The 111,229-nt window shown below is 62.9% G+C and carries 113 protein-coding genes and 2 pseudogenes (1 of these 115 cut by a window edge); 72 read left to right on the top strand and 43 right to left on the bottom strand.

Annotated features, from left to right (window positions below):
* From rpoN to lptC, 4 genes are all read right to left on the bottom strand, one after another.
* Positions 1-781, bottom strand: partial view of an RNA polymerase factor sigma-54 gene (gene rpoN / locus J5286_RS02390; RefSeq protein ID WP_209188958.1) — the start only. It extends 785 nt beyond the left edge of the window; 781 of the gene's 1,566 nt are visible here — the first part of the coding sequence; its start codon is at positions 779-781; the stop codon falls past the left edge of the window.
* Between the two features lie 177 nt (positions 782-958).
* Positions 959-1,741 (bottom strand): LPS export ABC transporter ATP-binding protein, encoded by a 783-nt coding sequence (lptB, locus tag J5286_RS02385; protein ID WP_209188956.1) that lies wholly within the window; start codon positions 1,739-1,741, stop codon positions 959-961.
* Between the two features lie 37 nt (positions 1,742-1,778).
* The gene (locus J5286_RS02380) at positions 1,779-2,396 is read right to left on the bottom strand and encodes an LptA/OstA family protein (protein ID WP_209188954.1); all 618 of its coding nucleotides are present in this window, start codon (positions 2,394-2,396) and stop codon (positions 1,779-1,781) included.
* Between the two features lie 11 nt (positions 2,397-2,407).
* Complete coding sequence (gene lptC, locus J5286_RS02375) at positions 2,408-3,073, bottom strand: LPS export ABC transporter periplasmic protein LptC (RefSeq protein ID WP_111561590.1); 666 nt, start codon at positions 3,071-3,073, stop codon at positions 2,408-2,410.
* 210 nt (positions 3,074-3,283) lie between these two features.
* On the opposite strand from lptC, the gene sppA reads away from it, so the two are divergent.
* The 4 genes from sppA (at position 3,284) to J5286_RS02355 (ending at position 6,091) form a co-directional block, all read left to right on the top strand.
* The gene (sppA, locus tag J5286_RS02370; protein ID WP_209188953.1) at positions 3,284-4,234 is read left to right on the top strand and encodes a signal peptide peptidase SppA; all 951 of its coding nucleotides are present in this window, start codon (positions 3,284-3,286) and stop codon (positions 4,232-4,234) included.
* A gap of 29 nt (positions 4,235-4,263) precedes the next feature.
* A complete protein-coding gene (locus tag J5286_RS02365; RefSeq protein WP_018898213.1) occupies positions 4,264-4,563 on the top strand; it encodes an integration host factor subunit beta in 300 nt (99 codons plus the stop codon).
* 121 nt (positions 4,564-4,684) lie between these two features.
* Complete coding sequence (locus tag J5286_RS02360) at positions 4,685-5,017, top strand: LapA family protein (protein WP_111561588.1); 333 nt, start codon at positions 4,685-4,687, stop codon at positions 5,015-5,017.
* A 168-nt stretch (positions 5,018-5,185) separates the two neighbouring features.
* Positions 5,186-6,091: a S1C family serine protease gene (locus J5286_RS02355; protein WP_018898210.1), complete on the top strand. Its 906-nt coding sequence runs from the start codon at positions 5,186-5,188 to the stop codon at positions 6,089-6,091.
* 5 nt (positions 6,092-6,096) lie between these two features.
* On the opposite strand, the gene J5286_RS02350 is transcribed toward J5286_RS02355, so the two are convergent.
* Both J5286_RS02350 and J5286_RS02345 read right to left on the bottom strand, forming a co-directional pair.
* Positions 6,097-6,534, bottom strand: coding sequence for a GNAT family N-acetyltransferase (locus J5286_RS02350; protein ID WP_209188952.1), 438 nt, complete (start codon positions 6,532-6,534; stop codon positions 6,097-6,099).
* Positions 6,535-6,596: 62 nt separating this feature from the next.
* Positions 6,597-7,049: an SRPBCC family protein gene (locus tag J5286_RS02345; RefSeq protein WP_209188950.1), complete on the bottom strand. Its 453-nt coding sequence runs from the start codon at positions 7,047-7,049 to the stop codon at positions 6,597-6,599.
* 117 nt (positions 7,050-7,166) lie between these two features.
* Between J5286_RS02345 and J5286_RS02340 the strand changes: the two genes are divergently transcribed.
* The 5 genes from J5286_RS02340 to olsB all read left to right on the top strand — a co-directional run bounded on the left by J5286_RS02340 (position 7,167) and on the right by olsB (position 12,935).
* Positions 7,167-8,270 (top strand): class I SAM-dependent methyltransferase, encoded by a 1,104-nt coding sequence (locus J5286_RS02340; RefSeq protein WP_209188948.1) that lies wholly within the window; start codon positions 7,167-7,169, stop codon positions 8,268-8,270.
* Entirely contained in the window at positions 8,267-9,127 is an 861-nt protein-coding gene (locus J5286_RS02335) for a TrmH family RNA methyltransferase (RefSeq protein WP_209188946.1), read from the top strand. The genes J5286_RS02340 and J5286_RS02335 overlap by 4 nt, the downstream gene beginning before the upstream one ends.
* Positions 9,124-9,627: a signal peptidase II gene (gene lspA, locus J5286_RS02330; RefSeq protein WP_047507075.1), complete on the top strand. Its 504-nt coding sequence runs from the start codon at positions 9,124-9,126 to the stop codon at positions 9,625-9,627. The genes J5286_RS02335 and lspA overlap by 4 nt, the downstream gene beginning before the upstream one ends.
* Positions 9,628-9,682: 55 nt before the next feature.
* Positions 9,683-11,950, top strand: coding sequence for a hybrid sensor histidine kinase/response regulator (locus J5286_RS02325; RefSeq protein WP_209188944.1), 2,268 nt, complete (start codon positions 9,683-9,685; stop codon positions 11,948-11,950).
* A gap of 109 nt (positions 11,951-12,059) precedes the next feature.
* Positions 12,060-12,935, top strand: a complete 876-nt coding sequence (gene olsB / locus J5286_RS02320; RefSeq protein WP_209188943.1) for a l-ornithine N(alpha)-acyltransferase — start codon at positions 12,060-12,062, stop codon at positions 12,933-12,935.
* A gap of 193 nt (positions 12,936-13,128) precedes the next feature.
* Here the strand turns inward: olsB and J5286_RS02315 are convergent, their stop codons facing one another.
* Positions 13,129-15,411, bottom strand: coding sequence for an NADP-dependent malic enzyme (locus J5286_RS02315; RefSeq protein WP_209188941.1), 2,283 nt, complete (start codon positions 15,409-15,411; stop codon positions 13,129-13,131).
* Between the two features lie 304 nt (positions 15,412-15,715).
* On the opposite strand from J5286_RS02315, the gene mutS reads away from it, so the two are divergent.
* The 4 genes from mutS to murJ all read left to right on the top strand — a co-directional run bounded on the left by mutS (position 15,716) and on the right by murJ (position 23,355).
* On the top strand, positions 15,716-18,436 hold the full coding sequence (mutS, locus tag J5286_RS02310) for a DNA mismatch repair protein MutS (protein WP_245205307.1): 2,721 nt from the start codon (positions 15,716-15,718) through the stop codon (positions 18,434-18,436).
* 4 nt (positions 18,437-18,440) lie between these two features.
* Positions 18,441-18,716, top strand: coding sequence for a hypothetical protein (locus tag J5286_RS02305; protein ID WP_047507061.1), 276 nt, complete (start codon positions 18,441-18,443; stop codon positions 18,714-18,716).
* A gap of 110 nt (positions 18,717-18,826) precedes the next feature.
* A complete protein-coding gene (locus J5286_RS02300; RefSeq protein WP_209188937.1) occupies positions 18,827-21,724 on the top strand; it encodes a [protein-PII] uridylyltransferase in 2,898 nt (965 codons plus the stop codon).
* Between the two features lie 47 nt (positions 21,725-21,771).
* Positions 21,772-23,355: a murein biosynthesis integral membrane protein MurJ gene (murJ, locus tag J5286_RS02295; RefSeq protein WP_209188935.1), complete on the top strand. Its 1,584-nt coding sequence runs from the start codon at positions 21,772-21,774 to the stop codon at positions 23,353-23,355.
* A 22-nt stretch (positions 23,356-23,377) separates the two neighbouring features.
* Here the strand turns inward: murJ and J5286_RS02290 are convergent, their stop codons facing one another.
* A complete protein-coding gene (locus tag J5286_RS02290; protein ID WP_209189597.1) occupies positions 23,378-23,806 on the bottom strand; it encodes a YcbK family protein in 429 nt (142 codons plus the stop codon).
* A gap of 965 nt (positions 23,807-24,771) precedes the next feature.
* Here J5286_RS02290 and trpS point away from each other — a divergent pair.
* From trpS to J5286_RS02205, 17 genes are all read left to right on the top strand, one after another.
* A complete protein-coding gene (gene trpS, locus J5286_RS02285) occupies positions 24,772-25,836 on the top strand; it encodes a tryptophan--tRNA ligase (protein WP_113198697.1) in 1,065 nt (354 codons plus the stop codon).
* Positions 25,837-25,946: 110 nt separating this feature from the next.
* On the top strand, positions 25,947-26,378 hold the full coding sequence (locus J5286_RS02280) for a cupin domain-containing protein (RefSeq protein WP_113198698.1): 432 nt from the start codon (positions 25,947-25,949) through the stop codon (positions 26,376-26,378).
* 88 nt (positions 26,379-26,466) lie between these two features.
* A complete protein-coding gene (locus tag J5286_RS02275) occupies positions 26,467-26,958 on the top strand; it encodes a universal stress protein (protein WP_047507053.1) in 492 nt (163 codons plus the stop codon).
* Positions 26,959-27,068: 110 nt separating this feature from the next.
* On the top strand, positions 27,069-27,635 hold the full coding sequence (locus J5286_RS02270; protein WP_018898193.1) for a NifU family protein: 567 nt from the start codon (positions 27,069-27,071) through the stop codon (positions 27,633-27,635).
* Between the two features lie 97 nt (positions 27,636-27,732).
* Positions 27,733-28,392, top strand: a complete 660-nt coding sequence (tsaB, locus tag J5286_RS02265) for a tRNA (adenosine(37)-N6)-threonylcarbamoyltransferase complex dimerization subunit type 1 TsaB (RefSeq protein WP_209188933.1) — start codon at positions 27,733-27,735, stop codon at positions 28,390-28,392.
* Complete coding sequence (locus J5286_RS02260; RefSeq protein ID WP_209188931.1) at positions 28,389-28,889, top strand: GNAT family N-acetyltransferase; 501 nt, start codon at positions 28,389-28,391, stop codon at positions 28,887-28,889. Before tsaB ends, J5286_RS02260 begins: the two co-directional genes overlap by 4 nt.
* 36 nt (positions 28,890-28,925) lie before the next feature.
* A complete protein-coding gene (locus J5286_RS02255) occupies positions 28,926-29,354 on the top strand; it encodes a Fur family transcriptional regulator (protein WP_018898190.1) in 429 nt (142 codons plus the stop codon).
* 30 nt (positions 29,355-29,384) lie between these two features.
* A complete protein-coding gene (gene olsA / locus J5286_RS02250) occupies positions 29,385-30,182 on the top strand; it encodes a lyso-ornithine lipid O-acyltransferase (RefSeq protein WP_209189596.1) in 798 nt (265 codons plus the stop codon).
* 47 nt (positions 30,183-30,229) lie between these two features.
* Positions 30,230-31,639, top strand: coding sequence for a tRNA (N6-isopentenyl adenosine(37)-C2)-methylthiotransferase MiaB (miaB, locus tag J5286_RS02245; protein WP_209188929.1), 1,410 nt, complete (start codon positions 30,230-30,232; stop codon positions 31,637-31,639).
* A gap of 18 nt (positions 31,640-31,657) precedes the next feature.
* Entirely contained in the window at positions 31,658-32,710 is a 1,053-nt protein-coding gene (locus tag J5286_RS02240) for a PhoH family protein (protein ID WP_111561572.1), read from the top strand.
* Positions 32,710-33,225, top strand: a complete 516-nt coding sequence (ybeY, locus tag J5286_RS02235) for an rRNA maturation RNase YbeY (RefSeq protein WP_018898185.1) — start codon at positions 32,710-32,712, stop codon at positions 33,223-33,225. The genes J5286_RS02240 and ybeY overlap by 1 nt, the downstream gene beginning before the upstream one ends.
* On the top strand, positions 33,222-34,373 hold the full coding sequence (locus tag J5286_RS02230; RefSeq protein WP_209188927.1) for a hemolysin family protein: 1,152 nt from the start codon (positions 33,222-33,224) through the stop codon (positions 34,371-34,373). Before ybeY ends, J5286_RS02230 begins: the two co-directional genes overlap by 4 nt.
* Positions 34,374-34,450: 77 nt before the next feature.
* Positions 34,451-36,055 carry an apolipoprotein N-acyltransferase gene (gene lnt, locus J5286_RS02225; protein ID WP_209188926.1) on the top strand — a complete coding sequence of 535 codons (1,605 nt, stop codon included), beginning with the start codon at positions 34,451-34,453 and terminating at the stop codon, positions 36,053-36,055.
* Between the two features lie 151 nt (positions 36,056-36,206).
* Positions 36,207-36,626 (top strand): helix-turn-helix domain-containing protein, encoded by a 420-nt coding sequence (locus J5286_RS02220; protein WP_018898182.1) that lies wholly within the window; start codon positions 36,207-36,209, stop codon positions 36,624-36,626.
* Between the two features lie 180 nt (positions 36,627-36,806).
* A complete protein-coding gene (gene metK / locus J5286_RS02215) occupies positions 36,807-38,048 on the top strand; it encodes a methionine adenosyltransferase (protein WP_209188924.1) in 1,242 nt (413 codons plus the stop codon).
* Between the two features lie 4 nt (positions 38,049-38,052).
* Complete coding sequence (gene trmB / locus J5286_RS02210) at positions 38,053-38,754, top strand: tRNA (guanine(46)-N(7))-methyltransferase TrmB (RefSeq protein WP_047507043.1); 702 nt, start codon at positions 38,053-38,055, stop codon at positions 38,752-38,754.
* A 17-nt stretch (positions 38,755-38,771) separates the two neighbouring features.
* Positions 38,772-39,215, top strand: a complete 444-nt coding sequence (locus J5286_RS02205) for an NUDIX domain-containing protein (protein WP_209188923.1) — start codon at positions 38,772-38,774, stop codon at positions 39,213-39,215.
* A gap of 35 nt (positions 39,216-39,250) precedes the next feature.
* On the opposite strand, the gene J5286_RS02200 is transcribed toward J5286_RS02205, so the two are convergent.
* The 3 genes from J5286_RS02200 to J5286_RS02190 all read right to left on the bottom strand — a co-directional run bounded on the left by J5286_RS02200 (position 39,251) and on the right by J5286_RS02190 (position 40,795).
* Positions 39,251-39,910 carry a carbon-nitrogen hydrolase family protein gene (locus tag J5286_RS02200; protein WP_348529236.1) on the bottom strand — a complete coding sequence of 220 codons (660 nt, stop codon included), beginning with the start codon at positions 39,908-39,910 and terminating at the stop codon, positions 39,251-39,253.
* Positions 39,911-40,055: 145 nt separating this feature from the next.
* A complete protein-coding gene (locus J5286_RS02195) occupies positions 40,056-40,313 on the bottom strand; it encodes a BQ00720 family protein (RefSeq protein WP_018898177.1) in 258 nt (85 codons plus the stop codon).
* Positions 40,314-40,363: 50 nt separating this feature from the next.
* Complete coding sequence (locus J5286_RS02190; protein ID WP_047507035.1) at positions 40,364-40,795, bottom strand: Hsp20 family protein; 432 nt, start codon at positions 40,793-40,795, stop codon at positions 40,364-40,366.
* A gap of 276 nt (positions 40,796-41,071) precedes the next feature.
* Between J5286_RS02190 and J5286_RS02185 the strand changes: the two genes are divergently transcribed.
* Positions 41,072-42,016 (top strand): nucleoside hydrolase, encoded by a 945-nt coding sequence (locus J5286_RS02185; RefSeq protein WP_209188919.1) that lies wholly within the window; start codon positions 41,072-41,074, stop codon positions 42,014-42,016.
* A 44-nt stretch (positions 42,017-42,060) separates the two neighbouring features.
* On the opposite strand, the gene grpE is transcribed toward J5286_RS02185, so the two are convergent.
* The gene (gene grpE / locus J5286_RS02180) at positions 42,061-42,681 is read right to left on the bottom strand and encodes a nucleotide exchange factor GrpE (RefSeq protein ID WP_018898174.1); all 621 of its coding nucleotides are present in this window, start codon (positions 42,679-42,681) and stop codon (positions 42,061-42,063) included.
* 219 nt (positions 42,682-42,900) lie between these two features.
* Between grpE and J5286_RS02175 the strand changes: the two are divergent.
* Positions 42,901-43,334, top strand: a pseudogene (locus J5286_RS02175) (GFA family protein).
* 2 nt (positions 43,335-43,336) lie between these two features.
* Here the strand turns inward: J5286_RS02175 and hrcA are convergent.
* The gene (gene hrcA, locus J5286_RS02170; protein ID WP_018898172.1) at positions 43,337-44,425 is read right to left on the bottom strand and encodes a heat-inducible transcriptional repressor HrcA; all 1,089 of its coding nucleotides are present in this window, start codon (positions 44,423-44,425) and stop codon (positions 43,337-43,339) included.
* Positions 44,426-44,608: 183 nt separating this feature from the next.
* Here hrcA and rph point away from each other — a divergent pair, with 183 nt between their 5' ends.
* The 4 genes from rph (at position 44,609) to hemW (ending at position 47,795) form a co-directional block, all read left to right on the top strand.
* Positions 44,609-45,325: a ribonuclease PH gene (gene rph / locus J5286_RS02165; RefSeq protein WP_112982013.1), complete on the top strand. Its 717-nt coding sequence runs from the start codon at positions 44,609-44,611 to the stop codon at positions 45,323-45,325.
* Between the two features lie 197 nt (positions 45,326-45,522).
* Positions 45,523-45,927: a VOC family protein gene (locus tag J5286_RS02160; protein ID WP_018898170.1), complete on the top strand. Its 405-nt coding sequence runs from the start codon at positions 45,523-45,525 to the stop codon at positions 45,925-45,927.
* 10 nt (positions 45,928-45,937) lie between these two features.
* The gene (rdgB, locus tag J5286_RS02155) at positions 45,938-46,582 is read left to right on the top strand and encodes an RdgB/HAM1 family non-canonical purine NTP pyrophosphatase (protein WP_209188917.1); all 645 of its coding nucleotides are present in this window, start codon (positions 45,938-45,940) and stop codon (positions 46,580-46,582) included.
* Between the two features lie 10 nt (positions 46,583-46,592).
* Entirely contained in the window at positions 46,593-47,795 is a 1,203-nt protein-coding gene (hemW, locus tag J5286_RS02150) for a radical SAM family heme chaperone HemW (protein WP_209188915.1), read from the top strand.
* Positions 47,796-47,833: 38 nt separating this feature from the next.
* On the opposite strand, the pseudogene J5286_RS31690 reads toward hemW, so the two are convergent.
* Positions 47,834-47,965 (bottom strand): annotated as a pseudogene (locus J5286_RS31690) (endonuclease domain-containing protein); the annotation flags it as partial.
* 38 nt (positions 47,966-48,003) lie between these two features.
* Positions 48,004-48,921, bottom strand: a complete 918-nt coding sequence (locus tag J5286_RS02145) for a DMT family transporter (RefSeq protein WP_209188914.1) — start codon at positions 48,919-48,921, stop codon at positions 48,004-48,006.
* A 213-nt stretch (positions 48,922-49,134) separates the two neighbouring features.
* On the opposite strand from J5286_RS02145, the gene gcvA reads away from it, so the two are divergent.
* Entirely contained in the window at positions 49,135-50,019 is an 885-nt protein-coding gene (gcvA, locus tag J5286_RS02140) for a transcriptional regulator GcvA (protein WP_209188912.1), read from the top strand.
* Positions 50,020-50,155: 136 nt separating this feature from the next.
* Positions 50,156-50,920 carry a siderophore-iron reductase FhuF gene (gene fhuF, locus J5286_RS02135; RefSeq protein ID WP_209188910.1) on the top strand — a complete coding sequence of 255 codons (765 nt, stop codon included), beginning with the start codon at positions 50,156-50,158 and terminating at the stop codon, positions 50,918-50,920.
* Between the two features lie 45 nt (positions 50,921-50,965).
* Here the strand turns inward: fhuF and J5286_RS02130 are convergent, their stop codons facing one another.
* The 6 genes from J5286_RS02130 to mutM all read right to left on the bottom strand — a co-directional run bounded on the left by J5286_RS02130 (position 50,966) and on the right by mutM (position 57,645).
* Positions 50,966-51,721, bottom strand: a complete 756-nt coding sequence (locus tag J5286_RS02130) for a glycoside hydrolase family 16 protein (protein WP_209188908.1) — start codon at positions 51,719-51,721, stop codon at positions 50,966-50,968.
* Positions 51,722-51,827: 106 nt separating this feature from the next.
* Complete coding sequence (locus tag J5286_RS02125; protein WP_209188906.1) at positions 51,828-52,910, bottom strand: saccharopine dehydrogenase family protein; 1,083 nt, start codon at positions 52,908-52,910, stop codon at positions 51,828-51,830.
* Positions 52,911-53,043: 133 nt separating this feature from the next.
* Positions 53,044-54,594, bottom strand: coding sequence for a chromosomal replication initiator protein DnaA (dnaA, locus tag J5286_RS02120; RefSeq protein ID WP_209188904.1), 1,551 nt, complete (start codon positions 54,592-54,594; stop codon positions 53,044-53,046).
* 853 nt (positions 54,595-55,447) lie between these two features.
* A complete protein-coding gene (gene rpsT, locus J5286_RS02115; protein ID WP_018898162.1) occupies positions 55,448-55,726 on the bottom strand; it encodes a 30S ribosomal protein S20 in 279 nt (92 codons plus the stop codon).
* 191 nt (positions 55,727-55,917) lie between these two features.
* Positions 55,918-56,691, bottom strand: coding sequence for an enoyl-CoA hydratase (locus J5286_RS02110; protein WP_209188903.1), 774 nt, complete (start codon positions 56,689-56,691; stop codon positions 55,918-55,920).
* Between the two features lie 48 nt (positions 56,692-56,739).
* Positions 56,740-57,645: a bifunctional DNA-formamidopyrimidine glycosylase/DNA-(apurinic or apyrimidinic site) lyase gene (mutM, locus tag J5286_RS02105; protein WP_209188901.1), complete on the bottom strand. Its 906-nt coding sequence runs from the start codon at positions 57,643-57,645 to the stop codon at positions 56,740-56,742.
* Between the two features lie 149 nt (positions 57,646-57,794).
* On the opposite strand from mutM, the gene ubiE reads away from it, so the two are divergent.
* A complete protein-coding gene (gene ubiE / locus J5286_RS02100) occupies positions 57,795-58,571 on the top strand; it encodes a bifunctional demethylmenaquinone methyltransferase/2-methoxy-6-polyprenyl-1,4-benzoquinol methylase UbiE (protein WP_047507000.1) in 777 nt (258 codons plus the stop codon).
* Between the two features lie 6 nt (positions 58,572-58,577).
* A complete protein-coding gene (gene ubiB, locus J5286_RS02095) occupies positions 58,578-60,152 on the top strand; it encodes a 2-polyprenylphenol 6-hydroxylase (protein ID WP_209188899.1) in 1,575 nt (524 codons plus the stop codon).
* A gap of 63 nt (positions 60,153-60,215) precedes the next feature.
* Here ubiB and J5286_RS02090 read toward each other — a convergent pair whose 3' ends face one another.
* Complete coding sequence (locus J5286_RS02090) at positions 60,216-61,514, bottom strand: MFS transporter (RefSeq protein ID WP_209188897.1); 1,299 nt, start codon at positions 61,512-61,514, stop codon at positions 60,216-60,218.
* Between the two features lie 95 nt (positions 61,515-61,609).
* On the opposite strand from J5286_RS02090, the gene J5286_RS02085 reads away from it, so the two are divergent.
* Complete coding sequence (locus tag J5286_RS02085) at positions 61,610-62,482, top strand: LysR family transcriptional regulator (protein ID WP_209188896.1); 873 nt, start codon at positions 61,610-61,612, stop codon at positions 62,480-62,482.
* Between the two features lie 14 nt (positions 62,483-62,496).
* Here the strand turns inward: J5286_RS02085 and J5286_RS02080 are convergent, their stop codons facing one another.
* Entirely contained in the window at positions 62,497-63,402 is a 906-nt protein-coding gene (locus J5286_RS02080; RefSeq protein WP_209188894.1) for a LysR family transcriptional regulator, read from the bottom strand.
* Positions 63,403-63,526: 124 nt separating this feature from the next.
* Here J5286_RS02080 and J5286_RS02075 point away from each other — a divergent pair, with 124 nt between their 5' ends.
* Together J5286_RS02075 and J5286_RS02070 are read left to right on the top strand one after the other, a co-directional pair.
* The gene (locus J5286_RS02075; protein ID WP_209188892.1) at positions 63,527-64,291 is read left to right on the top strand and encodes an SDR family oxidoreductase; all 765 of its coding nucleotides are present in this window, start codon (positions 63,527-63,529) and stop codon (positions 64,289-64,291) included.
* 129 nt (positions 64,292-64,420) lie between these two features.
* Complete coding sequence (locus J5286_RS02070) at positions 64,421-65,170, top strand: SDR family oxidoreductase (RefSeq protein WP_047506987.1); 750 nt, start codon at positions 64,421-64,423, stop codon at positions 65,168-65,170.
* A 62-nt stretch (positions 65,171-65,232) separates the two neighbouring features.
* Here J5286_RS02070 and J5286_RS02065 read toward each other — a convergent pair whose 3' ends face one another.
* Positions 65,233-66,087 carry an NmrA family NAD(P)-binding protein gene (locus J5286_RS02065; protein ID WP_209188890.1) on the bottom strand — a complete coding sequence of 285 codons (855 nt, stop codon included), beginning with the start codon at positions 66,085-66,087 and terminating at the stop codon, positions 65,233-65,235.
* A 112-nt stretch (positions 66,088-66,199) separates the two neighbouring features.
* On the opposite strand from J5286_RS02065, the gene J5286_RS02060 reads away from it, so the two are divergent.
* Entirely contained in the window at positions 66,200-67,099 is a 900-nt protein-coding gene (locus J5286_RS02060) for a LysR family transcriptional regulator (RefSeq protein ID WP_209188888.1), read from the top strand.
* Between the two features lie 37 nt (positions 67,100-67,136).
* Here J5286_RS02060 and J5286_RS02055 read toward each other — a convergent pair whose 3' ends face one another.
* On the bottom strand, positions 67,137-68,504 hold the full coding sequence (locus J5286_RS02055; RefSeq protein ID WP_209188887.1) for a PepSY-associated TM helix domain-containing protein: 1,368 nt from the start codon (positions 68,502-68,504) through the stop codon (positions 67,137-67,139).
* Between the two features lie 58 nt (positions 68,505-68,562).
* Positions 68,563-68,991, bottom strand: a complete 429-nt coding sequence (locus tag J5286_RS02050; protein ID WP_245205305.1) for a DUF2946 family protein — start codon at positions 68,989-68,991, stop codon at positions 68,563-68,565.
* 307 nt (positions 68,992-69,298) lie between these two features.
* Between J5286_RS02050 and J5286_RS02045 the strand changes: the two genes are divergently transcribed.
* The gene (locus J5286_RS02045; RefSeq protein ID WP_209188883.1) at positions 69,299-70,222 is read left to right on the top strand and encodes a DMT family transporter; all 924 of its coding nucleotides are present in this window, start codon (positions 69,299-69,301) and stop codon (positions 70,220-70,222) included.
* A gap of 101 nt (positions 70,223-70,323) precedes the next feature.
* Positions 70,324-71,535, top strand: a complete 1,212-nt coding sequence (gene coaBC / locus J5286_RS02040) for a bifunctional phosphopantothenoylcysteine decarboxylase/phosphopantothenate--cysteine ligase CoaBC (protein WP_209188881.1) — start codon at positions 70,324-70,326, stop codon at positions 71,533-71,535.
* Here the strand turns inward: coaBC and J5286_RS02035 are convergent.
* Positions 71,522-72,331, bottom strand: a complete 810-nt coding sequence (locus tag J5286_RS02035) for a class II glutamine amidotransferase (RefSeq protein WP_209188879.1) — start codon at positions 72,329-72,331, stop codon at positions 71,522-71,524. The genes coaBC and J5286_RS02035 overlap by 14 nt on opposite strands.
* A gap of 39 nt (positions 72,332-72,370) precedes the next feature.
* On the opposite strand from J5286_RS02035, the gene J5286_RS02030 reads away from it, so the two are divergent.
* The 6 genes from J5286_RS02030 to otsA all read left to right on the top strand — a co-directional run bounded on the left by J5286_RS02030 (position 72,371) and on the right by otsA (position 79,084).
* Positions 72,371-72,646 carry a hypothetical protein gene (locus J5286_RS02030; RefSeq protein ID WP_209188877.1) on the top strand — a complete coding sequence of 92 codons (276 nt, stop codon included), beginning with the start codon at positions 72,371-72,373 and terminating at the stop codon, positions 72,644-72,646.
* Between the two features lie 533 nt (positions 72,647-73,179).
* On the top strand, positions 73,180-73,857 hold the full coding sequence (locus J5286_RS02025) for a FadR/GntR family transcriptional regulator (RefSeq protein WP_209188876.1): 678 nt from the start codon (positions 73,180-73,182) through the stop codon (positions 73,855-73,857).
* On the top strand, positions 73,854-75,149 hold the full coding sequence (locus J5286_RS02020) for a CynX/NimT family MFS transporter (protein ID WP_209188874.1): 1,296 nt from the start codon (positions 73,854-73,856) through the stop codon (positions 75,147-75,149). Before J5286_RS02025 ends, J5286_RS02020 begins: the two co-directional genes overlap by 4 nt.
* A gap of 82 nt (positions 75,150-75,231) precedes the next feature.
* Entirely contained in the window at positions 75,232-76,761 is a 1,530-nt protein-coding gene (locus tag J5286_RS02015) for a S10 family peptidase (protein WP_209188872.1), read from the top strand.
* A 90-nt stretch (positions 76,762-76,851) separates the two neighbouring features.
* Positions 76,852-77,649, top strand: coding sequence for a trehalose-phosphatase (gene otsB, locus J5286_RS02010; RefSeq protein ID WP_209188870.1), 798 nt, complete (start codon positions 76,852-76,854; stop codon positions 77,647-77,649).
* Between the two features lie 58 nt (positions 77,650-77,707).
* Complete coding sequence (gene otsA / locus J5286_RS02005) at positions 77,708-79,084, top strand: alpha,alpha-trehalose-phosphate synthase (UDP-forming) (protein WP_209188868.1); 1,377 nt, start codon at positions 77,708-77,710, stop codon at positions 79,082-79,084.
* 26 nt (positions 79,085-79,110) lie between these two features.
* On the opposite strand, the gene J5286_RS02000 is transcribed toward otsA, so the two are convergent.
* The gene (locus J5286_RS02000) at positions 79,111-80,010 is read right to left on the bottom strand and encodes a choline sulfate utilization transcriptional regulator (RefSeq protein WP_209188865.1); all 900 of its coding nucleotides are present in this window, start codon (positions 80,008-80,010) and stop codon (positions 79,111-79,113) included.
* 99 nt (positions 80,011-80,109) lie between these two features.
* On the opposite strand from J5286_RS02000, the gene J5286_RS01995 reads away from it, so the two are divergent.
* The 3 genes from J5286_RS01995 to J5286_RS01985 are packed head-to-tail and all read left to right on the top strand — an operon-like array spanning position 80,110 to position 82,865.
* Positions 80,110-81,060, top strand: a complete 951-nt coding sequence (locus J5286_RS01995; RefSeq protein ID WP_113198738.1) for a choline ABC transporter substrate-binding protein — start codon at positions 80,110-80,112, stop codon at positions 81,058-81,060.
* A gap of 23 nt (positions 81,061-81,083) precedes the next feature.
* Positions 81,084-82,598, top strand: coding sequence for a choline-sulfatase (gene betC / locus J5286_RS01990; RefSeq protein WP_209188863.1), 1,515 nt, complete (start codon positions 81,084-81,086; stop codon positions 82,596-82,598).
* A 57-nt stretch (positions 82,599-82,655) separates the two neighbouring features.
* Positions 82,656-82,865, top strand: coding sequence for a TOBE domain-containing protein (locus tag J5286_RS01985; RefSeq protein WP_209188862.1), 210 nt, complete (start codon positions 82,656-82,658; stop codon positions 82,863-82,865).
* Between the two features lie 27 nt (positions 82,866-82,892).
* Here the strand turns inward: J5286_RS01985 and J5286_RS01980 are convergent, their stop codons facing one another.
* The 3 genes from J5286_RS01980 to J5286_RS01970 all read right to left on the bottom strand — a co-directional run bounded on the left by J5286_RS01980 (position 82,893) and on the right by J5286_RS01970 (position 85,704).
* Positions 82,893-83,180, bottom strand: a complete 288-nt coding sequence (locus J5286_RS01980; RefSeq protein WP_112983224.1) for a putative quinol monooxygenase — start codon at positions 83,178-83,180, stop codon at positions 82,893-82,895.
* Positions 83,181-83,539: 359 nt separating this feature from the next.
* A complete protein-coding gene (gene tsaA, locus J5286_RS01975) occupies positions 83,540-84,064 on the bottom strand; it encodes a tRNA (N6-threonylcarbamoyladenosine(37)-N6)-methyltransferase TrmO (protein WP_209188860.1) in 525 nt (174 codons plus the stop codon).
* Positions 84,065-84,120: 56 nt separating this feature from the next.
* On the bottom strand, positions 84,121-85,704 hold the full coding sequence (locus J5286_RS01970) for a peptide chain release factor 3 (RefSeq protein WP_047506941.1): 1,584 nt from the start codon (positions 85,702-85,704) through the stop codon (positions 84,121-84,123).
* Positions 85,705-85,794: 90 nt separating this feature from the next.
* Here J5286_RS01970 and dut point away from each other — a divergent pair, with 90 nt between their 5' ends.
* The gene (dut, locus tag J5286_RS01965; protein ID WP_209188858.1) at positions 85,795-86,265 is read left to right on the top strand and encodes a dUTP diphosphatase; all 471 of its coding nucleotides are present in this window, start codon (positions 85,795-85,797) and stop codon (positions 86,263-86,265) included.
* Positions 86,265-87,164: a GNAT family N-acetyltransferase gene (locus J5286_RS01960; protein WP_209188856.1), complete on the top strand. Its 900-nt coding sequence runs from the start codon at positions 86,265-86,267 to the stop codon at positions 87,162-87,164. Before dut ends, J5286_RS01960 begins: the two co-directional genes overlap by 1 nt.
* A gap of 4 nt (positions 87,165-87,168) precedes the next feature.
* On the opposite strand, the gene J5286_RS01955 is transcribed toward J5286_RS01960, so the two are convergent.
* Positions 87,169-87,627: an Lrp/AsnC family transcriptional regulator gene (locus J5286_RS01955; protein ID WP_209188854.1), complete on the bottom strand. Its 459-nt coding sequence runs from the start codon at positions 87,625-87,627 to the stop codon at positions 87,169-87,171.
* Between the two features lie 102 nt (positions 87,628-87,729).
* On the opposite strand from J5286_RS01955, the gene J5286_RS01950 reads away from it, so the two are divergent.
* The gene (locus J5286_RS01950) at positions 87,730-88,635 is read left to right on the top strand and encodes a DMT family transporter (RefSeq protein ID WP_209188852.1); all 906 of its coding nucleotides are present in this window, start codon (positions 87,730-87,732) and stop codon (positions 88,633-88,635) included.
* A gap of 9 nt (positions 88,636-88,644) precedes the next feature.
* Here J5286_RS01950 and J5286_RS01945 read toward each other — a convergent pair whose 3' ends face one another.
* Positions 88,645-89,160, bottom strand: a complete 516-nt coding sequence (locus J5286_RS01945; RefSeq protein WP_047506926.1) for a Dps family protein — start codon at positions 89,158-89,160, stop codon at positions 88,645-88,647.
* Between the two features lie 256 nt (positions 89,161-89,416).
* Here J5286_RS01945 and J5286_RS01940 point away from each other — a divergent pair, with 256 nt between their 5' ends.
* From J5286_RS01940 to J5286_RS01930, 3 genes are all read left to right on the top strand, one after another.
* Positions 89,417-90,034, top strand: a complete 618-nt coding sequence (locus J5286_RS01940; RefSeq protein ID WP_047506924.1) for a LysE family translocator — start codon at positions 89,417-89,419, stop codon at positions 90,032-90,034.
* A 132-nt stretch (positions 90,035-90,166) separates the two neighbouring features.
* Positions 90,167-91,129 (top strand): cysteine synthase A, encoded by a 963-nt coding sequence (gene cysK, locus J5286_RS01935; protein WP_209188850.1) that lies wholly within the window; start codon positions 90,167-90,169, stop codon positions 91,127-91,129.
* A 133-nt stretch (positions 91,130-91,262) separates the two neighbouring features.
* A complete protein-coding gene (locus J5286_RS01930; RefSeq protein WP_209188849.1) occupies positions 91,263-91,562 on the top strand; it encodes a putative quinol monooxygenase in 300 nt (99 codons plus the stop codon).
* A 75-nt stretch (positions 91,563-91,637) separates the two neighbouring features.
* Here J5286_RS01930 and J5286_RS01925 read toward each other — a convergent pair whose 3' ends face one another.
* The 9 genes from J5286_RS01925 to rsmI form a co-directional block, all read right to left on the bottom strand.
* Positions 91,638-93,170, bottom strand: coding sequence for a YifB family Mg chelatase-like AAA ATPase (locus tag J5286_RS01925; protein ID WP_209188847.1), 1,533 nt, complete (start codon positions 93,168-93,170; stop codon positions 91,638-91,640).
* A 639-nt stretch (positions 93,171-93,809) separates the two neighbouring features.
* A complete protein-coding gene (gene gshB / locus J5286_RS01920; RefSeq protein WP_209188845.1) occupies positions 93,810-94,757 on the bottom strand; it encodes a glutathione synthase in 948 nt (315 codons plus the stop codon).
* Positions 94,758-94,890: 133 nt separating this feature from the next.
* Positions 94,891-95,379, bottom strand: a complete 489-nt coding sequence (locus J5286_RS01915; protein WP_111563205.1) for a cupin domain-containing protein — start codon at positions 95,377-95,379, stop codon at positions 94,891-94,893.
* 149 nt (positions 95,380-95,528) lie between these two features.
* A complete protein-coding gene (locus J5286_RS01910; RefSeq protein WP_209188843.1) occupies positions 95,529-96,632 on the bottom strand; it encodes a sn-glycerol-3-phosphate import ATP-binding protein UgpC in 1,104 nt (367 codons plus the stop codon).
* Between the two features lie 2 nt (positions 96,633-96,634).
* Positions 96,635-97,483 (bottom strand): sn-glycerol-3-phosphate ABC transporter permease UgpE, encoded by an 849-nt coding sequence (gene ugpE / locus J5286_RS01905; protein WP_018899335.1) that lies wholly within the window; start codon positions 97,481-97,483, stop codon positions 96,635-96,637.
* Between the two features lie 14 nt (positions 97,484-97,497).
* Positions 97,498-98,382 carry a sn-glycerol-3-phosphate ABC transporter permease UgpA gene (gene ugpA, locus J5286_RS01900; protein ID WP_209188841.1) on the bottom strand — a complete coding sequence of 295 codons (885 nt, stop codon included), beginning with the start codon at positions 98,380-98,382 and terminating at the stop codon, positions 97,498-97,500.
* A gap of 66 nt (positions 98,383-98,448) precedes the next feature.
* Positions 98,449-99,777: a sn-glycerol-3-phosphate ABC transporter substrate-binding protein UgpB gene (ugpB, locus tag J5286_RS01895; protein WP_112981618.1), complete on the bottom strand. Its 1,329-nt coding sequence runs from the start codon at positions 99,775-99,777 to the stop codon at positions 98,449-98,451.
* 122 nt (positions 99,778-99,899) lie between these two features.
* Positions 99,900-100,283 carry a YraN family protein gene (locus J5286_RS01890; RefSeq protein WP_209188839.1) on the bottom strand — a complete coding sequence of 128 codons (384 nt, stop codon included), beginning with the start codon at positions 100,281-100,283 and terminating at the stop codon, positions 99,900-99,902.
* A complete protein-coding gene (rsmI, locus tag J5286_RS01885; protein ID WP_051110797.1) occupies positions 100,273-101,133 on the bottom strand; it encodes a 16S rRNA (cytidine(1402)-2'-O)-methyltransferase in 861 nt (286 codons plus the stop codon). Before rsmI ends, J5286_RS01890 begins: the two co-directional genes overlap by 11 nt.
* A gap of 328 nt (positions 101,134-101,461) precedes the next feature.
* On the opposite strand from rsmI, the gene dnaN reads away from it, so the two are divergent.
* From dnaN to J5286_RS01850, 7 genes are all read left to right on the top strand, one after another.
* On the top strand, positions 101,462-102,580 hold the full coding sequence (gene dnaN, locus J5286_RS01880) for a DNA polymerase III subunit beta (RefSeq protein WP_026283155.1): 1,119 nt from the start codon (positions 101,462-101,464) through the stop codon (positions 102,578-102,580).
* A gap of 109 nt (positions 102,581-102,689) precedes the next feature.
* Positions 102,690-103,286, top strand: coding sequence for a phospholipid N-methyltransferase PmtA (gene pmtA, locus J5286_RS01875; protein WP_209188837.1), 597 nt, complete (start codon positions 102,690-102,692; stop codon positions 103,284-103,286).
* A gap of 1 nt (position 103,287) precedes the next feature.
* Positions 103,288-103,875: a histidine phosphatase family protein gene (locus tag J5286_RS01870; RefSeq protein WP_209188835.1), complete on the top strand. Its 588-nt coding sequence runs from the start codon at positions 103,288-103,290 to the stop codon at positions 103,873-103,875.
* A gap of 1 nt (position 103,876) precedes the next feature.
* Positions 103,877-104,584, top strand: a complete 708-nt coding sequence (pyrF, locus tag J5286_RS01865; protein WP_047506900.1) for an orotidine-5'-phosphate decarboxylase — start codon at positions 103,877-103,879, stop codon at positions 104,582-104,584.
* A gap of 29 nt (positions 104,585-104,613) precedes the next feature.
* Positions 104,614-104,901: a DUF1330 domain-containing protein gene (locus tag J5286_RS01860; RefSeq protein WP_209188833.1), complete on the top strand. Its 288-nt coding sequence runs from the start codon at positions 104,614-104,616 to the stop codon at positions 104,899-104,901.
* A 109-nt stretch (positions 104,902-105,010) separates the two neighbouring features.
* Positions 105,011-105,991, top strand: a complete 981-nt coding sequence (locus J5286_RS01855) for a complex I NDUFA9 subunit family protein (RefSeq protein WP_209188831.1) — start codon at positions 105,011-105,013, stop codon at positions 105,989-105,991.
* Positions 105,992-106,275: 284 nt separating this feature from the next.
* Complete coding sequence (locus tag J5286_RS01850) at positions 106,276-106,425, top strand: hypothetical protein (RefSeq protein ID WP_018899325.1); 150 nt, start codon at positions 106,276-106,278, stop codon at positions 106,423-106,425.
* A gap of 62 nt (positions 106,426-106,487) precedes the next feature.
* Here the strand turns inward: J5286_RS01850 and J5286_RS01845 are convergent, their stop codons facing one another.
* Positions 106,488-107,285, bottom strand: coding sequence for an undecaprenyl-diphosphate phosphatase (locus tag J5286_RS01845; protein ID WP_047506892.1), 798 nt, complete (start codon positions 107,283-107,285; stop codon positions 106,488-106,490).
* Between the two features lie 282 nt (positions 107,286-107,567).
* Here J5286_RS01845 and J5286_RS01840 point away from each other — a divergent pair, with 282 nt between their 5' ends.
* The 4 genes from J5286_RS01840 to J5286_RS01825 all read left to right on the top strand — a co-directional run bounded on the left by J5286_RS01840 (position 107,568) and on the right by J5286_RS01825 (position 111,073).
* Positions 107,568-108,260: a glutathione S-transferase family protein gene (locus tag J5286_RS01840; protein WP_047506891.1), complete on the top strand. Its 693-nt coding sequence runs from the start codon at positions 107,568-107,570 to the stop codon at positions 108,258-108,260.
* Between the two features lie 11 nt (positions 108,261-108,271).
* Positions 108,272-109,432, top strand: a complete 1,161-nt coding sequence (gene queG, locus J5286_RS01835) for a tRNA epoxyqueuosine(34) reductase QueG (RefSeq protein ID WP_209188829.1) — start codon at positions 108,272-108,274, stop codon at positions 109,430-109,432.
* Positions 109,432-110,304: an SDR family oxidoreductase gene (locus tag J5286_RS01830; RefSeq protein WP_209188828.1), complete on the top strand. Its 873-nt coding sequence runs from the start codon at positions 109,432-109,434 to the stop codon at positions 110,302-110,304. The genes queG and J5286_RS01830 overlap by 1 nt, the downstream gene beginning before the upstream one ends.
* Positions 110,305-110,710: 406 nt before the next feature.
* Positions 110,711-111,073, top strand: a complete 363-nt coding sequence (locus tag J5286_RS01825) for a septal ring lytic transglycosylase RlpA family protein (protein ID WP_026283154.1) — start codon at positions 110,711-110,713, stop codon at positions 111,071-111,073.
* Positions 111,074-111,229 lie beyond the last annotated feature (156 nt).

The raw sequence follows: 111,229 nt of genomic DNA, 5'->3' as shown, positions 1-111,229 counted from the left end.
ATTCGAGATTGCCGACGAAAGCCTGCATGGCCGGATCGAGGCGATCCTTCTGGCGCAGCTGGATCGCCAGGCATTCCGACAGGTTTCGGGCGAAGACGCCGGGCGGATCAAGCGTCTGCAGTGCCGCCAGAACCCGCTCCACATCCGCAGCACCAGCACCCAGCCGTTCGGCCGCTTCGGCGAGATCGGCGTGGAGGTAGCCGGCCTCGTCCAGCTGGTCGGCGAGATACTGGCCGATCAGCTGGTCGGCCATATCGGGAAGGACGAAATGCATCTGCTGGGCAAGATGATCGCGCAGCGAGACCTGGCCGGCGACGAAATCGTCGAGGTCATAGCCATCGGCACCGCCCTCACCGCCACCCGGCATCGACTTCCACTGGCTGATCAGTTCGGGAGCGTCGGCGCGCTGCGGCACGCCGTCATCGGGGAAGACGTTGGCATAGTTGGCGTCGAGTTCGTCGCTCATGCGGCCAGCGCCGGCGCCATCGGCACGATCGGACCAGTCGCCGGACATTACTTCCGAGCGGCTGTCGTAATCTTCGTCGAAGCTCTGCTCTTCGGCCTGGCGGGAATGGCCATCATCGTCGTCGCCGGCGCGATCACTGCCTGTTTCGGCGTCATTTGACGGAAACTCAAGCAGCGGGTTCTTTTCGACTTCCTGGGCGATAAACTGATTGAGCTCGAAGTGCGTCATCTGAAGCAGCTGGATGGACTGCATCAGCTGTGGTGTCATCACCAGCGATTGGCTTTGGCGCAGGTATAAATTGGCCGAAAGTGCCATGATGGACGCAAAACTCCCGCTCGTTCCTCCGGGAAACAGTGTCCTATAACGGGGCTAAGGCCACTGATATCCAAGTTGGCCCAAAAATTGCTTTTTTATTTTATTTGGTCAAGCGGAACTATGCGGCAAGGTGAATTTCCGCTGCCTAGACCCCATGATCACAGGGACGATGTGCCCTTAGAGGCTGAAGTTGTCGCCGAGATAAAGCCTGCGGACTTCGGCATTGTTAACAATGTCGTTGGCCCGGCCATGCGTCAACACTTCGCCCGCATGGATGATATAGGCGCGGTCGATCAGACCCAGCGTCTCGCGCACATTGTGGTCGGTGATCAAGACACCGATGCCACGCGCCGTCAGGTGATGGACGAGGTTCTGGATATCCGACACCGAGATCGGATCGACGCCCGCGAAGGGCTCGTCGAGCAGCATGAATGTCGGGTCGGTCGCCAATGCACGGGCGATTTCCAGACGGCGGCGCTCACCGCCGGACAACGCCACGGCCGGGCTCTTGCGAAGCTTGCGGATATGGAATTCGTCGAGCAACTCGTCGAGCTTCTTCTCGCGCGCCGCCTTGTCCTTCACATGCACTTCGAGAACGGCGCGGATATTCTCCTCGACCGTCAGTCCACGAAAGATCGAGGCTTCCTGCGGCAGATAGCCAACGCCGAGGCGCGAGCGGCGATACATCGGCATCGACGTCACGTCGTTGCCATCGATCTCGATCGTGCCTTCGTCGACGGGGACCAGACCCGTGATCATGTAGAAACAGGTCGTCTTGCCGGCGCCGTTCGGGCCGAGCAGGCCGACGGCCTCGCCACGACGCACGACCAGCGACACGCCGTTGACGACGCGGCGGGTGCTGTACGTCTTCGTCAGACCGCGCGCGATCAGGGTGCCCTGATAGCGGCTCTTGTCAACGGCGCCATCTGCGGCGGCCTGTTGCCCGGTCTTGCCGAACATATTCGATAGCGAGAATAATTTCACGTGGCAGCCGGGGTCAGTTCTTTTTCTGGGATTGCGGATCGAGCTGAATCTGGACGCGGCCCCCGCAGCTGTCCAACTGTGCCTGACCCGTTTCCATGTGCACCGTCAGCTGGCAGCCGGTGAAGACATTGCCGCCGTCGGTCAGAACGACCTTGTCGCCCTTCAGGATAAAGAGCTGCTTTGCCATGTCGAACGAACCGTTATCGGCGGTCGCGGTCTGCGTGCCCGAGGTGAGGTACACCTTGTTCGTCACGATGATGTGGTCGATGTCGGTGTTGCCCGACGACATCGAGGATGCCGGCGTCGTGGTTTCAGATGCCTTGGTCGCAGGCGCAGCGCCATCGGCTGCGGCCTTTGCCTTGTAGAAGACGGTCATGTGGCCGGCCTGCAGCGTAGTCGTTCCCTGAACGACCTTCACGTTGCCGCTGAAGTCGGCGGTGTGATCCTGATCATGAATCTCGAGCTTGTCGCTTTCGATCTGGATCGGCTGATCCTTGTTGAGCTTCAGTCCGCTCATCTGGCTGGTCGTCGCCTGCGCCATCGCGGCTCCGGCCAACAGCAGGAGTGCAAGCGCACCGTTCGTGAATACTGCGCCCGCCTTGCGGGTAGAAATGCGACAATCTTTTGCCATGGTGACCCGGGTTAAGTGCCCTGTTTGCGGATAGCGGTGGGGTTCACATTCATTCGAACGTTCCCCTCGAATGTGATCGTCCGTCCCTTATCTGTCATCTTGAGCGAGCGCGCAACAACCGATGCGCCATCTTTTTTGATGTCGACAGGGTCGCTGGTTGTAAGCTTTCCGCCCTTCACATCGACCTGCGCGGTCTGGAATTTGGCTGTCAGGCCGTCGCTCATGTTGATGACGAAGGGAGACGTGATGTTCAGATTATCGGTCGCGCGATCGTAATCGGCTGTCGTCGCCTCGACGCGGGCAACCAGATCGTCCTTGACCGGAACCACCGCCTTGACGGTTTCCAGCGAGATCAGGTTCGGGTTCTTGATGTCCTGCAGCGCCCGTTCAGCGAGCATCGAGTAGTTGATGCCGGCGGCGTTGCGGCCGGCGATCGCCGGCTTCAGCATCACGACCTTGCCGTTTTCGATCTTGGCGCCTTCGATCTTGATGTTCTCGGGCAGATAGGTGCGGATGACCGACACGCCGATAAAGGCGAGCGACACGATCACGGCGGCGACCGGCAGCAGAACCTTCAGCCGGCGAACGCGGGCGGAGTGAAACCGCGCGGCGCCATAGGCACTTTGCGCCGGCTTCGCATAGGCAGCCTGTCCGCCATTATCCAAGGTGTTGAGCATTCATTCGGTCCGTGTCGATGATAGGACGGCGTATATAGGGAGCGCTTTCGCCCGATCACAGTTCATTTCGCATTATTACACTGACTTGCCAATATGGATTTTTTTCTGCAACAAGCAAGAAAACCGCAAAACCAATCGACACAGCGTTAACGCATATCTATGCACTCTACGTAAGAAGAGTTGCGTCAGACTTGCCGACCGGAGGAATAAATGGACAGCTCCATGATCGCAGATCGCCGCAGGCTGCGCCGCAAGGTCGGCTTCTGGCGCGTGGTGGCGGTACTGCTTCTTCTCGCGCTTGCGCTTGCTATTTACGGCTTTCTGTTCGCCGACAATGCAAACAGGCGCCCGCATGTGGCGCATGTGACGATCTCCGGCCTGATCACCGACGACAGCGAATTGCTCGAGCGGCTCGCCAAGATCAAGGACGAAGACGCGGTCAAGGCGCTGGTCGTTTCCATTTCCTCGCCCGGCGGCACGACCTATGGCGGCGAGCGGATCTTCAAGGCGATCCGGGCGATCGCCGCCAAGAAGCCCGTGGTCTCCGATGTCCGCACGCTTGCGGCATCCGCCGGCTACATGATCGCGACAGCAGGCGATACGATCATCGCCGGCGACAGCTCGATCACCGGCTCGATCGGGGTCATCTTCCAGTATCCGCAGGTGAAACCGCTGCTCGACAAGATCGGCGTCTCCATGGAAGAGATCAAATCCTCGCCGCTGAAGGCGGAGCCCTCGTCCTTCCATCCGGCAAGCGACGAGGCCAAGGCGATGATCAACAACATGATCGTCGACAGCTATGCCTGGTTCGTCGATCTGGTGGCCGATCGCCGCAAGCTGCCGCGCGAGGACGTGCTGAAGCTCGCCGACGGCACCATATTCACCGGGCGCCAGGCGCTGAAGATGAAGCTCATCGACCAGCTTGGCGGCGACGACGAAATCCGTGCCTATCTCGCCACCAAGAACGTCAGCAAGGACCTGCCCGAGATCGATTGGAACAAGAAGAGCAGCACGCCGTTCCTTCTCGCAGGCGCGGCCTCGCAGATCCTCACGCTTCTCGGTTACGGCGATCTCGCCAGAAGCCAGGACCTTGCGGGAATTCTGCCGCAGAAGTTGCTTCTTGACGGGCTCGTTTCAGTTTGGCAGGTTGGCCATGATTGATAAGAAATCAATAATTTAAGGGGGCCACCGTGATCAAGTCCGAGCTGGTGCAGATAGTTGCGGCTCGCAACCCGCATCTTTACCATCGCGATGTGGAAAATATCGTGAACGCGGTTCTCGACGAGATCACCGATGCGCTGGCGGCGGGCAACCGCGTCGAGCTGCGCGGTTTCGGCGCCTTTTCGGTCAAGAACCGTCCATCGCGCTCGGGCCGCAACCCGCGCACCGGCGACACCGTGTTCGTCGAGGAGAAGTGGGTCCCCTTCTTCAAGACCGGCAAGGAGCTGCGCGAGCGGCTGAACCCGGGACAGGCCGATCAGGACGACTGATCGCCGCCTATAGGCCCGGCTGCGGCGAAACCGCACTTGAACTTCACGAGGTCTTTTCTATCCTGTGGCTGAAAGAACGCGCCGCTTACCATGAGCGTGCGTGAGCATGTGGAGGCCTGCGATGGCGAAGAAGATTATCAACCTCCTGATCCTGCTGCCGCTCGGCATCATCCTGATCATTTTTTGCGTGGCCAACCGCCAGAGCGTGACGCTGGCGTTCAATCCGTTTCGCCCCGAGGATCAGGTGCTGTCGGTCTCGGCGCCGTTCTTTGTCTTCCTCTTCATCGCGCTCATCATCGGCATGTTCGCCGGTTCGGCGGTGACCTGGATGAACCAGGGCAAACATCGCAAGCGCGCCCGCAGCGAAGCCAAGGAAGCCGTTCGCTGGCAAGGCGAAGCCGACCGCCACAAGGCGCGCTCGGAAGAAATCGCCGGACAGTTGCCGTCGCGGTAAGACTTCAGGCTTTTCAGAGTTTCCTGACATAAGTGCGCGCGGCGATTTCGGCTTGCCAAGCCCTTGCACCGCGCCATTTGTCTTCATAGCTATGTCCAAAGAACCCGCTGCGCCCTTCTCCCAAAGCAGTTTCACTGCCTCAGCGCGTCGCTTCATGAGGATGAAACCATGAACACAGATCAGATCCTGAAATCGGTCGTCGCCGTCCGCGGCATCATTCCCGATGATGCCTATACCGCCGATACGCTCGGCACCCGGCGCGAGGGCAGCGGCGTGGTCATCAAGGACAGCGGTCTGGTGCTGACGATCGGCTATCTGATCACCGAGGCCGAGGAAGTGTGGCTCACCGCCCATGACGGAAGGGTGGTCGCGGCGCATCCGCTCGGCTACGACCAGGAAACGGGCTTTGGCCTTTTACAGGCGCTTGGCCCCCTCAACCTGCCGGCGCTGGAATTCGGCGACGCCACCTTGGCCGAGCTTGGGCAATCGGTGACGCTGATCGACGGGATCGGCGAGTTCGTCGATGCCAAGATCGTCGCCAAGCAGGAATTCGCCGGCTATTGGGAATATCTGCTCGACGAAGCGATCTTCACTACGCCCGCACACCCCTCCTGGGGCGGAGCGGCACTGGTCGATGGCGACGGCAAGCTGATCGGCATCGGTTCGCTGCGACTGCAGATGAGCCAGGGTGGCGAGGTGGCGGATATCAACATGATCGTGCCGATCAACCTCCTGACACCGATCCTCGACGACCTGACCACGCGCGGGCAGGTCAACAAGCCGGCGCGCCCCTGGCTCGGCGCGTTCTCCGCCGAAAGCAATGGCGACGTGATCGTGATGAGCGTCGCGGAGGGTAGCCCGGCGGATCAAGCCGGGCTCAAGCGCGGTGACGTCATCTCGGAAATCCGCGACGGCGAGGTCGATGGGCTGGCCGATTTCTACCGCAAGATCTGGAGCAGCGGCCCCGCCGGCGCCGAGATCCCCATGCGTATCCTCCGAGACGGCCGCGAGGCGTGGCTGCGCGTGCGCTCGGCCGATCGCAACAGCTTCCTGCGCAAGCCGCAGATGCAGTGACGCGATCAGCGCTCGGGGAAGAAGGTCATCTCTTCGTATTCGCCTTCACGCGATGAGCCCTTGCCTGTCACCACGAAGCCCCGGGCGCGATAGAAGGCCTTGGCGTGTTCGTTGCGGTCTAGGCACTTCAGCCGGTAGGTCTTGTCAGGCCAGTAGGGCAGCGCTCTCAGGAGAGCCTGGCCGATGCCGAGGCCGCGATACTGTTTCCTGATGTAGAGCATGTGGATGAAATCATCGGGCGACCACAGCGTCATGAAGCCCGCGATCTCGCCATCCGGCATCTCGGCGAGCCAGAGCAGTTCGCCCTGTGTATGGGCGTGAAAATCCTCGTGGCGGAACACCTGCGGGTCGACCCAGGTGAAGGTATCGCGACGCACCGCGAGATAGATATCCGCGAGTTCTTCCAGGTCGGCCTTTTCTGGCGATCGGATGGTCCAGTGCATGGTTATGGATGTAGCGGAGACGGCATGAGCTGCCAATTACCTCGTTGGGCGCCAGCGGCCTTTTATTCGGCTGCCTTGGCGCTGACCGCCGCGTTGAAATCGGCGAAGAACCGCTGCGCGAGCTTTTGCGACGAGGAATCGATCAGCTTGGCGCCGAGCTGGGCGATCTTGCCGCCGACATCCGCGCCGGCGCGATAATGCAGGATGGTTTCGCCGCCGTCGTCCTCGAGCGTCACATCGGCCGATCCCCTGGCGAAGCCGGCGATGCTGCCTTTGCCTTCGGCAGACAGCGTGTAGCTCAGGGGTGCATCGATGTTGGAGACGCGGATTTCGCCGGTGAAGGTGAGCGGCACCATGCCGATCTTGACCCTGATCGTGGCGACGAGTTCGTTCGGACCGGTAAACTCCAGTGATTGGCAACCGGGTATGCATCCCTTGAGGATATCGGGATCGTTGAGGCCGGCCCACACGGCATCGCGCGGCGCGGTAATCCGCTCTTGTCCGACGAAGTCCATCACAATCCTCCCATTTTCACCTTGTCGAACATATCGCGGCGGGAAAGCGCTTTGCCAAGGTGAAAATGGGATGCTATTTGCACGGGCTCTATCAAATTCAGCACGCGGAACACCACGTTGAGACAAAAAGAACGCCGGCCGGGCCAGAAATCCGGCACCGGCCCCGCCAGCGGACGACGCGGCGACGAGCGCGGCAACAGCCGCCCGCCGAAGCCCGTAAACAGACCCGCAGCGCCGCAACAGGCCGCGCGCGAGCCCGCCTCCGCGCCTGCGGCACTGGAGCGCCCATTGATGGAGCGCACCGGTGAACGGCCGCCCGAGCGCGTTCCGATCATTCTCGAATCCCTCGGCGCCGGCGATTTCCACCTGATCGACAGCGGCAATGGGGAAAAGCTCGAGCAATACGGCCCCTACCGGATCATTCGCCCGGAAGGACAGGCGCTGTGGAAGCCATCGCTTCCGAAACATGTCTGGGACAAGGTCGATGCGGCCTTTACCGGCGATACCGATGAAGAAGGCACCGGCCGCTGGCGTTTTCCCAAGGAAGCGCTGGGCGAGACCTGGCCGCTCAACCTTCTCGGCGTCGACTTTCTCGGCCGCTTCACCTCGTTTCGCCATGTCGGCGTGTTTCCCGAGCAGATCGTTCACTGGACGTGGATGAAGCAACAGGTCGAAGCGGCCGGCCGGCCGCTGAAGGTGCTGAACCTCTTCGGTTACACCGGCGTTGCCTCGCTGGTGGCGGCTGCGGCCGGCGCCGAGGTCACGCATGTCGATGCCTCGAAGAAGGCGATCGGCTGGGCGCGCGAGAACCAGGCGATGAGCGGGCTTGAAAAGGCACCGATCCGCTGGATCTGCGAAGACGCGATGAAGTTCATCCTGCGCGAAGAACGCCGCGGCAACACATACGACATCATTCTGACCGATCCGCCGAAGTTCGGCCGCGGCCCGAATGGCGAAGTCTGGCATCTGTTCGAGCACCTGCCTGTGATGCTCGACATCTGCCGCGAGATCCTGTCGCCCAAGGCTGTCGGCCTCGTGCTGACGGCCTATTCGATCCGCGCCAGCTTCTATTCCATCCACGAGCTGATGCGCGAGACGATGCGCGGGGCCGGCGGCGTGGTCGAATCCGGAGAGCTGGTGATCCGCGAAGCCGGGCTTGATGGCAACACGCCAGGCCGCGCGCTCTCCACATCCCTCTTTTCCCGCTGGGTGCCGAAATGAGCCACGAACACCGCGACAACGGTCCGCGCAGGGTCGGCCAGGTGAAGGAAGTCACCTCGCTTGCCAATCCCATCATCAAGGACATCAAGGCGCTCAGCGACAAGAAGACCCGCGAGCAGAGCGGCACCTTCATGGCCGAGGGGCTGAAACTCGTGATCGACGCGATCGAGCTTGGCTGGACGATCCGCACGCTGGTTTACGCCAAGGCCGCGAAGGGCAAGCCGCTGGTCGAGCAGATGGCGGCAAAGACCGTCGCTTCCGGCGGGCTGGTGCTCGAAGTCAGCGAGAAGGTTCTCTCCTCGATCACCCGCCGCGACAATCCGCAGATGGTGGTCGGCGTGTTCGAAAACCGCTGGAAGCCGCTCCGCGACATTCGCCCGGCCAAGGGCGAGACGTGGATCGCGCTCGACCGGGTCCGCGATCCCGGCAATCTCGGCACGATCATCCGCACCGCCGATGCGGCCGGCGCTTCCGGCGTCATCCTGGTCGGCGAGACCACGGACCCGTTTTCGCTTGAGACCGTACGGGCAACGATGGGCTCGGTCTTCGCCATGCCTGTGTCGCGCGCGACGCCAGAGGAGTTCATCGCCTGGAAGAAGCAGGCGGGCGTGTCGCTGGTCGCCACGCATCTGGCCGGCTCCGTCGACTACCGCACGATCGATTACAAGAGTAAGCCGGTCGTCATCCTGATGGGCAACGAGCAATCCGGCCTGCCGGAGCAGCTTGCGCGCGAAGCCGATGCGCTTGCCCGCATTCCGCAACAGGGCCTGGCGGATTCGCTCAATCTCGCGGTCGCCAGCGCCGTCATGATGTTTGAGGCACGCCGCCACCTTCTCTCACTCACCGAGGCCAAATGACCGATCAGACGCTAGACCGCCCGACGCTGTTTTCGCGCCCGCTGCCGATCCTGATCTTCGTCGTTCTCGCCGTGGTGCTCGACCAGATCATCAAGATCGTGGTCGATCACACGCTGCCGCTTCAAGAAGCGGTGCACGTCATCCCGATGCTGGCGCTCTACCGCACCTATAATCTCGGCGTCGCCTTCTCGATGCTGTCAGGCATGGACGGCTGGTTTATCGTCGGCATGCGGCTGATCATCGTCGCTTTCGTGCTCTGGCTCTGGCACCGCACGGGCAAGCAGCGCACCTTCGCCCATCTCGGCTACGCACTGATCATCTCAGGTGCGCTGGGCAATCTCCTCGACCGTTTCCTTTATGGACACGTCATCGATTACATCCTGTTCTATACCGAGACATGGTCGTTCGCGGTTTTCAACTTGGCCGATAGTTTCATCACCATCGGCGCGGGATGCGTGATTTTGGACGAGCTATTGCAACCCAAGACCGCCGATAAGTAAAATCTTAGCGGTTTACTGAAGGCATTTGGAACAGCCGGCGTGCTAATTTGAACCTATGGTCGGACTGGGTCAGTTACACGAGAAGCTTGCCGCTGCCTTCGGCGCGCCCGCCGCTCATCCTCAAGATGAGCAGGCCGCGATCCCGGCTGACATGTCCCCTGCTACCCCCGAACACAGCCCCGTCGTCGCCCCCTCGGCGCGCAAGCTGATCTCCTACTGGCTCGGCGGCGCCGGCATTCTCTCCGCCATCCTCTTGCTCGCGCTCGGCTATTTGGGCGGCCTGCTCTGGGTCGCGATCGGCATCGGCGCGCTGGTTCTTGCCGCGATCGTCAGCTTCGCCGTTGTCTCGACCCGCCGCCATCACATCAAGGCGCGCGCCGGCGACGACACCGTGCGCGGCGGAAGCGATGCGGCGCTCTTCGCCAGCATCCACGACGCGCTTGGCGACATCACCGTGACCCGGACGATGGATCGACGGATCGTTGCCGCAAACGACATGTTCCGCCGGTTGACCGGGCGGCTAAACCCGATCGGGCAGACCTGCGAGGAAATCGGCATCGCCTTTCGCCCCGGCACGGAACCGCACCGCTACGATGTCGAGATGTCGACGCCCGAGGGCCAGCGCATCTTCTTCTGGCGCGATGTCGTGACCCGCAACCCCTCGGACGGAAAGCTTTTGCTGCACAGCATCGCCCGCGACGTGACGGCTGATCGCATCGCGGCGCAGGAGCGCGAAGAGGCGCGGCAGAAGGCGGAGTTCAACAGCGCCTCGAAATCGCGGCTGCTTGCGACCGTCAGCCATGAATTGCGCACGCCGCTCTCGGGCATTCTCGGCATGACGCATCTCCTGACCGAAACGCGGATGACCCAGGAGCAGGACAACTACCTGACCGGCATCCGCCAGTCCGGCCATGCGCTGACCCAGCTGGTCGAGGATCTGCTCGATTTCTCGACCATCGAGGTCGGGCGCTTCCAGCTGCGCCCGCGGTCTGAATCGGTGCGCAAGCTGCTTGAAAGCGTCGTCGAGATGCTCGCACACCGCGCCCATGAAAAGGGCATCGAGATCGGCTCGACGGTGTCGTCTGATGTTCCCGAACTGATGAACTTCGACGCGGCGCGTCTGCGCCAGGTCTTGTTCAACGTCATCGGCAATGCGGTGAAATTCACCCAGGTCGGCGGCGTGTTCATTCGCGTGTCGCTGCAGGATGGCGAGCTTGCGATCACCGTCACCGATACCGGGCCGGGCATGACGGAAGAAGAGCAGGCGCGTGTCTTCGGCGAATACGAACAGGCGGGCACCATGGTGGAGAAGAGCAACGGCACCGGCCTTGGCCTTGCCATCTCGGCGCGCATCATGCGCGAGTTCGGCGGCGAGCTGACGGTCGCCAGCGAAAAGGGCACCGGCACGGAGTTCTGCATCCGCTTCCGCACCGAGGGAGACGAAGAACCCGCGGCGCGGCGCGACACGCTGCTTTCGGGCAATCTCGTGGTGCTGCTCGCACCTGCCGGTGCCGCGCGCATGGCGATTTCCGAGACCATCCGCACGCTCGGCGGCCAGTGCCACTTCGTCGAGGATGGCGAGACGGCCCGTTGGATTTTGCTCGACATGGCGGCCAACGGAAGGCGCCCGACCGACATCATCGTTGACCACCGCATGTCGGCGGAATTCGCGGCACACCTCGCCGACCGGACCGATATCGCAGCCCTTGGCCTGCGCAAGATCTTCCTGGTCAATCCGGAAGAGCGCAACGCCCATTCGCTCGATCTCTTCGACGCCTGGCTGATCCGGCCGCTGCGCGAACAGTCGCTGATCGACGTGTTGCGCGGTCGCATGCGCGGCATGGAAAAGCGCGATGCGCTCAACGACAACCAGCCCGGCTTCAGCCCCGGCATCCCGGAGGCGGGCATTCAGGGCGGGCTGAAGATCGTGCTCGCCGAAGACGATCCGATCAACGCCATGCTGATCCGCGCCATGCTGGAAAAGGCCGGCCACAGCGTGCAGCATGTCGAGCATTTCGAAGCGCTGCTCGACGCGGCGCTGGCGGAAGGAAGCGTGCGGCCGGATATCGTCATCAGCGATCTTTCCATGCCCGGCGGCGACGGGATCGAAATGATTGGCCGGCTACGTGGTCATGAGCGCCGGCTTGAGGTTCCCTCGGTGCCGATCATCGTTTTGACTGCCGACAAACGCGATGAATCGCGTCGTCAAGTCTTGCTGAACGGGGCAAACCGCGTCATGCTGAAACCCATAGACCCGATACGGCTCCTGACGGAAGTCCAGGCTGTCGCCGCGCTTTCGGCACGCCGCGCAGAAGCACTGTAGCGCCACCGCCACCCATGTGTTTCTTGCGTATCTGGGGGTTTAAAATGTCACTTTGCTGTCGCATATAAGTGTTTTATGGCGTCCTAAAGCCGGCAATGAAAGATTCGTCATGTCCGTAGATATCTGCAACCGTGACACCCTCGTCGAGGCTCTCCCCCCTGCGCGGAAAGCCGAACAGATCGAGAGCGACGTCTTCGGCCGGATCGGCAATCTCGAGACACGCCTTGCCCGTACGCCTGGCGAAATCGATGCCGCGCAGTCCGTGCGCTACCGTGTTTTCGTGGAAGAGATGAAGGCCGAACTGCCTGCGGAAGCGATGCGCCGCAAGCGCGATTTCGACGCCTACGACGACTTTTGCGACCACCTTCTGGTGCTCGATCGCTCGATCGAGGGCGACAGCGAGGACCAGATCGTCGGCACCTACCGCCTGCTGCGGCAGGAGGTGGCAATGGCCAATGGCGGCTTTTACTCGGCTTCCGAATTCGACATCGCCACGCTGATCGCGCGCCATCCGGATAAGCGCTTCATGGAGCTCGGCCGCTCCTGCGTGCTGCCGGACTACCGCACCAAGCGCATCGTCGAGCTTCTCTGGCAGGGCAACTGGGCCTATGCGCTGAAGCACGGCATGAGCGCGATGTTCGGCTGCGCCTCCTTCCCCGGCATTCACCCGGAACAGCATGCACTGGCGCTCTCGTTCCTCCGCCACAACGTCGCGGCCAAGGACGAGTGGGCCGTCGACGCGCTGCCGCATCTCGCCCGCGACATGGACCTGATGCCGGTCGAAGCCGTCAATCCGAAGCGCGCACTGATGGCGCTGCCGCCGCTGATCAAGGGCTACCTGCGCCTCGGCGCCATGGTGGGATCGACCGCCGTGGTCGACAAGGCGTTCAACACGACGGATGTGCTGATCGTTCTGCCGATCGCCAGCATTTCGGATCGGTATGTGAATTATTATGGTGCCGATGCTGGGCGGTTTGCCAGCTGATTGGCATAACTAGTCTTTAGCCTTTCGCCGTGTAGCCCCCTCATCCGACCCTTCGGGCCACCTTCTCCCCTATGGGGCGAAGGGGAGGTTGGCGCGAGCGGCCCGCTACGAGTCCCTTCTCCCCAACGGGGAGAAGATGGCGGCAGCCAGATGAGGGGGCCGCACGGCACACCCTCACCTTTTCAAAACCCGACTACGACCCCGTATAAGCTGCAATCGCAGCCATGTTGACGATGTCGCTGTCCTTCGCCCCCATCGAGGTGATCTGCACCGCCTTGTCGACACCGACGAGGATGGGGCCGATGACGGTGGAGCCGCCGAGTTCCTGCAGCATCTTGGTGGAGATCGAGGCCGAGTGGAAGGCCGGCATGACCAGCACGTTGGCCGGGCCCGACAGGCGGCAAAAGGGGTATTGCTCCATCGCCTTGCGGTTCAGCGCCACATCCGCCGCCATCTCGCCGTCATACTCGAAATCCACATGGCGGCGGTCGAGGATGGCGACGGCTTCGCGGACGCGCTCGGAGCGTTCGCCGGAGGGATGGCCGAAGGTCGAGTAGGCGAGCATGGCGACGCGCGGATTGTAGCCCATGCGGCGCGCGAAGCCGGCGGCCTCGACCGCGATATCGGCAAGCTCCTCGGCCGACGGCATGTCGTGGACCGCGGTGTCCGCCACGAAGACGGTGCGGCCGCGGCAAAGCGCGATCGACACGCCGATCACCCGGTGGCCCGGCTTCTCGTCGATGCAACGGCGGACATCCTCGAGCGCCGTCGAGTAGTTGCGGGTGATGCCGGTCACCATGCCGTCGGCATCACCGAGCGCCACCATGCAGGCCGCGAAGTGGTTGCGGTCGTTGTGGATCAGGCGCTGGGCATCGCGGTGCAGATAGCCTTTGCGCTGCAGGCGGGCGTAGAGATAGTCGATATAGGCTTCCACCCGGGTTGAGATGCGGGCGTTGACGATCTCCAGACCGGGGCGGTTGAGATCGATACCGGCGCGCTCTGCCGTCGCATGGATCAGATCCTCGCGGCCGAGCAGGATGGCGGTGCCGAGCTGCTGGTTGGCGTAGGAGAGCGCGGCGCGCATGACCTGCTCCTCCTCGGCTTCGGCAAAGACCACGCGTTTCGGATGGCGGCGGACGCGCTCATAGAGGCTCGCCAGCGTCGAGGCGATCGGATCGCGCCGCGCCGACAGTTCGCGGGCATAGGCGGCCATGTCGGGGATCGGCTTGCGGGCGACGCCGCTTTCCATGGCGGCCTGGGCGACCGCCACGGGGATTGCCGAAATCAGGCGCGGATCGAAGGGGACCGGGATGATGTATTGCGGGCCGAAGCGCGGACGATTGCCCTGATAGGCGGCGGCGACGTCGTCGGGAACGTCCTCGCGGGCAAGGCTCGCCAGCGCCCGGACGGCCGCGATCTTCATGTCGTCGTTGATCGTCGTGGCGCGGACATCGAGCGCACCACGGAAGATATAGGGGAAGCCCAGCACGTTGTTGACCTGGTTCGGATAATCCGAACGGCCGGTCGCCATGATGGCGTCATCGCGGATGCGCGCAACCTCTTCCGGCGTGATCTCGGGATCGGGATTGGCCATGGCGAAGATGATCGGGCGGTCGGCCATCGACAGGATCATCTCCTCGGAGAAGGCTCCCTTCTGCGACAGGCCGAAGACGACGTCGGCGCCCTTCATCGCTTCTTCCAGCGTGCGCGCCTTGGTCTTGACCGCATGCGCCGACTTCCACTGGTTCATGCCCTCGGTGCGGCCCTGGTAGATGACGCCCTTGGTGTCGCAGAGCACGATATTCTCGGGCGCGAAGCCCATGGCCTTGATGAGCTCGACGCAGGCGATCGCGGCGGCACCCGCGCCGTTGCAGACGAGCTTCGTCGTCTTCAGGTCGCGACCAGTCAGCTCCAGGGCGTTGATGAGGCCGGCGGCGGCGATGATCGCGGTGCCATGCTGGTCGTCGTGGAAGACGGGGATATCCATGAGCTCGCGCAAGCGGCTCTCGATGATGAAACAGTCCGGCGCCTTGATGTCTTCGAGATTGATGCCGCCGAAGGAAGGGCCGAGAAAGCGGACGCAGTTGATGAACTCGTCGATATTTTCCGTATCGACCTCAAGGTCGATGCTGTCGACATCGGCGAAACGCTTGAAGAGGACGGACTTGCCTTCCATGACGGGCTTCGACGCCAGCGCACCGAGATTGCCGAGGCCGAGGATAGCGGTGCCGTTGGAAATGACCGCCACCATGTTGCCGCGCGACGTATAATCATAGGCGGTGGCGGGATCGGCGGCGATGGCCTTGACGGGAACGGCGACGCCCGGCGAATAGGCAAGCGAGAGATCCCGCTGCGTGGCCATCGGCTTGGTCGGATTGACTTCGAGCTTGCCGGGTTTTCCCTGCGAATGGAAGTCGAGCGCTTCCTTGTCGGTAATGCCGTTGGCGGGGCGCTGCTTGCTGTTCATGTCGGGCATATCTCCTCCAAATCTCCTGACAACCGGCCTTCGATTGCGCTAGTCGACCCTCTATAGACACGCTATCTGGGGCTGACACGACGCCTTGCGAAAAAGCCGTACGGCTACAATCGATTAAAATATCCGGTGGAACTGGCAGGCGCCCTTCCAAGGGGTTCCTGACCTTGCGGCTCGTTGAATACCTCCCTCAATCCTCCTGTGGGCTAACGGCTCCCATTTCCCGATAGCTGTTGTCTTCTATAGCCGCGCTTCGATAGGGTGGCACCCTGTTTTTTAGGGAAAAGCCCACTCCGTGAACGATCGAATGACCTTGAGACACGAAGCCTTTTCGGCTGCCGAGCTTGCAACGGAAGAGAGCCGCGCCTCGGCCACGCCGATGATGGAGCAGTTCATCGAGATCAAGGCGAACAATCCGGATTCGCTTTTGTTCTACCGCATGGGCGATTTCTACGAGCTGTTCTTCGAAGACGCGCTCGACGCCTCTCGCGCGCTCGGGATCACGCTGACGAAGCGCGGCCAGCACATGGGACAGGATATCCCGATGTGCGGCGTGCCGGTTCATGCGGCTGACGATTATCTGCAGAAGCTGATCGGCCTCGGTTTCCGGGTCGCGGTCTGCGAGCAGGTCGAGGACCCGGCGGAAGCCAAGAAGCGCGGCAGCAAGTCGGTCGTGAAGCGCGACGTCGTGCGCCTGGTGACGCCGGGAACGATCACCGAGGAAAAGCTGCTTTCGCCTTCGGAATCGAATTATCTGATGGCGCTGACCCGCATTCGCGGCGCCTCCGAGCCCTTGATGGCGCTCGCCTGGATCGATATTTCCACCGGCGTTTTCCGCCTGGCGGAGACCGAGGCATCGCGGCTGCTTGCCGATATCTTGAGGATCGATCCGCGCGAACTGATCGTGCCGGATACGATGTTCCACGATCCGGAGCTGAAGCCGGTGTTCGACGTGCTTGGTCGCACCGCCGTGCCGCAGCCATCGGTGCTGTTCGACAGCGCCACGGCTGAAGGCCGGATCGCGCGCTATTTCGGCGTCTCGACGCTCGACGGCTTCGGCACCTTCTCGCGCTCGGAACTCGCGGCAGCGGCAGCGGCCGTCGCCTATGTCGAGAAGACGCAGATCGCCGAACGGCCACCGCTCGGCAAGCCGGAGCGCGAAAGCGCCGCCTCGACACTCTTCATCGACCCGGCGACGCGGGCCAATCTCGAACTTGCGCGCACGCTTTCCGGCGACCGCAACGGCTCGCTCTTGAAAGCCATCGACCGCACCGTGACCGGCGGCGGCGCGCGGTTGCTGGCCGAACGCCTGATGTCGCCGCTGACCGATCCCGCGCGCATCAACGAGCGGCTGGATTCGATCGGCTTCCTGATCGAGGAGCCCTCGCTCTCGGGCGACCTGCGCGATCTCCTGAAGCATGTGCCCGACATGCCCCGCGCGCTGTCGCGCCTGGCGCTCGAGCGCGGCGGCCCGCGTGATCTCGCGGCGATCCGGCAGGGGCTGAATGCGGCGACCGACGTGGCGCGGCTGCTCGAAACCGCGATGCTGCCCGAGGAACTGGCCGACGCGCTGGCTGGTCTCATCGCCCTGCCCCATCAGGTGGCGGCACTGCTCAGCGAAACACTCGGCGACGAACTGCCACTGCTGAAACGCGATGGCGGCTTCCTGCGGGACGGCGCCAATCCGGAGCTCGACGACGTCCGCGCGCTGCGCGACCAGTCGCGCCGGGTGATCGCCGGGCTGCAGCTGCAATATGCCGACGAGACCGGCATCAAGTCGCTGAAGATCAAGCACAACAACGTGCTCGGCTATTTCATCGAGGTGACGGCGGGCAATGCCGGGCCGATGACCGACACGCCGGAGGCCAAGGCGCGCTTCATCCATCGCCAGACGATGGCGAACGCCATGCGCTTCACCACCACCGAGCTTGCCGATCTCGAAAGCCGCATCGCCAACGCCGCCGATCAGGCACTGTCGATCGAGCTCGCGGCCTTCGACCGCATGAGCGCGGCTGTCGTCGCCGAGGCCGAAACCATCAAGGCCGGCGCGCGGGCGCTTGCCGTCATCGACGTCGCCGCGGGCCTGGCGCTGCTTGCCGACGAGCAGGCCTATTGCCGGCCGCTGGTCGATGGCTCGACCATGTTTGCGATCGAGGGCGGGCGGCATCCCGTCGTCGAGCAGGCGCTGCGCCGCCAATCCACCGGCCCCTTCGTCGCCAATAATTGCGACCTCTCGCCCGAGGGAGACGGCAAGGATGGGGCGATCTGGCTTTTGACCGGTCCGAACATGGGCGGTAAATCGACCTTCCTGCGCCAGAACGCGCTGATCGCCATTCTCGCGCAGATGGGTTGCTTCGTGCCGGCGACCTCGGCGCATATCGGCATCGTCGACCGCCTGTTTTCGCGCGTCGGCGCTTCCGACGATCTGGCGCGCGGGCGCTCGACCTTCATGGTCGAGATGGTGGAGACCGCCGCCATCCTCAACCAGGCGACCAGCCGCTCGCTCGTCATCCTCGACGAGATCGGGCGCGGCACCGCGACCTTCGACGGCCTGTCGATCGCCTGGGCATCGGTCGAGCATCTGCACGAGGCCAACCGCTGCCGCGGGCTGTTCGCCACGCACTTCCACGAGCTGACCGTGCTGTCTGAGAAGCTGGCGCGGCTTTCCAACGCGACGATGCGCGTGAAGGAATGGGACGGCGACGTGATCTTCCTGCACGAAGTCGGCCCAGGTGCGGCCGACCGTTCTTACGGTATCCAGGTGGCGCGGCTTGCCGGCCTGCCGGCCTCCGTCGTGGCGCGTGCCCGCGATGTGCTGACGCGGCTGGAAGACGCCGACCGCAAGAACCCCGCGAGCCAGCTGATCGACGATCTGCCGCTGTTCCAGGTGGCGGTGCGGCGTGAGGATGTGGCGCGCGGGCCTTCGAAGGTCGATGAAGCCTTGAAGAACATGAGCCTTGACGACATGACGCCGCGCGAGGCGCTGGACGCGCTCTACGACCTCAAGAAGAAGCTGAAGCAGGGGTAAGCGCATGTTCATGGACCGCCTGCTTCGCGAAACGCAGCTGCTCGCCAATATCTTCACGGCGATCGAGGCGCTTCGCCTTGCCGACGAACACGGCAATCCGCGCGGCTGGGCATCGCCCTTCGGGCTACTGCAGATCATCGCCTGCTGCTCGCGCATATCGGATTTGACGGCATCCATCGCCAAGGCGGGCTACCGCGAATGCGACAGGGAGATGCTCGAAGAGATCGCCAGCGAAAACCGCAAGGTGCTCTATTCCGTCAACGAGCAGATCGCCGCTTAAAGCTCACTGCCCCGCACGCCGTCTCGCCGCACGATCACCTTTTCGCCAAAATTAAAGGTTCTTGCAGTATGAAAGCCCGTGTCAAACAGCGGGCAAAGAGGCTATAGCGCATGCAGACGAAACGAGAGGCGCAGCAGATGGCCGCGCCGCGCGAACAGGAAGCCGCCCAGCGCATGGCGCCGACGAACGATATCGATTTCTCCGACATTCTCGACACCGACTATCTGCGCAAGCAGTGCGACGCCGTGGTGGAGGCCAACAAGAACCGGCCGGACGCGATGCGCTCCGATCTGCTCGGCATCTTCAAGAAGGCCAGCACGGATGGGCGCAATAAGGCGCGCGAACTGCTGTCGGCCGACGGCAGCGGCTTGAAATGCGCGCGCCGGATCTCCTGGCTGCAGGACCAGATCATCACGGTTCTCTACGAATTTTCCACCGACCACGTCTTTCCCAAGCAGAAGGACAAGTTCTCGGTCACCGCCGTCGGCGGCTATGGCCGCGACACGCTGGCGCCGGGCTCGGATATCGACCTGCTCTTCCTGTTCCAGCCGAAGCCGGCGGAAGAGACGCACAAGGCGGTCGAGTTCATCCTCTACATGCTGTGGGACATGGGCTTCAAGGTCGGCCACGCCACGCGCACCGTCGAAGAGTGCATCGCGCTGTCGAAGTCCGACATGACGATCCGCACGGCGATCCTGGAGATGCGCTACATCTGCGGCCTTCGTTCGCTCGAAACCGAGCTGGAAGCCCGCTTCGACAAGGAAATCGTCACCGGCACTGGCCCGGAATTCATCGCCGCCAAGCTTGCCGAGCGTGACGAGCGCCACCGCAAGGCGGGCGACACGCGCTATCTCGTCGAGCCGAACGTGAAAGAGGGCAAGGGCGGGTTGCGCGACCTGCACACGCTGTTCTGGATCTCCAAATATTACTACCACGTGCGCGACACCGCCGAACTGGTGGCGCTCGGCGTTCTCTCCAAGCACGAATATCGCCTGTTCGAAAAGGCCGACGACTTCCTCTGGGCGGTGCGCTGCCACATGCACTTCCTCACCAACAAGGCCGAGGAACGGCTCTCCTTCGACATCCAGCGCGAGATCGCGGCAGCGCTCGACTATCACTCCCGCCCCGGCCTTTCGGCCGTCGAGCGTTTCATGAAGCACTACTTCCTTGTGGCCAAGGACGTCGGCGACCTGACGCGCATCCTTTGCGCAGCACTTGAGGACCAGCAGGCGAAATCGACGCCGGGGCTTTCGGGCGTGTTCAGCCGCTTCACCCACCGCACCCGCAAGATCGCCGGCAGCACCGACTTCATGGAGGATCGCGGCCGCATCGCGCTCGCAAGCCCGGATGTGTTCAAGCGCGATCCCGTCAACATCATCCGCCTCTTCCATGTGGCCGATATCAACGGGCTCGAATTCCATCCGGATGCGCTGAAGCGCGTGACGCGCTCGCTCAGCCTGATCGACAACAGCGTGCGCGAGAGCGAGGAAGCCAACCGGCTGTTCCTTTCGATCCTGACATCGAAGCGCGATCCGGCGCTGATCCTGCGGCGCATGAACGAGGCCGGCGTGCTCGGCCGCTTCATTCCCGAGTTCGGCAAGATCGTCGCGATGATGCAGTTCAACATGTATCACCACTACACTGTCGATGAGCATCTGCTGCGCAGCGTCGACGTGCTCTCGGAGATCGACAAGGGCAAGGCCGAAGAGCTGCACCCACTCGCCAACAAGATGATGCCCGGGATCGAGGATCGCGAGGCGCTCTATGTCGCGGTGCTGCTGCACGACGTCGCCAAGGGCCGCCAGGAGGATCACTCGATCGCCGGCGCCCGCGTCGCCCGCAAGCTCTGCGCCCGCTTCGGCCTGTCCCACAAGCAGACAGACACCGTGGTCTGGCTGATCGAGGAGCACCTGACGATGTCGATGGTGGCGCAGACGCGCGACCTCACCGACCGCAAGACGATCACCGATTTCGCCGACCGCATGCAGTCGCTCGAGCGGCTGAAGATGCTGATGATCCTGACGGTCTGCGACATCCGCGCCGTCGGCCCTGGCGTGTGGAACGGCTGGAAGGGGCAGTTGCTTCGCACGCTCTATTACGAGACCGAGCTCCTGCTTGCCGGCGGCTTCTCCGAGGTGTCGCGCAAGGAGCGCGCTGCCGTGGCCGCCGAGGCGCTGTTCAACGCGCTTGCCGACTGGAGCCAGAAGGATCGCAAGATCTACAGCAAGCTGCACTACCAGCCCTACCTGCTTTCGGTGCCGCTGGAAGACCAAGTGCGCCATGCCGGCTTCATCCGCCAAGCCGACAAGGCCGGACAGGCGCTGGCAACGATGGTGCGCACCGACAGCTTCCACGCCATCACCGAGATCACCGTGCTCTCGCCCGACCACCCGCGCCTGCTCGCCGTCATCGCCGGCGCCTGTGCCGCGGCAGGCGCCAATATCGTCGATGCGCAGATCTTCACGACCTCCGATGGCCGGGCGCTCGACACCATCCATGTCAGCCGCGAGTTCAAGGACGATGCCGACGAGCTTCGCCGCGCCGGCACGATCGGCAGGATGATCGAGGACGTGCTTTCAGGCCGCAAGCGGCTGCCCGAGGTGATCGCGACCCGCACCAAAAACCGCAAGAAGAGCAAGGCCTTCTTCATTCCGCCGTCGGTCCATATCTCCAACAGCCTGTCGAACAAGTTCACCGTCATCGAGGTCGAGTGCCTCGACCGTCCGGGCCTGTTGTCAGAGGTGACCGCCGTGCTGTCGGATCTGTCGCTCGACATCCAGTCGGCGCGGATCACCACCTTCGGCGAGAAAGTGATCGACACCTTCTACGTCACCGATCTCGTCGGCCAGAAGATATCGGGCGACAGCAAGCGCTCCAACATCACCGCCCGGATGAAGGCCGTGATCGCGGAAGAGCAGGACGAGCTGCGCGAGCGCATGCCGTCGGGCATGATCGCGCCGGCGGCCACACCACGCACCCCCGGCCCCACCCAGGAGACGGCGGATTGAGCCGATCCGGCCGATCCGCCTGAAACAACCGTCATGAGAGCGTCCGCATGAGCCTCGTCAAGAAATTCGCCACCGTCGGCGGCGCCACGCTGGGCAGCCGGTTGTTCGGCTTCGCCCGCGAAACGCTGATGGCGGCGGCGCTCGGCACCGGGCCGATGGCCGACGTATTCTACGCGGCCTTCCGCTTTCCGAACCTGTTTCGCCGGCTGTTTGCCGAAGGCGCGTTCAACGCCGCCTTCGTGCCGCTCTTCGCCAAGGAGATCGAGGCAAACGGCACCGATGGCGCCAAGCGCTTCTCCGAGGAAGTGTTCGGCGTTCTGTTTTCGGTACTGCTTCTCATCACCATCGTGATGGAGCTCTCGATGCCGCTTCTGGTGCGCTTCATCATCGCGCCGGGCTTTACCGACGATCCGGAGAAGTTCTCGATCACCGTGCGCATGGCGGCGGTGATGTTCCCCTACCTGATGTGCATGTCGCTGACGGCGATGATGAGCGGGATGCTGAATTCGCTGCATCACTTCTTCGCCGCCGCCGTGGCGCCCGTCTTCCTCAACGTCGTGATGATCGGCGCGCTGTTCTACGCGCTCTATACCGGCGCCGAACCGCTGCAGACCGCGTGGTATCTCTCCTGGGGCGTCCTGGTCGCGGGCGTTTTGCAGCTCGCGGTCGTCTATTTCGGCGTGCTGCATGCGGGCATGAGCATCGGGATCCGCTTTCCGAGGATCACGCCCAACGTCAAGCGGCTTTTGATCCTTGCCGTCCCCGCCGCCGTGACCGGCGGCATCACGCAGATCAACCAGATGATCGGCCAGGCGATCGCCTCCAGCAAGGAGGGCGCGATCGCGGCCCTGCAATATGCCGATCGCATCTACCAGCTGCCGCTCGGCGTGGTCGGCGTCGCGGTCGGCGTCGTGCTTCTGCCTGAGCTTGCGCGCGCGCTGAAGGGCGGGAACCTCCGCGAAGCCGGCAATCTGCAGAACCGCTCGATCGAGTTCGTGATGTTTCTGACGATCCCCGCCGCCTTCGCGCTGTGGATACTCTCCGACGAGATCATCCGCGTGCTCTACGAGCGCGGCGCCTTCCACCAGGAAAACACCATGATCGTCGGCTCGATCCTGGCGATCTACGGCATCGGCCTGCCGGCCTTCGTGCTGATCAAGGCGCTGCAGCCGGGCTTTTACGCCCGCGAGGACACCAAGACGCCGATGCGCTTTTCGGCGGTCGCCGTCGGCGTCAACTGCGCCACCGCGCTGACGCTGTTTCCTTATCTCGGCGCGCCTGGGATCGCTGTCGCGGAAGCCACGGCCGGATGGATCAGCACCGTTCTTCTCTTCTCCACGCTCTTGAAACGCGGCCACCTGACATGGGAATGGGCGCTGGCGCGGCGCACGGCGCTGCTCGTCGTCTCCGCCGCCGTCATGGGCGCTGTCATCACGTATCTCCAGCATCGCTGGGAGCCATGGCTTGCCTCGAGCGCTTCGCTCGCCACCAAGGTCGGCACGCTCGGCATGCTGATCGGCATCTCGATGGTCGTCTATTTCGCCACCGCGTTTTTGATCGGCGGCGCGAACCTAGGCATGATCCGCCGCAACCTCAACCGCAAGCCAGCGGTTACCAAGACCGACGGCTGAGCCGCCCCCGGCTGGTGCTGCTCTAACAGTGCGTCCAGCGGCGCTTCGGGCCGACATCGACATGGATGATGCCGTTGCAATAGCGGCCGATGCCGCCGATGCCGGGCGCCTGCGCGGCAATGGCGATGATGGTCTTGTCGGACACGCCGGGCACCCGGATATCGGCGGCGGCGCAATTGCGGTGCTGCGAATGCGAGCGGCCGGAATGCGCCCTCAGCCCCGAAGTGACCAGCGGGCGGCGGCCCGTCTTGTCGGCGATGTAGGTGAGGATGCCCCTCAATTTCGGCGGAAAGCAGCCGGCGCGAACGCTGACGGTCTGCAGACTATAAGCGAGCGTTTCATTTTTCTTCAGCGGCCCGATCGAGAGTTTTCGAACATTCTGGGCGGTGGCGCCGTTAAGGCTGGAGAGGCTGAACAAGCCGGCGAGTGCGATTGAGAATGCAGGATGCATCATGTCGTCCCCCAGTTGGGAGCGCCGCAAAATGCGGCGCTCGCGTTTGCGGGCGGAAAAACTCTCCTCAAAAATGGCCAATTTAAGGAAACTCCTACCTAGTATATCAGGTGAATGCCTTATTTTACGTCGAATTACTACATTCAAGATACCTAAAATGAAGTATGAATTGCCCTTTTCGCGAGATCGACGGAGCATGTTCACAAAAAATCTTCCGTCGATTTTCCACGCGTCGAGAACCCCGCCCTACACTATCGGCGTCCCGTCATCGGATACACCGGCAGGCGTGCCGGCGAGGCGGGATCGGCGCGGAGCGTGAGGGTGAGACGCAAAACCTCATGACCCGGGTCCGCGGAAAATGATCTCCCTCCGGTGACGGCGGTTTCCCTCGCAAGAGGATGCCGAGTTGAGCCCGGACGTGCCTGTGAGGCACACATGGTTCCGCCGCGAAGTTAGGCGGAAAGGCAGAGAGATCGGAGTCGCGGATAAAAACCGCCGAACGGGGCGCTGGGAAGCGCCATATCTTACTTACTCAATCGAGGTGATTTCCAGCGCCCCGTCCGAGTGAAGTGCGTGGTGGAAACACGGGCTTTCGGGCGGCGTGGGGATTTGGTGTGTCTTTCAAGTGCGGTTTGATGGTCGAGAGGCTGTGCCGTGTGATACCCCCCTCTGCCCTGCCGGGCATCTCCCCCACAGGTGGGGAGATTGGCTGGGCGCGGTCGCTCGCTCTACCTTCATTGTTTGATTGGGGAGCAAGCCACTTGCCGATCTCCCCCCTTGTGGGGGAGATGCCCGGCAGGGCAGAGGGGGGTATCACACGGCACAACAATTACGATGGCAGGCGTCGGCCGGCCGCCACACCACCACAACCCCTTGATCACAAGCCATCCGACGTGCATAAGCCGCGACGTTAGCAACATGGGCCGTTGGCCCTGGGGCCCTCCACAAGCCTAATCGAGGACATGATGAACGAATTCAAGAAACTGGTCTTTTCGGGCGTTCAGCCGACCGGCAATCTCCATCTCGGCAACTATCTCGGCGCGATCCGCAAGTTCGTGGCGCTGCAGGACGGCAACGACTGCATCTATTGCGTCGTCGACATGCACGCGCTGACCGCGCAGCTGGTGCATGAGGACATGCCGAACCAGATCCGCTCGATCGCCGCCGCCTTCATCGCCTCCGGCATCGACCCGGTGAAGCATATCGTATTCAACCAGTCGGCCGTGCCGCAGCACGCGGAACTCGCCTGGATCTTCAACTGCGTGGCGCGCATCGGCTGGATGAACCGCATGACGCAGTTCAAGGACAAGGCCGGCAAGGACCGCGAGCAGGCCTCGCTCGGTCTCTACGCCTATCCGAGCCTGATGGCCGCCGACATTCTCGTCTATCGCGGAACGCATGTTCCCGTCGGCGACGATCAGAAGCAGCATCTGGAACTTGCCCGCGACATCGCGATGAAATTCAACCTCGATTACGCCGAGCATATCCGCAAGGCTGGATACGGGGTGGATATCACCGTCGGCAAGGAGCCGGTGCATGCCTACTTCCCGATGGTCGAGCCGATGATCGACGGCCCGGCGCCGCGCGTCATGTCGCTGCGCGACGGCACCAAGAAGATGTCGAAGTCGGACCCATCCGATCTGTCACGCATCAACCTGATGGACGACGAGGACGCGATCTCGAAGAAGATCCGCAAGGCGAAGACCGATCCGGATGGTTTGCCGAGCGAACTCGACGGCCTGCAGGGCCGCCCGGAAGCAGACAACCTCGTCGGCATCTACGCGGCACTCGCCGACACGTCGAAGGCCGAGGTGCTCGCGGAATTCGGCGGACAGCAGTTCTCGGTGTTCAAGCCGGCGCTGATCGACCTCTCGGTCAAGGTGCTTTCGCCGATCACCGCCGAGATGCGCCGCCTGATGGCCGACACCAGCCATATCGACGCGATCCTGCGCGATGGCGGCGAGCGGGCACGCGCCCGGGCCGAAGTGACGATGAAGGAAGTCCGCGACATCGTCGGCTTCCTCTACTAGCAAGTTGAGCCGGGCGGCTTCGGCCGCCCGGGCTTCTTGGGCCTCGAAGGCCCGGACTTGTCGAAAACTGGACTGCGGCGTACTCTCCTCAGAGCCATGAGGAGGCCAAGATGCGCAACCGGAACCTCATTCAGATTGGCATGATGGAGGTTCGGCTGCTGGTCGATGAGGACCAGAGCGCGGGCAGCATGGTCATGTTCGAATTCGTGGTCCCCTACCAGTCGCGCGTGCCGGCGGCGCATTATCACGAAGACGTCGACGAAGTGATCTTCGGTCTCTCCGGAACGATGACGACAACAGTCGATGGCGAGCGCTGCGAGGTGCGGGCCGGCGACACGGTGTTCATTCCGCGCGGCGTGGTCCACACGCATGAGAACCTTCACCAGGAAACGGCGCGCGCCCTGATCACCATGACACCGGGGCTGATCGGCAGGCGGTTCTTCGAGGAGATCGCCTCGGCCATCAATGTCATCGGCAAGCCCGACATCGAGCATGTGAAGGAAATCATGCTGCTCTACGGGCTCGTTGCAGCGCCACGATAGCCTCGGCCGAACACCTGTCGGTGAGCGGACAGTTTGCGGCAAAACGGGGACTTGCAAATCTCCCGGATCAAGTGTCAGAGTCGCGCTCATGGTATCAAAACGACTCTCACGGCTCGAAGGTCACCGCCGCAAGTTCATGGCCGTGATCGATGACACGCCCGAATGCCAGCGCGCCGTCCACTATGCCGGCCGGCGCGCCAAGAATTCCAATGGCGGATTGGTGCTCGTCTATGTGATCCCCGACGGCGATTTCCAGCAGTGGCTGGGGGTCGAGGAGATCATGCGGGCGGAAGCTCGCGAGGAAGCCGAAGCGGTGGTCGCCAAGTCCGCCCAGCTGGTGCGCGAGAATATCGGCATCGAGCCGGAGATCGTCATCCGCGAGGGTGGTGCGGCCGAGCAGATCAACGCCGTCATCGAGGACGACCGCGACATCGCCATTCTGGTGCTCGCCGCAAGCTCCGCCAAGGAGGGACCGGGCCCATTGGTGTCGTCGGTTGCCGGCCGGGGAGCGGCCTTTCCCATCCCCGTCACCGTCTTGCCTGATACACTGAGCGATGAGGAACTGGACGCGTTGGCATAAAGCGCTTTCTTGAGTATCAATCTCTTGAATAGCGAGGCCAAACGGCTTATTTTTACTTTTGAAGAATTCTAAATACGTCGCGGGCGCGCGCCTGCCGCACGGAGAGCACCATGTTTATCCAGACCGAAGCCACGCCGAACCCTTCCACGCAGAAGTTCCTGCCGGGCAAGATCGTCATGGAGAGCGGCACCGCCGAGTTCCGCAATCGCGAGGAAGCAGCGGCCTCGCCGCTCGCCGCGCGCCTGTTCGAGATCAATGGCGTCACCGGCGTCTATTTCGGCTATGATTTCATCAGCGTTTCCAAGGAAGACCAGGAGTGGCAGCACCTGAAGCCCGCCATCCTCGGCTCGATCATGGAGCATTTCATGTCCGGCAAGCCGGTCATGGGCGCTTCCTCCGTGCTTGGTGAAGCAGCCGATGCCGATGGCGAATTCTTCGACGAGGGTGACGAGACGATCGTTCTGACCATCAAGGAACTGCTGGAGACGCGCGTGCGTCCGGCCGTTGCCCAGGATGGCGGCGACATCACCTTCCGCGGCTTCAAGGACGGGACCGTCTATTTGAACATGAAGGGCTCGTGCGCGGGTTGCCCGTCCTCGACGGCAACGCTGAAGCACGGCGTCCAGAACCTGCTGCGCCATTTCGTGCCGGAAGTTCAGGAAGTCGAAGCCGTCTGACGAACTGAACCGACATTCGCGATGACGCGGCGTTTGCAAACGCGGCATTTTGCGATGTATGGACAGGTCAGGAACGGTTTATTCGGAAATAGATGCCATGATCATACTGGCGCTCGACACCGCAGGTGTGGATTGCGCTGCTTCTGTCTATGACAGCAGCAGGAATACGGTGCTGGGGGAGGCATCGGACATGATCGGCAAGGGGCATGCAGAGCATCTGATGGGGATTGTCGACCGCGCGCTGGATCAGGCGGGCGTTCAGCTCTCCGATGTCGAGCGCGTTGCCGTCACCATCGGTCCGGGCTCATTCACCGGCATCCGCGTCGGCGTCGCCGCCGCCCGTGGCTTTGCCCTTTCGCTCGGCGTGCCCGCCGTCGGCATCACGACGCTTGCTGTCATGGCGGAAGCCGAGCGTGAGCGCTCGCCGGGCCGACAGGTGCTGGCCGCCATGGATGCCAAGCGCAACGAGATCTATCTGCAGGCCTTCGACGCCGACGGCACGCCGCTCGATGAAGCCAGGGCCGTGACCGTCGAGGACGCGCAGGCCTTCGCGGCGTCCTTCGACGGCGTCGTCACCGGCTCGGCAACGCCGCTCCTGCGGCCTGACGCCACCGGCGAACACGCCAATCATTTCCCCATCTCCATCGTGGCGCGCCTTGCCGCTGCCGCAGACCCCTCTTCCGGAAAGCCGAAGCCACTTTATCTGCGCGGACCCGACGCCAAACCGCAGGCCGGGTTTGCGATTGCGCGAGTATGACCATGCTGGAATCCTATCTGTCGCTGAAGCCGGAATTCGAAATCATCCCTATGGATGCCGATGATTGCCATGCGGTCTCGACACTGCATGGCGAGCGCTTCGCGCGTCCCTGGGGCGATGGCGAGTTCTACAGCCTGCTCAGCCAGAACAACGTCTTCGGCTTCGTGGCGCGGCAGACCAACGCCTTCCTGAAAAAGCCGCTGCCAGGCTTCGTGCTGGCCCGCGAGGTTGCCGGCGAGGCCGAGATCCTGACGATCGCGGTGCAGGCGAAGGTCGGGCGGTCGGGTCTTGGATGGCGGCTGATGCAGGCGGCGATGCGCGAGGCCAAGCAGCGCGGCGGCGAAAGCATCTTCCTCGAGGTCGACAAGGGCAACGCTGCTGCACTCGGCCTTTACCGCAAGCTCGGTTTCGACCAGGTCGGAGAACGCCGTGGATACTACAAGGACGCCAATGGCGACGTGTCCACGGCGCTTGTCATGAAGCGCATTCTTCGCTAGTTCCGTCTTGAGACGTTGACTATCGAAAGGCTCCTGATGACGGATGTGGCAAAGACCCTCGAGGAACTCTGCACCGAGCGCGGCATGCGCATGACGGAGCAGCGTCGGGTCATTGCGCGCATTCTCGAGGAATCCGAAGACCATCCTGACGTCGAGGAGCTCTATCGCCGCTCGGTGAAGGTCGACGCCAAGATCTCGATTTCCACCGTCTACCGCACCGTCAAGCTGTTCGAGGACGCCGGCATCATCGCCCGCCACGACTTCCGCGACGGCCGCTCGCGCTACGAGACGGTGCCGGAAGAGCATCACGATCACTTGATCGACCTGAAGACCGGCGTCGTCATCGAGTTCCGCTCGCCGGAGATCGAGGCGCTGCAGGAGCGGATCGCCCGCGAGCACGGTTTCACGCTGGTGGATCACCGGCTCGAGCTCTACGGCATACCGCTCAAGAAGGACGATCACTGATATCATGCGTGCAGCCGCGGAGTGTTCGACTTGATCGCCTGGCTGCGCGTCGCCCTCGCCGGCATCGTCATTCTCATCGCCAGCATCCTGCTCATGCCCTGGCAGCTTCTTGCCCTGCGCTATGACTGGAAGATGCGCCGCTGGCTGCCGCGCGTCTGGCACCGCATCATCTGCTTCTGTCTCGGCATTCGTGTGCGGGTCCACGGCCAGATGGAAACACACCGGCCGCTGATGCTGTGCGCCAACCATTCCTCGTGGATGGACATCATGGTGCTGTCCTCGATCGCCGACGTCGCCTTCATCGCCAAGAACGAGGTGCGCGACTGGCCGATCTTCGGCACGCTCGCCAAGTTGCAGAAGAGCGTGTTCGTGGTGCGCGAGGAAAAGCGCAACACCGGCAACCAGGTGAGCGAGATCGCCGCGCGCATGGCAGACGGCGAGATCGTGGTGCTGTTTCCCGAGGGCACGACGTCTGATGGCAACCGGCTGCTCGAGGTGAAATCCTCGCTGTTCGGTGCCGCCGCCATGGCCGTACCCGCTTCGCCCACCGGCACTGTCATCGTGCAGCCCGTGGCGGTCGCCTATACCGGCGTGCACGGGCTTCCGATGGGCCGCTACCACCGCCCGCTCGCCTCCTGGCCCGGCGATGTCGAGATGCTGCCGCACCTCAAAGACATGCTCCGCTGCGGCGCCTTCGACGTCGACGTCCACTTCGGCGAAGCCGTCTCCTACAGCGCCGAGACCAACCGCAAACAGGTGAGCGCCACGATCGCCCAACGCATCCGCGCCATGCTGGGTGCGGCGCTTAGAGGCCGGGGCGCAGGGTGAGGCAAGATTCCCTTTTCTCCCGGCGCAAAAACCACTAAATAGCCGGCATGACCCAGGACAGCGCCCTCCTCCCGGCCCCGGAGACCAATCTCCGTGATGGCAGCAACAGCCGCAAGGTTTTCATCAAGACCTATGGCTGTCAGATGAACGTTTATGACTCCACGCGCATGAGCGATGCTCTGGCACGCGACGGCTACGAGCCGACGGAGGACATGGAGCAGGCCGATCTCGTGCTGCTCAACACCTGTCATATCCGCGAGAAGGCGGCCGAGAAGGTTTACTCGGCACTCGGCCGGCTGCGCGACATGAAGAAGGAGCGCAACAAAGAGGGTCGCGAGTTCATGATCGGCGTGGCCGGTTGCGTGGCGCAGGCCGAAGGCGAGGAGATTCTGCGCCGGGCGCCCGCCGTCGATGTCGTCATCGGGCCGCAGACCTATCATCGCCTGCCGGAAGCGCTGCGCCGCGCCAAGGAAGGGCAGCGCATCGTCGATACGGAATATGCGCTAGAAGACAAGTTCGAGCACCTGCCGATCGCCGAAAAGACCAAGATCCGGGCGCGCGGCGTCACCGCGTTCCTGACCGTGCAGGAAGGCTGCGACAAGTTCTGCACCTTCTGCGTGGTGCCCTATACGCGCGGCTCGGAAGTGTCGCGCCCGGTCTCGCAGATCGTCGAGGAAGCGCAGAAGATGGTCGAGGGCGGCGTGCGCGAGATCACGCTGCTCGGCCAGAACGTCAATGCCTGGCACGGCCTGGGTCCCAACGGCCAGGAATGGACGCTGGGCGACCTGCTCTACCGGCTGGCCGAAATCCCCGGCCTTGCCCGCCTTCGTTACACCACCAGCCATCCGCGCGACATGGACGACCGATTGATCGAGGCGCACCGCGACCTCAGAGCGCTGATGCCCTACCTGCATCTTCCGGTGCAGGCGGGCTCCGACCGGATCCTGAAAGCGATGAACCGCCGCCACACCGCTGCCGAGTATCTGACGCTGGTCGAGCGCATCCGCGCCGCGCGTCCCGATATCGCGCTCTCGGGCGACTTCATCGTCGGTTTTCCGGGGGAGACAGATGCCGATTTTGAGGATACACTCAAACTCGTTGAGAAGGTCCGCTATGCGCAGGCCTTTTCGTTCAAATACTCGACGCGGCCGGGTACGCCCGGCGCTGATCTGAAGGACCAAGTGCCGGAAGAGATCAAGGCAGAAAGGCTCGAACGCCTGCAGGCGCTTCTCCTGAAGCAGCAGCAGGAATTTGCCGAATCCTGCGTCGGGAAGACCATCGAACTGTTGCTCGAAAAGCCCGGTCGCATGTCTCAACAACTTATCGGCCGTTCCCCCTGGCTTCAGTCGGTGAATGTTGATGCAAAAGCATCGCAAATCGGTGACATTATTAAAGTGCGAATCACAGGTACCGGACCCAACAGCCTGTTTTCCGAGATGGTAGAGGCTGGTGCCTAACTCAAGGAGCTCGACCGCTTGAACGGACAAGAATTGGTTTCTTCTTCACCGCGCCACCCACGCATCGCGAGCGACGCCAATCACTTTATTCTGACGTTCGAAAACAATCGGTTCGCCAGCGAACTGTTTGGTCAATTCGACCAGAACCTCAAGCTTCTCGAGGAACGCCTGAACATCGACGCCCGAGCGCGAGGCAACTCCGTCGTGATCTCGGGTGACATCGTCACCACCAACCAGGCGCGCCGCACGCTGGACTATCTCTATGACAAGCTCCAGAAGGGCGGCAGCGTGGAACGCTCCGACGTCGAGGGCGCGATCCGCATGGCTGTTGCAGCCGACGATCAGCTGAGCCTGCCGACGATGGAGAAGAAGGCCAAGCTGACAATGGCGCAAGTCTCCACGCGCAAGAAGACCATCATTGCCCGCACGCCGACGCAGGATGCCTATCTGCGTGCGCTTGAGCGCTCCGAACTCGTCTTCGGCTGTGGCCCCGCCGGTACCGGCAAGACCTATCTCGCTGTTGCCCACGCCGCCCAGCTTCTGGAGCGCGGCGTCGTCGAAAAGATCATTCTCTCCCGCCCGGCCGTCGAAGCCGGCGAGCGCCTGGGCTTCCTGCCCGGCGACATGAAGGAGAAGGTCGATCCCTATCTGCGTCCGCTCTATGACGCGCTCTATGACATGATGCCAGCCGACAAAGTCGATCGTGCCATCACCGCCGGCGTCATCGAAATCGCGCCGCTGGCCTTCATGCGCGGACGCACGCTGTCCAACGCCGCCGTCATCCTCGACGAAGCGCAGAACACGACGTCGATGCAGATGAAGATGTTCCTGACGCGTCTCGGCGAAAACTCGCGCATGATCGTGACCGGCGACCCAAGCCAGATCGATCTGCCGCGCGGCGTCAAGTCGGGCCTGGTCGAGGCGCTGCAGCTCCTGAACGGTGTTGAGGGCATCTCGATCATCCGCTTCAAGGACACCGATGTCGTGCGCCATCCGCTGGTCGGCCGCATCGTTCGCGCCTACGACGCCACCTATCTAACGGACACACCAGAGGCCGCGCAGCAGGACTGATGGCCGAACTCGACATACAGATCAGCATCGAGGAGGGCGAATGGCCCTCCGAAGACGCGCTTCACGCGCTGGCCGACCGCGTGCTGGAAACGGCCGCGACCTATCTGCGCGAAACCGAGAAGCAGCCGTTTCCGAAAATGGTCCCCGAGGTGTCGCTGGTCTTCACCGACGACGCCTCCATCCAGGACATCAACGCGGAATGGCGCGGCAAGGACAAGCCGACCAACGTGCTTTCATTCCCCGCCTTCCCGGTTCAGCCGGGCAAGGTTCCGGGGCCGATGCTTGGCGATATCATCATCGCCAGGGAGACCGTTGCCCGTGAGGCGGTCGAGCTCGAGAAGAGCTTCGACGACCATCTCACCCACCTAATGGTGCACGGCTTCTTGCATCTCTTCGGTTACGATCATAATAATGATACCGAAGCCGAGATAATGGAGGGGCTGGAGACTCGCATTTTGGCGAAACTCGGCCTATCTGACCCATACGAGGGTCAAGACCTTAAAATGGAACCATGAGCGACTTTACGACGAGACCGGCCACCGAGGCCAAGGACACCGCCGATCAATCATCCTCAGACGAGGGTGGCAGTAGTAGCAGGCAGTCCGGACGATCCCAATCCTTCTGGTCGCGGGCTGCCCGCATATTGAGGCCGCAGCAGGGTTCGCGCATCCGCGAAGACCTTGCCGACGCGCTGATGACCGACGCGGCCGATGGCGATGCCTTCTCCGCCGACGAGAAGGCGATGCTCAACAACATCCTGCGCTTCCGGGAAGTGCGCGTTGCCGACGTGATGGTGCCGCGTGCCGATATCGAGGCGGTGGACCAGACGATCACCATCGGCGAGCTGATGATCCTGTTCGAGGAATCCGGCCGCTCGCGCATGCCCGTCTATGCCGAAACGCTGGATGATCCGCGCGGGATGGTGCACATCCGCGATCTCCTCTCCTACGTCGCCAAGCAGGCGCGCAACAAGCGCCGCGGATCGACCAAGGCCGCCAAGGGCGCCGAGCCGATCGTCGAGGTCGCGCTGGAGAACCTGCAGAAGGCGCCTCGCTCGGCCAAGCCGAACTTCGACCTCGCCCGCGTGGACCTGCAGAAGACGCTTTCCGAAGCGGGCATCATCCGCAAGATCCTGTTCGTCCCGCCCTCGATGCTGGCCTCCGACCTCTTGCGCCGCATGCAGGTGAACCGCACGCAGATGGCGCTCGTCATCGACGAATATGGCGGCACCGACGGGCTGGCCTCGCATGAAGACATCGTGGAAATGGTCGTCGGCGACATCGACGACGAGCATGACGACGAAGAAGTCATGTTCAAGCGGGTCTCCGAGGACATGTTCGTGGCCGACGCCCGCGTCGAGCTCGAGGATATCGCCGAAGCGATCGGCCCCGATTTCGACATCACCGAGCAGGTCGACGAAGTCGATACGCTGGGCGGGCTGATCTTCTCCGAGCTTGGGCGCATTCCCGTGCGCGGCGAAGTCGTTCAGGCGCTGCCGGGCTTCGAGTTCCACATCCTCGACGCCGACCCGCGCCGCATCAAGCGCGTGCGGATTACCCGCAAGCGCCAGGCGATCCGCCGGCGCGCGAAGAGCGATGGTGACGGCGCAATCGGTCTCGACCACGGCGACGAGCGGCAGAGCGAGACGCCGACGGCAAACTGATCAGTGCCAACCACGACAACGGGCGGCTTTTTTGAAACACTGCGACCTCAGTTGATTCGCGGATTGGTGGGGTGCGCATGGAGCGAATTGCCGACAGGGTCATCCTGGTCTGGGGCTACAAGAGAGTGCTGCTGGCGATCCTCGCCGGGGCATTCGGCGTTCTGGCCCTCCCGCCCATCGGCTTCTTCGCCGCGATGTTCGTCTCCTTCACGCTGCTGGTCTGGCTGATCGATGGTGCGGCCGCCGCACCCGACAGCGGCATCATCGGGCGCCTCTGGCCATCCTTCGTCACCGGCTGGCTGTTCGGCTTCGGTTACTTCGTCGCCGGTCTCTGGTGGCTCGGGCATGCGCTGATGATCGATGCCGAGGAATTCGCCTGGGCGCTGCCGCTGGCGATCTTCGGGCTTCCGGCCGTGCTGGCGATCTTCTACGGCCTGGCCACAGCGCTCGCCCGCATCCTCTGGTCCGACGGGGTCGGGCGGATCGCAGCGCTGGCGGCGAGCTTCGGCCTGCTGGAATGGGCGCGCAGCGTGCTCTTCACCGGCTTCCCGTGGAACGCCATCGGCTATGGCATGACGCCGGTGCCCGTGATGATGCAGTCGGCCCATATCATCGGGATCATGGGCATCACCGCGCTGTCGGTCTTCGTCTTCGCCGCCCCTGCCCTCATCGGCACCAAGCAGGGCGCCAAAACCGGCGTTTCGCTGGCGCTGCTGCTGCTTGCCGCGCATGTCGGATATGGCGCCTATGTGCTTTACGGCGCACCGAAGCCTGTTGCCGCCGCTAGCGACAAGAGCCCCGTCATCCGCCTCGTGCAGCCGATGATCGACCAGAGCGCCAAGATGGACAGCGACGCCGACCGCGCCGCGATCTTCGAGAAGCACCTGAAACTCTCGGCCGAGGCGCCCAAGGATGGTGGACGCAAGCCCGATATCATCGTCTGGCCGGAGACGGCGATCCCCTTCATCCTGACCGACAACCAGGATGCGCTGACGCGGATCGCCGATACGCTCGATGACAACCAGGTGCTGCTGGCCGGCGCCGTGCGCGCCGAGGACATGGGTCCCGGCAATCCGCCGCGCTACTACAATTCGATCTACGTGATCGACGGGCGCGGCCAGATCATCGCCGCCTCGGACAAGGTGCACCTCGTGCCGTTCGGCGAATACATGCCGTTCGAGAGCCTTCTCAGCGAGTTCGGCATCCAGAACATCGTCGAGATGCCCGGCGGCTTTTCGGCGGCCGCCACGCGCCAGCTGCTGACGCTGCCAAGCGGACTGAAGCTCTATCCGCTGGTCTGCTACGAGATCATTTTCCCCGGCGAAATGACCGGCGACATCGGCTCGGCATCGGCCATTTTGAACATCACCAACGATGCCTGGTTCGGCGCCACGCCAGGACCCTATCAGCACTTCCAGCAGGCCCGCGTTCGGGCCGTGGAAACGGGTCTGCCGCTGATTCGCGACGGCAATAGCGGCATTTCCGCCCTTGTCAGCCCCCGTGGCGAAATTATTGCAGGTCTTTCGCTCAATGAGACCGGCTTTATTGACGCAACCCTTGATAGTTTCGCCTCTCCGGCCCATCCGCCGCTGTCACGCGAAACGTACTTCTGGTTGATCGAAACACTTCTGCTTGCAATTGCACTGGCTTCGCGTTTTGGTTTTGTTTTCAAGCGTAATTGACCGAAAACCCCTAAAATTGCATAGTGGTTAGGATCGGCATTCTTAACGTATGGTTCAAGGTGAGTGTATCACACTTTGCAACGTGGCGTTTTGGGGATGGGTTTGGGCGTGCCGGTTTAAACAAGGGCAGAATTATTGTTAGGGCAGCACCATGATTGAGAACAAGAAGAAGCCGAACCCGATCGACATTCACGTCGGCAGCCGTATTCGCCTTCGCCGGACTATGCTTGGAATGAGCCAGGAAAAGCTTGGGGAAAGCCTTGGCATTACATTCCAGCAGATCCAGAAATACGAAAAAGGCACCAACCGCGTCGGCGCGAGCCGGCTGCAGAACATCTCCAGCATTCTGAACGTTCCGGTCTCCTTCTTCTTCGAGGATGCGCCCGGCGAGAACGCTGGCATGGCGGGTGGCATGGCGGAAGCCTCCAGCTCCAACTACGTGGTCGACTTCCTGTCCTCCTCGGAAGGGCTGCAGCTGAACCGCGCCTTCGTGAAGATCACCGATCCCAAGGTGCGCCGGAAGGTCGTCGAACTGGTCAAGGCGCTGGCCGCCGAAGCCGACTCCGAATAAGCATCCCTCATAAGTCACAATAGAGAAAGCGGTCGTAAAGGCCGCTTTTTTGCGTTTTTTGGGCAAAATTTGTCACTTCGTCGCAGATATAAAGATATATTTATGTCCTTCTGCGCTTGTTTTTCGGCCCTGAACTGAGTACCACTACCGAGCTTTTTATTCTTTGAGGGGAATCCCGGAATGCGTGCCAATTACCTCTTCACCAGCGAATCCGTAGCCGAAGGTCACCCGGACAAGGTCTGCGACCGCATCTCCGACGAGATCGTGGATCTGGTGTACCGCGAAGCCGCCAAGACCGGCATCAACCCATGGGGCGTGCGCATCGCATGCGAAACGCTGGCAACCACCAACCGCGTGGTCATCGCCGGTGAAGTTCGCCTGCCGCCGAGCCTGATGAAGAAGGACAAGAACGGCGCCGACGTCATCAACCCGTCGAAGTTCAAGACCGCCGCACGCCGCGCCATCAAGGACATCGGCTACGAGCAGGACGGCTTCCACTGGAAGACCGCCAAGATCGACGTTCTCCTGCACTCTCAGTCGGCCGACATCGCGCAGGGCGTCGATAACGCCGCCGACCAGCAGGGCGACGAAGGTGCCGGCGACCAGGGCATCATGTTCGGCTACGCCTGCAAGGAAACGCCGGATCTCATGCCGGCACCGATCTACTACTCGCACAAGATCCTGCAGCTGCTCGCCGCCGCCCGCAAGGCTGGCAACGGCGACGCCGCCAAGCTCGGCCCGGACGCCAAGAGTCAGGTCACCGTTCGCTACGTCGACGGCCACCCGGCCGAGGTCACCTCGATCGTTCTCTCCACGCAGCACCTCGACGACAGCTGGGATTCGAAGAAGGTTCGCGCCGTCGTCGAGCCATATATCCGCGAAGCTCTCGGCGACCTGCCGATCGCCGACGATTGCAAGTGGTACATCAACCCGACCGGCAAGTTCGTCATCGGCGGCCCTGACGGCGACGCCGGCCTGACCGGCCGCAAGATCATCGTCGACACCTACGGCGGTGCGGCTCCGCACGGCGGCGGCGCATTCTCCGGCAAGGACACGACCAAGGTCGACCGTTCTGCAGCCTACGCGGCTCGCTACCTCGCCAAGAACGTCGTGGCAGCCGGCCTTGCCGAGAAGTGCACGATCCAGATCTCCTACGCCATCGGCGTTGCCCAGCCGCTGTCGATCTATGTCGACCTGCACGGCACCGGCAACAAGGTGACGGAAGACCAGGTCGAAGCGGCGATCCGCAAGACCATGGACCTGTCTCCGACGGGCATTCGTCGTCACCTCGACCTCAACAAGCCGATCTACGCCAAGACCTCGGCATACGGCCATTTCGGCCGCAAGGCTGGCCGTGACGGCTCGTTCTCCTGGGAGAAGACCGACCTGGTGAAGCCGCTCAAGGAAGCGATCAAGGCTTAAGACGATGACTGACATGGAACGTCGCGGACGCGCGACCGAGGCTTTCTTCGGTCGCCGCAAGGGTAAGGCACTTCGCGGACAACAGGCGGAGAAGCTCAGCACCCTCTTGCCGGCGTTCATCATCGACCTCTCGGCGGCTCCCCCGGAGCCGCTGAGCACTCTCTTTCCCGTCGAGACCAACCGGCTGCGTCTGGAGATCGGCTTCGGCGGCGGCGAGCATCTGATCCACCGCGCGATCGAGACCCCTTCGACCGGCTTCATCGGCGTCGAGCCCTTCATCAATTCGATGCAGAAGCTGCTCGCCAGCGTCGACAATGCCGGCGCCCGCAACGTCCGCGTCTACAACGACGATGCGACACAGCTGCTCGACTGGCTGCCGGATGGATCGATCGACCAGATCGACCTGCTCTACCCGGATCCCTGGCCGAAGCGGAAGCACTGGAAGCGCCGCTTCGTCTCCAAGACCAATCTCGACCGCTTTCACCGCGTGCTGAAGCCCGGCGGCCTGTTCTGCTTCGCCTCCGACATCGACACCTATGTGAACTGGACGCTGCTCAAATGCCGCGACCACGGCGGCTTCGACTGGCAGGCCAGCAACGCGGCCGACTGGCTGACGCCCTACGAGGGCTGGCCGAGCACGCGCTACGAGGCAAAGGCCCGACGCGAAGGGCGCTCCTCGGCCTATCTGACGTTCAAGCGCGTCTGATCAAGCGAGGTCGGCGAATGGCATCTTATCTTACCGACCTTCGCCGCCTCATCGGCAATCGCCTTATCCTGCTTCCCGCCGTCGCCGCCGTCATCCACGACGAGGCGGGCCGCCTGCTGCTGCAGGAAAAATCATCCGGAGAAGCATGGAGCCTGCCCGCTGGCGCGATCGAGCCGGGCGAGACGCCGCAGGAAGCCATTACCCGTGAAGTCATGGAAGAGACCGGGCTTGCAGTCACCTCGACCAGCATTCTCGGCGTCTTGGGCGGACACGAGTTCAGATATGTTTATCCGAATGGCGACCAGGTCGAGTATGTCGTGACGCTGTTCAAGTGCCGTGTTGGCGGCGGCAACGGCGTCTGGACGGACAGCGAGACCAAATCCATCCGACACTTCACACGAGACGACATGCCGCCGCTGGCGCTGCCTTATCCGATGTCCATGCTGTTTGGCCAAGACTGAGCATCGGGACTGATCATCGGCTTAGGCCGGTAGCGTCAATCAATATCCAGCAGGATAGCGCCCTCCTCCCATTCAGGCACCTTGCTCGCGATCACGCCATCCGGCCCGACGCTAAGCGTGCAGCCGCAGCTCATCCAGCCATCTCCCCTGTCGCCGACGACATCGGAGGAGATGACCCAGCTGCCCGTGCGGACCGCGCAGGCGCGAAGGCTCTCAATCGCGGGCTCGCGCCATTGATCCACCTTGTGCGCCCGGATCATCATGTTGAGCGGCGCGCAGACGACGGAGGCGCCGTTTGCCACGATGGCATCGGAGAATGCCGGATCGCGGAAGTCGCTGCAGATATTGATGCCGAAGCCTCGACCGGCTCTTCGCCAGACGGGAAATGCATCGCCCGGCGTGCAACCATCTTCCAGCGGGTTGGCCTTGGCGTATACCCCCACCACAGCGCCGCTCTCGATCAGCATGGCGCTGTTGTAAACCAGATCACCGCGACGCTCGACAAAGCCGACGATCGCCGCTGTCCTGATGGAACGGAGCGGCGTAAGCAGCTTGCGCAGCGCCGGATCATCGACGCTGAGCGCGCGCCGCTCGTTGATCGAGCGGTCGTAGCTGTGGCCCTGGAGGTAGCATTCGGGAAAGATGGCGAGATCGGCGCCGTGGCTATCGGCCCATGTCAGGTCGCGCAGGACCACGCCCGCCGCCTTCTCAGCGTCATCGAAAATGGGGAAACGCTGAAAGGACGCTATTCGCATGAGATGGGGCGTAGCATGAGTCGCCCCTCAAAAACAAAACAACGGCGCTCCGGGGAACGCCGTCTGTTTTCATGCTGACCCGCCTTTAGTGCAGGCTGACCGTCTTCAACTCGTCTTCAGCGGCCTTGAAGAAGGTGCTGGAGCGGTTGTCCGTGAGGAGGATCGGGGTTCCGTCTGCGCCGAAGAGCGCCCATAGATCGACGTTCGGATCGATATCGGGAGCTTCCGGAAAACACCGGGGAACATCCTCGGAGCGGATTTTCCTGATATAGGCGACCTCGCCGTTGCCGATGCCGGCAAGCTCGGTCTTGGTCAGGTGCGAATTGGCTTCTTTCATCAACATTCCTGTACCTCCAGAGAGAAGGGACCAACGGTGCGATTTGCGCCGTTGTCCTACTGTGGGACCGAAATGTTAATTTTCTTCACCATACGCGACGGCTCCGGACGAATGAGATCCACCGACAGCAGGCCGTTCTTCAGGCCCGCGCCAAGAACCTGCATGCCATCGGCCAGCACGAAAGTGCGCTGGAATTGCCTGGCTGCGATGCCGCGATAGAGATATTCCCGCTCGCCCTGCTCGACCTGACGGCCACGGATGACCAGCTGGTTTTCCTCGACGGAGATGTCGAGTTCCTCCTCGCTGAAGCCGGCGACAGCCAGCGTGATGCGCAAGCGCTCCGGATCATCGGTGATGCGGTCGGCGGCGAGGCGCTCGATATTGTAGGGGGGATATCCGTCACTCGCCTTGGAAATCCGCTCCAGCGTCTTTTCCATGGCGTCGAAACCCAGCAACAGCGGGCTGGCGAAAGGCGTCATACGGCTCATCAGCGTTCCAAGTCCTTGATGCAAGCGACCCTTCCGGACCTGAAGACAGCATCCGGATGTTGCTAATATGGGAACGAATGCTGTCATTCGCAAGACAGGGCGCAAGACAGGGAAGCAAGACGTGCGCCTCTCCCAGCACGCGACTGCACCGCCTTGACAAAGCTTGCCGCGCCTCGCATCAAATCCTGCCCCGCGCCGGCTGTGCCGATTTGCGCCGGGAAGATAAACAGATGGTGCATGCATCGACATATGCACCGGGAGGATGGGACGAACGGAATGGCAAACCCGAGAAAGATCATTATCGACACCGACCCCGGTCAGGACGATGCGGCCGCGATCATGCTGGCCTTCGGCAGCCCTGAGGAACTGGAACTGCTCGGCATCACCACCGTCGCCGGCAACGTGCCGCTCTCCTATACCAGCCGCAATGCGCGCATCGTCTGCGAGCTCTGCGGCAAGACCGACACCAAGGTTTTCGCCGGCGCCGACAAGCCGATCGCGCGGCCGCTCGTCACCGCCGAGCATGTGCATGGCAAGACCGGCCTCGACGGCCCCGAGCTGGACGAGCCGACCATGCCTTTGCAGGCGGGCCACGCCGTCGACTTCATCATCGAGACGCTGCGCAGCGAGCCGGAAGGCACGGTAACGCTCTGCACACTCGGACCATTGACGAATGTCGGCCTCGCCTTCCAGAAGGCGCCAGATATCATCGGCCGCGTGCGCGAGCTCGTCATGATGGGAGGCGGCTATTCCGAGGGCGGCAACATCACGCCGGCGGCCGAATTCAACATCTATGTCGATCCCGAGGCAGCCGATATCGTGTTCCGCTCCGGCGTACCGATCGTGATGATGCCGCTCGACGTGACGCACAAGCTCTTGACGCTGAAGTCGCGCGTCAAGCGCATGGCCGAGATCGGCACGCGACCGGCGATCGCGATGGTGGAGATGCTGGAATTCTTCGAGCGCTTCGATATCGAGAAATACGGCTCGGACGGCGGCCCGCTGCACGACCCGACGGTCGTTGCCTATCTGCTGAAGCCGGAGCTGTTCAAGGGACGGGTCTGCAATGTCGAGATCGAGGTAAAGTCCGAGCTGACCGTCGGCATGACCGTGGTCGACTGGTGGCACGTGACCGACCGCAAGCGCAACGCGACCGTGATGCGCGATGTCGACGCGGACGGCTTCTTCGATCTCCTGATCGAACGCTTCGCCCGCATCTGACTATCTTGAATGAGATCAGGCCCGCTCAGGCGGGCCCGATTGGATTAGGCGTCCTTCTGGTCGAAGACCGAGTTGGTTTCGGCTTCGACGATCTTCGGGCCGCCCTTGGCGACGCCGACCATGGCGGGGCGCAATACGCGTTCGCCGATGGAATAGCCGGCCTGGACGACCTGGACGACGGTGTTGTTGGGCACGTCGGGGTTCGGCACTTCGAACATCGCCTGGTGGAAGTTCGGGTCGAACTTCTGGCCGACTGGCTCCAGCTTGCGCACGCCGTGGCGCTCCAGCGTCGACAGCATCGAGCGCTCGGTCATCTCGACACCTTCGATCAGCGTCGTCAGGCCGGCATCGGCGCCAGCGCGGGCCTCTTCCGGAATGGCGTCGAGCGCGCGGCGCAGGTTGTCGGAGACAGCCAGCATGTCGCGGGCGAAGCCGGCTGCGGAATAGGACTTGGCGTCCTTGACTTCGCGCTCGGTGCGGCGACGCAGATTGTCCATGTCGGCGGCGAGGCGCAGATAGCGGTCGCGCAGCTCGGCATTCTCAGCCTTCAGGAGCTCGATCGGATCGGGCTCGGCTGCGGTCTCGTTCTCGACGTTTGCGGCGGCGTCGGCTGCGGCTTCTTCCGCGGCTGCGTCAGGTCCGTTCTTCGTCGTCTCGTCAGTCATGACGTTCTCCGGTCATTGGTGGCTTTTGGATGTGCCCGATATCGAACTTTGAACATCAAAAATCAAGTCTGCGTGACGAAGAAGGTCGGAAACACAGGCATGTTCGGCCCGTGACGACCGCATATGAAAGCGACAGCGAGGCGGCAGCCACATGTCATTCTTACTTTCGCAAAGGCTGATATGGTGCGACACTCATCTCCCAACCTGGGAGGTGCTGAGATGGCCGACGAAAACGTCTATGTCGGGAAATGCTTTTGCGGTGCCGTGGAACTGACCGTGACCGGCACGCCTGTCGCGATGGGCTATTGCCATTGTCGCTCCTGCCAGCACTGGTCGGCCGGGCCGATCAACACCTTCACGCTCGGCAGCCGCAGGCGGTTCGGGTCACCAAGGGTGGCGAGCATGTGGAGAGCTTCCAGAAGACCGATTACAGCGTGCGCAAATTCTGCGACACCTGCGGCGGGCATCTCTACAGCGAGCATCCGCTCTGGGGCGTGACCGACGTCTATGCGCCCGTTATCCCCGATCTCGATTACAAGCCGACCATGCATGTGAACTACGAAGACACCATCCTGCACGTGAAGGACGGGCTGCCGAAGTTCAAGGACATGCCTTCGGAGATGGGCGGTTCCGGCGTGCAGCTGCCGGAATAGCGTTATTTGGACGGGCGCGAGAGCCTCGCCATCAGCTGTGCGGTGTAATCGACCATCGGCACGATGCGCGAATAGTTGAGCCGCGTCGGGCCGATGACGCCGACGGCGCCGACGATGCGGTCGTCCTCGTCGCGATAGGGTGCGACGATCAGCGAGGAGCCGGAGAGCGAGAAGAGCTTGTTTTCCGAGCCGATGAAGATGCGCACGCCAGGGCCGCTTTCGGCCAGATTCAGCAGCTCCAGCAGGCTGTCCTTCTTCTCGAGATCATCGAACAGCATGCGCAGGCGATCGAGATCATCCGGATTGCCCAGCCCCTCCAAGAGATTGGCGCGGCCGCGGATGATGAGCTGCGCCGGCTTGCCTTCATCCGCGCTGCCGGACCAGACGGCGATGCCGCGCTCCACCAGATCCTGCGACAGCGCGTCGAGCTCGTGGCGCACATCAGCCTTCAAGCGACCGAGCTGGCTGCGCAGTTCGGGCAGCGTCTGGCCGGTCATGTGGGCGTTGAGGAAGTTCGCGGCTTCGGTGAGCTGCGAGGAGGTGACGCCGGCGGGCAGTTCGATGATGCGGTTCTCGACCTGGTCGTGATCGCCGACGAGAACGGCCAGCGCCTTGGTGGGCTCCAGGCGAATGAACTCGACGTGCTTGAGCACGGGATCGCTCTTCGAGGTGATGACGAGACCGGCGCCGCGCGACATGCCCGACAGCATGCGGCTTGCCTCGTTCATCATCGCTTCCATCGGGCCATCACGGCTTTCCGCCCGCACCTGCCGGTCGATATTGGCGCGATCCTCGGCGGAGAGATCTCCGACCTGCATGAAGGCATCGACGAAGAAGCGCAGGCCCACTTGCGTTGGCAAGCGGCCGGCGCTGACATGCGGGGAATAGACGAGGCCGAGCTCTTCCAGATCGCTCATGACATTGCGCACGGAGGCCGGCGACAGCGACATGGGCAGGATGCGCGAAAGATTGCGCGAGCCCAGCGGCTCGCCCGTCTCCAGATAGCCCTCGACGATGCGACGGAAGATTTCCTTGGAGCGTTCGTCCAGCGCGGCAACGGCGTCCGAAATCGTCGACGACCTGAATTCCATTAAGCCTTGCGCACCCATGCTGATAATGATGCCGCAAAATATAGCCAATCTCCCCGTGCGCGCAAAAGGGAATTTGCAAATGGGCGCCGCCAATCGTAGAAGCGGTCAACAACAGACCCGCACATAGGATGAAGCCTGGGATCGCGCCCGCGTTCCCGGTCCCGTGCACCGAGGAGAATTAGGATGCGGCCATCAGGCAGAAAAACCGACCAGATGCGCAAGGTCACCTTCGAGCGCAACTTTTCCAAGCACGCCGAAGGCTCCTGTCTGGTGAAATTCGGCGACACGCATGTGCTCTGCACCGCGAGCCTTGAAGAAAAGACGCCGCCGTGGCTGCGCAACACCGGCAAGGGCTGGGTCACCGCCGAATACGGCATGCTGCCGCGCGCAACAGGCGACCGCATGAAGCGCGAAGCCGCCGCCGGCAAGCAGGGTGGCCGCACCCAGGAAATCCAGCGCCTGATCGGCCGCTCGCTGCGCGCCGTGGTCGACCTCAAGGAACTCGGCGAACGCCAGATCACGCTCGACTGCGACGTCATCCAGGCCGACGGTGGCACCCGCACTGCATCGATCACCGGCGCGTGGATCGCGCTCTACGATTGCCTGAAGTGGATGGAAAGCCGCAACATGATCAAGGTCGAGCGGGTCCTGAAGGACCACGTCGCCGCGATCTCCTGCGGTGTCTTCGCCAGCCAGCCTGTCATCGATCTCGACTACCTCGAGGACTCATCGGCCGAGACCGACGCGAACTTCGTGATGACGGGCGCCGGCGGGATCGTCGAGATCCAGGGCACGGCCGAGGGCACGCCGTTCAGCGAGGAAGAGTTCGGCGCGCTGATGGCGCTTGCCAAGAACGGCATTGCCGAGCTGGTGGAGATGCAGAAGGCGGCGATTGCCTGAGGGGTTTGCTAAGGACAGCTGAGAGGCTGTAGCAAGCAAGTCCCCTCCCCAACCCTCCCCACAAGGGGGAGGGCTTAACCTAGCGGCACCGCCGAGCCTCGATTGAGGCAGGCGGGCGCGCCCAGCGGTTCTCCCCCCTTGTGGGGGAGATGGCCGGCAGGCCAGAGAGGGTCTTTGGCGCCCCGGAGAATGACAGCATGATCGACGGCATTCTTGAAACCGCGCTTTATGTCGACGACCTCGATGCCGCCGAGCGCTTCTATCGCGATGTTCTCGGCCTCGAGAAAGTTCTGCGCCATGACAACCGGCACGTCTTCTTCCGCTGCGGCCCGGGCATCCTTCTGATCTTCAACCGCCATGAAACGATCAAGCCGCCCTCTTCTGACGCGCTGCCGGTTCCGCCGCATGGCACGACGGGCGCGGGGCATGCCTGTTTCCGGATGAGTGCGGAAGCGATTGACTTGATCGCGGAAAAGCTCAACAAAGCGGGCGTTTCCATCGAAAGCGATTTCTGCTGGCCGAACGGGGCGCGATCGATCTATTTCCGCGATCCTGACGGCAACAGCCTGGAATGCGCCGAACCCAAACTTTGGAATCTTTGAAGGACCGCTCATGCGCAAGCTCGATACCCGCACCATCGTCGTTGCCAGCCACAATGCCGGCAAGATACGCGAGATCGCCGACCTGATCGGTCCTTTCGGCTTTTCGGCGAAATCGGCAGCCGAACTGAAATTCGAGGAGCCGGATGAGACCGGCACGACCTTCGAGGAAAACGCCGCCATCAAGGCGCTGGCTTCGGCCAAGGCGTCGGGCCTGCCGTCGCTCTCCGACGACAGCGGCCTTGTCATCGACGCGCTCGGTGGCGCACCTGGTGTCTACACCGCCAACTGGGCGGAAACGGCCGATGGGACGCGCGATTTTGCCATGGCGATGCAAAAGGTCGAAACCGCTCTCGAGGAGAAAGGCGCGACCACGCCGGAGCAGCGCACCGCGCGCTTCGTCAGCGTGCTCTGCCTGGCATGGCCGGATGGGCACACCGAAATGTTCCGCGGCGAAGTGGAAGGCTTCGTCGCCTGGCCGCCGCGCGGCACGGAAGGCTTCGGCTACGACCCGGTCTTTCAGCCCGAGGGCTACGACACCACATTCGGCGAGATGAGCGCGGAAGAGAAGCACGGCTGGAAGCCGGGCGACGCTGCCGCCCTCTCGCACCGCGCCCGCGCCTTCAAGATCTTCGTCGAAACCTGCCTGGACGCTTAAGACCCGAATCGTGGATACTTTGGAACAGCCTAACCTGACGCGCTATGCATCTCTTTTGCCCGATACCGGCGAGCCCGGCTTCGGCGTCTACGTGCATTGGCCGTTCTGTGCCGCCAAGTGCCCCTATTGCGACTTCAACAGCCATGTGCGCCACCAGCCTGTCGACCAGGAGCGCTTCACCGCCGCCTTCCTGAAGGAGATGGCGGCGATGCGGCAGCTGAGCGGCCCGAAAACGGTGACCAGCGTCTTCCTCGGCGGCGGCACGCCATCGCTGATGAACCCATCCACGGTTTCGGCCATTCTCGACGGCATCGCCAAGGAATGGCACATGCCCGAGGGTATCGAGATCACCATGGAGGCCAACCCCTCCAGCGTAGAGGCCGAGCGTTTTCGCGGCTACCGCGCCGCCGGTGTCAACCGCGTGTCGCTCGGCGTGCAGGCGCTGAACGATCGTGACCTGAAATTTCTCGGGCGTCTGCACGATGTCGAGGATGCGCTGAAGGCAATCAAGCTGGCGCGCGACATCTTCCCGCGCATGTCCTTCGACCTGATCTACGCCCGTCCGAAGCAGACGGTGGAGGAATGGGAGCGGGAGCTCAAGCAAGCGATCTCCTATGCCGTCGATCACCTGTCGCTCTACCAGCTGACGATCGAGGAGGGCACGCCCTTCTTCGGGCTGCACAAGATGGGCAAGCTCGTCGTGCCTGACGACGACCAGTCGGCGCTGCTCTACGAGGCGACGCAGGAAATCACCGCCGCCGAGGGCATGCCCGCCTACGAGGTCTCCAACCACGCCCGCCCGGGCGCGGAGAGCCGCCACAACCTCACCTATTGGCGCTACGGCGACTATGCCGGCATCGGACCCGGCGCGCATGGACGGCTGACACGCGGCCCCATCAAGCTCGCCACCGCCACCGAGCGCAAGCCGGAAGCCTGGCTGGAGCTCGTGGAGCGCGATGGCCACGGCGTGCTCGACCAAGAACAGCTCGGCTATGACGAACAGGCCGACGAACTGTTGCTGATGGGCCTGCGCCTCACCGAAGGCGTCGATCTCGCCCGCTGGCAGCAGCTCTCGGGCCGTGATCCCGACCCGAAGCGCGAAGAGTTTTTACTGGAACACGGGTTTATCGAGCGGATCGGCAATTCGCGCATCCGCTGCACGCCGTCGGGGATGCTGATTCTGGATTCGGTGGTGGCTGATCTGGCTTGTTGATTTGGGGAGCGGTTCAGGCGGTTAGCTTCCTACCGTGAAGCCCCCTCATCCGCCTGCCGGCACCTTCTCCCCGTTGGGGAGAAGAGACTTGGAGTGAGCCACTCGCTCCAACCTCCCTTCTCCCCAACGGGGAGAAGGTGGCCCGAAGGGTCGGATGAGGGGGCTCCGGGCTCTGCGCTATCCTGTTGTTTCTAAATAACTCCCGCGCTCACACCACCCTCCTCCGCACCCGCGCAAACAACCGCCCATCGATTGCAGCCAACCCGATCGCGATCATCGCCATGCCGATCAGATGCTTGGCCTGCAACTGCTCGCCGAGGATAGCGGCGCCGAGCAGGATGGCGCTGACGGGGATGAGGAACGTGACGAGCATGAGGTTGGTGGCTCCCGCCGTGGCGAGGATGCGGAAGAAGAGGACGTAGGCGACCGCCGTCGACAGCAGCGCCAGACCAAAGAGCGCCATCCAGGTCTCCATAGAGGGGGCGGCGAGCGTCCAGGGGTGGTCGACGATGAGGGCGATGGGGAGCATCAGCACGCTGGAGGCGGTGACCTGGCCGGCGGCAGGGAGAAGCGGTGCCATGCCCATCTGGCGGAAGCGGCGGCCGTAGATGCCGGCGAAGGAATAGGAGAGCGCGGCGCCGAGAACGGCGAGCTGCGCCAGCACATTGGTTCCCAGATCGCGCAGCGCATCGAAGCCGATCATGTAGGCGACGCCGGCAAAGCCGACGATGACGCCGAGCAGGCGGTTGCCGGTCATCTTCTCATCCGCTGTCAACAGATGCGCGACGACGACGCCGAAGAGCGGCGTGGTGGCGTTGAGGATCGAGGCGAGGCCGCTCGCAATATGCGTCTGCCCCCAGACGATGAGGCAGAAGGGGATCATGTTGTTGATCAGGCCCATGACGAAGAAGGCCGCCCAGGACTTGCCGTCACGCGGCATGGCGTGACCGGTGGCGCGCACGATCAGGTTCAGCGCGACGGCGGCGATCAGCACGCGGCCGGTGACGATGGTAAACGGCGGCAGGGTTTTCACCAGGATGCCGTTGAACAGGAAGGAGCCGCCCCAGAGCAGCGACAGCACCAGCAACATTCCCCATTCGGCAAGGCCCATCTGTCTCTGCTGCATCGCTTCTCTCCCTTTTGCGGCATGGCTGGCTTAGCGCTCGGCGCTAGCCTGCACCACCCGATTCCTGCGCGGCCTGTTATCGTCCGTCGAGTTATTCTTATCCGTGACGGTCAAGCTTACATCTAGAATGATCGCCTTGACGCATATACTATGGCGGTCAGGGCCATGCGACAAACGAGTCTTTTTCGTTTCATGATTGAGCTGAGCTAAAGCATGAGTGATTTTCTTCCATCGCTTTCGGCGCTCCGCGCCTTCGAGGCCGCCGCCCGGCATCTGAGCATGACGCTTGCGGCGCGGGGACTCAATGTGACGCCGGGCGCCGTCAGCCTGCAGATCCGCGATCTCGAGACATCGCTCGGCGTGCGCCTGTTCGAGCGCAAGACGCGGGCACTGGCGCTGACGACTGAGGGTGCAGACTATTTCACGACGCTGCGGGCGGCCTTTCGGCTGGTGCGCGAGGCGACGGCGGCGATCACGGCGCGAAACCGCGGCACGGTGCTGAACGTCACATGCACAGCGGGCTTTGCGACCTACTGGCTGGTGCCGCGGCTTTCGCGCTTCGAAGCGCTGAACCCGGAGATCGACGTGCGTATCAGCGCCTCGCACAGGGTGATGGATTTCCAGCGCGATGGCATAGACCTCGCCATACGCCATGGGCTCGGGGGCTATGACGGGCTCGTCAGCGAGCGGCTGGTGGATGACGAGCTGGTGCCGGTCTGCACGCCGAAACTCGCCGGTGAGCTCGGCCCGGATCCGTCGCCCGATGCACTAGCGCCGTTCCAGCTGATCCACGACGTCTACCGCCACGACTGGCAGCTATGGCTGGAAGCGGCGGGCGCGAGCAATGTCGATGCCGCCCGTGGGCCGGTCTTCATGCACGGTAACGGCGCTTACGAGGCGATGAAGGCGGGGCTCGGCTTCGCGCTGATGCGGCGCTCCTTCGTGACGACTGAACTGGAAGACGGCCAAGTCGTCGCTCCCTTCCCCGTCGGGGTCGCCAGCCGGCTCGCCTTCCATCTTGTCTATCCCGGCCAGGCGCTGGAACGGCCGGCAGCGGCCGCCTTCCGCCGCTGGCTGCTCTCCGAAGCGCAGCGCTGATCGCGGCGCCTGCGCGCTTAATTCAGCAATCGCCGAAAAAGTGGACACCCGCACTCATAAAACACTTTCCCGGCGCGTATTTGCTGATTATCATAGTCAGGATTAAGACGCATACGGGCAAGGCCGAACCTCAGTCATGGCAGTTCAACAGATCGCGCGGACGGCGCCCGGGCTCCCGCAGCCGATCGGCTTGTCGCACGCTTTTTCCGGCGATCACGCCTGGTGCCGCGAGAAGATGATGCTGGCGGATGAGCTGGCCGGTGGCGTCACCCTCGCTACATTCTTCGAGGATGGCGGTTTCGAGCGGGCGATCGACCGGTACACCGAGGTCACCAAAGGCACGGATCGCCGTGCCGTCGTCTCCATGTGGTCGCTCTATTACTTCGCCGGGATCAGCATTCCCTATCTGCTCGCCCGCCGCCTGGCTGGCCAGGTGCTGCCGGTTGCCTTCGAGGAGATGACGATCGCGCTGACCGAGGACGGGCTGCCGCGCGCCTTCGGCGTTTCCCATCGCGGCATGATTGGCGAAGAGACGAGCGGCGACGAATTTTCCGTGGTCGGGCCGTTGATGTCCGGCCATCTCAACATGGCCGTCGAGCGCTTGAAGCGCTGCGGGCTCTCGGCCAAGCTCCTGTGGAACAACGCCGCCGTCTACATCGACTATACGCTGCGGCTGACCGATAGCGAGAGTGGTGGGCGCTCCGCGCCCGACCTGCCGCTCTTCGTGCGCGGATGCCTGCCGGATGGCGGGCCGAATCCGCTGTGCGGCAACGTTAGACAAGTCGAGGAAGGCGGGCAGATGATCCAGCGGCGCAAGCTCTGCTGCCTGCGCTACATGCTGCCAGGAGTCGCGAGCTGCGGCAATCGCTGCGCACTGCCCAGCCAGCGCAATCCGCAATAGACGCATTGCGCCGTTTCAATTCAGAACCGACGCCGACGCGGCGCGTCAGATGTCCCACGCCTTGATGTAGTCGATGTCGAATGTGGCCGTGAGCGCCTGCGAGCGATCCTCGTCGCCGGGCAGATCATAGAGGTTCAGCATCAGCTGCATCGGATAATCGGGGCTTTGGCGGGTCTGCGTCACGATTGCCCCATCGACGAGAAAATCGATCCCCTCGGGCGTCCAGTCCATCGCGTAGACATGCCAGTCGCCAACAGCGATCGATACGCTCGTCTCATCGAGTTCCGTTGTCAGTTTCGGATCGTGGATCTTCTTGATACCGCGCCCGATCTTCACCGCATCGCGCTCGACATTGCGGCCGAAGACTTCGAACACGGTTATCTCCCCGGAGCGATGCGGCTCGTCCTCGAAGCCGATCAGCCATAACGCCGCCAAGTTCCATGGGTTGAGGCTTGCGCGGGCGCGCATCTCCAGACGGCAGTAATGCGGCAGGAAAAGGCGGCGGGGCGGGATCGCCTCGCGCACGGTGAGATCCCGATTGAACCGGTGCTGGCCGGCGCGACTGCCGACCGGGCCGGACCAATGGCCCGTCTGCAGGTTGGAGACCCTGACGCCGCCATCGAATTCGGGGCACCAAGGCTGCTGGTCGTCTTCGACCACCAGCCGGAGGTAGCCATCGCGGATCTTGTAGCGCGACTGCGATGCTTCCCACGAACTCCAATGCGGGAGATAGCAGGGCAGCCAGTTTTCGCCGTTCAGCTCGGGCGCATCGAAGTCATCGGAAAAAAGCAATGCCGGCATGATCAGCCTCGCGCCTCAATCGTCTGACGCCGACTATGCAGAGGCGCGCGCCAAAAGCAAACGGCCGGGATTGCTCCCGGCCGTCCGGCAATGATGCGAGCAGCGATCAGGCTCTGCGGGACGCACCCGTCTTGAAGAGGCTGCCGGTCGGGGTTTTCAGGAACATGTCGAGCGGAATGTGCTCCTGGTGCAGGAAGCCGGTTGCGGGCAGCAGGCCGTCGCGAACCATCTCGATGACGGCGACGACCGATGCCGAGGTTGTCCAGGCGATTGCCGTGCGGCGGGCGCCTGATATCTCGATCGGGTAATAGGCGCGCACGAACTCCTTGCGGCGCAGGCTGCCGCGCTCGGTGCCTTCGGCGGCGACATGCACATAGACGACATCGTCATCGACGGGCGGCTTGGCTTCCGTCAGGATCTCGCCGGCGAGCTTGCGCTTGTCGCGCATCAGAAGCTCGTGAAAGAAGAAGTTCATCAGATCCATATGGCCGGGATAGCGCATGGTCTTGTAGTCGAGGTTCTCGACCTTGCCGAGCAGCGTGTCGCACATGGTGCCGAGACCGCCCGAGGTCGTGAAAGCCTCGAGCTTCACGCCCTCGACGTAGATGGTCTCCAGCCACTCCATCGGCGACACCAGCTTGCGCACGCCGCCTTCGATCACTTCGCAATCGTTCAGATACTCGTTGACCACGCCCTCCGGCGACCAGTTGAAGGCATAGCCCAACAGGCCCGTCGGATTTTGCGGCAAGGCGCCGACGCGCATGCGGATCGAGCGGCAGCGATCGAAGCCATCGGCAAGGCTCGAGCCGACGATGCCGACGAAACCAGGGGCAAGACCGCATTGCGGCGCCATCAGGCCACGCGCGGTCTTTGAAAGCTCGATGATGAAGTTGGTGGTGGGCACATCTTCCGTCAGATCGAAATAATGGATGCCGGCGGCATGGGCGGCGCGCGCCAGCCCGATGTTCAGGTGATAGGGCAGGCACGACAGCACCGCGTCGACACCCGACAGCAATTCACTGATGACGGCGGGATCTGAGATGTCGCCGCTATGGCACTTGAACGGCACCTCGCCCACTGGCAGCTGCGCGTCCACACCCGTGACCTCGAAGCCGCCCTCATGCAAAAGCGTAGCGGCCAGCCGCCCGACCTTGCCCAGACCGAGTACGGCGATCTTCGTAAAGCTCATTTATATCCTCCCAAGGCGCGGCGTTTTCCTCCCGCCGCGCGTATGCTTGAAAGGGCTGTATAAAATAAACAGCGCATAAAAGGAAACGGCCGGAATCGCTCCCGGCCGCTTAATTTCGATGCTATGATCGCGACTATTCGTTGATCAGGCGCTTCAGCAGCTCGATCTCGTGCGACAGCTTGCTATCACCTGAAATCAGCTCCTCGATCTTGCGCACAGCGTGCAGAACCGTCGTGTGGTCACGTCCGCCGAAGCGACGGCCGATCTCCGGGAAGGAGCGCGGCGTCAAGGTCTTGGCCAGATACATGGCGATCTGGCGCGGCTTGACGATGACGCGCGTACGGCGGTTCGAGACCAGCTCCTGGCGCGACACGTTGTAGTGACGGGCGACGATGCGCTGGATATCCTCGATACGCACGCGGCGCGGCTCGCCGGAGCCGACCAGGTGGGCGAGAAGCTCGTCCACGCGCTCGACCGTCAGGTTCGGCTCGAAGGAGCGACGGAAGAGCAGCTGGTTGAAGGCGCCTTCCAGTTCGCGGCCGCTGGCGGTGATGCTGCGGGCAACGTGGTTGAGCAGCTCGGTCGACATCTCCAGCGACGGATCCTCGGTGCGGGCGACATCAAGACGGCGCTGGAGGATTTCGAGACGCATCTCGTAATCCGGGCCGTCAAGCTCGATCGCCACACCGCCCTGCAGACGCGAACGAACGCGCGGGTCGAGCGATTCCAGCTCCCAGGGCGCACGGTCGGCTGCGACGACGACCTGCTTGGCGCTGTCGAGCAGCATGTTCAAAAGATGGCAGAACTCGTGCTGGATCATCTTGCCCTGCAGGAACTGCATGTCGTCGATGATCAGAAGATCGATGTTGCGCAACGAGTCCTTCAGCGTCAGCGCATCATTGTCGCGGATCGCGGTTGCGAAACGCCACATGAAGTATTCGGCCGTCAGGTAGACGACGCGCAGCTGGCGCGGGTTCTGTACGGCTGCATTGGCGATCGCCTGCAGCAGATGGGTCTTGCCGAGACCGACCGTGGAATGAACGAAGAGCGGGTTGAAGCGCACTGCGCCCTGACCGGCTTCGGCAATGGTCTTTGCGGCCGCGAGAGCGACGCGATTGGAGCTGCCTTCGACGAAGGTGTCGAAGGTGAAGCGGTTATCGAGCGGCGAGCCGAAGAGCGGCTGGCCAGAGGTCGCCGGACGCGCTGCGGACGCTGCCGAAACAGCCTGCTGGACGATCTGGCCGGCCTGCTGAGCGACCGGGCGACGGATCGGTGCGACGGATGAAACCGGCTCCTGGGTCGCCGTTTCTTCCGGCTTGCTGGTTGCGCGCGCTGCCGTGCGAACCAGGATTTCGACCTTCAGGATTTCAGCGTCTTCCGCCTGGAAGATGCCGGTGATCAGGTCGAGGTAGCGATTGTTGATCCAGGACTTCAGAAAAGTTGTTGGGACCGTCAGCCGTACGACACTCTTGGAGACGGAATGGAGCTTCAGTCGTGCAAACCAGCTTGCGTAGACATCCGGACCGACCTGCGCCTTCAGGCGTGCACTTGCTCTGTCAAAAAGTATGCCATCATTCTTCATGTCTCCCTTTTCCCCCGCCGCGTCTGGGCAAATAGAGCCTAACGTCTGAGATACCTTGTCCGAGTTGTCCAAAGCACTCGCCGCCATCGAATTCATGTGCATCTTGCCGCCTTATAGTTCCATCGGCCGACCTAATCCTGGTCGCCCGATCATTTCCCCGCTTATGACCTGACAGCATCACCCTCATGCTCTGCCGTCGGCCGGTTCACTCAAACGCGTGCCTCTTAACGAGAGGCGACTGTTGGAGGCGAAGCCAACCGCTTCATGCGATCTTGTTGCTTCCCGTCTCCTAGGTGTCCGCTCCTCGTCCAACGAACACCAGCCTGCCTGCGTATGCTTTTTCTCTTTATTAGGATCGCACGCGCTGCGTGCAGCCCTCAAAAAAGGCGCACAGATGATCCCGTTCCGCGGCAGCCAAAGCCGCAGTCCAATCTGCATCGGTGCGTGAAAATCCGGAGGTCGAAACTTCCGTAACAAAAGACACTAAAGCATCGTCCTGCCGACGTGGCAGTTTCAGACCAAGCCTTAAAACAGGTGATGTCCGAGCCCCTTGTTGAGAGGCATTTAGGCAGGATCGGGGGTGGAGATCAACGGGGAATTTTGCTCAAAATCGACCGTGGCCGGTTGACTCTCAGGGCAGTTTTAGGGCGCTGCACTGGAGCAAAAAAAGAATCGCTTTTGAATCAACGAGATTCCGGAAACCGGCAATTTTGACACGCATAAAAAGAAAAAAAGAAAAAAGCTTCTTGACTCGTTTTAGACCCCGCAGCGGAAGGTCTGAGTCTCCCAGTTCAACAGCAACCTGACACAAGCCATTGTTATAATTCATTTTTTTGTGTCATTTGCCGGACACGAAATCGTCGCCAAATTAACCACAGTTCGAGCAATAGCCGGAATCGAAAAAGCCCGACAAAGTTGCCGGGCTAATCATATAGCTGTCTTTATTAATGGAAGCTTAAGCGGTCGCGCCGACCGACAGAGCCTTCACACGAGCTGCGAGGCGCGAGACCTTGCGGGATGCCGTGTTGGCGTGCAGGACGCCCTTGCTTGCTGCGCGGGCCAGTTCCGGCTGCGCGGCCTGGAAAGCTTCCTTGGCCTTGGCAGCATCGCCAGCTGCGAGTGCTTCTTCGACCTGACGAACGAACGTGCGAACGCGCGAGCGACGAGCCTTGTTGACGTCGGTACGGCTGGCGATCTTGCGGGTCGCTTTTTTCGCCGAAGTTGTATTGGCCATGGATGCCTCTCTCAAGAATTCGAACAAATTCCGCTACCGCCGCGGGCCTTGCAGCCACTTCCTACACAGCAATGCGGGAGTATTATCGGAAAACCGGACTGGCTTCCCGAACCTTGGGCGGGCATATAACCCTAAAGCCGACCGGCGTCAACGCGCATTTTCAAGGAACCGTCGCCTTTTCTCTTCAGGGCTCAGCGGTTCTTGAAGGCGGGTTTACGCTTTTCGATGAAGGCTGTCATCCCTTCCTTCTGATCTTCCGTCGCAAAGAGACTGTGGAACAGGCGGCGCTCGAAGCGCAGACCTTCCTCCAGCGTGGTCTCCAGAGCGCGGTTGACGGCCTCCTTGGCCATCAGCACCGAGGGGCGCGACAGCGACGCGATCTTGGCCGCCGCCTCGAGCGCTTCATCGAGCAGACGATCGGGCGCGACTACACGCGATACGAGTCCTGCCCGCTCGGCTTCCGCCGCATCCATCATGCGACCTGTGAGCACCATGTCCATCGCCTTGGCCTTGCCGACGGCGCGCGTCAGGCGCTGGGAGCCGCCCATGCCGGGGATGACGCCAAGCGTGATTTCCGGCTGGCCGAACTTGGCGGTCTCCGATGCGATGATGAAGTCGCAGATCATGGCGAGCTCGCAGCCGCCGCCGAGCGCGAAGCCGCTGACGGCGGCGATGACGGGTTTGCGCACCTTGGCGACATCCTCCCAGCCGCCGAGGAAATTGCGGCGGTAGACATCGGCGAAATCGAGCGACTGCATTTCCTTGATATCGGCGCCGGCGGCAAAGGCGCGCTCGGAGCCGGTGAGGACGATGGCGCCGATGGCGTCGTCATTCTCGAATGCGGCGTAGGCCTGCAGCAGTTCCTTCAGCACCGTCGAGTTCAAGGCATTCAGCGCCTGCGGGCGGTTCAGCGTGATCAGGCCCACGGCGCCACGGGTTTCGACGATCAGCGTTTCATAAGACATGCGTTCCTCCCGGTCGGGCCAATGCCCAGGCTTACTTCTGGCAGACAGTTATTTCTGGCAAGTAGGGCAATAGAAGGTCGAGCGCCCGGCCTGAACGATGCGGGCGATGGTACCGCCGCAGTCGGGCGTACGGCAAGGTTGCCCTTCGCGATCATAGACGGAGAAGGAGTGCTGGAAATAGCCGAGCGAGCCATCCGTCTGGATATGATCGCGCAGCGACGAGCCGCCCGCCTTGATCGCATCTGCAATGACGTCGCGGATCGAGGAGACCAGCAGGTCGAGCTGCTTTGTAGGCTTGCCGGTCGGCGTCACTAGGGTCGATGCGGGCCGCGTCGGCTTCAGGTGCGCGCGCCATAGCGCCTCGCACACATATATATTGCCGAGGCCGGCAATGTTCTTCTGGTCGAGCAGCGCGCTCTTCAGCGGCTGCGCCTTGCCCTTGAAGCGCTCGGCCAGATAGGCGGCGCTGAGCGCATTGCCTGTCGGCTCCGGGCCGAGCCCATAGAGAAAGGGATTGATGTCGAGCGCGGTGCGATCGGCCATGTCCATGAAGCCGAAGCGGCGCGGGTCATTATAGATGACGCGGCTTTGGCCCGACGGCCCTTCCAGATGGAAGATCACGTGATCGTGCTTTTCATCCTTGGAGCGCGGGTGATGGAATTCGCCCGGTGTTTCGGAGATGGGGGTTTCGGCGATCGGGCCGGCCTCGATGCGGAAGGAGCCGGACATGCCGAGATGGGCGATGATGGTGGCGCCGCTGTCGAGATCGATCAGCAGATACTTGGCGCGGCGGCCCAGCGAGACGATGGTGCGGCCGGATGCCTTTTCGCCGAAGGCGTCCGGAAACGGGAAGCGCAGGTCCCCTCGCCTAAGCTCCAATTTGACGATGCGCGCGCCCTCCATCGTAGGCGCGAGGCCGCGTTTGACGGTTTCGACTTCTGGCAATTCCGGCATCTTAACCCATCTATATCGAACATGTTTCAACCGCCCGCGATGTGCGCTATAGCGCCATGGTGTCGCGGACCGGACCGTTGCCCACAGATAGCGTCGCCTGCCTGATTTCGCTATGGTCGCCGCGTTGATTTAAGAGATTGGAGTATTCGATGTCAGACAGCCGCACCTCCGCCGACGGCGGCATGGAAACATCATACGGCTTCCGCGAAGTTTCAGGCGGCGAAAAGCAGGGCCTCGTCAACGAAGTCTTCCATAAGGTCGCCAAGCGCTACGACATCATGAACGACGTCATGTCGGTCGGCATGCACCGCGTCTGGAAGGATGCGATGATCGCGGCGCTGAACCCGCGCAAGGAGCCCGGCTACAAGACGCTCGACGTGGCCGGCGGCACCGGCGATATCGCATTCCGCATCATCGAAGCCTCGAACCGGATGGCGCACTCCACCGTGCTCGACATCAACGGATCGATGCTGGCTGTCGGCGCAGAACGCGCCGCCAAGAAGAAGCTCTCCGACAATCTGACCTTCGTCGAGGCCAACGCCGAGGAACTGCCCTTCGAGGCCAACAGCTTCGACGCCTATACGATCGCCTTCGGCATCCGCAACGTGCCGCGCATCGACGTGGCGCTCAGCGAAGCCTACCGCGTGCTGAAGCGCGGCGGCCGGCTGCTGGTGCTCGAGTTCTCCGAAGTCGACATGCCTTTGCTCGACCGCGTCTATGAAAGCTGGTCGTTCAACGCCATTCCGAAGTTCGGCAAGGCGATCACCGGCGATGCCGAGCCCTATCAGTATCTGGTCGAATCCATCCGCAAGTTCCCCAACCAGGAAAACTTCGCCGCGATGATCCGCAATGCCGGCTTCTCGCGCGTCAGCTACACCAATTATACCGGCGGGATCGCCGCCCTTCACTCCGGCTGGAAGCTTTAAGCCGGAATGAGCACTGTTTCGGCATATTTCCAGCTCTGGCGGGTTGGTTGGATTCTCGTGCGCGAGGGCGTCGTCTCGGCGCTGCCTTCCGACGAACTTCCGCCATCGGTCGCGGCTGCCAAGTCCTTCGTCGGCATGTTTGCGCGCAAGCGCGCCAAGACCCAGAAGCGCAGCGACCGGCTCTCCAAGGCCGTCGAGCGGCTGGGGCCGTCCTATGTGAAGATTGGTCAGTTCCTGGCGACGCGTCCCGACGTCGTCGGCGTCGAGTTCGCGGACGACCTGTCGCAGCTGCAGGATCGGATGGCCTTCTTTCCTGATGCCGCCGCCAAGGCCAATATCGAGGGATCGCTCGGCCGGCCGGTGGATGAGCTCTACGTCAGCTTCGGCGAGCCGATCGCCGCAGCCTCGATCGCGCAGGTGCATCCGGCCGAGGTGATGACGCCGCTGGGACGCAAGAAGGTTGCCGTCAAGGTGGTGCGCCCCGGCGTGCGCCAGCGCTTTACCCATGATCTCGAGGCGATGTATCTCGTCGCCCATCTGCAGGAGCGCTTCATGCCCTCCAGCCGGCGCCTGAAGCCGGTGGAAGTGACGAAGACGCTGGAGCAGACGACCAAGGTCGAGATGGACCTCCGGCTCGAGGCGGCAGCGCTTTCGGAGATCGCCGAGAACACCCAGAACGATCCGGGCTTCCGCGTTCCGACCGTCGACTGGGAACGAACAGGACGCGACGTCATCACCATGGAGTGGATCGACGGCGTCAAGATGTCCGATGTCGAGGGCCTGAAGGCCGCCGGCCACGATCTCAATGCGCTGGCCGACACGCTGATCCAGTCCTTCCTGCGCCATACGCTGCGCGACGGCTTCTTCCATGCCGACATGCATCCGGGCAATCTCTTCGTCGACCCCAAGGGCATGATTGTCGCCGTCGACATGGGCATTGTCGGGCGTCTCGGGAAAAAGGAACGCCGCTTCCTCGCCGAGATCCTCTACGGCTTCATCACCCGCGACTATATCCGCGTCGCCGAGGTGCATTTCGAGGCGGGCTACGTGCCCGGCCACCACAATGTCGAGAGCTTCGCGCAGGCGATCCGCGCGATCGGCGAGCCGATCCACGGCCAGCCGGCCGAGACGATCTCAATGGGCAAGCTGCTGACGCTGCTGTTCGAGGTGACCGAGCTGTTCGACATGGCCGCACGGCCCGAGCTGGTGATGCTGCAGAAGACCATGGTGGTGGTCGAGGGCGTCGCCCGCATCCTCAATCCGCGCTTCAACATGTGGAAGGCATCCGAACCCGTCGTCGGCGAATGGATTCGCAACAATCTCGGACCGAAGCGGATCGCGACCGATATCAAGGACGGGCTGAAGGCTGCCGTGAAGCTCGCCGAGGCGGCACCGGAGATCGCCGCCAAGACCGAGAAGTTCCACCACGAGCTGCTACGGATGAGCGAGAACGGCCTGCGCTTCGACGCCGAGACGGCCGACGCGATCGGCAAGTCGGAAGCCCGCCACAGCCGCTCCGGCCGCTGGGCGCTCTGGCTGATCGCGCTGACGCTTGTTTATATCGCCTGGGTGGTTAGCTGACAGCTCCCATGCGCCCGCATCTAGTTAGAAAGCCCGCCATGTCGCGGGCTTTTTCTATTTTTGCTACCGGCGCGACAATCTTGCTGCGGCGAGTGCGGCGACCATGCCGATCGCGAGCAGCGTCAGAGTGAACATCACGACGGCACTCCAACCATCGGCGCCCCAGAAGTATCCGCCGACGGAGCCGGCGACGCTGGAGCCGATGTAATAGGACAGGAGATAGAGCGACGAGGCGTGGCCCTTGGTGCCCTTGGCGAGCCGCCCGACCAGCGCGCTTGCGACCGAGTGGGCGACGAAGAAGCCGGAGGTCAGGAGTACGATGCCCAGGATGATCAGCGGCAGGGAGGCCGAGAGCGTTAGCGCCACGCCGATCGCGGATAGTGCGATGCCAGAAGGCAGCACGACGAAGTGGCCGAAGCGGTCTCCAAGCAGGCCGGCGATCCAGGAGGCGGCGATGCCGAAGATATAGACCGTGAAGATCAGGCCGAGCTCGGTCTGGTTCAGATTGTAGGGCGCTTCGACGAGGCGGAAGCCGATATAATTATAGACCGTGACGAAGGTGCCCATGGCGAGGAAGCCGATGGCAAACAGGAACGGCAGCGCCGGGCTCCTGATGTGGCCGGCCCAGGCACCAAGATGGAAGCGGGCGTTGAAGCCCTTGCGCGGCGTGAAGTTGCGCGAGGCGGGCAGAAGCAGGAAGAAGCCGATGGCCGCCGCAAGGCCGATGGCGCCGAGCGTGCCGAGCGCGATGCGCCAGGAGAAGAACTCGGCCAGCGTGCCGGTGACGACGCGGCCGGCCATGCCGCCGAAGGCGTTGCCGGCGATGTAGAGGCCCATGGCGGCGCCGAGGCCGCGGGGATCGATCTCTTCCGAGAGATAGGCCATGGCGACGGCGGGCACACCGCCGAGGAGCAGGCCTTCAAGCGCGCGGATGACCAGCAGCGCATGCCAGCTCGGGACCAGCGCGCAGGCGATCGTGCAGAGGGCAGCGCCCAACAGCGAGGCGAACATCAGGCTGCGGCGGCGGAAGCTTTCGGAGACGGCGGCGGCGCAGAAGATGGCGAAGGCAAGCAGACCCGTCGATAGCGACAGGGAGAGCGAGCTCGCGGCCGGGCTGATGCCGAAGTCGCTGGCGAAGATCGGCATCAGCGGCTGGACGCAATAGAGCAGTGAGAAGGTCGCAAAGCCCGAGAGAAACAGCGCGATGCTGGCGCGCCTGTAGGCCGGGGTGCCGCGCAGCAGGAACTGCTTTTCCTGCGCTTCGCTTCCCTGGTGCTGGGGAGCGGCATTCTCGATGACGGTGAGATGAGGACGGGAGGGGATTTCCGAGGGGACGGACTGCTTGTCTGCGGCGCGTGGCATTGAGGACCAACCTTTCACGCCCTTTGATCTAGCCAACGGACCATCATTTGTCCAATATATGAAACTGGCTTTCTTGATAGGTTTTGGAGATACCGATGGAGCTGCGCCATATCCGCTATTTCCTTGCCGTGGCCGAGGAGCGGAATTTCACCCGCGGCGCCGCCAAGCTCGGCATCGGCCAGCCGCCGCTCAGCCAGCAGATCCGCGATCTCGAAAACGAGATCGGGGCGGCGCTGTTTCACCGTGTGCCGCATGGCGCGGAGCTGACGGAGGCGGGATCGGCATTTCTGCCGGAGGCGCGCGCCGCGATTGCCTCGGCCGAAAAGGCGAAGCTGGCCGCCCAGCGGGCGACGCGCGGCGAGACAGGACGGCTGGCGCTCGGCTTCACGGCGTCGTCGGCCTTCAACACCGCCGTCAGCGGCACGATCCGCCGGTTTCGCGGGCAATGGCCGGATGTGAGCCTGTCGCTGACCGAGATGAACAGCAACTGGCTGATGGAAAAGCTGATGCGGCAGGAGATCGACGCCGCCTTCATCCGCCCCGGCCTCGAAGACCCGAGGGATGTGCACCTGAAACGGCTGGCGGACGAGCCGATGCTGATCGCGCTGCCGGCGCACCATCCGCTGGCGAAGCTGAAGACTGTGCCGCTCTCCGCACTTGCGGGCGAGCCCTTCATTCTCTTTCCCCGCACCGTCGGCCTCAGCCTCTACGACGACATCGTGCGCGGCTGCCGGGATGCGGGCTTCGAGCTTGTCGTGACGCAGGAGGCGCCGCAGATCCCTTCGGTCATCAATCTGGTCGCCGCCGATCTCGGTGTCTCGATCGTGCCGGGCTCGCTCGCGCATCTCAAACTCGACGGCGTCGCCTACCGGCCGATCGAGGGGCCGCCTTTGGTGGCGCGGCTGGGGCTGGCGATGCTGAAGGCGCGGCGGTCGCGCGTCGTCGGCAATCTGATGAGCCTGATCTGATCAACCTTGCCTGATCAGCCTGATGGATCCCAATAGGGCGGATCACCGAAGGTCTTGCGCAGGTGATCGGCGACGGCGCGCAGCTTGGCGGAGGGATTGCGACCTTCGGGATGAGCCATGTAGATGAACTCGGCCTCGGGCTTGTAGCCGACGTCGATCTCGCTCAGCAGCCCCTCGCTCACAGCCGGGCCTGCGATGAAGGCGGGGAGCAAGGCGATGCCGAGGCCGGCGACAGCCGCATCGCGGATCATGTCGCCATTGTTCATGCCGAGCACCTGACTGGCGCGCACGACGATGGCGCCATCGGGCGTCTGGAAGCGCCAGTCGGAGACGCCGCGATTGGTGTAGAAAATCCCCTTGTGGCCATCGAGATCATTGAGCGTCTTCGGCGTGCCGTGGCGCTCCAGATAATCGGGTGACGCGACCAGCAGACGACGGCTGCGGCTGAGCTTCCAGACGACGAGGCGGGAATCGACGATCGGCCCGTTGCGCACGATGGCGTCATAGCCTTCCGAGGAGACATCGACGCGGCGATCATCGATATCGAGCACAAGCTGAATCTCCGGGTGCTTCGCCAGAAACGGATAGAGCGCCGGGCCGAGATGCATGCGGCCGAAGGTGACGGGGGCGGCGATCCTTAAGGGACCGGAGAGCGTGCCGCGCCGCTCGGCCATCTCCGCCGTGGCGTCCTCGATCTCGCGGACGATGCGGGCAGCGCGCTCGAGAAAGGCGGTGCCGTCCTCGGTGAGCGTCAGCTTGCGGGTGGTGCGGTGGAGCAGCATGCCGCCCAGCGAGCGCTCCAGTTCGGCCAGCCTTTCGCTGACCACCGATTTCGACAGGCGAAGGCGCCGCGCCGCCTCGCTGACCGAGCCGGATTCCACCACCGACACGAATGCCGTTATTCCCTCAATCCTGATCATCGTTCGGCATTTCCGAATTCGAGTTCCGCTATTTGGAGACTAATCCGAACAAAAGGAAAATGCCATCTTCCACTCATCGAACGGGGCGGCAAACGCCACCCCAACCCAAAAAGGAGATGGAAGAATGAACCGCTTGAATGGAAAAGTCGCCATCATCACTGGTGCCAGCGCCGGCATTGGCCGCGCAACGGCCAAGCTCTTTGCCGCCGAAGGTGCCAAGGTCGTGGTCGGCGCCCGCCGCCAGGCCGAGCTCGACAGCCTGGTCGAAGAGATCAAGGCCGCCGGCGGAGACGCAGTCGCCGTTGCCGGCGACGTGCGCTCGGAAGATTATCACAAGGCGCTGGTCGCCACCGCCGTCGAACGTTACGGGAAGCTCGACATCGCCTTCAACAATGCCGGCATCCTCGGCGAGGCAGGCCCGAGCACTGGCGTTTCGGAAGCCGGGTTCACCGAAGCTGTGACGATCAACCTGACGGCCTCCTTTCTTGCCGCCAAGCACCAGATCAGCCAGATGGAGAAGAACGGCGGCGGCTCGGTGATCTTCACCTCGACCTTCGTCGGCTACAGCTTCGCCTTCCCCGGAGTAGCCGCCTACGCCGCCAGCAAGGCCGGCCTGATCGGCCTGACGCAGGCGCTGGCCGCCGAATACGGCCCGAAGAACGTGCGCGTGAACTCGGTGCTCCCAGGTGCCGTCGATACCGACATGTATCGCGAGATGAACGACACGCCGGACAAGCAAGGCTTCGTCACCAACCTGCATGCGCTGAAGCGCGTGGCAACGCCTGACGAACTGGCCCGCTCGGTGCTCTACCTCGCCTCCGACGATTCCAGCTTCGTGACCGGCACGGCCTCGCTGGTCGATGGCGGCGCCTCGATCACCCGCACCTGACACGCATAGCTCATCGATCACCTTCGCCTTTCGGAGGGGGTGATCGCAACCGAACCGCAAGGCATTCTGCTGACCGCCCCCCAACAACACATCATGGGCAAGCAGCCCACCCCACAAGGATATCAATCCATGTCACGCCTTCAGAACAAGACTGCCCTCATCACCGGCGGCACCAGCGGCATCGGCCTTGAAACCGCCCGCCAGTTCATCGCCGAAGGCGCCCGCGTCGCCATCACCGGCAGCAGCGCCAACAGCGTCGCAGCCGCCCGCGCCGAACTCGGCGACAAGGCCATCGTCATCCAGGCCGATGCCGGCAATGTCGCCGGGCAGCAGGTGGTCGCCGAAGCCATCAAGAACGCCTTCGGCCATCTCGACATCCTCTTCGTCAATGCCGGCGTGGCCGAGTTCGGCCCTGTCGAGCAATGGAGCGAGGCCGCCTTCGACAAGTCGATCGCAATCAACGTCAAGGGTCCGTTCTTCCTGATCCAGGCGCTGCTGCCGATCTTCTCCAAACAGGCCGCGATCGTGCTCAACACCTCGATCAACGCGCATATCGGCATGCCGAACTCCAGCGTCTATTCGCTGACGAAGGGGGCGCTCCTGACACTCGCCAAGACGCTGTCGGGCGAACTGATCGGCCGCGGCATCCGCGTCAACGCCGTCAGCCCCGGCCCGATCGCCACGCCGCTCTACAGTAAGCTCGGCGCATCGGAGGCGGATTCGAAGGCGATGGCCGATCATATCCAGTCGCAGATCCCGGTCGGCCGGTTCGGTGACGCGGCTGAAGTCGCCAAGACCGTGATCTTCCTCGCCTCCGACGAGGCCGCCTATATCGTCGGTAGCGAACTCGTCATCGATGGCGGAATGAGCAATCTCTGACACCGAGTGTCCAATTGATATGGAAAGGCCGCGGATGTTTCGTCCGCGGCCTTTCTTCTGTGTCAGGCGGCTTCGACCAGCCGGCGAATGGCTGTTTCCAACGTCGTCGATCCCTTCTCTGGCTGGCCTTCGAAGCAGATCCAGCCTTCGTTGAAACCATCGATCATGCGGATGCGCGGCGTGGGGTTGCGCATGCCCTGCCCTTGGAACAGCGCCTCCCAGCTGTCGCGCGCGACGATTTCCGCGCTGACCGGCTTGCCGAGCACCTTGGAGAAGGCGGCTGCGATATCGGCGGGTGTTACCTTCTCCGGCCCCTGCAGCTCGACGATGCGCTTGCCGGTCCAGCTCTCCTGCAACAGTGACGCGGCCCTTTCGCCGACATCGGCGACCGAGACCATCGGGTAGGCCTGGTCGAGAGGCTGGAGAAAACTTGCGATGACGCCAGCCTCGCGCGCGGTCGCCACATCCCATGCGGCATTCTCCATGAACCAGGCGGCGCGGAGGAATGCGATCGGCAGCGGCAATCTCGAAAGCTCCTGCTCGACGAGGCCAAGCTGGCTGAGCAGGTTCGGCTCCTCGGCCTGCGCGCCGATGGTGGAGAGGCAGACGACCCTTTCCGGTCGCGCCCGCAACAGCGCCGTCTTCAAGGCGGCGATGACGGCACGCACTTCCGGGAAGCCGGGTGTCGGGTCGAAGGTCGGCGGGATCAGCAGGAAGACGCCCTCCGCACCGGTGAAGGCGGCGGTCAGCGCATCGGCGTCGGTCATTTCGGCAAGCGCCAGTTCGGCGCCCTTCTCGCGCCAGGCCTTGCCTTTTTCGGCGTTGCGAAGGATGGCGCGGACCGGCAAGCCGGTCTGTAGCAGCTGCGTGGCGACGGTGCCGCCGACCTGTCCGGTTACTCCTGTAATGGCGAACATTGGAAACTCCTTTGGTTCAGTTTTCCGTTCGCCCGCAAAATGATCCTTTCCGATCTTTGATTGAAGTGCGCATATGTCATGGTATTGGTGACTGAAAATCACGGATGGATCGATGTTCGACGGGCGATTGCTGAACGGAGTGAGTGTGCTGGCCGCCGTGATCGAAAGCGGCAGCTTCGCACGGGCGGCGGATGCGATGGGTCTGTCACCATCAGGCGTCAGCCGCGCCATCGCCCGGCTGGAAGGCCGCATCGGTCTGCGCCTGCTCGACCGCACCACCCGCACCATGCGCCTGACCGACGACGGCGCCCGCTTCTACGAGCAGGTGGCGCCACTGCTGAGCGGCATAGAGGAGGCAGCGATGGCGGCCTCGGGCGTGGCGCAATCGGTGCGCGGGCGGCTCAGGGTCAATGTCGATCCGTATTTTTCGCGGCTGGTTCTGGGACCCAGGCTCGGCGCGTTTCTCGATCTCTATCCCGAGCTGCAGATCGAGATCATCACCCGCAACGAGATCGGCGATCTGGTGGCCGACGGCATGGACGTGGCGGTGCGCTTCGGCGATCCCTCGCAGACCACGCTGATCTCGCGGCTCTTGATGCGTACGCGGGTGATCACCATCGCGGCGCCCACCTATCTCGCCAAGCACGGACGGCCGACGGCGCCCGGCGATCTTGCCGACCACACCTGTATCCAGTTCCGGGATTCGTTGACGGGCCGGCCCTTCGAGTGGGAATTGCGGCGTGGCGCCGAGGTCGTGCCGATCGAGACGCGCGGACGCATTCTCGTCAACGACGCCGGCACGACGCTCGCCACCTGCCTTGCCGGGATCGGCATCGCGCAGGTGTTTTCGCTTGGGATGCAGGACTATCTGGAAAGCGGCCAGCTGATCGACCTGTTTCCGGATTGGCCCGACGAGACATTCCCGCTCTACGCCTTCTATCCTTCGCGCCAGCATGTGCCGGCGAAGGTCAGGGCGTTCATCGATTTCTGTGTCGGGATCGTTCAGGAGTAAAGTGTGAGGAGGCATCGACGATGCCTCCTCACGGCTTTCAGATCGATCGGCGGCGGCGGGTTTTCACGTATATCCAGTCGAGCGCCAGCATGACGACGAGCGACAGGCCGACCAACGGGAAGATGATGCCGCCGATGGCGAGGATGGCGATCAGGCCGCGAAACACCCGCTTGTCCGAGGGCATGGGCGGAACGCCGAGCGAGCCTGCCGGGCGGCGCTTCCACCACATGACGCCGGCTGATACCGCCAGCACCGCGATGCCGATGCAGGCGGCGAGAAGGACGAGCTGGTTCGCCAGTCCAAACTCCTGTCCCATATGGACGTTGATGCTCCACTCCAGTGCCTTGCCAAGTGGGCCGTAATCGGCATAGCTCATGTCGATCAGCGGTTTTCCCGTGAACTGATCGAGATGCACGACGCGCTGCTCGGCGAGATCGTCAGGATAGACAGAGCCGGTATAGACGCCCATCGCATCCACGGGGATGTTGACGGCATAGCCGCGATGCAGGCCGAGGCGGTCGAAAGTGGAGACGGCTTCATCGAGGTTGATGGGCATCGCGCCATGCTGATGAGCCGGGGATTGCGGGACCTGCGCCTGCTCGAGCGACCATGTGGTCTTGGCGATATGGTCGACATGTTCGTCGGACATGGGGACAGCCACGCGAACGCCGGCCGGATAGCCAAAATTGTTGCCATTCGCCCACTCGTTGACCTTGGCGCCCCACACGCCCGACCACGGCATGCCCGTGACGGCGAGGAAGACGATGAAACCACCGACGAAAAGGCCGAGGACCGCATGGGTATCGCGCCAGAAGACGCGCTTGCGCGGTGTGCCGCGAATGCTGAGGACGCCGCCGGTCTGCTTGCGCGGCCACCAGAGATAGATGCCGGTGCCGACAAGCAGGATCGCCCAGCCGGCCGCGATCTCGATCAACGAGCGGGTGACGGAGCCGAAATATTTGAGGCTATGGAGGTAGCGGACCGTCCACATGATCGTGCCGCGATCGGGCAGCGCGCCGAGCACCTTGCCGCTATAGGGATCGACGTAGACGGCGATATTGCCCTCGGCCCCGGTGTTGATGGTGATCTCCGCAGATGCGCCGGGGTTGACGGGATCGGTGAACTTGATTGCGGTGCCGGGATGGGCGGCAAGGGCGGCATCCACCATCGCGGATGGCGGTCGCGTTGCCTGCTCGCTGATTGCGACGCGCTTCAGATCGGCATGGACGACATTGTCGATCTCGTCCTTGAAGAGATAGAGCGCGCCGGTGACGGCAAGCGAGAGCATGAAGGGCAGGACGAGAAGACCTGCGTAGAAATGCCAGCGCCAGACGGCGCGGTAGAGATCGGATGGGGAACGCACGGCAGCGCTCGCACCTTCCCGACCGATGGTGAAATCGGACATGATATGTCTCCTGATGATGAAGATTGGGGCCGGCACTGAGAGTGCCGGCAATCGGACGTCAGGAGATTTGTGGCGGTGCGCGCGGTTGGCCGATCAGGCCTCGCAGGCTGGGCGTGATGGCGTTGCCTGCGGTGAAGACGATCTCGGCCGTGCCGACGGCATCGACGTGGAGGATCGCAGTGTCCGCACCGAGGATGGCCGGCATTGCGTGGGCGGCGAGACGACAGAGCGTGCAGCAGGGGCAATCGGCGGCCTTGCCGTGCGATCGATCATGCGATGTGCCGCCGCTGGTGTTTTCGGCATGATCGACGTGGTCGATGACGCTTTCGCCTGTCATCGAGCAGATCGACTGCAGGGGATCCATGGCGGAGCTCGCCATCGATCCCTGAGCCTGGCCTGAGAGCAGGCCCTGGATCAGCAGCAGGAGGGCGACGAGCAGCGTGATGGCGCTTGCCGATACCCTGTCCCCCAAAACTGTCCTGATCATCCCCATATCCGCTGCATGCCACAGCGCGCGGACAATGTCACGCGGCCGGCCGGCGACGCCAAGGCTGCATTCTTTCTATCTATTCATCAGCTTAGGCGATCGGTGCCGGGGGATGCGACCTTTGGCCACCTCACTATCGGAGCCGCTCTCGAACGATTTGCAATCCCGGGCTGTCCCCTTCCCGCCTGCGCCATGTCGTTGGTGGACGCTTGCACCCGTGCGATATCGGGCATAGTGGCATTTCCAGCTCTTCGATTACCCCGATTCCTTCCCATTTCCTGCGGCTCTATCCGTTCCGGAGACCTCCATGCTGTTCGGCATTCTCTGCGGCATCGCCACCTGCGCACTGTGGGGGCTGACCTTTGTCGTGCCGCGCGCCATCGCGCCGTTCACGACGCTCGATCTCACCGTGGCGCGATATGGCCTGTTCGCGCTGACCAGCGTGGTGCTGATGGTTCATCCGCGCTTCCGGCCGCGCGGCATCAAGCTCCGGCCGATGATCACCGCGCTGCTGCTCGGCGGTATCGGCTATGTCGGCTATTTCATCAGCGTCGCCTATGCGGTGCGGTTTGCGGGTGCTGCCATCCCGCCGCTGGTGATCGGAACCATGCCCGTGATCCTGGCGATGATCGCCAACTTCCGCGACCGTTCCGTGTCCTGGCGCCTGCTTGCACTGCCGCTGATGCTGATCGCGGCCGGGATCGCCTGGGTGAACATCGCCGTCTTCGCATCGACGCCAACGGTCGACAGGATGATGATCGCCTACGGCATCGCGTCCGCGGCGATCGGGCTCGTTCTCTGGGTCGTCTACGGACTGGCCAGCACCGCCACCATGCAATCGCCCGACGCGCCCGACATCCTGCAATGGACGGGTCTGCAGGGCATCGGTGCCGGGCTCGGCAGCCTTGTGCTGATCCCGCTGACATCGCTGAACACGCCTATCGTCTATACAGACATCGACCTCATGCGCTTCCTTTTATGGTCGCTGATCATGGGGCTTGCCGGCGCGTGGCTCGCCACGCTTTTGTGGATGATCGCCTCGAAGAGGCTGCCATTGGCCTTGGCCGCACAGCTGATCGTCGCCGAAACCGTGTTCGGCCTGATCTTCGGCTTCGTCTTCGAACAGCGCCTTCCGACGCTTGCCGAAGCCGGCGGCTCGTTGCTGCAGCTTGCGGGCGTCGGCATGGCGATCGCGATCTTCAGCCATGTCAGGCAACAGCAGCACGCGTGAGAGGTGGGACGAACTGCCGGGACTGAACCACTGGCGCCGATTGCTTATTATCCGCCAAAGGCTTAGGGTTTGCGGAGTAAATTCCACGTTGGACAAGCGGCATGGTTCTCGGCGGCAAACGTATCCTCCTCATCATCTCCGGCGGCATCGCGGCCTATAAGAGCCTCGATCTGATCCGGCGCCTTCGCGAGCACGGCGCCTCGGTCCGGCCGGTGATGACAGCGGGCGCGCAGCAGTTCGTGACACCGCTTGCCGTTGGGGCGCTGGCCGCCGACCACGTGTTCACCGATCTGTTTTCACGGCAGGACGAGCAGGATGTCGGCCATATCAGGCTGGCGCGCGACTGCGACCTCGTGCTGGTGGCGCCTGCGACCGCCGACCTGATGGCGAAGATGGCGAACGGGCTGGCCGACGATCTCGCCTCGACGGTGCTGCTCGCCACCGACCGGCCGGTGCTTCTGGCGCCGGCGATGAACCCGCACATGTGGAGCAACGCCGCGACCAAACGGAATGTCGCAACGCTTCACGGCGATGGCGTCCATTTCATCGGGCCAATGGCCGGCGAGATGGCGGAAAGCCGCGAGGCGGGCGTTGGCCGCATGGCCGAACCTCTCGACATCGTCGCCGCGGCGGAGCGACTGCTCGACACCAGCCCGAAGCCGCTTGCCGGGCGCAAGGCGATCGTCACATCCGGACCGACGCACGAGCCGATCGATCCGGTGCGCTATATCGCCAACCGCTCATCCGGCCGGCAGGGCCACGCGATCGCTTCGGCGCTGGCCCGGCTTGGCGCGGATGTGACCTTGGTCTCAGGCCCGGTGACGATCGCCGATCCCGCCGGTGTGAAGACCATCCATGTCGAGCGCGCCGAGGATATGCGCGACGCGGTGTTGACCGCGCTGCCCGCCGATATCGCGGTGATGGTCGCGGCCGTCGCCGACTGGCGCGTGGCATCCGCTTCGGACCAGAAGATCAAGAAGCATCCTGGAGAGTCCATTCCGACGCTGGCGCTCACCGAAAACCCCGACATCCTGAAGACGATCGGGCATCACACGCTGCGGCCGAAGCTCGTGGTCGGCTTCGCCGCCGAGACGCAGGATGTCGACAGCAACGCGAAAGCCAAGCTGGAGCGCAAGGGCGCCGACATGATCGTCGCCAACGACGTCTCACCGGCAACCGGCATCATGGGTGGCGTGCGCAACCGCGTGAAGATCGTCACGCGCGATGGCATCGATCAATGGCCCGACATGGCCAAGGAGGATGTCGCGACGAAGCTTGCGGAACTGATCGCCGAACGGCTCAGGCGGGGATAGCGACGGGAGCGGATTTGGCAGGCGTTGCGACCGGTTGGAACGGGGTGACGTCGAGGCCGTTATCGGTCAGCGTGACGGCGCTGCCATCCGGAATTTCCGCCCAGGCATCGACATCGTCGTTGAGCGGCTCGGACACGAGGCAATAGCCTTTGCCGACAGGAGACGCATAGAGCGTCGGCGCCTTGCGATCGGTGGCGTAGCGGATGGCATAGAGCGCATTGCCATCGGAGAAGGCGGCCGTGTAGCGCACGAGCGCGGAGCCGAGAATGTTTTCCGACAGGCCCTCGACGAAGCGGATCATTTCCGACATGGCGGCGATCGGCGTCTGGCGCAGGCCGAACTGGAGCGCGAGCAGGAACATCAGCTCGGAATCGGTTGTACCGCCGCGCGCATTGAAAAGGTCGTCGTCGAGCATCGCCTCCATCGACCGGCGCAGGCGCTCGAAGCCCGCTATCTGGCCGTTGTGCATGAAGGACCAGTTGGCGAAAACGAAGGGATGGCAGTTGTCACGCCGCGTGCCGCCGCCAGTCGCGGCGCGGACATGGGCGAGAAACAGCGGCGAGCGGATCTGCCGCGCAATGCTTTTCAGGTTGCAATCCGACCACGCCGGCAGCGTGTCGCGATAGCGGCCAGGCTCGGGGTGATCGCCGTACCACGCGATGCCGAAACCATCGCCATTGGTCGCCGTCTTGGCGCGGGTGGCGCAGTGGGATTGCTCGATCAGGGAGTGCGCAGGCGACGAGACAAGCTCCTCCAAATAGAGGGGTTCTCCGCGATAGGCTGCCCAGCGACACATGCTATTCACTCCGCAACCCGCCCTGATCGTGGCGGGACAATGCTGAAACGCATCGACGATTGTCGAATCCGATGGTTAATAAGAACTAAACAAGCATGTGGCTTGCAAGCCGAACATGACGTTTTTCTGACATTGACGGCGATCAACTTCCGCGATGCAGCATTTTGTTTTGTGAATGGGGTTGTGGACGGCCCGCGCGAACCGGGTGCGGACCACCAGCATTGCGCGCGATGTCTTGATGAAAGTCGAGGTATGGCTTATATTCAAGGAGTGGAAGGCAGGTTGGTGCCTGCCTTCCACTTGCTTAGGCTTTGAAGCTAACCCGGACCTCAAGCAGCCAGCTGGTCCGGGTTTTTCTTACCCTAAACGTGAAGCTAAGTGGAAACCACATAGCTCACCTCCTTGTGAGAGGGCGAGGCCGATCGCCGCGGTCGAGGTTGCCCATCTTCCCCGATTCCGCCGGCTGGCGCGGCGGACGCTGCTTTGCCACTCACGCCGCAAGCAATATCATCCCTTGGTTGCAATCTCCATTACCACCAAATTAGGCCTTGCATCCCACTGAAATGCTCTTACCTTTCTTCTATCGGAAACAGAACGAAAGGAAGGTGATCCAATGTCTAATGAGATTTCGGACCTCGTAACGGGCTTGGAAGTGGTGATGAAGGCGAGGCAGCCCTCGCTCTGAAACCCGCCTTCCTGGGATCGCCATAGCGGTCCGGCCGGTTTTACAGGCCAGAACTCATGGAAAGGGTCGCTAGCGCGGCCCTTTTTCCGTTTCAGGTCGCTAATTGACCAAAGGCAATTCCATCGCTATTGATAAAATCATCAGATGACTTTATGAGGCGCCAATGCAGCCGCTTTCGAAAACCAATCTCGCGGAAACCGCGACAGAGGCGATCCGTACCGAGATCCTTTCCAAGCGCTGGGCCGTCGGTGACAAGCTGCCCAACGAGGCCGCCCTCTCCGTCATGCTCTGTGTCAGCCGCGGCACGGTGCGCGAGGCCGTGCGGGTGCTTGTCTCGCAAGGCCTGCTTGAGACACGGCAGGGGTCAGGTACCTATGTGCTTTCGACCACCGATACCGCATTGCCGCTGACGATGGCGCGGCGCGCCGGGCTCCGCGATCTTTTCGAGGCGCGATGCGCGCTCGATGTCGAGGCAGCCAGACTGGCGGCGCTCCGCCACACGCCGCAGACAATCACGACGCTGCGCAAGCTGCTTGAAAGCCGCGGCAATTTCGAGGGCGGCGACAAGATAGCCTTCATCGAGCGCGACCTCGCCTTCCACAAGGCGGTGATCGCAGCTTCGCAAAACCGCGCGATGATCGAGATCTACGACTTCTTTTCCGCCTCGATCGCCGAGACCATCGAGGCGACCCTGGGCGAGGACATTCCCGAGCCCGACATGCAAGCCCACGCCGCCATCATCGACGCGATTGCTACCGGCAACGCCGAAAAAGCGGATGCGGCGGTGCGCGCCTTCATGGCTCCTGTAATTACAGCTCTCGACCGGATGATCCTTTCATGACTACGCCTTTGCAAGACGCCGCCCACCTCTACGATCACGCCGAGGAGCAGCTGATCGATGCGGAAGCAGACAGCGTGCCACAACCGCAGCCGCCGATCGGAACGAGCGCGACGGGACGGTTCGTGCTCGGTGCCAGCCTGGTGTTGATCGCGTTCAATCTGCGACCGCTGTTTTCCAGCGCCTCGACGCTGCTGCCCGAAATCCGCCGCGAGCTTGGCCTGTCGGCGCTGGGCACCAGTCTGCTCACGACATTGCCGGTCGTCTGCCTCGGCGCCTTCTCGCCGCTGGCGCCGAAGCTCGCGCAGCGTATCGGCGCCGAGCGGACGCTGCTTGGCGTGCTGTTGCTACTGGCGCTCGGAACGGCGCTGCGCGGCCTCTCCTCCATACCGCTTCTGTTCATCGGCTCGGCGCTGGCCGGCGCCTGCATCGCCGTTGGCAATGTTCTGCTGCCCGGTCTGGTGAAGCGCGATTTTGCCGATCGTGCGGCGCTGATGACGGGTTTCTACACGATGGCGCTCTGCGCGGGCGCGGCCGGCGCTGCCGGATTTACGCTGCCGCTGGAGCGCGCCTTCGGCGGCTCGATGGCGGCGGCACTGGCGATCTGGGCGCTGCCCGCGCTCGTGGTCGGCCTGATCTGGCTGCCGCAGGTGCTGTCGACGAAAGCGCAGGTCAAGCGCAGCGGTTTCTCCGTCGAGGGGCTATGGCGGGACAGGCTTGCATGGCAGGTGACGCTGTTCATGGGGCTGCAGTCGGCACTTGCCTACTGCGTCTTCGGCTGGCTGGTGCCGATCCTGCGCGAGCGCGGCATGGATGGCGTCACGGCCGGCGCGATCGTTTCCGTGTCGGTGATGGTGCAGGCGGCGTCCTGCTTGGTCGCGCCGCAGATCGCGGTGCGCGGCAAGGACCAGCGGGTGATCAACGCGGCGCTTTGCGGCATTGCCGTGGTCGCGCTGCTGGGGCTGCTCTTCGCGCCGCTTTCGACGGTCTGGCTCTGGGCGGTGCTTCAGGGAATCGGCCAGGGCGGGTTGATCGCGGCGGCGATGACCACGATCGTGCTGCGCTCGCGCGATCCGCATGTGGCGGCGCATCTTTCCGGCATGGCGCAATGCGTCGGTTATCTGCTCGCCGCCATCGGGCCGCTCGTCGTCGGCCTCATCCGTGGTTGGACGGGGAGCTTTGCCTGGTGCGCGGTGCTGTTCGTGGCGCTCGGAACGGGGGCCGCCATCAACGGCTGGAATGCCGGGCGGGCGATGCATGTGAATGCGCGGACGGTCGAAAAAACCGCTGATTAAGGCCTTCACCATCTGTTGATGCCCTCTGCAGTTGCGCCGATGCTAGGCTCCGGGCAAAGATGGCATTCGCGGAGGAACAATCGTGCGCTTTCGATCCATTGTCCTGGCCACCATCCTGGCTACCGGGCTCACCGCCGCACTCGGCCCATCCCTGACCTATGCCCAAGACGCCGCGCGGCCATCCGCCGGATCGCGCGAGGGCGTGCTGAAGCTGCTACCGGCGGATTCCGTCACCGAGCATGAGATCACTCTCGATGGCCGCAAGCTCGCCTATACCGCGACGGCCGGAACGCTCGACATGTTCGGCCAGGATGGCGCTCAGACGGCGGCTATCTTTTACACCGCTTACGTCACGAAGGATGGCGGGGCCAACCGGCCGCTGACCTTCGCCTTCAACGGTGGCCCGGGCGCTGCCTCGGCCTTCCTGCATCTCGGTCTCGTCGGGCCGCGCATCGTCGACTTCGGACCGAAGGGCGATGACGGCGCGGAAGCCAGGCTGGTCGACAACCCGAACAGCTGGCTCGACTTCACCGACCTCATGCTGATCGACCCTGTTGGTACCGGCTGGAGCCGGACGGTGAAGCCCGATGATGCCACGAAATACTACAATGTGAATGCCGACGCCGAGAGCGTGGCCAAGGCGATCGCGCTCTACGTCACGCACAACAACCGGGCGTCTTCGCCGAAATATCTACTCGGCGAGAGCTATGGTGGCTTCCGAGCGGCGAAGGTGGCGAGCGCGCTCAAGGATACGCAAGGCATCATCATCTCGGGTGCGGTCATGCTGTCGCCGCTCCTTGAGGGACAGTTGATGTTCGGCGCCGACGAGTTCGCGCTCGGCGCGGCGCTGGAACTGCCGTCGTTGGCGGCAGCTCAGATGGATCGGCGAAAGGCATTCGACGAGACGAAACAGCGCGAGGCCGAGCGGTTCGCGCTTGGCGACTATCTGACGACGCTGGCAGGCGCGGCGCCCACGGGCGATGCGGCAAAGGCGTTCTATTCCAAGCTGGCTGACATGACCGGGATCCCCGCGGATGTCGTCGAGAAGAATCGTGGCTTTCTCGGCAACGCCTTTGCCAAGGAGATCGGCAAGAGCGACGGGCTGGTCGCGAGCCCTTATGACGCGGCCTTTACCACGCCCGATGCGTTTCCCGAGACAGCCGACGCGCGTGGAGACGATGCCATTCTTGACGGCTTCACCCGTGCTTATGGCGGGGCTTTTGCCGACTACGCCCGCAACGAGCTCGGTTTCAAGACGGAGATGACATACTCGCTGCTCGACAGCGACATAAACCGTCAGTGGGAATGGGGCCGCCGGGGTGGCGGTTCGCGCCTGCAGGCAAGTGTGACCGGTGACATCAGGCAGTTCCTCGCCGCCGTTCCAAGCTTCCGACTGCTGATCGCGCATGGCTATAGCGATCTCGTCACGCCCTATGGCGTCAGCCGCTATGTCGTCGACCATCTGCCGGCTTCGCTAGCCGCCAACCGGGTTGGGCTGAAGGTTTATCAGGGCGGGCACATGTTCTACACACGCAGTGATCAGGGCGCTTTGTTCACCCGCGACGCGAAGGCGTTTTATGCAGCCAATGCCCCTGTGACGCCGGGAGATTGAGGCATGGCGAACGTCCGCGCGAGACGCCGCTAAGGGGCCGCGATGACTTTTTAGGGTTGCCATCGCGGTTTGCTGCCACATTTAGACCACATGTCCTATCCAGCGCAGCCATCCCGAACCCTGAAGCCACAGCAGGTTTCCGGGACCTCGTTTCTGTTCAATCTGCTCCGGTCCTCGGCCACCGATTGGGCGCTGTTTCTCGATATAGATGGCACCTTGATCGATCTCGCCGACACGCCCGATGGCATTGTCGTGCCCCCTGCCCTGCCGCAGCAACTCGATCAGCTGTCGCGCAAGCTCGGCGGCGCCGTGGCGCTGGTGACGGGACGGGCGCTGCCCTATGCCGACAAGCTCTTTCCCCCCTACCAGTTTCCGATTGCCGGCCTGCATGGCGCGGAGTTGCGACGCGCGGATGGACGGATCGAGCTGGCCGAGGCGACGGCGCAATTCGAGAAACTGAAGGCCGAACTGCGCAAGGAAACGTCAGGCTTCGATGGCGTGCTGATTGAGGACAAGGGGGCAGCGGTCGCCGCGCACTATCGACTCGCGCCGCAGCGGCAGGCCGAACTCGAGCCTCTGATGGAGACATTTCTCGCCAAGGCCGGCGAGAACTGGACGCTGCAGCGCGGCAAGATGGTGCTCGAAATTCGTCCTGCCAGCGCCGACAAGGGGCATGCGGTGGAGACCTTTCTGTCGGAAGCGCCGTTTGCCGGCCGCCGTCCGATCGCCATTGGCGACGACATCACCGACGAGGCGATGTTCCACGTCGCAAACCGGCTGGGCGGACATTCGATCCGCGTCGGAACACCACTCTCCGGCACGGCGGCGCAACTGACACTGCCGACAGCCGCCGCCCTGCGGGAACTCATCGCGCATCTCGCCGTTTGATGATCGCGACCTATCGATTGCCATTTTTGCGTACTGCCGTTTTTGAAAGGAATATTGCGTGAGCCGTCTTGTCATCGTTTCCAACCGTGTGCCCGTTCCCGAAAAGGGCGGAGCGGCAGCGGCGGCCGGCGGGCTTGCCGTGGCCCTGCAGGCCGCGCTCCAGCAGCGCGGCGGCATCTGGATGGGCTGGTCGGGCAAGTCGAGCGGCGACACCGAGCCGGGCCCCTTGCAGATCAGCGAGGATGGCCGGATCACCTATGCGCTGACGGATCTGACGGAAAAGGATGTCGAGGAATATTACTTCGGCTTTGCCAATCGCGTGCTCTGGCCGATCTGCCACTATAGACTGGATCTGGCGGAATACGGCCGCAAGGAGATGACGGGCTACTTCCGCGTCAACCGCTTCTTCGCGCACCGGCTGGCGCCGATGCTGGAGGCCGACGACACGATCTGGATCCACGATTACCACCTGATCCCGCTTGCGGCCGAACTCCGGCAAATGGGCGTGAAGAACCGGATCGGTTTCTTCCACCACATTCCTTGGCCGCCGGCCGACGTGCTGTTCACCATGCCTGTGCATGAAGAGATCATGCGCGGGCTTGCCGCCTACGATCTCGTCGGTTTCCAGACCGACCACGATCTTGAGAACTTCGCCGGCTGCCTGCGTCGCGAGGAGATGGGTGACGCGCTGGGAGACGGCCGCTTCAACTCCGGCGACAAGATCTTCAAGGGCGGCGCCTATGGGATCGGGATCGAGACAGAAGCCTTTGCGAAGTTCGCGCGCAAGGCCGTCAGCCACGCCATGGTGCACAAGGCGAAGGAGAGCATCATCGGCCGCGACCTGATCATCGGCGTCGATCGGCTCGATTACTCCAAGGGGCTGACACAGCGTATCGACGCCTTCGAGCGCTTCGTGCTCAACAACCCCGCCCACCAGCGCAACGTGACCTATCTGCAGGTGACGCCGAAATCGCGCTCGGAGGTCCCCGAATACGAGCAGATGCAGCGCACGGTCGCCGAACAGGCAGGTCGGGTGAATGGCGCGCTAGGCACCGTGGACTGGGTGCCGATCCGCTATATCAACCGTTCGCTCAGCCGGCCCATCCTTGCCGGGCTTTATCGGCTTGCGCGCGTGGGCCTCGTGACGCCGCTGCGCGACGGCATGAACCTCGTGGCGAAGGAATATGTCGCGGCGCAGGATCCCGAGGATCCGGGCGTTCTCGTGCTGTCTCGCTTCGCGGGTGCCGCCCGTGAACTGAAGGGCGCTCTTCTGGTCAACCCCTACGACATAGAGGGGACCGCCAACGCGATAGCGCGGGCGCTGAACATGTCGCTCGAGGAGCGCAAGGAGCGCTGGCAGCGGATGATGGATTATCTTACGGTCCACGACGTTTCGCGCTGGTGCGACGACTTCCTGCAGGATCTGGCAGCCTGACCTTCTGCCGCTTGAAAATAGAGATGTCAGAGACCGGCTTCGGCCAGCATCCAGGCGCCGAGTTCGTCGCTTCCGGGCGTGCGGCCTTTCGGCTGCAGCAGAAAATAGCCGCGATCCGGCGCTTCCAGCGTCGGGCCGGCGAGAGAGAGAATACCGGTCGACAGCAGCGTGTCGACCAGGCCCATCCAGCCGAGCGCCAGCCCCTGTTCGCCAAGAGCTGCCTGCACCACCAGCGAATAGGTGTTGAAGCTGAGATCGCCCTGCCCGGCAAAGGCCTCGCGCCCGACGCCGAGTTCGGCGAAATAGCTGCGCCAATCAAACCAAGGCGATGGCACTGCCGTATCGAGGTGGATCAGCCTGTTGCGGGCGAGATCGGCAGGCGTCTCGAAAGGGCCGTTCCGCTCGATGAAGCCGGGGCTGCAGACCGGCGCCACCTTTTCCGGCAGCAGCAGCTTCGCGTCGCGGCCGAATTCGGCGCGGGTGCCGAAGACGACGGAAACGTCGCCCTCGCCCGAGCGATGACGCTCCATGCGCTGCGTGGCGATGATCTGGATATCGGTATCTGGATGGACAAGCCGAAACGCGTGCATGCGTGGGATAAGCCAGAGCGCGGAAAAGGCGTAGTCCGTATGCAACCGGATCGACGGGCGCTCCTTCTCGCTGCGCAGCCTGCGCGTCAGCTGGTCGATCTCATCGACGCTTCTTGCGACCAGATCGAAAAGCCGCTGCCCCTCGGGCGTGAGCTCGACGCCGCGGTGCTGACGCTTGAGCAACGTCACGCCGATCTGCTCTTCCAGTCTGCGGATCTGGTAGCTGACGGCGGGCTGGGTGAGGCCGAGCGCGCCGGCTGCGGCCGACAGGCTGCCGGCACCGCCGATCTCCGCGAAAATGCGCATCCACCCCAGATCGATCGGCCGCTCTGCCATAAAAAATCCTGTTGGGAACCATCGAAAAAAGCTGACTTCACAGGGACGATGCTAGTGTTGTTCAATAAAACTATCAAATGACAAAAAAGGGGAAATGAGATGACAGCAGTTTCCATGATCCGCCGTCTTGCCGCCGGCGTTGTGCTTTCCGCTCTGGCCGTTGGGTCGGCCGCTGCCGCAGACGATGCATCGTGCAAGACGATCCGCATGTCTGATCCGGGCTGGACCGACATTACCGCCACCAATGGCGTGACCTCTGTGATCCTGACGGCGCTCGGCTACGAGCCCGACGTCAAGACGCTCTCCGTGCCGATCGGCTACCAGTCGATGAAGAACGGCGAGATCGACGTCTTCCTCGGCAACTGGATGCCGGCGCAGAAGTCCTTCATCGACGACCTTAACGCCGCAAAGGCTGTCGAGGTGATGAACAAGAACCTTGAGGGCGCGAAGTTCACGCTCGCCGTGCCGACCTATGTGGCCGACAAGGGCATCAAGGATTTCGCCGACCTGCAGAAGCATGGCGACGAGTTCGGCAAGCAGATCTACGGCATCGAGCCGGGTGCGCCTGCCAACGGCAATATCCAGAAGATGATCGACGCCAACGACTTCGGCCTCAAGGACTGGAAGCTGGTCGAATCCGGCGAGCAGGCGATGCTGGCGCAGGTCGAGCGCGCCTCCAAGGACAAGGGCGCCGTGGTGTTCCTCGCCTGGGCGCCGCATCCGATGAACGAGAAGTTCCAGATCACCTATCTCTCCGGCGGCGATGCCTATTTCGGCGCGAACTTCGGCGGCGCGGAAGTCTACACGCTGGCCCGCACCGGCTGGTCGGCGAAGTGCCCGAACGCGGCCGCACTGATGAAGAACCTGAAGTTCGACATCAGCATGGAAAACTCGCTGATGGGCTCGATCCTTGGCGGCGAGGACCCGAAGGCTGCGGCAACCGCATGGCTGAAGGCCAATCCGACCGCCGTCGACCCATGGCTGTCTGGCGTCACGACGCTTGACGGCAAGCCTGCCGCCGACGCAGTCAAAACCTCCCTCGGCCTCTGATACTTCAAGGACACATAAACAGCATGTCGCGCCCGAATTTTCTCATCCTGATGGTCGACCAGTATAACGGGACGCTGTTTCCCGACGGGCCGGCCGAGTTTCTTCATGCGCCGCATCTCAAAGCCCTGGCGAAGCGCTCCGTGCGCTTTGCCAACACCTATACGGCAAGCCCGCTCTGCGCGCCGGCGCGGGCTTCCTTCATGTCCGGACAGTTGCCGAGCCGCACCCGCGTCTACGACAACGCCGCCGAATTCGCTTCTGACATCCCGACCTTCGCGCACCATCTGCGCGCGGCCGGTTATCACACAGCACTTTCCGGCAAGATGCACTTCGTCGGCCCCGATCAGCTGCACGGCTTCGAGGAGCGGCTGACGACCGATATCTACCCGGCCGACTTCGGCTGGACGCCCGACTATACCAAGCCCGGCGAGCGCATCGACTGGTGGTACCACAATCTCGGCTCGGTGACGGGCGCCGGAGTGGCCGAAATCACCAACCAGATGGAATATGACGACGAGGTCGCCTACAACGCGACCCGCAAGCTCTACGATCTCTCGCGCCGGCAGGACGATCGCCCCTGGTGCCTGACCGTCAGCTTCACGCATCCGCACGACCCCTATGTGGCGCGGCGCAAGTTCTGGGATCTCTATGAGGATTGCCCGCATCTCGACCCTGAAGTCGGCACCATCCCGTTCGAGGAGCAGGACCAGCATTCGCAGCGGCTGTTGAAGGCCTGCGACTACGACGCCTTCGAGATCACCCGCGAGCAGGTGCGCAACGCACGGCGCGGCTATTTCGCCAACATCTCCTATATCGACGAGAAGGTCGGCGAACTCATCGACGTTCTCGAACGTGGGCGAATGGCCGAGGATACCGTCATCCTCTTCGTCTCCGACCACGGCGACATGCTGGGCGAGCGCGGACTATGGTTCAAGATGTGCTTCTTCGACGGTTCCGCCCGCGTGCCGTTGGCCATATCGGCACCCGGCTGGGAGCCGAAGCTGATCAGCCAGCCGGTCTCGACGCTCGACGTGACGCCGACGCTGGCGGCGCTTGCCGGCATCGACATCACCAAGCTGAAGCCCTGGACCGACGGCGAGGATCTGACGCCGCTCGCCAAGGGAACGGGAACGCGCGGACCTGTGCCGATGGAATATGCGGCCGAGGGCTCGATCGCGCCGCTGGTCGGCCTTCGCGACGGCAAATTCAAGCTGACGCTCTGCGACAAGGACGCGCCGATGCTCTTCGACCTCGACGCCGACCCGAAGGAATTGAAGAACCTCGCCACCGATCCCGCCTATGCGGATACGCTGGCGCATCTGACCGCGCAGGCGGAGAAGCGCTGGAACCTTGCAAGCTTCGACGCCGCCGTGCGCGAGAGCCAGGCGCGGCGCTGGGTGGTTTACGAGGCGCTGCGCAACGGCGCTTATTATCCCTGGGACTACCAGCCGCTGCAGCGCGCCTCGGAACGCTACATGCGCAACCACATGGATTTGAACGTGCTGGAAGAAAACCAGCGCTATCCGCGTGGCGAGTGAGATTGCCGTTTCGGCGGCGAATCGTTAGATTCCGCCATCGAAACAGGGAGAAAACTCATGAAAATCAGCGCTCGCAACCGCCTCAGGGGCAAGGTCGTCGAGATCACGCTCGGCGCCACGACGGCACATGTGCGCATCGATATCGGCGGCGGCTCCATCGTCACGTCGTCAATCACCAACGAGGCTGTCAAGGAACTCGGGCTGACCGTCGGCTCCGACGCCTATGCCGTGGTGAAGGCCTCCGACGTCATGGTCGCCGTCGACTGAGGTCAACGGCGACATTGTCTCGATACCTCAGGCGTAGACCTTGAGGTTATGCAGCTTCAGCGGCTCGGCCAAGATGTCCTTGTGGAGTTCCACGAGTGCTTTCAGGTAGGGCTGCTCGAAATGCGCGGTCAGGGCCTCCTGGTCGCGCCAGCTTTCGCGGATGAAGAATGTGCCGGGCGCATCCGTGTCCTCATGGACCACAAACTGGATGCAGCCTTCCTCGCGACGGGTCGGCTCGACGATGGCGAGCGTTGCCTCGCGCAACTTGTCCTCGCTGCCGGGCTTTGCACGGAAGGCGGCAATGACTTCGATCATATTGATTGCTCCTAATCGATAAAACAGCGGCTGCCCATGCTGGACGGCTGGGCGGTCCGTGGGACGATAGCTACCGTTCGGATGGCATCGGGACAATGACGGATGGGCGGCAAAGCGTTCACAATGGCGATAGGTCGCAGGGGTGGTGGCAGGACTCGGCTTCTCGCGGGCGATGGCCGGCGGTGTGCCGTGTGGCCCCCTCATCGCCTCGCTGTCGCTCCGGCACTTCTCCCCGCTGGGGAGAAGAGACTGGGGGCGGGCGGCTTGCCGTCATCCCCTTCTCCCCCGCGGGGAGAAGGTGCCCGAAGGGCGGATGAGGGGGCCGCGGGCGCAACGTCAGTCATTAAGTCAGTCAGCGATCACGCCTTCTGGCAATAATGCGCCGTGCCCTCGTCGCCCGTCTGGAAATCGCCGGGCTGCGGCGGGGCGATCGGTTTGAAGAGGGTGCGGTCCGGCTTCAGGTCGAGCAGCGGTGTGCCGTCGAGGCAATCCATGCCGCGCACCAGAAGTGTTGCGCCTTCCACCGCCTCCAGCTTGACGATCGACGTGCCGATCGGGTTTGGGCGGACGGGGGAGCGGAGCGAGAAGGTGCCGTGGACCTTGCCCGAATTGGCGGGGCTCTGCAACACGAGATCGCGGCGGGAGCGATCCAGCCAATAGAGGATTTCCAGCCGTTCGAAGGCCTCGACACCCCGCAGCGCCTGCGTCCAGGGCTCGAAAATCTCGATCCGGCAGATCGGCCCGTCATGGCGACCCTGACGTGGGGTTTCCATGCGGGAGATCCAGGGTGTCAGGATGCGGCCGATGAAGACCAGGCCGGCATCCGTCGGCGGCGGAACATCGACCGCCACTTCGTTTTTCCGGATTTCGTTTTCCCTGACCATGCTGCGCTCCCAGTTTGCGGGAGGCAGTATGGCATGGCGTTATAGCCGATGAAACATCACGCCGCCTTGGCGACGTGATATTCCTTGATCGCGACCATCTTGATCGCGGGGAAGCGTTCGGATTCGTAGCGCAGCGAGAAGCTGTCCTGCGCCAGGAAGACCGGGTCGCCGTCGAGATCGCGGGCGATATCGCCACGCTTGACGTTCAGGAACTTTTCGAGCTCGGCCGGCTGGTCCGAGGAGATCCAGCGGCAGACGGAGAAGCGCGACATTTCGAACGAGACCGGCAGCGTGTATTCGGCCGACAGTCGCTCCTTCAGAACATCGAGCTGCAGGGCGCCGACGACGCCAACGATAGCCGGCGAACCATCTTCCGGGGAGAAGAGCTGCACGACGCCCTCTTCGGCCATCTGCTGCAGCGCTTCCTTGAGCTTCTTTGCCTTCATCGCATCCTCAAGCCGCACGCGGCGCAGGATTTCCGGCGAGAAGTTCGGCACACCCTGGAACACAAGCGCCTCGCCTTCGGTCAGCGTATCGCCGATGCGCAGCGTCCCGTGGTTCGGGATGCCGACGACGTCGCCGGCAAAGGCGGTGTCGGCCAGCTGGCGCTGCGAGGCAAAGAAGAACTGCGGCGCCGTGAGGCCGAGCTGCTTGCCGGTGCGGGCGAGACGCGCCTTCATGCCGCGCTCCAGCTTGCCGGAGCAGATGCGGGCAAAGGCGATGCGGTCGCGGTGGTTGGGATCCATGTTGGCCTGGATCTTGAAGACGAAGGCCGTCATCTTGTCTTCGGCGGCATGGACGGTTCTGATATCGGCGACCTGGTCGCGCGGCGGCGGCGCGAATTCGCCGAGCGCGTTGATGAGATCGCGGACACCGAAATTGCGCAGCGCCGAGCCGAAGAAGACAGGCGTCAGGTGGCCTTCGAGGAAGGCCTTGCGGTCGAACGGGCGGCAAGCTTCGATCGCCAGTTCCGTCTCGTCCACGAAGGCCGAGCGCTCATTTTCCGGCAGACGGTCGGCGACGGCCTGCGGGCCGTTGACCGGCGTTCCCTCGACTTCGGTGTCGGAGCCGCGAACAGTGTTGTTCGCGAGGTTGTAAGATCCGCAGAATGTCTTGGAGCGGCCGATCGGCCAAGTCACCGGGGCGGTGTCCAGCGCCAGCTTTTCCTCGACCTCATCCAGGATCTCGAAGGGATCGCGGCTTTCGCGGTCCATCTTGTTGATGAAGGTGATGATCGGGATGTCGCGCATGCGGCAGACTTCGAAGAGCTTCAGCGTTCTAGGCTCGATACCCTTGGCGGCGTCGATGACCATGACGGCCGCATCCACCGCCGTCAGCGTGCGATAGGTGTCGTCGGCGAAGTCTTCGTGGCCGGGCGTATCGAGAATGTTGAAGACATTGCCTTCATACTCGAAGGTCATCACCGAGGTGACGACCGAGATGCCGCGCTCGCGCTCGATCTTCATCCAGTCCGACCGGGTCTGGATGCGATCCTTCTTCGCCTTGACTTCGCCGGCGAGCTGAATGGCGCCGCCGAACAGCAGCAGCTTTTCGGTCAGCGTCGTCTTGCCCGCGTCCGGGTGGGCGATAATAGCGAATGTGCGGCGGCGGGAAACCGCCTCGGCGAGACTTTCGGCCATGCTATGAATCCTGTGGAGTTGCGGCGTATCTAGCGATTTAGGCGCCGCTTTGCAATTGACCTTGGCCTTGCGGGGGCAAAGTAATGGCGCATGACCATTCACACAGATACCCGCCCGACCCTCAATCTCCTGCGTCTGCCCCATGGCGAAGGCATCGAGCTGCCCGCCTATGAAACCAAGGGCGCCGCCGGCATGGACCTGCGCGCCGCCGTAGACTACAGCTCGCCGATGGTGCTTGCGCCGGGCAAACGGGCGCTGGTGCCGACGGGGCTGATATTCGAGATCCCCGAGGGTTTCGAAGGCCAGATCCGCCCGCGCTCCGGCCTCGCCTTCAAGAACGGCATCACCTGCCTCAACACGCCAGGCACGATCGACAGCGATTATCGCGGCGAAGTGAAGGTGCTCCTGATCAATCTCGGCGAGGAGCCGTTCGAGATCACCCGCGGCATGCGCATCGCCCAGATGGTGATCGCGCCGGTGACGCAGGCGCGCGTCGCCGAAATCACCGAGACGAGCGCGACGGCGCGCGGCGCCGGCGGCTTCGGCTCCACGGGCGTGTGATGGAAAAGAGGACCGACAGCTCCGGCCTCACCTTCCGGCAGGACTATTTTGCCGACGACAAGGCGTGGTCGGCGCTGGTGTCGCTTCTCTCTGATACATTCGGCATCGATCTCGACCCGCTGAAGCGTCTCGGCGGCACCGATCCCACCAGCATGCCCTTTGGCTGGTTCGACGAGAGCGGCCTTCTCGCCGCCAATCTCTCGGCCTTCGCCATGCCTCTCGTTGTCGCGGGGCGCAGGGTCAACGCCGCCGGCCTGCAATCCGGCGCCGTGCGGCCGCCTTGGCGCGGGCGCGGGCTTTATCGCGACGTGACCCGAAAGGCGCTCGACTGGTGCGTGGTTCAGGGCTTCGAGGCTATCGTGCTCTACACGGACAAGCCTGATCTCTACACGCCCTATGGCTTTCGCTCGCTGCCGATGCATCTGCATGCCGGCGCGGCGCCTGAGCCCGTGATGGGCGCCCAACCTGCGCGGGCGCTCGACCCTTGGAAGCCCCAGGATCTTGCGCTGCTGCAACGGGCGCTGAAATCCCGCACGCCGGTGTCAGACGCTCTCGCGGTGTGCGAGAGCGCGGCCATGTTCCTGATCAACACGCAGTTCGATCCGGATGTGCGGCTGAGCTGGCTGGAAGACCGGCAGGCGGTGATCGCCTGGAAGGTGGGGGATGACAACACATTCGTGCTGTCGGATGTGATTGCCGAAACCATTCCGCCGCTTGAGGCCATTCTCGGCGGGCTCGGCATCGCGCCCTTGGCGATCGAGGTTCTGTTTTCGCCCGACAAGCTCGGCTGGAACGGCGAGGCGCGGGCGCTTGACGGCGGCACTGAGTTCATGATCCGCACCGATCTCGACATCAGTCTCGACCGACCGGCGATGCTTTCGCCGATGGCGGATTTCTAGGCTTTCAGCTCAGCGGCGGCAGGCGGCGCTTGACCGGCGAGGCCTTTACCATCGATGTGCTGGTCTCGGCCTTTTCCGCAACCTTGTCGAGGATCGTGTCCAGCTGCGCCATGGAGCGGACGACGAGGCGGGCGACGAAGCAATCATCACCGGTGACCTTGTCGCATTCGACGAACTCCGGCGTCTCCTGAATGATCCGCTCCACCACATGCAGCTGTCCCGGCAGCGGCCGGACGCGGACAATCGCCTGCAGGGGATAGCCGAGCGCCATGGGATCGATATCGACGGTGAAAGCGGAAATGACGCCGCGCTCCTCCAGCCGGCGCAGACGCTCGCCGGCGCTGGGCGAAGACAGACCGGCTGACTGCGCCAACTCCTTCAGCGACATGCGCGCATCTGCGGCCAGCGCCTCGAGAATGCGGCGGTCGATATCGTCGAGATCATTGTTAGGTTGAACGCTCATTTCGCCTCACGATGAAAGGTGAAAGCCGCCATTCGGCGCTTCAAGATTATATAAATGGCACTACGCCCGCAATATCCTTGCTCTCAACAACGGGAGACTGCGATGCAACAGGATATCCGCAGCGGCAGCATTCAGATGACGGCGGCGATGCTGATTTCGGGGACGATCGGCTGGTTCGTCGTCATGTCCGGCCAACCCGTCAGCGGCGTCGTTTTCTGGCGCTGTCTGTTCGGCGCGATCGGTCTGCTCGTCGTCTGCGCGGCGATGGGACTGCTGAAGCCCGGCACGATCGGGCTGCGTGCCTTTGCGATCGCCGTGTTCGGGGGTGTCGCCATCGTGCTCAACTGGCTGCTGCTCTTCGGCGCCTATGGCCATACCTCGATCTCGGTCGCGACCACCGTCTACAACACGCAGCCCTTCATGCTGCTCGGGCTTGGGGCCCTGTTTCTCGGCGACCGGATCACGGCGGCGAAGCTGTTCTGGCTGGTGCTGGCATTCATCGGCATGATCGGGATCGTCGAGGGCAAGCCGCAGGTGGCGGGCGCGGGCAGCGATTATGCCACCGGCATCGCCATGGCGCTGGGTGCCGCCTTCTTCTATGCGTTGGCGGCGCTGGCCGCGAAATGGCTGAAGGGCACCCCGCCGCATCTGATCGCGCTGATCCAGGTTTCGACCGGCGTCGTGATGCTGGCGCCGATCACCGACTTTTCCGCCCTGCCCTATGACAGCGCGACGTGGTCGCTGCTGGTGACGCTGGGCGTGGTGCATACGGGGCTGATGTATGTGCTGCTTTATGGCGCGATCCAGAAGCTGCCGATCCACCTGACCGGCGCGCTATCCTTCCTCTATCCGATCGCGGCGATCGTGGTCGACCGGGTCGCCTTCGGCCACGCGCTGCAGCCGCTGCAGATCGCCGGCGCCGCCATCATTCTTCTGGCGGCGGCGGGCATGAACCTTGGCTGGACGCCCGCGCGGCTGAAAGGTGTGCTGCGGGGCGTCCGGGCCTGAGAAGGTCTGTTACTTCGCCTGGCGGGTGATCTCGAAGAGGAACCAGTGGCGGCGCTCGGCTTCGTCGATCCAGTTTTCGAGAAGGCTCGTGGTCGCGACGTCATTGTGTTCGGAGCAAACGTCGTGGGTCTCGCGCATCAGCGAGATCAGCTGGCGGTTATCATCACGCAGTTCGGCCAGCATGTCCTCGGGCGTCACGTAATCGGCATCGTTATCTGCAAGGCGCTGCAGGCGGCCGATATGGCCGATGGAGCGCAGCGTCGTGCCGCCGATCTTGCGGGCGCGTTCGGCCATCTCATCGGTGATAGCGAAGATCTGCTCGGCATGCTCATCTAGCAGCAGGTGATAATCGCGGAAATGCGGGCCGGACATGTGCCAGTGGAAATTCTTGGTCTTGAGATAAAGCGCGAAGGTATCGGCCAGAAGCGCCGTCAGCGCGCCGGAGATATCCTGGATGGCGTTGCTTTTCAGATCGGTCGGGGTTGCCAGCGCCGCGGTCTTGCGCTTTTCGACGGGTGTCGACATGAAATTTTCTCCTTCGCCAGATCGGCGTGATACGGGTGCCGGAACGGGTTGCGTGCCCCATGTGGCCGACAATTCCGGCTCCGGCTACGGCCAGACATCCGCCACCAACCGAGAACTAGAACCGCGACCCGAGGCGTCAATAGCAGACGCCCGTGACAGAATGACCGCGCCGGAAATCCGGCCCGTTGAGGCTACCCAACGGCCTGTTGAAACGGTCCTGCAAGAGGCGTAGAACACAGCCGATTGGGAGGCTCACATGTCGTTCACCGCACTCTTTGCCTATGCCGCGGCGCTGTTCATCGCCGCCGCCATTCCGGGTCCGGGCATTACCGCGATCGTTGCCCGCGCGCTGGGCTCGAACTTCCGCGAGACCTTCTTCATGGGGCTCGGGCTGGTGCTCGGCGACATGACCTATCTGACCGCCGTGATCCTCGGCCTCGCCTTCGTGGCGCAGACCTTCACCGAGGTGTTCATCGTCATCAAGATCCTCGGCGCGCTCTATCTCGGCTATATCGCCTACAAGCTCTGGACCGCGGGCCTGCTGCCGCAGGACATCGCCGCGAAGAAATCCAGCAATATCGGCATGAGCTTTCTGTCTGGCCTGCTGGTGACGCTCGGCAACCCGAAGACGATGCTGTTTTACGTGGCGCTGGTGCCGACGCTGATCAGCATCGACAGCGTCGGGATGCGCGAATACGGCCTGCTGCTTTTGACCACCTTCGTCGTGCTGCTGGTGGTGCTGATCCCCTATATGCTGCTGGCCTCGCGGGCGCGCACGTTGCTCAAACAGCCCCGCGCGCTGCAGGCGCTGAACCGGGTGGCGGCGAGCATTCTGGCGGGTACCGCCGCCTTCATCGCCACCCGCGCGGCCTGAAAAAATCATCCGCTAAACCGTGGTTCGCAAAGGGTTTTTTCTCTGAACCACAGGGTTGGCGGGTGAAGCTACTCTGGCCGACCACCGGCTTAGACCCTATTCTCACTCTATATTTTATCAAGGGAGCTTATCATGTCGAAGAAACCGGGCCGCGGCCGCATCTACTCCTCGATCACGGAAACGATCGGCGATACCCCGATCGTTCGACTGGACAAGCTCGCCAAGGAAAAGGGCGTGAAGGCCAATCTTCTGGCCAAGCTCGAATTCTTCAACCCGATCGCCTCGGTCAAGGACCGCATCGGCGTGGCGATGATCGAATCCTTGGAAGCGCAGGGCAAGATTTCGCCCGGCAAGACGACGCTGGTCGAGCCGACTTCCGGCAACACCGGCATCGCGCTCGCCTTCGCCGCCGCCGCCAAGGGCTACAAGCTGATCCTCACCATGCCCGAGACGATGTCGGTCGAGCGCCGCAAGATGCTGGCGCTGCTCGGCGCCGAGCTGGTGCTGACCGAGGGGCCCAAGGGCATGAAGGGCGCGATCGCCAAGGCCGAGGAACTGGCCGCGACGCTGCCCGACGCGATCATCCCGCAGCAGTTCGAAAACCCCGCCAACCCGGAAATCCACCGCAAGACGACGGCCGAAGAAATCTGGAACGACACGGATGGCACGGTCGATATCCTGGTGTCGGGCATCGGCACCGGCGGCACGATAACCGGCGCCGGCCAGGTGCTGAAGTCGAAGAAGCCGGAGATCAAGGTGATCGCCGTCGAGCCGGAGGAATCGCCGGTCCTCTCCGGTGGCCAGCCGGGACCGCACAAGATCCAGGGCATCGGCGCCGGCTTCGCGCCCGCCATCCTCGACACCCATATCTATGACGAGGTCGTCACCATCAACGGCGCGACCGCGCTCGAAACCGCCCGCCACGTCGCCCGCCTCGAAGGCGTGCCAGTCGGCATCTCCTCGGGTGCCGCCCTTGCCGCGGCGATCAAGATCGGCTCCCGCGAGGAAAACGCCGGCAAAAATATCGTGGTGATCATCCCGTCGTTTGCCGAACGCTACCTCTCGACGGCGCTGTTCGAAGGCCTCGGCGGCTGAGGATTGGGCTGAAGCGTGTCGCGGTTCCCAGCATCCGCACTTCACGTTTCACTTCGTTATCAAGAGGGCGCTTCGGCGCCCTTTCCACTGTCTGCAACCCCGCACCGACCTCCAACCCAAAGCAAGCCACTCCATGCTGTTGATCGTCGGAACCATCCGCCTTCCCCATGAGAACCTTGCGCTCGCACGCCCCGTGATGCAGCGCATGGTGGAGATGAGCCGCGCCGAAGACGGCTGCCTGGATTATTCCTACGCCGAGGACGTGCTCGAGCCCGGCCTCATTCACGTTACCGAACGCTGGCGCGACCAAGCCTCGCTCGACCGTCATTTTCAAACCGTGCACCTGAGCGACTGGCGCGCCGCATGGCCAGCACTCGGCATTCATGACCGCAAGCTCCAGAGCTACGAGGTCGGCGCACAGCGCGAGACCTGAGCACCGGATTATTCCCTTCCGCCAAGCTAGCGACGACGCTCCTACTGCGTCTCCGCTTTCGCTCGCCCCTCCCCTTCATGCCACCGCCGTCAGCCGCTCGCCCGCCATGCGGTAGGAGATCGCCTCGGCCAAGTGGATACGGCCGACCATCTCCTGGCCGTCGAGATCGGCCAGCGTGCGGGCGACCTTGAGGACGCGGTGGTAACCGCGGGCGGAGAACTTCATCTTTTCGGCGGCGTCGCGCAAAAGCTGCAGGCCGGATGCATCGGGCGCCGCGTAGGTCTCGATCATCGCGGTGGAGCAGCGGGCGTTGGTGCCGGTCTCACTAAAGCCGGCGGCGCGGAAGCGGTCTCGCTGCAGATCACGGGCGCGGGCGACGCGGCGGGCGACATCGGCGCTCTTTTCGGCCGGCGCCGGGCGGATCAGGTCGAAGGCGGAGACTGCGGGCACGTCGATCCGGATATCGATGCGATCCATCAGCGGGCCGGAGATGCGGGCCTGGTAATCCGTCATGCAGCGCGGGCCACGGGCGCAGCTATGGCCGGGCTCGCCCGCCATGCCGCAGCGGCAGGGGTTCATGGCCGCCACCAGCTGGATGGTGGCGGGATAGCTGACGCGGTGATTGGCCCGCGCAATGATGCACTCGCCGGTTTCCAGCGGCTGGCGCAACGCATCCAGCGCCTGCGGCGAGAATTCCGGAAACTCATCCAGAAACAGCACACCATGATGGGCAAGCGACGCCTCGCCCGGACGAGCCCGGAAACCGCCGCCGACAAGGGCCGCCATGGTGGCGGAATGGTGCGGGGTGCGAAACGGCCGTCGATCGGAGAGCTTGCCGCCCGAGAGCTGGCCGGCGATCGAGTGGATCATCGAGACTTCAAGCAGCTCGGCGGCCGAGAGCGGCGGCAGAATCGACGGCAGTCGAGCGGCGAGCATCGACTTGCCGGAACCTGGTGGACCGACCATCAACAGATTGTGCCCGCCGGCGGCCGCCACCTCCAGCGCCCGCTTGGCGCTTTCCTGGCCCTTGATGTCGGCGAGGTCGGGAAGATTGGCGGCGATGGCGCGGATCGACGGCTCGGGACGCGAGAGCACCTGGGTGCCGCGGAAATGATTGGCGAGTGCGATCAGGCTGCGCGGCGCCAGGATATCGAGCTCGGCGCCGGCCCAGGCGGCCTCGGGGCCGCTTTCGGCCGGGCAGATCAGGCCCTTGCCCATGGCATTGGCGCCGATCGCGGCCGGCAGGGCGCCGGTGACAGCGGCGATCGTGCCGTCGAGATTGAGCTCGCCGATGACGACATAGCCTGAAAGCGCGTCCGCCGGAATGGCGCCGAGGGCCGCCATCAGGCCGAGCGCGATCGGAAGGTCGAAGTGGCTACCCTCCTTGGGAAGATCGGCGGGGGCGAGGTTGACGGTGATGCGCTTGGCGGGGAGCGCCAGGCCGGAGGCGTGGAGGGCGGCATGCACCCGCTCGCGACTTTCGGCCACCGCCTTGTCGGGCAGGCCGACGATCTGGGTGATCAGCTTGCCGGGCGCGACCATCACCTGGACCTCGACCGGAACCCCTTCTATGCCCTGGAATGCAACCGTGCTGACGCGCGCCACCATGCCCAACCCCTTGGCCCAGATCCCCTGCGGTGCAACCCCTTGCACCTGAAACCGCGACCCATCATGGTCGCGGATTGCAATCTGGCATAGAAAATAGAATGAAACAAGAACAATAAATGAACAATTGCGCGCCATTGATGTGGGGCGGTTGTGGCGGGTTGTGGGGGTGGAACAAAGGTGGGGAGGAAGAGGATCGCGACGGCAGTTTCGGCGTTTGGGGCTACGGGGCCAACGTAGTGCGAGTGATCCATGCACGTCGAACTCGTTGCGGCGTGCTTAGATGCTCGGGACAGGCCCGAGCATGACGGTGGAGGGTTAGGTGGACGTCGCCTCCCCAACACTGAAATGGCGCTAAGCGACTGAAGAGGAAAGGCTTTCCTCAGTCGCGGCGTCATCCTCGGGCTCGTCCCGAGGATCTAAGCACGTCTCCACGCATGCAAGGGTGCAGATGGGTCTCGCTTGCAGCCACCATGGTGCAAGCTATCCACTCACGTCAAGCAAGTTGGTCGCTCAGCAGATCCTCGGGACGAGCCCGAGGATGACGGTAGAGAGTGGGGCGCGGCCTCGCTTGCAATAAGTGGCGTTGCCGGCAATGGGTGGATGGGGACGTCAGGCGTCGCCGCTCGCCCCTCGCCCAGCTTACGCGCGCTTGCGCTCGATCGCATCCCACAAGAGGCTGGCGATGTCGGCGCCGCCGAATTTCTTGACTTCGCGGATGCCAGTCGGTGACGTGACGTTGATCTCGGTCATGTAGTTGCCGATGACATCGATGCCGACGAGCAGGAAGCCGCGCTCGCGAAGCGCGGGGCCGATGCGGGCGCAGATTTCCTTTTCGCGGGCAGTGAGCTCTGTCGCCTCGGCGCGGCCGCCGACGTGCATGTTGGAGCGGCTGTCGTGCTCGGCCGGAACGCGGTTGATGGCGCCAACTGGTTCGCCGTCGACGAGGATGATGCGCTTGTCGCCCTTGCGCACGTCAGGCAGATATTGCTGGGCGATGTAGGGTTCGCGGAAGAGCTGGCCGAACATTTCGAGCAGCGAGGAGAGATTGCGGTCGTCCTTGGTCGAATGGAAGACGCCGGCGCCGCCATTGCCGTAGAGCGGCTTCAGGATGATGTCGCCCATCTCGTCGCGGAAGCGACGGATTTCGGCGGGATCCTTGGTGATCAGCGTCCGCGGCATCAGGTCCGAGAATTCGGTGACGAAGATCTTCTCCGGCGAGTTGCGCACCCAGGCCGGATCGTTGACGACGAGCGTCTTCGGGTGGATGCGCTCGAGCAGATGCGTCGAGGTGATGTAGGACATGTCGAAGGGCGGGTCCTGGCGGAGCAGGATCACATCCATGGTCGACAGGTCGACGCGCTCGGGCGCACCGAGATCGAAATGGTCGCCCTTGATGTCGCGCAGCGTCATCGGCTCGACGGAGGCGTAGAGCTTGCCGTCGAGGAAGCTCAGGCGGTCGGGCGTATAGTGGAAGAGCTTGTAGCCGCGCGTCTGCGCCTCGAGGCTCATGGCGAAGGTGGAGTCGCCCGCGATGTTGATGGAGGCGACATGGTCCATCTGGACCGCTACGTTCTTGATCTTGGCCATTTCTGTCCCTTAGCGATTGCCGGACAGATGTAGGCCGCAGAGGGCGCGAACGCAACGGTCAATGGACGGGTTTTGTGCCGTGCGCCGGCGCAATTGGCCGGCATGTGTTTCAAGTTTCAATTCAAGCCGTGTTTCAGGCCGCGATGCCCTGCTGGCCGCTGCCGCGCAACAGGTTGCGCAGGCGATAGGCGAGCGCCACCGGCTTTGGGAAGGGCTTGCGCAGGAAGGCAACCTTGCGGACGTAATTGTCGACGCGCCAGCTGGCCCAGGTGCCGCCGGCGAAGAAGGCGACGTCGCCGGCGCGCAGCACGCGCTCGGTGCCGTCGTCGGCGGTGATGTGCACCTCGCCCTCAAGGATCATCACCGTTTCGTCCCAGCCGAAGAACCAGCGGAATTCGCCCGCCGTGCAGTCCCAGATCGCCGTCAGCGCTGCGTCGTCGTGGCCGCGCGAGTGCTCGCCGGTGCGCGCCTGCGGGTCGCCGGCGACAATCCAGTCAGGATTGATCGGCGTCGATTTCATGGCGATGAGATCGCTGGAATGCGCGACGAAGGACTTGCCGCGCGGAAATGCCACGATGTCGGGCATGGAGCGGGCGGCCAAGGCCATCGCGCTCGCGAACATAAGATGCAGTGATGCCACCAGAACCCCCTGAGTACACTATCCCCTAAAGTGGGAATATCAGGGAGTCCTGACGGAGCCGTTCAGACATTCGCTAAAGTTGTAACGAGTGCCGCGATATTGCAACGCCCACCAAAGAGCGGGCGCTGTCTTCAAGCAGGCTGGGCAGCCATGGCTGGCGCGGATGCACCATCAGTATCTGCGGCGGCAATGCGCTTGCCCGTGTCGGCCGCGAAAAAATGCAGCTTTTCGGGCGCGATGGTCAGGCGCAGTTCTGCGGGAATGTCGATATCGGGCGCCAGCACCGCGGTGATCGGCTGATCGCCGAGCAGGCCGTGGACCAGCCGCTGGGCGCCGAGTTCCTCGACGTACTCGACGGTAACAGGCATGGCGTGTTGGTCGGGACCGGCAAGGAAGAGATCCTCGGCGCGGATACCGACGGTGACGGCGCCCGAGGTCGGCGCGCAGCCGGAAAGATCGATGAGGCTCGGCCCGAGCGCCAGCTTGTCGCCGTGCAGCTCGCCCTTCAGGAGGTTCATGGCCGGAGAGCCGATGAAGGAGGCGACGAAGGTGGAGGCCGGGCGGTGGTAGACATCGAGCGGCGAACCGACCTGCTCGATCTTGCCGCCGTTCAAGACGACGAGGCGGTCGGCCAGCGTCATCGCTTCCAGCTGGTCGTGGGTGACGTAGATGGAGGTGGTGCCGAGGCGGCGCTGCAGGCGCTTGATCTCGCCGCGCATGGAAACGCGCAGCTTGGCATCGAGGTTGGACAGCGGCTCGTCGAAGAGGAAGACGGCCGGCTTGCGCACGATGGCGCGGCCCATGGCGACGCGCTGGCGCTGGCCGCCGGAGAGCGCCTTCGGCTTGCGCTCGAGATACTGGTTGATTTCAAGCATGCGGGCGGCCTCGGCCACGCGCGCATCGATCTCGGCCTTCGGCGTCTTGCGGTTCTTCAGGCCGTATTCCAGGTTCTGGCGCACGCTCATATGCGGGTAGAGCGCGTAGTTCTGGAAGACCATGGCGATGTCGCGATCGGCGGGCTCGACATTGTTGACGACGCGCGCGCCGATCTTCACCTCGCCTTCGGAGATGGTCTCAAGCCCGGCGATCATGCGCAGCAGGGTGGACTTGCCGCAGCCGGAGGGGCCGACGAGCACGATGAACTCGCCATCGGCAATCTTGAGTTCGATGCCGGAAACGGCGCGAACGCCGCCGTGGTAGATCTTGCCGACATTATCGACGTCGATGGAGGCCATTGTTACTTCTCCGTCTCAACCAGGCCTTTGACAAAAAGGCGCTGCATGAAAATGATGACCAGAACCGGCGGCAGGGCCGCGAGGATGACGCCTGCCATCACAAGGTTCCATTGGGTGTCGCCATCCAGCACCGCGGCCAGGCGCTTGATGCCCATGACGACGGTGTAGTAGCCGGGTTCGGTGGTGATCAGCATCGGCCAGAGATACTGGTTCCAGCCGTAGATGAACATGATGATGAAAAGTGCCGCGATATTGGTGCGCGACAGCGGCAGCAGGATATCCCAGAAGAATTTCATCGGGCCTGCGCCATCGACGCGCGCCGCTTCCATCATCTCTTCGGGAACCGTCAGGAAGAACTGCCGGAACAGGAAGGTGGCGGTGGCCGACGCGATGACGGGAATGACGAGGCCGGAATAGGAGTTCAGCATGCCGAGATCAGCGACGACCTTGTAGGTCGGCAGGATGCGCACCTCGATTGGGAGCATCAGCGTCATGAAGATGATCCAGAAGGCGACCGTGCGGAAGGGAAAGCGGAAATAGACGATGGCGAAGGCCGAGATGATCGAAATCGCGATCTTGCCGATCGCGACCAGAATGGCCATCGCCAGGCTGTTGCCGAGCATCAGGAGGAACGGCGGTGCGCCGGCGTTGGATGCGCCGGTGCCGAGCAGCACGCCGTAGTTCTCCAGCATCTGGTGGCCCGGCGTCATCGGCACGACGCCGGTCAAGAAGTCCGAGGGACCGCGCGTCGAGGCGATGAAGGCGAGGTAGACGGGGAACACCACCATGCCGATGCCGATGATCAGCACGAAGTGGGTGAGGAAATTGAGGAAGGGACGGTTCTCGACCATGGCTGGCTCTCGCTTCAATACTGCACTTTGCGCTCGATCCAGCGGAACTGGACGACGGTCAGGACGACCACGATCAGCATCAGCACGACCGACTGCGCGGCCGACGGGCCGAGATTGAGACCGACGAAACCATCGGCATAGACCTTGTAGACAAGGATGTTGGTCGATTGCGACGGGCCGCCCGAGGTGGCCGCGTCGATGATCGGGAAGGTGTCGAACATCGCGTAGGTGATGTTGATGACAGCCAGGAAGAAGGTGGTCGGCGACAGCAGCGGGAAGACCACCGTCCAGAAGCGCTTGATGGGACCGGCGCCATCGATCGCGGCGGCTTCGGTCAGCGAATGCGGGACCGATTGCAGGCCGGCGACGAAGAACAGGAAGTTGTAGGAGATCTGCTTCCAGGCGGCGGCGATGATGATCAGGATCATCGCGTTGTTCGGGTTCAGGCGATGGTTCCAGCTGTAGCCGAAATGTTCCAGCACATAGGGAATGATGCCGACGCTGGGGTTGAACATGAACCACCAGAGCAGGCCGGATGCGGCCGGCGCCACGGCGTAGGGCCAGACCAGAAGCGTCGTATAGAAGCGCTGCGAGCGGATCACGCGGTTGACGCAGATCGCGAAGAGCAGCGACAGCCCCATCGACAGCACGGTGACACCGATCGAGAAGACGAAGGTGGCGGTCAGCGAATTCAGATAATCCGGATCTTGCAGCAAGCGCGTGTAGTTCGCCAAACCGACGAAGGTGTCCTTCAGACCGAAGGGATCCTGGCGCAGGAAGGACTGCCATACGGCCTGAACCGCCGGCCACACGAAGAAGACGATCGTGATGAGCAGCTGCGGTGCGATCAGGAGATAAGGCAGGAGACGGCTTTGGAAGACGGTGCGTTTGGTTTGCATGCATGACCCCTCAAGGAAAATGCCCTCCCCGGACGGGCCGGAGAGGGCTGACGGAGGGAACGACCCTTAGTTGGAGTTCGCGGCTTCGAATTCGCGCAGCTTGGCATTGCCCTGCTTTGCGGCTTCGTCGAGCGCTTCCTGACCGGTCTTCTTGCCGTTGAGAACGGCTTCGAACTGCTGGTCGATGACGTCGCGGATCTGCGTCAGGTTGCCGAAGCGAACGCCCTTGGAGTTTTCGGAAGGCGTGCCGCGCATGATCTGCTTGATGGCGATGTCAGAACCGGCGTTCTTTTCGTAGTAGCCCTGCTTCTGACCAAGCTCGTAAGCAGCGTTGGTGATCGGCAGGTAGCCGGTGAACTGGTGCCAATCGGCCTGGACTTCAGGCTGCGACAGGTAGGTGAAGAACTTGGCGGCGCCCTTGTAGACAGCCTTGTCCTTCTGACCGTTCAGAACCCACAGCGTTGCGCCGCCGATGATCGAGTTCTTCGGATCCTGGGTAACCGTGTCGTCGTAAGGCATCGGCGCGAAGCCGACCTTGAAGTCCTTGGCGTTGTTGATGACGCCGGCGCGCGAAGCGGACGAGTTCATGTAGGCTGCGCACTGCTGCGAGTAGAAGAGCGGAGCAGCGTCGGCACCAGCGCTCGGGCCGCCGTACTTGTAGACGCCTTCATCCTGCCAGGTCTTCAGGTGATCCCAGAACTTGGCCTGGTTCGGGCCGTTGAAGGTGAACTCGGCGTTCATGCCGCCGAAGCCGTTCTGCTGGGTGCCGTAAGGCAGGTTCTGGATGGCGGAGTAGTTTTCCAGGCCAACCCAGGTCGCGCCGTAGGACATGGTGAAGCCGCACTTGGCAGCGCCGGAAGAGACGATCTTCTTGCCCATTTCGGCAAGCTCGGCCCAGGTCTTCGGAGCGACTTCAGGATCGAGGCCGGCCTTCTTGAAGACGTCCTTGTTGTAGTAGAGGATCGGGGTCGACGAGTTGAACGGCATCGACAGGATGTTGCCCTCAGCGTCGGAGTAGTAGCCGACGACCGGCGCCAGGAACTTCGACGGATCCCAAGGCTCACCTTCGTCCTTCATCAGCTGGTAGACCGGATAGACGGCGCCCTTGGCGGCCATCATCGTGCCGGTGCCGACTTCAAAAACCTGAACGATGGCGGGCTGCTGGCCGGCGCGGAAAGCGGCGATGGCGGCCGTCAGCGTCTCGGGATAGGTGCCCTTGTAAACCGGAACGATCTTGTATTCGCTCTGGCTGTCGTTGAACTTCTGGGCAACTTCCTCGAGCTTCTTGCCGAGTTCACCACCCATGGCGTGCCACCAGGTCACTTCGGTTGCAGCGAAGGACGCGGAAGCGGACAATGCGACCGCGGCAGCGGCCAAAGAAATCGACTTAAACATGAAAACCCTCTCCACCGTTGTTGGCGTGAGGACGCAATAGAGGCCTATTGTGACACCTCCTTAACGCTTTCATGACAGGCCGATTACAAATTCCGAAAATGTTAACCGACTAACGAAAGCAATCAGAACGCATCGCGCAAATGGACCGGCCACCGACCGGGCAAGACGGCGACGATGTCGTAGCGTTGAGACAGGCGGGCATGGTCGCGCTGGCGGGCGAGCCAGAGATCGCTGGCGCCACGGATGCGGGTTTGCGCGAGATGCGAGACGGCATCGACGGCCGCGCCTTGGTCGCGACGAGCCTTCACCTCGACGAAGACGGCCAGATCGCCCTTGCGGGCAATGATGTCGATCTCGCCAAGCCGCGTGCGATAGCGCAGCGCGACGATGCGGTAGCCTTTGAGAATGAGGTAGAAAGCGGCGATGTATTCGGAGACATGGCCCCGACGCAGTGCCTTGCGGCGAAGACCCTTTTGATGCGGGTCCGTAGCGTCGTTACCTGACATCGCCCGCCTTTCTGTCGAGAAGGCGCTGGTACAGCTCCTTGCGGGGAAGACCGGTGATGCGGGCGGCCTCGGCGGCGGCCTTGGCGGTCGGAAGCGTTTGCGAGAGATCGGCCAAGATGGCGTCGATATCCGTTTCCTCGATGGCGCGCTCCGGCGCCGGGCCGATGACGAGGACGATCTCGCCTTTGACGTTGTCTACATCGGCATAGTGAGCGGCGAGCTCGGCGAGCGTGCCTCGGCGGAACTCCTCGTAGCTCTTGGTGAGCTCGCGACAGACGGAAGCCGGGCGATCGCCGCCGAGAACGTCTGCGGCGGCAATGAGCGTGGCGCCGATGCGGTGCGGGGATTCGAAGAACATCAGCGTCGCAGGCGTGGCGGCGAATTCGGACAGGCGGTCACGGCGGGCCTTGTCCTTAGTGGGCAGGAAACCTGCGAAGAGGAAGGCATCGTTCGGAAGGCCGGAGCCGACAAGGGCTGCCAGCGGCGCCGAGGCGCCCGGGATCGGGATAACCCGATAGCCGGCTTCGATCGCCGATTGCGCCAGGCGGTAGCCGGGGTCGGAGACCAACGGCGTGCCGGCATCGGAGACCAGCGCCACGGACTTGCCTGCTTCAAGCGCGGCGAGCAGGCGGGGGCCGGCTTCGTCGGCATTGTGCTCGTGGTAGGCGTAGGGGCGGTTCTGGATGCCGTAGCGATCGAGCAGCACGCGGGTGACGCGGGTGTCCTCGCAGGCGAGCACATCGGCGCCGGCCAGCGTTTCCAGCGCGCGCAGCGTTATGTCGCCGAGATTGCCGATCGGCGTCGCGACGAGATAAAGGCCGGGCTCCTGCGGGCGGGCGGGAACGGCCATGTTGTGCAGGCGGAAGCTGCGCTGCCTGCCGCCCTCTGTCGTCGTCTCGTCATTGCTCAAGATATGTGTGCCCTTTCTGGCTTCCGGCCTTTATGGGCGACACCTTTCTCTTCGGCAAGGGGCAGGACTTCGCCGGTAACGGTGATTTCTGTGAGCATCCGCAGCGAAAATGGCAATTGCTGGGGCAGCGACCTTTGCGCCTCTTGCATTCGTCCGCAAAATTCTGCCATTTTGCGCGTCCAATCCTCCGATCCCAGCTTTTGGGAAAGGCATTTTCAGGCGCGTTTAAGCGCGCCCGGGCAGTAACGGTCGAAAGCGGTAGCATCCCATGCGTATTACTATTGAGCGGTCCAACCTTTTGAAGTCGCTGAACCACGTTCACCGCGTGGTTGAACGCCGCAACACGATCCCGATCCTGTCGAACATCCTGCTGCGCGCCGATGGCCAGAACCTCGACATGAAGGCGACCGACCTCGATCTGGAAGTGACGGAAGCAACGCCCGCCAACGTCGAGCAGCCCGGCGCCACCACGGTTCCCGCCCATCTTCTCTACGACATCGTGCGCAAGCTCTCCGACGGCTCGGAAGTGCTGCTCGCCACCAGCCAGGATGGCGGCTCGATGACGGTTCAGTCCGGCCGTTCGAAATTCTCGCTGCAGTGCCTGCCGGAATCCGACTTCCCAGACCTGACGGCCGGCACCTTCACGCACACCTTCAAGCTGAAGGCGACGGATCTGAAGATGTTGATCGATCGCACCCAGTTCGCGATCTCGACGGAAGAGACCCGCTATTATCTGAACGGCATCTTCTTCCACACGATCGAAAGCGAAGGCGACCTGAAGCTGCGCGCCGTCGCAACCGACGGCCACCGCCTGGCGCGCGCCGACGTCAACGCTCCCTCGGGCTCCGAGGGCATGCCTGGCATCATCATTCCGCGCAAGACGGTCGGCGAGTTGCAGAAGCTGGTCGACAATCCGGAAGCGATGGTCACGGTCGAAGTTTCCGACGCCAAGATCCGCCTTTCCATCGGCTCGATCGTCATGACCTCGAAGCTGATCGACGGCACCTTCCCCGACTACCAGCGCGTCATCCCGACCGGCAACGACAAGGAAATGCGCGTCGATTGCACGAGCTTCGCGCAGGCCGTCGACCGCGTCTCGACCATTTCTTCGGAACGCGGCCGCGCCGTGAAGCTGGCGCTTTCCGACGGACAGCTGCTGCTCACCGTCAACAACCCGGATTCGGGCAGCGCCACGGAAGAAGTAGCCGTCGGCTACGACACCGATGCCATGGAAATCGGCTTCAACGCCAAATACCTGCTCGATATCACCGCGCAGCTCTCCGGCGATCAGGCGATCTTCCTTCTGGCCGATGCCGGTTCTCCGACGCTCATTCGCGACACGGCCGGCGACGATGCCCTTTACGTGCTGATGCCGATGCGCGTGTAGCGCGTCGCATTTGCCGTTCAAACTTTGTCAATTGCGACGCTTGGCCTTGTTTTAGCGCCGTATTGCCTGCACATAAGCATGCAGCATGTGCTGCACGAAGGAGAACGGCATGGGTGGCTTGCGCCTCAAGGAACGGCTGGGCAAGAAATTCGACGAGGAAATCCGGTTTTTCAAGGGGATGATGCAGGGGCCGAAGACCGTCGGCTCCATCGTGCCGACGTCGTCGATCACGGCGCGCAAGATGGCAAGCGTCATCAACCCGAACTCCGGCCTTCCGGTTCTCGAGCTCGGGCCCGGCACCGGCGCCATCACCAAGGCCATCCTGCAGCGTGGCGTAAAGCCTGAAAACCTTGTCGCCATCGAATATTCGACCGACTTCTACGAGCACCTGGTGCGGCTCTATCCCGGCGTGAACGTCATCAACGGCGACGCCTTCAATCTCGACAAGACGCTGGCCCATATGGATGGGCAGAAATTCGACAGCGTCGTTTCCGCCGTGCCGCTTTTGAACTTCCCGATGCAGGCGCGCATCGCCATGCTGGAAAGCGTGCTGGGCCGCCTGCCGGCCGGACGCCCCTTCGTGCAGATTTCCTACGGCCCGGTTTCGCCGATCATTGCGCGGCCCGAGCGTTACCATATCCAGCACTTCGACTTCATCGTCCGCAACATTCCGCCGGCGCAGCTCTGGATCTACCGCCGAGGCTGACGTGTTCGGTCTTTACATCACCCACCCGCAAGTGAAGATCGACGCCGCCGTTCCGGTGCCCAAATGGGGCTTGTCGGATGTCGGCGCCGCACGCGCGCGGCTGGCGGCGGACAATCCCTGGGCGTCGCAATTGCGACGTATCATCAGCAGCGACGAGACCAAGGCGATCGAGACCGCCGCCATTCTGGCTGTCCCCTCGGGCGTTTCCGTCGAGATCGTCGAGGACATGCACGAGAACGACCGGTCCGCGACCGGTTTCCTGCCTCCATCAGAATTCGAGAAGGCGGCGGACTGGTTCTTCGCCAATCCCGAACAGAGCTTCAACGGATGGGAGCGGGCGATCGATGCGCAGCTGCGGATCGTCTCCAACGTCGAGCGCATTCTCTCCACGCATGATAGCAGCCTGCCGATCGCATTCGTCGGGCATGGCGGTGTGGGCACGCTGTTGAAGTGTCACCTTGAGGGTCGGCCGATCGGGCGGGATCGCGACCAGCCCGGTGGCGGCGGCAATCTCTATTGTTTCCGTCTTGCGGATCGACGCCTATCATGCGACTGGACGCCTATCGAAGACTGGCACGGATGGATGTGAGATGGACGCGCGCGAACGGTTGATCGTCGGACTGGATGTTCCAACACTCGGTGAAGCCGAGAAAATGGTCGCGACGCTCGGCGATACCGTCTCCTTCTATAAGATCGGCTACCAGCTGGTGTTTGCCGGCGGACTGGAATTCGCCCGCGACCTTGCCAAGGACGGCAAGAAGGTCTTTCTCGACATGAAGCTGCTCGACATCGACAACACGGTTGCCTCGGGCGTCGAAAACATCGCCAAGATGGGCATGTCGATGCTGACGCTGCACGCCTATCCGAAGGCGATGCGCGCCGCGGTCGAGGCCGCCAAGGGCTCGGGGCTCTGCCTGCTCGGCGTCACGGTGCTGACCTCGATGGACGAAGCCGATCTCACCGAGGCCGGCTATAGCGGCGATCCGCGCTCACTGGTGCTGCGCCGCGCCGAACAGGCGCGCGAAGCCGGCATGGGCGGTATCGTCTGCTCGGCCGAGGAATCTGCTGTCGTGCGCGAAGTCGTCGGCCCCGACATGGCGATCGTTACCCCCGGCATTCGCCCGAGCGGCAGCGAGCGCGGCGACCAGAAGCGGGTGATGACGCCCTACGATGCGCTACGCGCCGGCTCGACGCATCTCGTCGTCGGCCGCCCGATCGTCAAGGCGCCGGAACCTGAGCAGGCCGCCAAGGCCATTCTCGACGATATGGTGCTTGCGCTCTGGCCTGCCAACCGCTGACTTTACGACATAACCCAGGAGGAGACACCATGGCCAAGGGATACTGGATCGCTCGCGTGGATGTGCGCGATACCGAGCGCTACAAGGATTATGTCGCCGCCGCCAAGCCGGCCTTCGAGAAATACGGCGCCAATTTCCTCGCCCGCGGCGGGGCGCTGACGGAGCTCGAGGGCAAGGCGCGGGCGCGCAATGTCGTCATCGAGTTCCCCTCGGTGCAGCACGCGGTGGATTGCTACAACTCGCCGGAATACCAGATCGCCGCCAAGATCCGCCAGGAAGTGGCCGACGCGGAAATGGTTGTCGTCGAAGGCGTTTGAGGCAGATCAAAGTCGTGGCAAGCGTGGTGCGATAGGTCTTTTCGTCGCACCCTGATTGGGCTAAGACGAGATCACCCGCCAATCACATCAGCCTTCCGAGGAACCTGCCATGACCCTTGCCAACCTGCCGCCACTCGTCACCGTGTTCGGAGGCTCCGGCTTCGTTGGCAGGCACGTCGTACGCGCGCTGGCCAAGCGCGGCTACCGCATCCGGGTTGCCGTGCGCCGCCCGGATCTCGCCGGTTTCCTGCAGCCGCTCGGCAATGTCGGCCAGATCTCCTTCGTGCAGGCCAACCTGCGCTACCGCCAGTCGGTCGACCGCGCCGTCGAAGGTGCGTCCTACGTCGTCAACTGCGTCGGCATCCTGTTCGAAAGCGGCCGCAACTCGTTTGAGGCCGTCCAGGAATTCGGCGGTCGCGCCGTGGCCGAAGCCGCGCGCGGCGTCGGCGCAAAGCTGGTCCACATCTCGGCGATCGGCGCCAACGCCAACTCCGATTCGTCCTACGCCCGCACGAAGGGCCGCGCGGAAGCTGCGATCCACTCGGTCGCGCCCGACGCAATCATCTACCGTCCGTCGATCGTGTTCGGTCCGGAAGACGGCTTCTTCAACAAGTTCGCCGGCATGGCGCGCTCGGCGCCGTTTCTGCCGCTGATCGGCGGCGGCAAGACGAAGCTGCAGCCGGTCTATGTCATGGACGTCGCCGAAGCTGTCGCCAAGGCTGTCGAGGGCAAGGTTGCCGGCGGCAAGATCTATGAACTCGGCGGCCCGGAAGTGCTGACCTTCCGCCAGTGTCTCGAAGCGGTGCTGAAGTCGACCGCGCGCACCAACCCGCTGGTCTCGCTTCCCTTCGGCGTTGCCTCGCTGATCGGCAGCGTCGCCTCCATGATCCCGCTGATCGCCCCGCCGATCACCTCTGACCAGGTGAAGCTCCTGAAGAAGGACAACGTCGTTTCCAAGGAAGCAGAAACCGAAGGACGGACGCTGCGGGATCTCGGCATTGCGCCGACGATGGTAAGCTCCATCATCGACAGCTATCTCGTGCAGTTCCGCCCGCAGGGCCAGTATACGAACAGCGGCAAGGCTGCCTGATCCACGCCGATTTTCTTAACGACAACGCCGCCCGCGGACCCCGCAGGCGGCGTTGCGCGTTTTGAGGCAGGGGTTAAAAAACAGGCTGAATGCCCGGCTTTCGCGGGGTTGTGCACCGCCGGGCGTTGCATAAAAGTCGCATGAAAAGTTTAGCGGAATTAACAGGAAATTTAGCAGGAACATTTATTGCTATTTCCCATTCCTCTGACTACACACCCCGCGCGTCTGTGCTTGGACTCAGCGCCTCAAACAGGCGCGCTCAAACGACTTGAAAGGTTACTTCGATGGGTAGGTCAATTGCGCTGCTTTTTGCTTCCGCGGCGCTGGTGATTCTGGCTGGTTCTTTCGTGGCGCCCGGTTCGGTCGCTGCCGTGAAGGGCGAATGCTCGCCGGCCTACGGCGTCGACCCCTGCGAAACCGCAGCTCTCAGGTAAAAGAAAAACCGGCGCCCCAAGACGCCGGTTTCTTTTTTTGGTTGGGGAGCTTTGCTTCCCGATCAGGCGATCATACCGACCGATGCCATGCCCAGCAGGATGGCGCCGAGAATGATGCGGTAGATCGCGAAGGCCGTGAACTTGTTGCTCTGGATATAGGAGAGCAGCCACTTGACGGCGACGAAGGCAACGATCGTCGACACGACGAAGGCGATGCCGAGAGCGGTCCAATCTTCATTGGCCGCGCCACCATCCTTGAACGTCTTCAGCAATTCATAGGCGCTTGCCGCATACATCGTCGGGATACCGACGAGGAAGGCGAATTCCGTGGCCGCCGCGCGGTTGCCGGTACCGGCAAGCATGGCGACGAAGATCGTGGACGCCGAACGCGAGGTGCCCGGAAACACGCCGGCGACGACCTGCGCGATACCAACAAGGATGGCGACCAGCCAGGTGATCTCCTTGTGCGGCGGACGGCGGGCGGCGAGCCATTCGGCAACCATCATCCAGATACCGCCGATTATCAGCGCCCAGGCGATCGGGGTGGCGGTGCTGGGGAGCTCGAAGCCGAGCTTCTTGACGATCAGGCCAAGGACGGCGGTGATCAGGAAGGCGAGGATGAGCTTGAAGAGATAGGAGCGGTTTTCGGGATCCTGCCAGCCGAGCAGCAGCGTCATGATACGGCGCCAGTAGATAATGGTGACGGCGAGGATGGCGCCGGCCTGAATGACGATGTTGAAAAGATCAGACCGGTGGCCGAGCCATTGCTCCGCAATGATGAGGTGGCCGGTGCTTGAAATCGGTAGAAACTCGGTAATGCCTTCGACTATGCCTAGGATTATCGCGTTTATGTAATCCATTAATTGTCTCCGTTTCGGGGTTCGGTCAGACGGGAATTGTGCTGTGCCGCTGGGGGAACGACACCAATTTTCACCAGACGAGGATGCGACGAGAACCTCTGATCGGTTGTCGGCGATTTTTGGGCGAGGTCGATTTCCTTCGTCAGGGTTTCGGGCGGCCCGACTCGCTTGTGTTGGAGGGGCCAAACTTCTATAGCTTCAACGAATGAGTCATGACTAGGGCGCTATAATCATCGCGTCCATGCGACGTGCACCCCCAGCCATCCAAAAATCCGAGTCTCGATGCCCACGCTCTATCATCACCCCATGTCATCCGCATCACGCTTCGTCCGGTTGATCCTGACGGAGTACGGCTATCAGGCAGACCTGATCGAAGAGCAGACCTGGGAGAAGCGCCGGGATTTCCTGGCGCTCAACCCGGCCGGCACGCTGCCCGTCTATGTCGACGACAGCATGCGCGCGCTCTGTGGGTCCACCGTGATCTCCGAGTATCTCGACGAGACGCACGGTGTGCTGAAGCGCGATCGCCGACTCTTGGCCGAAGATCCCTTCCAGCGCGCCGAGATCCGGCGGCTGACCGAATGGTTCATGGTCAAGATGGAAACCGACGTGACCCGGCCGCTGGCGCGCGAGCGCGTCTACAAGCTGCAGATGACGGCCGATCAGGGCGGTGGCGCACCGGATTCGAAGATCCTGCGCACGGCACGCGCCAATATCCGCCAGCACATGAAGTATCTGACCTGGCTCTCCGGCTCGCGCCAGTGGCTGGCGGGCGACCGGATGAGCTATGCCGATCTGGCGGCCGCCTCTTCCGTCTCCATTCTCGACTATCTCGGCGAGATCGACTGGACGGAATCGCCGCTCGTCAAGGAATGGTACCAGCGCATCAAGTCGCGCCCGTCCTTCCGCCCGCTGCTCACCGAGCGCGTGCGCGGCCTGACCCCTGTTTCGCATTACGCCGACCTGGATTTCTGACGGGGCCTCTCATGCCCGAACGATCCGCACTGACCAAGGAAGACAAACGCCTGCAGACGCTGACCGCCTTCGTCAAGGCGGAAGCGCAGGCGCTCGGCTTCGATCTCTGTCGGATCACGCGACCGGACAGCATTCCCGAGGCGAAGGAACGCCTCGGTGAGTTCATCGACGCCGGCAGGCACGGGACGATGGAGTGGATGGCCGAGACGCGCGAGCGGCGCGGCGATCCGCGCACGCTTTGGAGCGACGTGAAATCGGTCGTCGTCTTCGCGATGAATTACGGACCCGAGGAAGACCCGCGCGGCATTCTCGAGAAGCCGGACAAGGCGGCAATCTCGGTCTATGCGCGCAACCGCGATTATCACGATATCATCAAGGGCCGGCTGAAAGAGATCGCCACGCGGTTTGCGGCGCGCGCCGGCGAAGATGTGAAAGTGTTCGTCGATACGGCCCCCGTCATGGAAAAGCCTCTGGCGGCCGCGGCCGGGCTTGGCTGGCAGGGTAAGCACACCAATCTCGTCAGCCGCGCACATGGCTCCTGGCTGTTTCTCGGCTCGATGTTCACCACGGCCGATCTCTTGATCGATGCGCCCGAGATCGATCATTGCGGCTCGTGCCGCGCCTGTCTCGACGCCTGTCCGACGGCAGCCTTCCCGGCGCCTTACCAGATCGACGCGCGACGCTGCATTTCCTATCTGACGATCGAGCACAAGGGGCCGATCGATCCGGCCATCCGGCCGCTGATCGGCAACCGCATCTATGGCTGCGACGACTGTCTCGCCGCCTGTCCCTGGAACAAGTTCGCAAGTGCGGCTTCCGAAATCAAGCTGAAGGCGCGCGAGGATCTGCAGGAGCCGGATATAGCCGCGCTGCTTGCGCTCGACGATCCGACTTTCCGCAGTTTCTTCAGCGGCTCTCCGGTCAAGCGCATCGGCCGCGACCGTTTCGTGCGCAACGTGCTGATCGCGGCCGGCAATTCCGGCGACCGCCAGTTCCTCGACGCCTGCCTTTCGCTGACCGCCGATGCCTCGCCTGTGGTCCGCGCCATGGCGATATGGGCGCTGTCGCGGCTGATGGAGGCTGGCGAATTCCAGCGCTTTGCTGCACAAAGGCCTCAGGATGAGTCGGACAGCGATGTGCTGAACGAGTGGAGACTAGCGGGAGCGGCGTGATGCATCTTGTGATTTTCGGTTGCGGCTTCTCCGGCACGGCAATTGCCAAGGCGTTCATGGCCGGGGGTTTTCGCGTTTCCGGCACGACGCGCTCTGAAGAGAAGGCAGCGGCGCTGAGAGCCGAGGGTATCGAGGCCTTCGTGTTCGACGGCGAGACGCTCGATGCGACACTCATTGATGCCATGCGCTCGGCCACGCATCTGGTGCAATCGATCGCGCCGCGCGAGGCAGGCGATCCGCTGCTGAAGCTTGCGGGCGAGCGCATCGAGACGCTCATGCCTGAACTCTCCTGGATCGGTTATCTCTCGACCGTCGGCGTCTATGGCGACCACAAGGGCGAATGGGTGAGCGAGGAGACGCCGTGCGTTCCGGTCTCGGGCCGCTCCAAGGAGCGCTTGGAGGCGGAGGCGGCGTGGATTGCGATCGGCGAACGGATCGGCATTCCCGCGGCGGTGCTGCGCCTGTCCGGCATCTACGGACCGGGCCGCAATGCCTTCGTCAATTTGGCGCGCGGCACGGCGCGGCGGCTGGTCAAGAAGGATCAGGTGTTCAACCGCATCCGCGTCGAGGATATCGGCGCCAGCGCGTGGTTTCTTGCCGAGCATAAACTTGGCGGCATCTATAATGTGACCGACGACCGCCCCGGCCCGCCGCAGGATGTCATCGTCGAGGCGGCCCGCCTGATGGATGTCGAGCCGCCGCCGGAACAGGCTTTCGAGACCGCCGAACTGACGCCGATGGCGCGCTCCTTCTATGGCGAGAACAAGCGCGTTTCGAACGCCAAGCTGAAGGCCGCCGGCTTCACCTTCGCCTTCCCCACCTATCCGCAATCACTCGCGCAGTTGTTGCAAAACGAGCGCTGGCGCGGCTGACTTAGCCGCCCCTGATATCGCTATATTGCGCCAGATGAATTGGTAGGAAATTCCTACTCCAGGCAGATTTCGTTAAAATTTGGCGCAAAATTTGGGCGGAAGCCTTGGAAATTGCCCAAATGGGGCGGGAATTATGACGCCCGCGCAAAATTATTTTCGTGATTTTTGTGATCACGGGAGTCGTGAACGGCTTCCCGCAAAAAAAGTTCTAATTTTACTTGATTCAATTGCGCTTTTTTCATTCGAAACCGCTTGACGACGGTTCGAATCATTTTGCCGGCTCATCACATATATTTCAATATGTAACACTCCGTGATCATTCGGGGCACTTTTCTGCCACTTTTCGACCGGTTTAAGCCCCCGCCGCCCACAAGGCGTAGGTTTAACAGTTGAGGGACACCCCGTTTTGAAGAAAATTTGTCGTTCTATTATCGCCGTCACAACTATAGCAGCCTGTTCTACGATCCTTCCGATGGAAGGTTTTGCTGCAAATGGTTGCGGTGGCGCGTCGTGGTACGCACTTCACTCCAAAACCGCTTCCGGCGAACGCATGAACCCGACCATCAATACTGCCGCGCACCGCTCGCTCGCCTTCGGCACCAAGGTCAAGGTCACCAACCGCAACAACGGCCGCAGCGTCGTCGTGCGCATCAACGATCGCGGTCCCTTCATCCGTGGCCGCGTTCTCGATCTTTCCCGTGCAGCCGCCAGCAACATCGGCATGGTCAGCACCGGCACTGCCAAGGTCTGCTACGAAGTCATCGGCTAACGCCTGAGATAAGGCACCGCTTGCTCTTGCCGCCAATCGCGGATACCACGCGGTTGAGACTTGTGTACCATCCGCTGCGTCTGTCGCGCTTCCTGCGGATCGTTCACAAGCCGCCGGTCCTTGAAGGTCCGGCATTGATCCAGGCAATAGGAGCGT

The sequence above is a fragment of the Rhizobium sp. 16-488-2b genome (genome assembly GCF_017741815.1).
Lineage (GTDB): Bacteria > Pseudomonadota > Alphaproteobacteria > Rhizobiales > Rhizobiaceae > Rhizobium.
The sequence above is the reverse complement of the archived record's forward strand: the minus strand, read 5'-3'. Positions and strand labels throughout refer to the sequence as shown.

Excerpts from the sequence above, each read along its gene's own strand:
- lptB (WP_209188956.1), bottom strand. The coding sequence starts at position 1,741 with ATGTTCGGCAAGACCGGGCAACAGGCCGCCGCAGATGGCGCCGTTGAC.
- J5286_RS02380 (WP_209188954.1), bottom strand. The coding sequence starts at position 2,396 with ATGGCAAAAGATTGTCGCATTTCTACCCGCAAGGCGGGCGCAGTATTC.
- lptC (WP_111561590.1), bottom strand. The coding sequence starts at position 3,073 with ATGCTCAACACCTTGGATAATGGCGGACAGGCTGCCTATGCGAAGCCG.
- sppA (WP_209188953.1), top strand. The coding sequence starts at position 3,284 with ATGGACAGCTCCATGATCGCAGATCGCCGCAGGCTGCGCCGCAAGGTC.
- J5286_RS02360 (WP_111561588.1), top strand. The coding sequence starts at position 4,685 with ATGGCGAAGAAGATTATCAACCTCCTGATCCTGCTGCCGCTCGGCATC.
- J5286_RS02355 (WP_018898210.1), top strand. The coding sequence starts at position 5,186 with ATGAACACAGATCAGATCCTGAAATCGGTCGTCGCCGTCCGCGGCATC.
- J5286_RS02350 (WP_209188952.1), bottom strand. The coding sequence starts at position 6,534 with ATGCACTGGACCATCCGATCGCCAGAAAAGGCCGACCTGGAAGAACTC.
- J5286_RS02345 (WP_209188950.1), bottom strand. The coding sequence starts at position 7,049 with ATGGACTTCGTCGGACAAGAGCGGATTACCGCGCCGCGCGATGCCGTG.
- J5286_RS02335 (WP_209188946.1), top strand. The coding sequence starts at position 8,267 with ATGAGCCACGAACACCGCGACAACGGTCCGCGCAGGGTCGGCCAGGTG.
- lspA (WP_047507075.1), top strand. The coding sequence starts at position 9,124 with ATGACCGATCAGACGCTAGACCGCCCGACGCTGTTTTCGCGCCCGCTG.
- J5286_RS02325 (WP_209188944.1), top strand. The coding sequence starts at position 9,683 with ATGGTCGGACTGGGTCAGTTACACGAGAAGCTTGCCGCTGCCTTCGGC.
- olsB (WP_209188943.1), top strand. The coding sequence starts at position 12,060 with ATGTCCGTAGATATCTGCAACCGTGACACCCTCGTCGAGGCTCTCCCC.
- J5286_RS02315 (WP_209188941.1), bottom strand. The coding sequence starts at position 15,411 with ATGCCCGACATGAACAGCAAGCAGCGCCCCGCCAACGGCATTACCGAC.
- mutS (WP_245205307.1), top strand. The coding sequence starts at position 15,716 with ATGACCTTGAGACACGAAGCCTTTTCGGCTGCCGAGCTTGCAACGGAA.
- J5286_RS02305 (WP_047507061.1), top strand. The coding sequence starts at position 18,441 with ATGTTCATGGACCGCCTGCTTCGCGAAACGCAGCTGCTCGCCAATATC.
- J5286_RS02300 (WP_209188937.1), top strand. The coding sequence starts at position 18,827 with ATGCAGACGAAACGAGAGGCGCAGCAGATGGCCGCGCCGCGCGAACAG.
- murJ (WP_209188935.1), top strand. The coding sequence starts at position 21,772 with ATGAGCCTCGTCAAGAAATTCGCCACCGTCGGCGGCGCCACGCTGGGC.
- J5286_RS02290 (WP_209189597.1), bottom strand. The coding sequence starts at position 23,806 with ATGCATCCTGCATTCTCAATCGCACTCGCCGGCTTGTTCAGCCTCTCC.
- trpS (WP_113198697.1), top strand. The coding sequence starts at position 24,772 with ATGAACGAATTCAAGAAACTGGTCTTTTCGGGCGTTCAGCCGACCGGC.
- J5286_RS02280 (WP_113198698.1), top strand. The coding sequence starts at position 25,947 with ATGCGCAACCGGAACCTCATTCAGATTGGCATGATGGAGGTTCGGCTG.
- J5286_RS02275 (WP_047507053.1), top strand. The coding sequence starts at position 26,467 with ATGGTATCAAAACGACTCTCACGGCTCGAAGGTCACCGCCGCAAGTTC.
- J5286_RS02270 (WP_018898193.1), top strand. The coding sequence starts at position 27,069 with ATGTTTATCCAGACCGAAGCCACGCCGAACCCTTCCACGCAGAAGTTC.
- tsaB (WP_209188933.1), top strand. The coding sequence starts at position 27,733 with ATGATCATACTGGCGCTCGACACCGCAGGTGTGGATTGCGCTGCTTCT.
- J5286_RS02260 (WP_209188931.1), top strand. The coding sequence starts at position 28,389 with ATGACCATGCTGGAATCCTATCTGTCGCTGAAGCCGGAATTCGAAATC.
- J5286_RS02255 (WP_018898190.1), top strand. The coding sequence starts at position 28,926 with ATGACGGATGTGGCAAAGACCCTCGAGGAACTCTGCACCGAGCGCGGC.
- miaB (WP_209188929.1), top strand. The coding sequence starts at position 30,230 with ATGACCCAGGACAGCGCCCTCCTCCCGGCCCCGGAGACCAATCTCCGT.
- ybeY (WP_018898185.1), top strand. The coding sequence starts at position 32,710 with ATGGCCGAACTCGACATACAGATCAGCATCGAGGAGGGCGAATGGCCC.
- J5286_RS02230 (WP_209188927.1), top strand. The coding sequence starts at position 33,222 with ATGAGCGACTTTACGACGAGACCGGCCACCGAGGCCAAGGACACCGCC.
- lnt (WP_209188926.1), top strand. The coding sequence starts at position 34,451 with ATGGAGCGAATTGCCGACAGGGTCATCCTGGTCTGGGGCTACAAGAGA.
- J5286_RS02220 (WP_018898182.1), top strand. The coding sequence starts at position 36,207 with ATGATTGAGAACAAGAAGAAGCCGAACCCGATCGACATTCACGTCGGC.
- metK (WP_209188924.1), top strand. The coding sequence starts at position 36,807 with ATGCGTGCCAATTACCTCTTCACCAGCGAATCCGTAGCCGAAGGTCAC.
- trmB (WP_047507043.1), top strand. The coding sequence starts at position 38,053 with ATGACTGACATGGAACGTCGCGGACGCGCGACCGAGGCTTTCTTCGGT.
- J5286_RS02205 (WP_209188923.1), top strand. The coding sequence starts at position 38,772 with ATGGCATCTTATCTTACCGACCTTCGCCGCCTCATCGGCAATCGCCTT.
- J5286_RS02195 (WP_018898177.1), bottom strand. The coding sequence starts at position 40,313 with ATGTTGATGAAAGAAGCCAATTCGCACCTGACCAAGACCGAGCTTGCC.
- J5286_RS02190 (WP_047507035.1), bottom strand. The coding sequence starts at position 40,795 with ATGAGCCGTATGACGCCTTTCGCCAGCCCGCTGTTGCTGGGTTTCGAC.
- J5286_RS02185 (WP_209188919.1), top strand. The coding sequence starts at position 41,072 with ATGGCAAACCCGAGAAAGATCATTATCGACACCGACCCCGGTCAGGAC.
- grpE (WP_018898174.1), bottom strand. The coding sequence starts at position 42,681 with ATGACTGACGAGACGACGAAGAACGGACCTGACGCAGCCGCGGAAGAA.
- hrcA (WP_018898172.1), bottom strand. The coding sequence starts at position 44,425 with ATGGAATTCAGGTCGTCGACGATTTCGGACGCCGTTGCCGCGCTGGAC.
- rph (WP_112982013.1), top strand. The coding sequence starts at position 44,609 with ATGCGGCCATCAGGCAGAAAAACCGACCAGATGCGCAAGGTCACCTTC.
- J5286_RS02160 (WP_018898170.1), top strand. The coding sequence starts at position 45,523 with ATGATCGACGGCATTCTTGAAACCGCGCTTTATGTCGACGACCTCGAT.
- rdgB (WP_209188917.1), top strand. The coding sequence starts at position 45,938 with ATGCGCAAGCTCGATACCCGCACCATCGTCGTTGCCAGCCACAATGCC.
- J5286_RS02145 (WP_209188914.1), bottom strand. The coding sequence starts at position 48,921 with ATGCAGCAGAGACAGATGGGCCTTGCCGAATGGGGAATGTTGCTGGTG.
- gcvA (WP_209188912.1), top strand. The coding sequence starts at position 49,135 with ATGAGTGATTTTCTTCCATCGCTTTCGGCGCTCCGCGCCTTCGAGGCC.
- fhuF (WP_209188910.1), top strand. The coding sequence starts at position 50,156 with ATGGCAGTTCAACAGATCGCGCGGACGGCGCCCGGGCTCCCGCAGCCG.
- J5286_RS02130 (WP_209188908.1), bottom strand. The coding sequence starts at position 51,721 with ATGCCGGCATTGCTTTTTTCCGATGACTTCGATGCGCCCGAGCTGAAC.
- J5286_RS02125 (WP_209188906.1), bottom strand. The coding sequence starts at position 52,910 with ATGAGCTTTACGAAGATCGCCGTACTCGGTCTGGGCAAGGTCGGGCGG.
- dnaA (WP_209188904.1), bottom strand. The coding sequence starts at position 54,594 with ATGCACATGAATTCGATGGCGGCGAGTGCTTTGGACAACTCGGACAAG.
- rpsT (WP_018898162.1), bottom strand. The coding sequence starts at position 55,726 with ATGGCCAATACAACTTCGGCGAAAAAAGCGACCCGCAAGATCGCCAGC.
- J5286_RS02110 (WP_209188903.1), bottom strand. The coding sequence starts at position 56,691 with ATGTCTTATGAAACGCTGATCGTCGAAACCCGTGGCGCCGTGGGCCTG.
- mutM (WP_209188901.1), bottom strand. The coding sequence starts at position 57,645 with ATGCCGGAATTGCCAGAAGTCGAAACCGTCAAACGCGGCCTCGCGCCT.
- ubiE (WP_047507000.1), top strand. The coding sequence starts at position 57,795 with ATGTCAGACAGCCGCACCTCCGCCGACGGCGGCATGGAAACATCATAC.
- ubiB (WP_209188899.1), top strand. The coding sequence starts at position 58,578 with ATGAGCACTGTTTCGGCATATTTCCAGCTCTGGCGGGTTGGTTGGATT.
- J5286_RS02090 (WP_209188897.1), bottom strand. The coding sequence starts at position 61,514 with ATGCCACGCGCCGCAGACAAGCAGTCCGTCCCCTCGGAAATCCCCTCC.
- J5286_RS02085 (WP_209188896.1), top strand. The coding sequence starts at position 61,610 with ATGGAGCTGCGCCATATCCGCTATTTCCTTGCCGTGGCCGAGGAGCGG.
- J5286_RS02080 (WP_209188894.1), bottom strand. The coding sequence starts at position 63,402 with ATGATCAGGATTGAGGGAATAACGGCATTCGTGTCGGTGGTGGAATCC.
- J5286_RS02075 (WP_209188892.1), top strand. The coding sequence starts at position 63,527 with ATGAACCGCTTGAATGGAAAAGTCGCCATCATCACTGGTGCCAGCGCC.
- J5286_RS02070 (WP_047506987.1), top strand. The coding sequence starts at position 64,421 with ATGTCACGCCTTCAGAACAAGACTGCCCTCATCACCGGCGGCACCAGC.
- J5286_RS02065 (WP_209188890.1), bottom strand. The coding sequence starts at position 66,087 with ATGTTCGCCATTACAGGAGTAACCGGACAGGTCGGCGGCACCGTCGCC.
- J5286_RS02060 (WP_209188888.1), top strand. The coding sequence starts at position 66,200 with ATGTTCGACGGGCGATTGCTGAACGGAGTGAGTGTGCTGGCCGCCGTG.
- J5286_RS02055 (WP_209188887.1), bottom strand. The coding sequence starts at position 68,504 with ATGTCCGATTTCACCATCGGTCGGGAAGGTGCGAGCGCTGCCGTGCGT.
- J5286_RS02050 (WP_245205305.1), bottom strand. The coding sequence starts at position 68,991 with ATGATCAGGACAGTTTTGGGGGACAGGGTATCGGCAAGCGCCATCACG.
- J5286_RS02045 (WP_209188883.1), top strand. The coding sequence starts at position 69,299 with ATGCTGTTCGGCATTCTCTGCGGCATCGCCACCTGCGCACTGTGGGGG.
- coaBC (WP_209188881.1), top strand. The coding sequence starts at position 70,324 with ATGGTTCTCGGCGGCAAACGTATCCTCCTCATCATCTCCGGCGGCATC.
- J5286_RS02035 (WP_209188879.1), bottom strand. The coding sequence starts at position 72,331 with ATGTGTCGCTGGGCAGCCTATCGCGGAGAACCCCTCTATTTGGAGGAG.
- J5286_RS02030 (WP_209188877.1), top strand. The coding sequence starts at position 72,371 with ATGCTGAAACGCATCGACGATTGTCGAATCCGATGGTTAATAAGAACT.
- J5286_RS02025 (WP_209188876.1), top strand. The coding sequence starts at position 73,180 with ATGCAGCCGCTTTCGAAAACCAATCTCGCGGAAACCGCGACAGAGGCG.
- J5286_RS02020 (WP_209188874.1), top strand. The coding sequence starts at position 73,854 with ATGACTACGCCTTTGCAAGACGCCGCCCACCTCTACGATCACGCCGAG.
- otsB (WP_209188870.1), top strand. The coding sequence starts at position 76,852 with ATGTCCTATCCAGCGCAGCCATCCCGAACCCTGAAGCCACAGCAGGTT.
- J5286_RS02000 (WP_209188865.1), bottom strand. The coding sequence starts at position 80,010 with ATGGCAGAGCGGCCGATCGATCTGGGGTGGATGCGCATTTTCGCGGAG.
- J5286_RS01995 (WP_113198738.1), top strand. The coding sequence starts at position 80,110 with ATGACAGCAGTTTCCATGATCCGCCGTCTTGCCGCCGGCGTTGTGCTT.
- betC (WP_209188863.1), top strand. The coding sequence starts at position 81,084 with ATGTCGCGCCCGAATTTTCTCATCCTGATGGTCGACCAGTATAACGGG.
- J5286_RS01985 (WP_209188862.1), top strand. The coding sequence starts at position 82,656 with ATGAAAATCAGCGCTCGCAACCGCCTCAGGGGCAAGGTCGTCGAGATC.
- J5286_RS01980 (WP_112983224.1), bottom strand. The coding sequence starts at position 83,180 with ATGATCGAAGTCATTGCCGCCTTCCGTGCAAAGCCCGGCAGCGAGGAC.
- tsaA (WP_209188860.1), bottom strand. The coding sequence starts at position 84,064 with ATGGTCAGGGAAAACGAAATCCGGAAAAACGAAGTGGCGGTCGATGTT.
- J5286_RS01970 (WP_047506941.1), bottom strand. The coding sequence starts at position 85,704 with ATGGCCGAAAGTCTCGCCGAGGCGGTTTCCCGCCGCCGCACATTCGCT.
- dut (WP_209188858.1), top strand. The coding sequence starts at position 85,795 with ATGACCATTCACACAGATACCCGCCCGACCCTCAATCTCCTGCGTCTG.
- J5286_RS01960 (WP_209188856.1), top strand. The coding sequence starts at position 86,265 with ATGGAAAAGAGGACCGACAGCTCCGGCCTCACCTTCCGGCAGGACTAT.
- J5286_RS01955 (WP_209188854.1), bottom strand. The coding sequence starts at position 87,627 with ATGAGCGTTCAACCTAACAATGATCTCGACGATATCGACCGCCGCATT.
- J5286_RS01950 (WP_209188852.1), top strand. The coding sequence starts at position 87,730 with ATGCAACAGGATATCCGCAGCGGCAGCATTCAGATGACGGCGGCGATG.
- J5286_RS01945 (WP_047506926.1), bottom strand. The coding sequence starts at position 89,160 with ATGTCGACACCCGTCGAAAAGCGCAAGACCGCGGCGCTGGCAACCCCG.
- J5286_RS01940 (WP_047506924.1), top strand. The coding sequence starts at position 89,417 with ATGTCGTTCACCGCACTCTTTGCCTATGCCGCGGCGCTGTTCATCGCC.
- cysK (WP_209188850.1), top strand. The coding sequence starts at position 90,167 with ATGTCGAAGAAACCGGGCCGCGGCCGCATCTACTCCTCGATCACGGAA.
- J5286_RS01930 (WP_209188849.1), top strand. The coding sequence starts at position 91,263 with ATGCTGTTGATCGTCGGAACCATCCGCCTTCCCCATGAGAACCTTGCG.
- J5286_RS01925 (WP_209188847.1), bottom strand. The coding sequence starts at position 93,170 with ATGGTGGCGCGCGTCAGCACGGTTGCATTCCAGGGCATAGAAGGGGTT.
- gshB (WP_209188845.1), bottom strand. The coding sequence starts at position 94,757 with ATGGCCAAGATCAAGAACGTAGCGGTCCAGATGGACCATGTCGCCTCC.
- J5286_RS01915 (WP_111563205.1), bottom strand. The coding sequence starts at position 95,379 with ATGTTCGCGAGCGCGATGGCCTTGGCCGCCCGCTCCATGCCCGACATC.
- J5286_RS01910 (WP_209188843.1), bottom strand. The coding sequence starts at position 96,632 with ATGGCCTCCATCGACGTCGATAATGTCGGCAAGATCTACCACGGCGGC.
- ugpE (WP_018899335.1), bottom strand. The coding sequence starts at position 97,483 with ATGGTCGAGAACCGTCCCTTCCTCAATTTCCTCACCCACTTCGTGCTG.
- ugpA (WP_209188841.1), bottom strand. The coding sequence starts at position 98,382 with ATGCAAACCAAACGCACCGTCTTCCAAAGCCGTCTCCTGCCTTATCTC.
- ugpB (WP_112981618.1), bottom strand. The coding sequence starts at position 99,777 with ATGTTTAAGTCGATTTCTTTGGCCGCTGCCGCGGTCGCATTGTCCGCT.
- J5286_RS01890 (WP_209188839.1), bottom strand. The coding sequence starts at position 100,283 with ATGTCAGGTAACGACGCTACGGACCCGCATCAAAAGGGTCTTCGCCGC.
- rsmI (WP_051110797.1), bottom strand. The coding sequence starts at position 101,133 with ATGGCCGTTCCCGCCCGCCCGCAGGAGCCCGGCCTTTATCTCGTCGCG.
- dnaN (WP_026283155.1), top strand. The coding sequence starts at position 101,462 with ATGCGTATTACTATTGAGCGGTCCAACCTTTTGAAGTCGCTGAACCAC.
- pmtA (WP_209188837.1), top strand. The coding sequence starts at position 102,690 with ATGGGTGGCTTGCGCCTCAAGGAACGGCTGGGCAAGAAATTCGACGAG.
- pyrF (WP_047506900.1), top strand. The coding sequence starts at position 103,877 with ATGGACGCGCGCGAACGGTTGATCGTCGGACTGGATGTTCCAACACTC.
- J5286_RS01860 (WP_209188833.1), top strand. The coding sequence starts at position 104,614 with ATGGCCAAGGGATACTGGATCGCTCGCGTGGATGTGCGCGATACCGAG.
- J5286_RS01855 (WP_209188831.1), top strand. The coding sequence starts at position 105,011 with ATGACCCTTGCCAACCTGCCGCCACTCGTCACCGTGTTCGGAGGCTCC.
- J5286_RS01850 (WP_018899325.1), top strand. The coding sequence starts at position 106,276 with ATGGGTAGGTCAATTGCGCTGCTTTTTGCTTCCGCGGCGCTGGTGATT.
- J5286_RS01845 (WP_047506892.1), bottom strand. The coding sequence starts at position 107,285 with ATGGATTACATAAACGCGATAATCCTAGGCATAGTCGAAGGCATTACC.
- J5286_RS01840 (WP_047506891.1), top strand. The coding sequence starts at position 107,568 with ATGCCCACGCTCTATCATCACCCCATGTCATCCGCATCACGCTTCGTC.
- queG (WP_209188829.1), top strand. The coding sequence starts at position 108,272 with ATGCCCGAACGATCCGCACTGACCAAGGAAGACAAACGCCTGCAGACG.
- J5286_RS01830 (WP_209188828.1), top strand. The coding sequence starts at position 109,432 with ATGCATCTTGTGATTTTCGGTTGCGGCTTCTCCGGCACGGCAATTGCC.